We start from the raw sequence: 115,343 nt of genomic DNA, 5'->3' as shown, positions 1-115,343 counted from the left end.
TAGTTATTGGAGAGGCAATGAAAAGTGTCTTGAAGAGATTGAATGAAGGAGGTAAATGAATGTTTCCTGAACTTAGTAATTTTGATATCAACAATAGACTTGAAGTTTTACGAACACAACAACGAAAAATCAACAATGAAATTGCAATGCTTGAAGAAATGAAGAGTCGTAAGCTGTCTGAAGAATATGGTAAATACACTATAGCTAAAGTCAGAAAAAAAGATATTTATGATCCTTACCCAACTGTTCGATTCTAGAAGGGAGAAATATATAGATGGAAGTATTAATTGAAAAGATTATTGAAGATATTGAAGTATCACTTAATTACTACAAGGATACAGATCCAATTGCTCATGATGGTGAGATTCTAGGATTACAGGAAGCACTAGATATTATTCAAGATCAGTACGAAATTAGCAAACATACATAGAGGAGAATTGAATATGTTGATTATTGATTTGGAGAATGAAGAGAAAACCTTCACAAAGGTAGATGAAGCTGTGGAATTTTGTGAGAAGGAGTTTGGTTACAGGGGCACTATGTGGGATGCGGTTAAGCGTAGATGTAATTTGAATCAACTTTGTGAGCTACTTCGAGAAGATGAGATTTGTGCTTGGATTCATCCATAAAATAATAGGAGTGATTTAATTACATGATGATTTTTCTGTCAATTTTATTCTTTGCGGTTAACTTGAACACAATTTTCAAGGGTTCGTTTTTTTCAGAAACAAATCGAAAATTAAAGTTACTTGAGATTGAGCAAATACAGAGTAATGAATCAATTGAAAAAAGAAACATGGACTATCTTAAAGCAGGATGTTTGCCTCTGATCGGTGCCTTAGTATATATCATTGTGGAGATTACCTTTCTTATAAACGCATTTAATTACGATAATGCTAAGTATCCAACTTTATTTATCGTAATGCTCCTGCTGCTGTCTTTAGTGGTTGGATTTTCTAAGAAAAACATTAATAAGATGAACGAAGAAGAATTAGTAGCTACAAAGTTTAAGATTTTGAGTTCAAAGAAAGTAAGTTTGAAAAGTATCATTAGAGGTTTAGTTTGGACTACATATTATGGATATATGATTTACGTAATTGTAATTTAAGTGAAAGATATATTTGATAAAGAAAACGGAGTGAATATATGAAAAAAGCACTTATAAGCATTGGAATCATTATTGGGGTCTTAATTCTAGTCATAGCAATTAGTGTAGGAACAATTTGGAGTCATCGTAATACAGCAGTAAAACTTGAAGAAAGAATTGAAGCACAGTATGTTAGCAATCAATCTAATTACGATAACATGTGGAAGAAATTTAAAGAGATGACTCAGGTAACAGATCTACAAGCAGAACAAATTAAGGATGTATACACTGGACTTATTGCTGGGAGATATGATGATCAAGGGCTCCTCTTTAAGATGGTACAAGAACAAAACCCGCAATTAGATACATCAGTTTACAGTCAACTTCAAAGGGAAATCTCAGCAGGAAGACAGCAATTCGATAATAACCAGAAGCAAATTACAGACATTATCAGAGAATATAATACATATATCAAAGTTCACTTTATTATGGCTTCAATCACACAAAGAACGATTTATGACATGAACAAATATGTTATTACATCGGAGCAAACACAGGATGCCTTTAAGACTAAAAAAGCAGATGTAATTGATCTGAAATAGGAGCATCTAAATGGCAATGTTTATATGTGTAGGAGTGTTAGCACTAGTTCTTCTAGTTAGATTTGCAACAAAAGCGAGATGGGGACTGGCTTTAGGAGCTGTCTTAGCATCATTTATTTTCACTCCACTATTTGTATTTATTGATTACTCAAGTCAGACTACAGCAACTGAAGTTTGGTCTGGTCGTGTAATCGGATGGGAACACAATGAAGAGTGGGATGAATGGCATCAACCCGTAACTAGCTGCTCAAATAATAATGTGTGTTCTACAACTCCCGGCTATTGGGAACATCACGATGCTACAAATTATATTAAAACTACTGATAACGGGAGAGTTCAGGTACATGTCTCTCCCGATGGTAGAAAATTAAACGACAAATGGCCTAATACAACCGAAGAACTAAAAGTGTTGTGGCCTTATAATACTCCAACAGCTTCAACACATACATATGAGAATAAAGTTCAAGCATCTTATTCGATTTTCAAGCATGACGACATAGATTTAGATAAGTTTCCCAATCTACCCGATTACCCTGAAGCAATGCGTGATTACATTTATGTTGATAGGATTTTGGGCGACGTTAGAGACAAAGATAAAGCACTGACAGTACTAGCTGAAGTAAATTCGGAACTTAACAGACCAGTACCTAATCCTGAAAAGCCCGGTAAAACAATGTCGTGGAAACAGGTAAATATTATTTTCGTCAATGTAGGGACCAATACAGATCCAAGTTACGGTTTTGCTCTACAGGATAAGTGGGAAGGTGGAAACAAGAATGACTTTGTGATTGCCTTCTCTACCAATGAAGACAACAAGGCTATCTGGAGTTATCCATTTTCGTGGAGTGAGGTAGAGTTACTTAAGTTAGATGTCAGAGACTATATGTTAAATCAAAACAATCTTAATGACTTCACAGCAGTTGTACATGACGTAGGAGATCTTGTTGCTGATAAATTTGTACGTAAGCAGTTCGCTGATTTTAATTATCTTCAGATTGATACCAGCAAAGGTGCATGGATTTTTATCTGGATAGTAAATAGTCTGATATTTATTATTACAGCAGGTCGGATGTTGAAGGAACATGGAGAAACCAAATGGTTTAAGTATTAGGAGGTGACAAGATTATTGATAAAATGTGGATAGTTGGAATAGAGAAATATCCAAAGTATCAAGTCGTTATACAGATTGTAGATTTAGAAAAGGGAAAGTATCTGACTCCAAAAACAATCAGAGCAAGCAACCTCGAACAATTTGCTGACGAATTGGTTCTAAGTATCTTACATAGCCAACCCAATAAGATCATATTTGATGAGTTTTATGATGGCAAGCTCTTCAAAGAAGTAGTACTAAACAAATTAGAATTAATTAGATTTAAGATTGATACTGATGGAAGTGTACTTGGCTACTTTGATCAAAATCATAGCGAAACGCCAAAGTTTAAGTTTTATTGAAAGTCAAATTTTATCAAGAAGGAGATGCTTATAAATAGTGAGAGAAGCAGAATCCATTGAAATGTTTAATACGGAATCTAAATGGCACAGTAATATGCTGGAGATATTTCTTAATGTGAATTTTACATTTATTCCTTGGGAGAAATTTTTAGCTGAGGTGGGGATAGCTGCTGAAGAAATTGAATCAGTGGGAATCTCTCCGCCGCATACCGAAGATTTTTTCGATTGGAAAACACACCAATTTACTACAGAAAACTTTGTTGTTGAAATAAAAGGTAAGATCCTTTCAGATTGTTTTAATGCTGGCCTTTACCGTCAAAAGCAAGGATTAGAGAGGCTATATCTTGTATTTGATGTACTGGATCACAATAGAAACATTGTTAAGATAGATCATACGAGTAAAGCAGGTATAAATTACTCTATTGATATAAGAGGAGTACTTTTATCTGAAAAAGGCGATTATGTCATTTGATGAAAGTACCTCTGAATAAGAAATAATATAAAACCAACTAAAGGAGATACATATATGAATCCGCAAATTGAAAATAATTTTTCCTATCATGCACCAAAAGAGGGTCAACCTCAAAAGTATGAAGAGATTCGCGAAGCAGCAAAAGAGTTGGCTTACCTGTTGGAAGAATCAGTACCCAATAGTCGTGAGAAATCACTGGCAATGACAAATCTTGAACAGGCTGTATTCTGGGCTAACGCTGGAATCGCTCGTAACGAATAAGGGGGATTAATAAATTGACAACAAAGTAAAAGAGCTTGTACGAGAACTTGATAACCTACATGGTGATTATGAATGGGAGTATGATAAAGCTTTGAGCCTGAAAAACAAATATCATGAGCAGCAGGGAAGATATGAAAAGATTGGTGAAAAGATAACTGAGAAATTGAGAGAGCTCCAGAAGGTAGATCCAAACTATGAGTACGAAACCGATTGTATTTAAGAGAGGTAGACTATATGAAACAATACGATGAAGAGACCGAAGAGTACTATGTATTTAAGATGACGAATGCTGACGATGTTGCTTTAAATGGTGATCAGGCAACAGTTATTAAGACGCATCACGAGAGTTTGCCTCCTACAGATATCATTGCCAAAGAAGTGAAACGTTCAGGATTTGATACTTTTGAAGTCACTCATGTTAAAGAAACAGTTAAAAGATATCAAGTATAGGAGAATAATAACTTGAAAAATCCATTCAATAAAAATAGTGAAGGAAAATATGTTGTAGACATACATACCTTTCAGGCTTTAAATAATTATCTCTATTGCCCCTTTCCAGAAGACAGAGATCGAGAAAAGTTGATTAATGCACACAGATATTATATGCAAATGCAAAATGATTATCCTGAGCATGAAACAGTTCCACTTATCCTAAGAAACTTCGGAGGAGAGGTAATTATTGAACTTCATATGAATGGATATGTGCTAGATGTATGGGGAAACCGATAAGACTATGAAATGCACATTTGATAGAGAGGGGTGAGTTTTTGCAGACTCTAATAGACGCAAACACTATGCTGAAAATTGAAGATATCTTCATTGAGAATTTAACTACAGCAGCCAGAACAAAAGAGTTAATTGATACAAACAAGAGACAGCGATTATTGGGTAAGACAGCCTCATTAATACGTTATGCCAAAAAACATGACAATATTGCTGTAGTTCTTAATGAAGATAAAAGTTCAGTAGCGAGTAAAAGGGTTTGGTATGACTATAAAAATATTTTCTCAGTTTCAGAGCTTGATTTTGCTTATTTCGATGATTGTGTTTATGCAGTAATTGATGAGTTTGTAGATATAAACACCGTTGAGGGCTATGGCTTAACAGTATTAACCGGATACAAGCGATTGGATGATGTTAATTATCATATGCATAAGGTTAAACAGATTATCGAAAGCAATAAGACTAACACATTCCTTGTCACTAATTTTGTTGATTTCAACAAAACATTTAAGATAAAGAGTACAGGCGAGAGCATTGGCGAGTTTTATAAAAGCTTAGTAAGCGAAATAGGGGAGATATCTGACTGTTTTGTTGATGTGAAGATTAACGGGATAAAAACTCTAAGATTTTGTTCGGATAATTATTATTATTTGCTTCCACATAGTGTATGACTGATCAAGTTTAAATAAAGTGTACCTTTCATAAAGAAGTAGAACATTAAACAAACAACAAGGGAGATGGATAGAATAGCAGCATACGGACAACAGGTTTGGGGATCAGCAGACATCAATCACCAAGTGACAATTACATCAAGCAACAACACATTTACGTTTAGCATTGACGATACCCCATACACTATTACACTGCCAAATGGCACGTACATGACAATTAGGGAGAAGCATGAATCCGAGTTGATTCAAGCAATAACTTTGGCAACGTCTTCGTTGAGTATTCCTGTACAATTTAAACTCGGTGGAATGCACTATGATCAGAAGTACAATGTGCTTATCATTGAACATACAGACAAAGATAATAATCATGTATTGGATAATTTTACTGGTAGTGCAAACGATACGTTGTTTGGTACTATTAAATTCAACCTTAATCCAAGATGATAATAAAGAATAAAAATACATATTGACGTTTTATATATTATGAATTAAACTAACAATATAAACAAAACAACTAAGAAGAGGTGTTGAAGATGGACAGAAATAATCGGATTCAAAAGTCACTTGATAAATTAAACAAAAGCTTAGAGGATCTGAATATGGCTCTTGATCGACAACATCTCAATAACAACAAGATGAAGCAAAGTGCAAAAGAGTATTTCCAAGTTAGAACCCATCTTGAGATGAAAAGAGAGCGAGAGGGCAGTAAGGAGTGGAAAAGCGATTCGACTAAATGAAGCAACATTAGATTTATCTAGAGTGCTAATCGACTGTTTTAAAGCTGACATTGGCACAGAGAATGAGAGTATGCTACACGAAGACAACTACATTAGTAAAACAATGAAAAAGAAGTTAGGTAAAAAGCAGTTCGATGAATTTGATAAGTATGGACAAGAGGTGTGGAGAAATGCTTGGGGAGAGTTTGATCGAGTTACTTTCCACACCAGAGATAGTTAAGTGATTATTTCAAGGAGGTGATGATAGTGCAGTTTAATGTGTTATTGCAACACGATTTCGGAGAGCAGACAGAGGATCTGGATTTCTTGGTGAACGTAGACGAGGAAGATTGTTATGAAATGGCAGGAGAAAACCCAGTTACCACTGATATTATGAAGCAGGTTGCAGTTGAATACGCAATAGTAAGATTCTTTAAGCAAAATCACGTATTCAACATCGGTGATATGATTACTGTTTTAGAAGTTGAAGAGATGTACACATAAATAATACATATGATTTAATGAAATAATTCTTTTACACAGATATAGACATTTGAAAGTGAGGATTTTAATGCCCCGATTAGTAAACAAACCGAATAACAGACAGCTAGCTTTTGATGAGAATAGAATTAATACATATGCAGATAGAGTAATGAGTGGATTTGATTTAGACAAGGCAAAGTTAGTCAAAGGTGTTAACAGTAAACTAAGACGCGATGAGGTAACAGCGGAAGAGATCAGTGAAGCTTTCTCAATGACAGCTCTAGATTTGGTCACAAAAGAAGAACTAAATTGGAAGTTTGTTGCTGCAAGAGGACTATTGACAAAGCTCTATAAAAAGGCCGCCAACAATCGAAAATATAAATCATATATTGATGAGCCATACGGTTCATTTTATCCTCTGATTCAAACTTTAGTTGAGAAAGGAATCTTCAGAGAAGAACTTCTCACCTGTTATACAAAGAAACAGATTGAAGAATTGGGAGAGTATATTAACCCAGAGCATGATCTGCTGTTCGACTATATTGGATTGCTTACTCTAACAGAGCGTTATCTTACTCATGACTTTGATGGAAAGTTAATGGAACTACCACAACAAAGATATATGGTTATTGCGATGTATCTAATGCATCAAGAGCCCGAAGATAAACGTATGGATCTTGTCAAAGAATCCTACTGGGCAATGAGTAACCTGTATATGACTGCTGCTACACCAACAATGTCCAACGCAGGGAAAAAAGTTGCTGGTCAATTATCTAGTTGTTTTATTGACACTGTAGATGACTCGTTGGAAGGCATCTTTGATTCCAATACAGATGTGGCACGACTTAGTAAAACAGGTGGAGGAATTGGGGTCTACCTAGGAAAAGTTAGAGCAAGAGGCTCTGACATTCGAGGGCACAAGAATACGAGTTCAGGTGTAGTGCCTTGGATTCGCCAACTAAACAATACAGCAGTCAGCGTAGACCAGCTTGGTACACGCAAAGGTGCAATTGCGGTTTATTTGGATGTATTCCATCGTGATATTCTAGCTTTTCTTGATCTGAAGCTCAATAATGGCGATGAACGAATGAGAGCACACGATATCTTCCATGGTATCTGCCTTCCCGACTTATTCATGGAAAGAGTTGAGAGTCGAGGAGAATGGAGCTTGTTCTGTCCACACGAAGTAAAGTCTATTATGAGATGGAAAGATAGTGATGGGCGACCACTTGGATTGGAAGACTTCTATGACGAGGAAATGGGCAAAGGAACCTTCAGAGAAAAATATGAAGAAGCAGTAAACCATCCTCTGCTACAGAGGATCACTGTTCAGGCAATTGATATTATGAAGCGTGTGATGAAATCTCAATTAGAGACTGGAACACCGTATATGTTCTATCGTGATACAGTGAATCGTGCTAACACTAACGGTGCACACGGAATGGTATTTTCCTCAAATCTTTGTACAGAGATTATGCAAAACCAATCTCCTACTGTAGTTGAAAAAGAAGAATTGGTAACTAAAGACGGTCAAACTCGTATCATTATCTCTAAAATTCCCGGTGACTTTGTAGTATGCAATCTCAATTCCACTAACTTGTCTAAAGCAGTACCAGATAATGTTCTTGAGCGACTTGTCCCAATTCAAGCTCGTATGCTAGATAATGTTATCGACATCAACAATATTGATGTATTGCAAGCTCAATACACGAATGCACAGTATAGAGCCGTTGGATTAGGAACGTTTGGACTTCACCACCTGCTTGCTCTCGAAGGCATTCATTGGGAGTCTGACGAAGCTGTAACGTATAACGATAATCTGTATGAAAAGATTAACTATCTACTTGTTAAAGCAAGTATGGATCTGTCTAAAGAAAAAGGACATTATCCTAAATTTAAAGGCTCTGACTGGGACACAGGAGAGTATTTTGTTAAGAGAGATTATGTTTCAGGTGAACGAGAAGGAAAATACATAACCACCGAACAGTGGAAAGAGTTGCAAGCTGAAGTACAGAAAAACGGTATCCGTAATGCTTGGCTGTTCGCCATTGCCCCAAATGGATCTACATCAATTATTGCTGGCTCAACTGCATCGATTGATCCACTATATGAATTAATTTCATATGAAGAAAAGACCACATATAAAATCGCTAATCCAGCTCCAGATCTGTCCGAAAGAACAAGCCCTTATTACCAAACGGCGTTCATGGTGGATCAACATGCATCCGTTAATATGGCGGCTGCCCGTCAACGTCACGTCGATCAGGGGCAAAGTTTTAACTTTTATGTTCGACCAGAAATCAAAGCAACTGACTTCTTAGCACTTCATCTTCATGCATGGAGAGCAGGTATGAAAACTACCTACTATGTTAGAAGTAGGGCTTTAACAGTTTAAGGTTGCGAGTCATGCGTTAGTTAAATATAAGGAGAATACGTAATTGAAAATTCAGAAAATCTTCAACACGGAAGCACCAAACAAATCTACGCGAATTATTGAGGGGGAAAATTCGGGTATCCTTAACTGGAACGATATTCGAATGCCTCACATGTATAAACTTTACAAGGTTTTGCTGCTTAATCATTGGATTGCAGATGAAATTCCCATGTCTAAAGACGCTTCACAGTTCACTCAACTTAGTAAAGTGGAACAGGATACATTTAAAATTAACATTTCGCTGCTTGCAGTATTGGACTCAATGCAAACAATGTTTGTTGGCGATGTTAAAAGGTATTTTACAGACTCATCGTTGGAAGCAATCTCTGCAATCATTGGGCAGCAAGAAGTTGTACATAATCAGTCTTATTCCTATGTACTTTCCTCAATTGTATCCGATCAAGAGCAGAAAGAAATTTTTGAGTACTGGAAACATGATCCTGTGTTGCTAGAGCGGAACCAATTCATCTCAGATATTTATCAGGAATTCCGTGACGACCCTAATCCACAAACGTTCTTTAAATCAATGGTGGCAGATTTGATCCTAGAGGGCATCTTCTTCTATAGTACATTTGCATTTTTCTATAACTTGGCTCGTGATCAAAAAATGATGGCGACTAGTCAGATGGTTAGCTATATACAAAGAGACGAGAACCAACACTGTTACTTCTTTGCTGAGGTATTTAAACAGCTACTTGTTGATTTCCCTGAGTTGAACACAGCAGAGAACATAGATTATGTATATAGAACTATTGATCAAGCAGTTAAACTTGAAACAAATTGGGGTTACTATACACTCAAAGATATTCAGAGTATTGATCTGGATGAGTTGAGCGACTATATCAAGTACACGGCAAATAAACGTCTGAAGCTGATGGGCATGGAGAAACTATATGATGGTGTAGATGTGAACTGTATGCCTTGGATTAAGCCGTTTTCGGATGAAGCTTTGAACTCAACAAAAACCGATTTCTTCGAGGCTAAGTCTCGTAACTATGGTAAAGTTGGCGATGATAACGGATTTGATGATTTGTAAAAGGGAGATAGATGCATAGATATGACAAACTCAATTAATAATAAAACTGATTTTATGAAGGTACGAGAGTTTCAAAAAGCATTTAACTGTCCAGCACCAGAAACACCTACAGCATTAGATGATAAGTTAGTTACGAATAGAGCCAATTTTATTATGGAAGAAGTAGTTGAGCTACTATATGCATCATCTGATGGTGACAAAACAAGGTTTAATGAATTTGTACACAACCTTATTAATTCAATTTACGATACATACAATAAGCAACTAACCAAACCATTTCCTGAAGATCGTCTGATTGGACAGGTTGATGCGCTAATTGACATTAAATATTTTGCTGAAGGTGGACTTGTTGAAGCATCGGTTATCCCTGATGTGATTTTCGATATTGTCCATAGTGCAAACTTATCCAAAATCTTTCCAGATGGAAAGCCGCATTATAACGAAGTCGGTAAAGTAATTAAGCCTGATGGATGGGAAGCGCCAGAACCAAAGATTGAGAAGGAAATCAAGCGCCAGATTGATTTGGGAACATTACGATTTAACTAATACATATGGGCGGTGGTTAATCCACTGCCCTTTCATTTGAACATTAAGAGAAAAGCAAAAACGACATAAGAAACTAAAAGGAGAATGCACAAAATGATGAGATATACGTATTTATATGAGGTTGTATCAACAGGCGAAAAATCCGAGTTCAGCCAAATGGCAACAAGCAAGGAAGAGGCCGCTGCACTGATCATTGCTCGTATAGCCGATCTGGAGTTTACAGATGAGTCTGATATCAAGCTAGGCAAAGTCATTAACATCAGCAAAAAGGTGGGAGATAACTACATTGCTTGCGAAGGGTGTGCGTCTTAAGTGAAAAACTATCTCGATTTATTGAAGGATATTCTGAACAACGGCGTGCATAAAGGAGACCGTACAGGAACAGGAACACAATCTGTATTTGGCAGACAGCTCCGTTATGATCTGTCCGAAGGATTTCCGCTGGTAACAACCAAACGAATTCATCTCAAATCGGTTATTCATGAACTGTTGTGGTTTTTGAGTGGCGATACCAATATATCTTATTTGAAGGAAAACGGTGTGAAGATATGGGATGATTGGGTTGATGAGAACGGTGATCTAGGGCCAGTATATGGCTCGCAGTGGCGCACATGGGAAGCACCAAACGGAGAAAAAATCGATCAGATCTCCGCAGTCATTGATTCGATCAAAAATAATCCGGATTCACGACGTCATCTTGTCAGCGCATGGAATGTGGCAGAGATCAATAATATGAAGCTTCCACCTTGTCACTTTGCGTTTCAATTTTACGTTGCAGAGGGTAAATTATCATGTATGCTTACGATGCGTTCTGTGGATACGTTCCTCGGGTTACCGTTCAACATCGCGAGTTATGCGCTCTTGACTCATATGATCGCGCAGCAATGTGATCTTGAGGTGGGTGATTTCATCTGGTCTGGAGGGGATGTTCACATCTATTCTAACCATGTTGATCAGGTTAAAACTCAGATGGAGCGTGAACCTTATGCTTTACCTAAGCTGGTAATCAAACGTAAGCCGGATTCTATTTTTGATTATAAGTTTGAAGACTTCGAGTTCGAGAACTATCAGCATCATCCGGGCATTAAAGCTCCAATTGCCGTATGAGTAAACTTTCGATTATTGTTGCAACCGATAAGAATGGTCTGATTGGGAATGATGGTAGGTTACCTTGGCACATACCTTGGGATTTGAAGTACTTCAAAGAGATGACAGTCGGAAAAAATTTGATAATGGGAAGAAAAACATACGAATCCATAGGTAAGATTCTGCCTAACCGAACCAATATTATTTTAACCACCAAAGAAAATTATCAAGCCGAAGGTTGTATTGTTGTAAATAATATGGATGAAGTAATTAAGATAGCAAATGAATCGATTGTAGACTCATTCGTTATAGGCGGCTCCTCAATCTATGAACAGTTTATTGCTCGTGTTGAAGATATGTACATAAATGAGATTCAATCTGTATTTGAGGGAGATGCATATTTCCCAACTTATGATGAGAATGAATGGGATGTTACTGAAGAGCAACTAATTGAAACTAATGAAGGCGAAAAATGTTACAAAATAATAGTTAAATATATTCGAATAAATAAGAATAAATATATGTACAAACAATATAATATGTGATAAGATGAGTACAGGTTAAAGAACCTGTACTTTTTCTTATTTAAGGAGATGAGACATGAGAGGAGAAATGATCAGTTTAAATGAAAGTATTGCTGCTGCTACCAACAATATTATTAGTTGTAATTATCAGAAATCACAAACATTGGATCACGCATGAGAAGATTAAAGATATCGTCACTTTGAATTTTTGGAGACACGTTTTCTATGCTACAGCATTATCATTTATGGGGTTCAACATTATAACGTCTTTGACAAGTTCAAATGATACCACTACTCAAACAATCATTAGTTTGCCAATTGTTTACGTCTACAGTATATTGTTTAGTCCTTTAATTGAGGAACTGATATGCAGAAAATTTGTGTTTGGATGGTTAGATAAAAGATTTGGATTCATTATTGCAGCTCTAATGAGCTCATTGGTTTTTGCAATTCCGCACTTTAGTTTTTCATTAGCTTTAGGGTACATTTGGTTGGGACTTGTATGGTCGTGGCATTACAAGAAAAGTGAAAATATCTTAGTAACAATAGTGAGTCATTCAATTTATAACTACATAACAATCTTATTGATGTCGATGGGAGGATAGTAAATACATATGGTCAACAAATTGATTCAATATCTGTTTTGGAGTAAAGCGTTTGAGGGAATCAGAGAAGCACACAAGAAAATGTGTTATGAGTTAGGTAGATATGATGAAGAACAAGAATACTGTTATACATACATAGATGAAAAGTATCAAAAATAATAAAAAAATAAGAGGTAAAATACATATGAAAATTAAAAATAATGTTGTTGAGAAGTATGCAGAACTCTGTCCTTTGAGTTACATGAAATGTGATTCATTCAGTGAAGTGGAGTACAAAATCGAAAGAAGTATTGCGCTGGGACAAGCGATCAAGAGAACTGACAAAGAGAGGCACGTTCAATATTACCATAACTGTTTCATTATTCAGAACAATACTGTAGTGGATATGTACAAGGACTTGAGCAAATGTGTTGATGTGCGGAAATCGGTTAAAAATGCTTACGACTGGAAGGCAGGAAAAGCAATCGTTTGAATGAAAGCCGTCTTTTATTAAAACTCATAATACATATAACAACGTACAAACAACATATTAAGGAGATGAATAACATGGAATATCCAAGAAATATTGAATTGTCTACTCACGCATTCGAAAGAGTACAGGAGCGATTCCCTGACTATGGAAAAAACAAAAAGATGGCTACAGATTATATACGCTCAATTTTAAAGAATTCTGAATATATTGGAGTTGTCCCTGATCAAGATGGAAAAGACTCGCATATGTATGTCTTCAATTATAGTACTGCTGTACACATTAGTTATGACTTAGAAGCAATCACAACTGTATATCGTATTGAAGTAGACACAGTTAAGCGAAACAAACAAATTGGATTTAGAAGTAAGGTAGAAGAGTTGTACAAGAAAGAATTTCGCAAAATACATAGAACAGAATCTTCAAAACGCAAACAGATGAAATATTCTAAGGCAAAAAATGAAGCAGAAATTGCCGCACTAAAATATAAGCAGTTGGTAACACGTTCTGAAAATGTAAGAGGGGCATGTGCAAAAAGAATCGTTGAGTTACAGAACGAGATTCTGATTAAAGAGAATGAAATCAAAGACATGCAAGTATTGAAGCGAAGTGTTGCCTACGCCATTGCAACAGCGAGCTATTAAGGAGGTTGGCTTAATGAACATTCTTGAAGCAGCCCAGTATAGTGCGAATGGATTTACAGTTATTTCGAATCAAGGTAAGAGATATTCTCCAGATTCGCTCAGTATCAAATGGATTGGGGGTCACTATGCATCTATGGATGGTTGTGGAATGACAGAATCCGAACGTAAGGGAGAATGGGAAGCGGTAATTAGCCTCAAAAGTTAATCAAAATCTAATTTTATCAAAATATCTAGGAGGTATAACACATGGCAATTGAAGCACATCGTTGTAACGTAACAGATTGCAAGGGATTCATCGTATTTGAAAATGCAGACTTTGATAAACCAGAAGTGGTCGATGGAATGTACCAGTACACAGCCCCAAGGTGCACAGAATGTGAAAAAGAGTATAAGGTTGTTCCTCACTATATCGTAATTAGCTTGGATGAATACGGAGATATGGAACACGTTGAATCGGCATGTATCACCGAATATGAAAGACGAGCGAAGGAGCGTAAGATTGAAGAGGAAACAGATCCGTGGGAACGTGTTCGCAAATTCATTGAATTCAGCGGCTACACGTACTCAGTGAACGATGTCATTTACGCATACGCTGACTATCGGCAAGAGCCACGGTATTTAAGCCATAGCATGAAAGATTGCATCGACAACCTGAAAGAATCGCTTGATAAACTTGTGCCATTTGGCATGTAGGGAGGATACATAAATGACAAAAACATTGACCCGGGAGCAAGTATTGGCGATGGAGCCAGTGGAAATCGACCGCTATATTCATTCAAATTTGTTTAATGGCGAAGATTTAACAGGATTTAAGTATAGGCATGTAACTTATACAATACCCGACAGACGCGTTTTTGTTAAAGAAATTGATACAGGCGTGATATGGAGAGAATGCCTAGCTTATTCCCTAGAGATATCATCTGCATGGGAAGTAGAAAAGAAGATCAAGGAACTTAGGTTACAGGCTAAATATTGCACAGCATTAAAACAGGTTGTGGTTGGCACAGGAGAATATGTAGGAATGTTTGATTATATCCATGCAACACCTGAACAACGCTGTAAGGCAGCACTATTGGCTGTACTGGACATTTAGGAGGACTCAAGAATGAATCAATACCTTGTATGCTTTAAGACAAAAACGGAGTGGGAAGTTGGACTAATGTTTAAAATTGATGTCTCTGTGAATAGACCAAACAATCCATCTGATGATGAGGTTATCAACGATTATTTGAAGTTGTACTATGGAGAATCTATAGATTATGAAACACTCCAAAGATATGTATTAAGCGATGTTATACATATTGATGAAGATTATTGTGTAGAAACTTGACTAGAGATCAATAAGGAGATGAAGTGAAATTGAAAGTAATTGATGCAGATAAGCTTACTCAATGGGTCAATAAAGAGAGATTGGAATTGGAGTCAGAAGGACAGTCAGTACTAAGTATGATATTGAAAGAAATTGTGAATGGAACCTTTGATATAACTGATCGTTATATTGGAATTGACGATAGTAATGGTAAAAAGATGTATGAAGGCAGCATTATGAAAATCACCTTTGACTCTAATTACTCAGAAGAAGAGTACTACGTTGGAGTCATTAAATATGGAGCAGAACGTGGATATCCAGCCTTTGATTTGGAACCATGGATTGATTGTGACATGAATGCAATTAGTTGGCTCAAAAGTGAGAGTGATCCATCTGTAATCAAGTATGAGGTAATTGGAAGCATACGCGATAATCCAGAACTATTGGAGGCTAAGCAATGAAAGAGAAAACAATTAAGTTCACAGGTAAACCAAGCGGCGACTACGAGTCATTTGTATGGGATGTTATCAAGGAAGACTTCATCAGGATATTAGGTAGAGAGCCAGATGAGGACGATCAAGCCGAAGTTACTGAGGGAAGGTATATGATTTACCCAAATAATCTATTAAAGGGCTTTGATGAACAAGATAAAGATTTTGAATTTGAAATTACTATCAAATGTCTGTGAAAGTCTAGTTTGATCAAGAATTAATAGAGGAGTGTAATGAAATGTTTTATGTAATGGTTAAGAGTGGAACGAACGGATATTCAGATTATGATGATTGTGATTTACTTCTCACTGAGATTCCAAGCAGCAACATTCCTCGTATTGGAGAGATACTTGAATTTGGTGATAAAGAAAACTTTACACGAAAGAAATATTTAGTGAGAGAAATTAAGAGAAGTTACAATTTTAAGTCAGACAAACATGAGTACGGTGAATGGACTTATGTATATGTAATTAATGCTTAATCAGGAGGAATGTCAATGCTAAGAATTAAAGAAGATTACTTTCAAAACATTATAAGTAATATTAAAGATAGGATGTTGAATTTTGATACTGAGGGCGGATGTGCATGTGGGCGACTAGAGATTAAATTAAGCGATCATTTGTATTTGAGCGTATATCGAAGTTGCCGTAAAGCAAATGCAACTCCAAACGAAAAACTTTGGCACATTGAAGACGTTGAGTTTTACAAGCAGTCGTTCGAGTATGCGGAAGATGAGCATCCAGAAGAAGTTAAAATGAAACTCGACAAAGAACAAGAATACATATTGATAGATCTTTGAGAGCAGTAACAGAAGAAGATTGGGGAGAAGAGTATAGATGATTTACGTAATTGAATACGAACATCTAGCAGACGAGCTAGTGAGGAATGAAAGGACAGAATGGCACTTCAAACAAGTTAAAAAGTACGCCAATAAATTTAAATTAGAATTAACAGATGAGGAATTCAGAGGGCTATTCACTCTACAAAAGAAGGATAAGGATATAGGCTGGATTATGCACCAAATGAGTTATGGTAGCACATTCACCGATGCACTAATCTCGTACATAGGTTGGTTAAGATGAAATATCATATTACCCCAAAACAAGCAAAAGAAGTTACAGAGGAACAGTTTTACTCTTTCTTTAGTGATATTGTACCTCGTAAAGATTGGGCCAATTATCATCATAGGAAGATGGACATTGGTAAGATGATTGACTATTTAGATGAAGTAATAATTAGCAAAAGTGTTATAGATGGAATGTGGAATGTGGCTGCTTTTGATAAACACTACGAAGGAAAAGAGTTTGTTGATGCTTTATGGCAAGCAATGAAGGATGATATCGAAGCGTATATATAGGAGGATTAGAGTATGGAAGAATATTACGAACACCTTCAGGTTATCAATGATACTTTAGTTAACAAAGGTGACTACTTTTTTAAGGAAAACAGCGCTGCTCGAAGATTTGCAAGCGAAGTATTATCAGAGGCAGAAAATCAATACTCAGATGAGGGGTTTTATCACACTTATGAGGATTTTAAGGATTTCCTTTATACTCATCATGTAGATAGTATTGCCTACTTTATCTATGAAGAGAAATATAAATAAGATGATGAAATACCTGTTTTACAGAGAAATAAAAGGAGGAGATTTAGTTGAAATGGCTGATATGGACAATTAGATCTTGGTCATGTGATCATGAGTGGTTGTATGAAGAAGGTGTTTTTAAAACACTTTATGTAGATTATAACCAAACGACATCCAAGACCAGAATTTCAGCTACATGTTCCAAGTGTGGTTGGCATCGTAAATATGACAAATTCTAATAGTAAAGGGAGATGATTAATTGAGCAAATATGAATTGAGCCTATCAAAAGACTATGTTCCCAGTTGGACTGTAGTAGATGCAGTACGAGAACTTTTTCAAAATGCACTTGATCAACAAACGGTTAAATCAAACAATGAAATGTTCTTCGATTACGACAATCAGAAACAGGTGCTTTGCATTGGCAATAAATCATCAATTTTGGACGTTAGAACGTTACTCCTTGGTTCATCTACAAAAAGGAACGATCCAAATACAATTGGTCAGTTCGGCGAAGGTTATAAGATTGCAACATTAGTGCTAACCAGATTAGAAAAGAAAGTTACCTTTTATAACTACGGAGTCAGGGAAGTGTGGAATCCTAGATTTGTAAAAGCTAGAAGATATGGCGGGGAAGAGATTCTCACATTTTTTATCGATAAAAAGTTTATCTGGAATAAGGTTCCTGATAATGATTTAACAATTACAATAGAGGGTATCACTCAAGATGAATACAAAGAAATTGTAGATTCCAATCTCCATTTGCAGGACGTTGGTAAAATTATTGAGAGTAGATTAGGAAGAGTTCTCGAAGAAGAGAGATATAGAGGCAAGGTTTTTGTAAATGGATTATTTGTGTGTGATTACAATGAGTACACACAAGGATACGACTTTAAACCTGAATACATAAATATAGACAGAGATCGCAAGTTAGCCGATTCATTCCAATTAAGATGGTTGTCATCTAAAATGCTAAAAGGCGTTGATTCAGATAGAACTTTAGACTTAATTAAGAACAATGCAGCAGATGTTCAATACATAGCAAGTGTGGATGGATCTGATAAGTTATTTGATAAAGTATACGAAGACTTTTTGGATGAAAACGGAGAAAGTGCAATACCAGTAACCAATCAAGATGACTATAATAGAATATCGAAATCGGCTACTCACAAACCAGTGTATGTATCAGAAAGCTATGCTTCTTCAATAAAGAAGAGTCATAAATATACTGTGCCTCTCATCAAGGTGGATCTAAAAGAAACGATAAATTCACGCTTAGTAAAATGGTTGGATTTACACAAACAGAGTTTATCCAACAAAGCTATTAGGCAACTTGAAGAGATTATAGATGACATTGCAGAGTAGTTATATAAGATAATGAAACAGTTGTTTTACAACAAAAAAAGAGCAGCCACACCAATTAAGGTAATGACTGCTCTCGGTTAAACCTTCGTCTATTGCACCCCTGCAATAAAATAATTTTAATAGTACGTACACAATAAATCAATAGAAATGAGGCCATAACATCAGAAAACTCGTAGTTAGCGACATCCACGGTTGTCACGATGAATTCAATTGTATTCTTAATAAGTGTAAATACAACCCAGCAACAGACCAACTTATGCTTCTTGGTGATTATGTTGATAGAGGTTTGAGAAGTAAACAAGTCGTGGATCAAGTTATGACTCTCAAAGGTGAACAAAATGCTATTGTCTTAAAAGGCAACCATGATGACATGATGGTATCTGCACTTAAGCATGATGATGAGGCGTATGATGCTCAATGGCTCAATAACGGTGGATTCACAACACTAATTAGTTACATTGGTGGAGATTATTTTGAGGAAGGATTCGATTGGGATAAATACATAGAAGTAAAAGAGTACATACGAAAGAATTATCATCATCATATAGATTTCCTTGATTCTCTTTCACTGTATTACGAAGACGATAATCATATATATGTTCATGCTGGTATCAATCCATTGCTTAATAATTGGAAGAGCACATCGAATGATGATTTTATTTGGATCAGAGAACAGTTTTTCAAAAACAACACATGGTTAGATAAGAAAGTGATTTTTGGACATACTCCAGCAATTCATTTACATGGATCTGCTGATATCTGGTTTGATTCCAAAGGAGACAAAATAGGTATTGATGGAGCATGTGCATACGGTAAACAACTAAATCTATTAGAAATTACAGAAGAAGGATTGTACATTCAACATAATGTACAAAAAGGTGAATCATATGAAAATTAGCATTAAGTTAGAGAAGCGTATTCCTAATTTCAATAATGAGGAAATGATCAAACTTGCCAAAGAAACAGGAGACAAAGACTTAAAGGATAAGATCATCAAAAACAACATGCACTTTGTAGTAAAGTTGGCTAACAAAACATTATCAAACGGGTCTCCTGAAGAGCTTGATGAACTAGTTAGTATGGGAATGATTGGACTTTTAAAAGCTTATGATACTTATGATCACACTAAAAATATTAAATTCACAACCTACATGGCTAAAGTAGTAAACAGGGAGTTTTCTGCTAACGCTAGAGCTAAAGGAATGAAATGTCGCAGCAAATACACTAGCATTAGTATGGACAACAATCTCTACAAGGACAATAGTGGAGATAGCGAAAAATTATTGTCAGAAGTATTGTCAGATGAAAGTCACCTTGATTTAGTCGCTGTAGAAGATTCTATTTTTGATGGTGTATTGAATGGATACATTGAACGAAAGTTGACTTCCAATGAGAAAATTTTCGCTCGTAAGTACTTCTTTGAAGGAATGAGTGTATCCGATATTGGCAGGGATATGAATGTCACAAGACAAAGAGCTCATCAGCATTTTAAAAATAGTGTGCGGAAATTGGCTCCAGCATTTGCATAATACATAGTTTAAATGAAACTTATATTTTACATAGAAAAGAGGAGTATCTTGAGCAGAAATAAAATAATTAAGTATTATGTTTATGACAATATTACATATAAAATCACATATAAAAATAATTCTGAGTGGGTTGAGAGAGTAGGAGTGATTCATAGTCACAATGTAAAAATCAAGAAGAAGCTATGCCCTTTGGTGTACCAGACTGTATTCAACGTTAATTACTCATTGAATATTGGAAAAAGTTATATCGAAGAAGCGATTAATAATTACTTTGGGGAGGAAAATGGGAATGGATAATCGACAACTTAAAGATCTTTTCTATTCAGAAGAGATGGAGTCAATCAGGAAAGCCTACTACAATGAAGCTTATAAACAAGGCAAGTTTGATGAAGCAGCAAGCAAAGGCCACACTAAAGAAGTATTCAGTTGGGATGGCGATGATTACAGTGTTTGGAAAGACAGAGTTTGGTATTCAGATAAAGATCAGTTTCATATTGAAGTAGAAGGATACATGGGATTTGCAAAATTAAGTCATGCAATTAACAGTTACGAAAAGTTTAATGTAGAGTTCAAAAAATACATAGAGCAGCACGGAGAATTAAAAGAAAGACATACTGGTGGATGGAAACAAGTATATAGAACAAATGCAATCGATATATCCTTTGAAGGAGATTCTTACTGGATATTTCTTGATGGACACAAGTCTGAGGAAATAAGTGACTTGTATTGGTACATGTATGATGTAATTAATCAACTAAAAGAATTGAATGATTCTTTGTAAAAGATGCACTTCAGCGCTAATGAGGAGAGATAAATATTTTAAATGTAGTAATTAATGCTTGGCTATTGTTCTTTTCAATCCTTAGTCTAGTTGTATTTATAGGTGTGTTTAGAGGTAAATTGAAATTTACATGGGGCCATTTACTGTGGTTCATCATCGGCATGATTTTCGTCGCTATCCCATATCAGGCAATGATATATGAGTTAATGGAGACAAAATGAAAAATGTAAATAGACACATAGGCATATACGGCTATAAACCATCAGCAAGGTTATATAGCAATGCAGACTCTCTCTATTGCAATAACTGTGAAGCTAAGCCGAGATTTACTTCAACTAAAGAATACTTCGTGCCCTCATAATGGTATCAGTATTCAAGTGCCTAGACACATGCACATGGATTATTTGTTCAGATTGTTATACACCTTTAAAAGTATAATAGAGAACAGGAGTGATGCGTTATTCAGATTCAAAGTTACACAAAGATTTTAAATAGTAGATTTGATAAGGGATTGATTGAGAAAGAGAAGTATGAAGAATACATAGTAAAATTGACCGAATGGCAGCTAAACTACGGCATAGAATATTACCAGACCGAGAATGATCCATATTAATAGGAAGGTAAATACATATGATTGAATTAAACGATAAGGAATTATTCTTGATTTTTGAGAAACGATTAAGAATGTACTACCCTTCATTTAAAGATAAAAGTATAAGATTTGAATACAACTTTGATATGAACTATGCAAGCTACGATTATGTTAACAGGAAGCTCCACTTTAACAACTACATCCTTCATTTTCAGTTTGAAGGTGACCGTTACAGAAAGTTTAGCTATTATGAAGCGGTCAGAATGATTGAGCGTGAGCATCCAGAAACAAAAGTGAGATTGAACCTATACATAGACAATGAATTAAACGACATTGATGATGAAGACAATTACAAACAGAATGTAAAGTTTTATTGCATTTTAGATTCAGACGATGTTGAGTTGACTGGTGACCAATTATCTTCAATGATTGACCTTGCATTAGATACTCGAACTGAAAATTGTGATAATCATGAATGGCTTAGTGAATTATCCTTCAGATATCAACGTTTTTTGAAGTCTAAATCCTGATGAAACATCAATTTTATTAAAACTTCATAATAAGAATAAAAATATGTACAATAAATATAAATGGTGGTATAATCATACTCATAGAGGCTACAAACGTACACAAATATACCAGTATGGCTTAATTGCGAATACTTGTGTACATGACTTTAGAGGAGGTTATATCACTTTGAGTAATATACTGAACTTAGATCTGGGTTTTAAGTGGACCAAAGCAGAAAGAGATGGTAAATTTTATCGTCAGCCCACAATAGTAGGAGAAGCAAAAGACATGTTTGATCAGAATATTAAATCAGATCATTTCGTCTACAATGATGAACTATTTGTGGGAAATGTTGCTCTAGAATTCAGCGACATAAAGTATTTCTCACTAAACAACAAAAAAGCTGAAGCTGAAACTAGTGATGTTGTTATGAAGACCACGTTGGGATACTTGGCAAAAAAAGATAGGGTGAATTTGGTTAGTGGACTTCCCATTAACTTTTACTTCACACAAAAAGCTCCATTCGAAGAAAAACTACTTGGTCTTGCCGATCAAGGAGAATATAAAATTCGAAAGGGAAAAGGGAAGAGTTACCCCGTGCAACCCATCGTTGAAAGGTGCAAGACGGTTCCACAGGGTTTGGGCATTACAATGGACTATTTACTAGACGACGATGGAAAGATCATCAGATTAAAAGAGGCAAAGAAAAAAATACTTACAGCAGATTTAGGGTTTTACACTCTAAACCTATTGGGATTTGATAAGTCCACAATAATGAAAGAGTCAAAAAGTGTATTGGTTGGTGTCGAGAAAGCCTACACACTTCTACAAACTTACATACAAAAATTAACTGGACATACACCTGCAATTTACGAATTAGACCCATACGTTATTTCAGGTAAATACCAAGGTCACAACATAGTTCCTTTGATTAGAAGAGCATTTAAATCATTAGCTTTACAGATTAAGAATGAAATTGAAAGTCTGAATACGGAATTTGACATATATTTAATTGCTGGTGGAGCTGCTCGATATATCTTTGATTACCTAGATTTACCCAATAAAGTCTTGATGGATCAGTTAGCTCAAGTGAGAGGGTACGGGAAGATAGGTAAAAAATCATGGAAATAGCGGCAAGAGCAAGATTAAGACCAATTAAAGATGAGGATCTACGCGAAGTTTGGAAAAACCTGCCTCCACACGAAGATAAGAGTGATGTCGTAAGGAGAGCACTTAGGTTATTGTTCTTCGGCAGTACTCCTTTCTTACTCAACACTAATTCGAACCATTCAACTAATGACGAGACTGCTGAATTCATTATTCAGAGCGAACAGGAACAATCAGAGAATATTGAGCAGTATGAGGAGAAGTTGGATGAATTATTTGATTCATTTTAAAGTAGGCTTCGGCCTACTTATACATACATTTTATTCACGAATACAGTTGAGCATTTTAACAATACATCGCCCATATACTGTCTTAACGAGGTGATGACTGTGGACGAAAGCGTTAGACGAATAACCGTAAACGAATCAAGGATTAACATTGTATTTAATGCAGACGAAGGATATAAGTTGACTCCTGAGTTGGCTGAACAGGTTGCACCGACAAGCAATCAGAATGAATCCACAGCAGACATTTTTAGAGAGATGGGTGAGATGATTGGGCTTGAAAAAGTAAAGGATCTTATATATGAAATTCATGCACTCATAGAAGTCAATAAACTTCGGAATGAGGAAGGTCTCAAGAACAGTAAGCAGGTGTACCATATGATTTTCAAAGGTAATCCCGGTACTGGCAAAACCACCGTAGCAAGGATTATATCTAAGATGCTAAATAAAATGGGTGTACTGAGTAAGGGTCATCTGATTGAGGTTGAACGTGCTGACTTAGTTGGAGAATACATTGGACATACAGCATTGAAGACTCGTGATCTCGTAAAGAAGGCTATGGGAGGAATACTTTTTATCGATGAAGCTTATAGCTTAGCCAGAGGAGGAGAGAAAGACTTTGGTAAAGAGGCTATCGACACACTTGTAAAAGTAATGGAGGACAAAAGTGACGACCTAATCATCATACTTGCTGGGTATCCCATAGAGATGGACGACTTTCTTCAGATCAACACAGGATTGCCCTCTAGGTTCCCTATACAGATTAACTTTGATGATTACTCTACGGATGAGTTAATGTTGATTGCTCTAAAAATGGTCTCAGAGAAAGATTACAGCTTTACTGGTGATGCAGCAGATAAACTTAAGCACATAATACAAGAGGAAAAGGATCTGAGAATTCACTTTAGCAATGCCAGATATGTGCGTAATGTTATTGAGAAAGCAATCCGTCATCAAGCTGTCAGACTAATGAGGAAACGTGAGAGGATATCTCGTCAAAGCCTAATGGAGATCACAGCGCGAGACATAACATCAAATTTAACCGAAACAAAGAAAGTTGAAGGTGTCTATACAGTGTAGAGACGACTCCTGTAAAGAGTGGAACATCTTAAAAAGAATGATTGATCTTTACAGGAGGACTTAAAGGAGGTGGTTAAGACGTAGATTAATTGTAATAAAATAATATATAGAATCAATATTTTATGAAATGTGCAAGCAAGGAGATGATCATACGGATAATTATGTAATTTATCATTTGCATTCAGACACTAGCAATCCATCAACTTCAATGGCTATAGATTCTGTGACTAAGTATCAACAGTATATTGATGAAGCAGAAAAGGCTAATATGCAAACAATCTGTTTTTCTGAGCATGGAAATGTATTTAATTGGGTCAAGAAGAAGCAATCGATCGAAGAAAAAGGCATGAAGTACATTCATGCGAATGAGGTATACCTTACCGAACATAATGACAAAGAAAGCGGCTTGATTCGCGACAACTACCACTATATGCTAATCGCAAAGAATCTTGAGGGAGCACAGGAATTAAATAAACTAACATCGCTCTCGAACAATAAAGATGACGGACACTATTATTATAATCCAAGGATTACTTTTGAAGAGCTATTCAATACCTCAGATAATATTATCATGACATCTGCTTGCCTTGCATCTCCGCTATGGAGGGCAATTAAAAATGACAACAAGCAAATGATGAACAGATTTATGGATTTCTTTGTTAAAAATAAGCATAGAATGTTTTTTGAGATTCAATATCACACTCACCCTGAGCAAAAGCTATTTAATCAACATCTACACAGTCTGTCACTTGAAACAGGCATACCGCTTATTGCAGGGACAGATACTCACGCCTTAAACAGATCTCATGCTGATGCGCGTAAGATTTTAATGAAGGCTAAGGGTGCGACATATGGAGATGAAGATGCATTCGATCTAACATTTAAAACATATCCCGAAGTTGTCAAAATGTTTGAGGAGCAATCGGCCTTACCTAGAAATGTCTACCTTGAAGCTATACATAATACGAACGTTATGGCAGATAATATCGAAGAGTTTACAATTGACTCGTCACCCAAGTATCCTAAGCTGCACGAAGACTCAGAAAAAGTGTTCAAAGAAAAGATAAATGTTGGAGTAATCGAACGAGGAATTAACAAGTTTGACAAGGAAAAAAAGGATGCATACTTTAAACGAATTAGAGAAGAGTTTAATACATATAAAAAGGTTGGAGCAATTGATTACATGCTCCTCCAAAAAGACGTAGTTGATTGGGCGCATAGTAATGATATTTATCAAGGATATGGTCGCGGATCAGTTAACGGAAGCTTAATTGCGTATTTATTGAAAATTACTGAGATGGATAGTATAAAACACAAGCTAAATTTTTTCCGGTTCTTGAATCCAGAGCGTATCTCTCTTGCTGATATTGACTTAGATTGGCCTCCATCTAAAAGGCAAGATGTTATTGATTACGTAGCAACAATTCCCGGCATTAACTTCTCAGAGATTATCACCTTTAACACTGTGGCACTAAAAGGAGCAGTTAGAGAAGTTGGAAGGGCTTTAGGTATGGATCTTGCAACAGTAGACGCTATTGCTAAGTCAGTATTCAAAGACGATAAGAAGGTAGATAGAGTAGATCCAAAGTATCTCGAAATGTATCCTGAACTATTCAAATATGTTGAGTTGGTGCAAGGAGTTATAGTGAGTATAGGGTCTCATCCTTCTGGTTATATTGTTTCTCCAGTAAGTCTCGAAGACAACATTGGTCTTTGTTATACAAAAGAAAGCAAGTATCCAGTGAGTCAGATCAATATGAAAGAACTCGATGGACTCAATTATGTAAAGTTGGATATTTTAGGTTTGGATAATAACGAGATAATCAATGAGACTTGTAAATTGGCTGGAATTGAACGACTTACACCGGACAATATGGATGTTGACGATAAAGATGTCTGGAATTCGATACGAGAGTCAGGTTTAGGCATATTCCAATGGGAAAGTAATTCTGCCCAAGCATATCTTAAAGATCTACTGAGTGAAGAAACAATACATAAGATAGAAGAACAGAATGATATGTTTAGTTATATTGAGCTATTTTCAATTGGCAATGGAGCAATTAGACCATCGGGAGACTCATACAGACAAGCTTTGGCAAATGGCATATTCAAAGATCATGGTCATGAAGCATTGAATAATTTTCTGAAGAGCACTATTGGATATTTAGTATATCAGGAACAAATCATGAACTTTCTTGTAGAATTCTGTGAGTTTTCAATGGCAGAGAGCGATAGTGTTCGAAGAGGATTGAGTAAAAAAGAAGGAACAGAGAAGTTTCTACCAGAGATAAGAAAGCGTTTTGTGCATAAAATGAATTTGGATTACGGAGAGACGGAAGAAGATGCGCTTGCTGTCTTAGAGCCTTTCTTACAGGTCATAGATGATGCACAGCGTTATGGATTCTCCGATAACCACTCAAATCCATACTCTCACATCGGCTATGGAAATGGATATCTAAGACACTATTACCCTCTAGCCTTTCTTACTGTGATGTTAAATATAAATAATGACAACATAGAAAAGACAGGTCAAATAATTAACTATGCTAAAACAAGAGGTGTTGAGGTGTCACCGATTAAATTTGGAAAATCTAACGCTGATTACTCATTTAGTAAGGGTGATAATACTATCTACAAAGGTTTAAAATCTATTAAATACCTTAATGAAAAGATTGCAGAAGAACTATTATCCTTAAGTAAAAATACATATGCATCATTTGTTGAATTGCTAGTGGATTTAAACGAAAAAACATCGGTCAACAGTCGTCAAACTGATATATTGATTCGTCTTGGGTTCTTTAGAGAATTTGGTAACATTAGTTTATTGGTGACGTTGTACAAAGAGTTCTCAAGTGGAAAATCTCAATATAAAAAAACATACGTTGAGAAGACTAAACTTAAGAGGGTGGCGGATCTAGTTGATGAAGAAAATAGGATTCGCACTGAGAATGACTACTCCAAAGTTATGCCAAACGAAGAAGTGATGTTCCAAAAAGAAATGCTAGGGTACTCCGAAGCTGTATTTCCCGATATAGAATCGGCTTGGTGTGTAGTTACCGATTTAGATGTTAAATATAGTCCCAAGCTTACCTTATACAATCTTCGTAATGGTGATGAACGTGTCTTTAAAATGGACAAGAAAACATTTAACGTCAAAGATAAAGCGTTGAAAATTGAGAAAGGAGATTTAATTGAAATAACAAGCCATAAGAAAAAACCAAGACAAGTCCCAGACGGTAATGGTGGCTTCAGAGCCACAGATCAGACAGATGTTTGGATCACTGGCTACAACAAGTATAAGGAGAATGAATAAATGGAGAACAAGCTTAGCAAATCAAAGATTGAGCAAATTATTGGACGCAAGTTGACCGAGAATGAATATAAAGAGGTTGTTGGAACGGTTCTTAATCAATTGTTGAATGAAAAAGTTGAGAAAACAAATGGATAGATTCGATAATGATTACCACTATATCCACTTTCATGATCCGCAAGAAAAGGAGGTGAAGTATTCAACCTGTTATGGGTGTGGGGAAACTATCAATGTTGGCGAAGAGATATTAGATGTGTATGGAGTTTGTGTTCATGATACATATGATTGTTTGTTTAAATCGGTAGAGGCTAAACGATTAATTGCTGGAGAGGAATGATTTATTGGCTACAAATCTAGGTAAAGTTTTTGAAGAGGATTTTCAGAAGTCAGCAGCTCAAAGTGTAGAGAAGATATTCTTTGTACGTTTAAAAGACACTCACATCCCCGTTGATCTTCGTTCGCGAGTTAGAGTAACGAAAAATGACTATGACTGTATGGTGTTTGCAAAGAATCATTTATTCACATTAGAACTTAAATCAACAAAGGATAAATCGATTAGTTTTCAGGAAAGTGTAATCAAGCAACATCAGATCGATAAGCTGTCAGAAGCAAATACATACGAAGGTGTAATATCAGGATTCATTATGAATTTTCGTGAGCCAGAAAACAAGGCGTACTTTATACATATAGAAGAATTTTTAAAGTATCAAAACATAGCCCAGAATCAAATCAAGGAGCATACATATAGAAGCAAAGTAAATAAAAGTAGTATTTCACTAGCCATTTGCGAAGAAATAGGAATTGAGATTAGAGGTTTTAAACCTAGAACAAGATGGCACTACCATTTAAAAGACTTCATCAAAGAAGCAATCAATACATATGGAAAAAAGGATGCGAATAAGGAATGAATGAGAATTTAAAATTGAAACGAATGTCGGAATACACAATTACAAACAAATATTCAGATGAACACAGTTTTGATAAAAAAGAACTCGAAGACAAATTTTCTGATTGGATTGAACATATCGTCAATAAATATTCAGACGTTAACCTTGATGAGAGTTAATTATGCTATAATAGGTTTTATGAATGAAAATACAGAAAGGGGATTAAAATGATTGTTCTAAAAGATATGCAAAAGCTAAATGCAACTCAAATTACAGCCTTGATCGGTAAGATCAGGGCTATTGTTTATACTCGTGTATCATCTGACATTCAAATTGATAACTATTCGCTTGAATCTCAGATCGATATATGCGTGAAAGATGCAAAAGATAAGTTTGATATTAGCGAAGATGAGATTATTGTTCTACGGGAAGAGGCAGAATCTGGTGACAATCCTAATCGTCCAATGCTGAATTACATACTTTTCTTATTACAGAAAGGACTGGGAACAAAAGTCATCTTTCTACACCCAGATAGATTGAGTAGACATCTCCACCTACAACAACAAATTACCCATCAAATTTGGGAACTTGGCTGTGATTTGCACTTTGTGGAATTCGATTTGCAAAAGGGAAATGCCGAGTCAATGTTAAATTACAATATCCAAGGCTCCATTGCTCAGTACAACAAGGCAAAGATTCTTGCAAATACGAAACGTGGCAGAAGGACGATGGTTTTTAACAACAAGATACCCGGAATGAATCGTATCTATGGTTATACTTATGATAAAGATCTGAATACTCTTGTTGAAAATGAGTATGAAAAAGAGAGATATTTGACAATGGTTAATATGATACTAGAAGGTTCAACTGGCTCAGAGGTTGCCGCATACTTAGCTAAAAAGAAGTATCCTGCACCAAAGGGAGACAAGTGGTATCAAGCAACCATCAGTCGAATACTTAGAAATGAGTCTTATATGGGTACATACTATTATGGAAAAACTGAGGTAGTGCGAATCAATGGTAAGAAAAAACAAGTACCTAAACCAAGGGACCAATGGCAGAAAATCACGATTCCAGCCTACGTTGACGAGGTTACATTTGGTCGCTTGCAGAAGTGTTTAGATGGAAATATAAAAAATGGTGGTCGCCCCTCGGAAGATTACCTACTAAAGGGGATTGCCAGATGTGGAAGATGTGGAGCTGCTGCTTCGTCTGGTATTACCACTAGGACGCAAAATGGATTGCTTAAATACTATAGTTGCACAAGAAAGACAAAAAAATCGTATAGTGTTGAAACCGGAGAATCCAATAAACTTTGTTTAGGAGAAAATTGGCGAGTTGATATGGTAGACTCTCTCATTTGGAGCGAAGTAGTGAAGCTGATTGATAATCCTAAAACTCTGATCGATAAGATGCTTGAGAGAATTTCAGATGTATCAAAAGTCAGAGACATGGAAAGAAATAGAGATGAGATTATAAAATTGATCAAAGAAAAAGAGTCTTCTAAGGCTAGATATATTGATCTTTATGCTGATGGAATAATTAAATCTAAAGATGAACTCTCTATTAAATTGGAACCAGTAGAGAATGAGATTGATGAACTAAATAAAGAACTTGGTGCAATAAATGATAACCTTAAAATAAGTCAGAGCGATGACGATAATATACAGGTAGCAGTTTCAATGCTAAATAAATACAGGAAAATAGTTAAGGATAGTCTGTCTATAGAAGATAAAAGAAGGATAATGAAGCTATTCATCGAAAAGGTGATATTAAATGATAATAAAAGGCTGGAGATAGTATATAAATTCAGCACTTTTAAGGAGATTGAATCTATTAATTCATCTAGTAACTCTATCAATCACCAAGTCCATGGAAGATAACAAAAATCAGTTTATACTGATTCTTGCCGGTTACTCGGAAGAGATTGATTTTTTTCTTCAGACGAATCCCGGATTACCTTCCCGCTTTCCTATTCAAGTGGAGTTTCCAGACTACAGCATTGATCAGTTGATTCAAATCTCTGAGATTATGGCCAAAGAACGTGATTATATTCTAATGCCTCAGACCATACTCAAACTAAAGCAGCATTTGCTTCAGGAAAAAAATGATTCGCTGCATGCGTTCAGTAACGCCAGATACGTTCGTAATGCCATTGAGCGTTCGATCAGGCATCAGGCGGTTCGTTTGTTGGAACAATACACGGAAGGCAGTCCAGGGAAACTGGAGCTGATGACAATCCGTACAGAGGATTTGAACTTTGAGCGAAAGTAAGCGATAATATAGTTTTTACACTAGCCGGCCGGGCCAACCGGTTCGGCTTAAGGCATGCCATGGCATATTTGTGGTAATGAATATTAACGGATTAGTACTTAGAGGGAGTGAACATATACATGACAAATGGCACGCATGATACAGATATGGTCAAAAAAGATCGCGCCGTCTTGGTGAGTCTTGTTACGGATGATGTAAAACGTACAGGTATCAATCCTGAGTATTCTTTAGAGGAATTGGTGAAGCTTGCCGAGACAGCTGGAGTGGAAGTGCTGAGTGTGCTTTCTCAGAACAGGGAAAAACGGGATACCAAATGGTTCATTGGTAAAGGTAAGGTAGAAGAACTTCGTGCAATTGCAGAGGAACTGGGAGCAACTACAGCTATTTTTGATCAGGAATTGTCAGGCGCACAGGTTCGTAATCTGGAAGAAACTCTGGATCTTAAAATTATTGATCGTACCCAATTAATTTTGGACATTTTTGCACAGCGTGCCAACACTAGAGAAGGTATCATTCAAGTGGAATTGGCTCAACATAGCTACTTGTTGCCACGGTTGTCGGGTCATGGCAAGAATCTGTCCAGACTCGGTGGCGGAATCGGAACAAGAGGCCCGGGTGAAAGTAAGCTGGAGACAGACCGTCGTCACATCCGTGGGCGCATTGATGATCTGAAGCGTCATCTGGAAGAATTGACTCGTCATCGTAAGTTGCATCGTGAACGCCGGAAGAAGACAGGTATTGTTCAGGTGGCCCTTGTTGGTTACACCAACGCTGGCAAATCAACCTTGCTCAAGCAGTTGACTGCGGCAGATGTGTATATTCAAGATCAGCTATTTGCTACCTTGGACCCAACTTCACGCACGATGGAACTTCCAAGTGGTAAAGAAATCGTACTTACTGACACGGTTGGATTTATTCAAAATCTCCCGCATGATCTGATTGCAGCTTTCCGGGCAACGCTGGAGGAAGTAAATGAAGCCGATCTCATCCTGCATGTTGTGGACGCCTCATCAGCTATGCGTGAAGATCAGATGCGGACGGTTAACACGATTCTGCAAGAACTTGGTGCAGGGGATAAACCGCAGTTAGTCCTGTATAACAAAAAAGATGCGTGCACACCAGAGCAGCTTGAGATGCTTCCACTGGATAAAGATCATATTAAAGTAAGCGCATTAGACTCAGAAGATCTGCTTAAAATCCGTGAATTAATTCAGACCGAGCTTACTGGTGACACGAAACGCTTCCGTATTCCGGCAGAACGTGGTGATCTTACGTCGGTACTCTACAAAATTGGTGATGTAGTGGATACCAGCTTTGAAGAGAATGATGTTATTTATGAAGTGGAATTGCAAAAAGGTGAATATGAGAAATTTGGTTATATGCTCGAAAATTTTATTGAATCGTAATACTCATGACATATTGATGTGATAAGTTACACGATAATGGCTATTCAACGTCAGATTCGTGCTATGAAGGGGAATGAAGTAAGATGGTAAGCTTTGATTCAGAAATATCTGAACTTCAACATCAAGTTGAGCGTCAGATTGAAGGACAACTTCAACAGATTGATCGGATCACAGATCACAATCAATGGAAGGTGATTAATGCTTTCCAACAGCGAAAAGTAAGTGATTTTCACTTTGCAGGATCAACAGGTTATGCATATAACGATCGTGGGCGTGAAGTGCTTGATGAAGTATATGCTGATGTGTTCGGCGCAGAAGCCGCGTTGGTACGTCCTCATTTCGCTTCGGGTACTCATACGATTAGTACAGCTCTCTTTGGCGTGTTGCGCCCAGGTGACGAACTATTGTACATCACGGGTAAGCCTTATGACACATTGCATAAAGTGATTGGCAAACCCGGTGATGGTACAGGTTCGTTACGCGATTTTGGTATCGGCTACCGTGAGACGGCTTTAACTGCTGAAGGCAGCGTGGACTGGGCAGCAGTTGAGAAAAGCATTACACCGGCTACAAAAGTCATTGGGATTCAACGTTCACGTGGTTATGACTGGCGCTCATCCTTTTGTGTTGCTGAAATTGCTGAGATGGTTACGCGTGTTAAAGGGCTTAAGGAGGATGTCATCGTATTCGTGGATAATTGTTACGGTGAATTCACAGAAGAACGTGAACCGACAGAAGTCGGAGTTGATCTGATGGCCGGATCACTTATTAAGAATCCTGGTGGAGGTATTGCGGAAACCGGTGGATACATATGTGGGAAGGAACAGTACGTACAGTTGGCAGCTTATCGCCTGACAGCCCCTGGAATTGGGGGAGAGGTTGGAGCAATGCTGGGGACAACACGCGGCATCTACCAAGGACTTTACATGGCGCCGACAATTGTAGGACAAGCTATCAAAGGTAGTACGTTTGCTGCTGCGATGTTTGCTGAATCCGGATTTGTAACCAAACCCGCTTGGAATGAAGCTCGTACTGATCTGATCCAGGCTGTTCAGTTCAGCTCTGCTGAGCACTTAATTGCCTTCGTGCAGGGGATCCAGCGCGCAGCAGCGGTGGATAGTCATGTGGTTCCTGAACCGTGGGATATGCCTGGTTATGAACATCCTGTCATTATGGCGGCAGGTACGTTCATTCAGGGCGGAAGTCTGGAATTATCAGCCGACGCGCCTATTCGTGAGCCGTATATCGGGTATATGCAGGGCGGATTAACGTACTCTCATGTCAAATATGGCGTTTTGATGGCATTACAGACCATGAAAGATCGTAAATTATTGTGAGTTTATCTAACACGTCATTGACACTTGGTAATAACTAAATGTACAATAGGGTGAAGAATAGATGACTGGAAGGTTGATGAACATGGGTGATGAAATTCGCAGAAATATGGCCTTATTCCCGATTGGTATTGTAATGAAACTTACGGATCTCTCTGCACGTCAGATTCGTTATTATGAGCAGCACAGCTTGATCGTTCCTGCGAGAACGTCAGGTAATCAGCGGTTATTCTCTTTTAATGACGTAGAGAGATTGCTAGAGATTAAGGCTTTGATTGAAAAAGGAGTTAACATCGCCGGGATCAAACAAGTGATGAATCCTGTTTCGAAAGAATCCGAGGAAGCTACAGTTATCACGCCAGATACTGAAGTTAAACGCAGAGAGCTGTCCGATACGCAGTTGCACCGCTTGTTGAAACAGCAGCTTGTATCAGGTAAGAGACCTGGACAAGTATCTCTCATTCAGGGAGAGCTTTCCCGATTCTTTAATAAAAAGTAAATTCGCATAACTTGGCGAGTGGGGGGAAAACATGCACTTTTGGTGTGAGACTCCTTGACCCGTGGAACTTTCTAATGTACAAATATAACAGGCAAGCCAAATACGCAGATAAGAAAGGGAGAGGTTATAGTGAGTTATACAAAAGAAGACATTCTCCGCATTTCGAAAGAAGAAAACGTACGATTCATTCGATTGCAATTTACCGATTTGCTTGGAGCTATCAAAAACGTTGAGATTCCTGTGAGCCAGTTGACTAAGGCTCTGGATAACAAAATGATGTTCGATGGATCTTCCATTGAAGGTTATGTACGTATTGAAGAGTCCGACATGTACCTCTATCCAGATCTAGATTCTTGGCTTATTTTCCCATGGGTAGCAGAGAACCGTGTTGCACGCCTGATCTGTGACGTATATCTTCCGGATGGTAACCCGTTCCCAGGAGATCCACGTGGCATCTTGAAACGAAACCTGAAGGAAGCCCAAGATATGGGATTCACTTCCTTCAACGTTGGTCCTGAACCTGAGTTCTTCTTGTTCAAAACAGACGAAAAAGGAAACCCGACTAACGAACTGAATGACCAAGGTGGATATTTCGATTTGGCGCCTACGGATCTTGGTGAAAACTGTCGCCGTGACATCGTTATCACACTTGAAGAAATGGGCTTTGAGATCGAAGCTTCCCACCATGAGGTAGCTCCAGGTCAGCATGAGATCGACTTTAAATATGCTGATGCGCTGAAAGCAGCTGACCAGATTCAAACGTTCAAACTCGTTGTCAAAACGATTGCACGTCAGCATGGTTTACATGCTACATTCATGCCGAAACCACTGTTTGGTATGAATGGATCCGGTATGCACTGTAACCAATCCTTGTTCAAAGGCAGTGAGAACGCATTCGTTGACGAGTCGGACGAGCTGGGACTGAGCAAAACTGCACGTCACTTCATGGCTGGAACTCTGAAGCATGCACGTGCTTTTGCAGCAATTACTAACCCAACTGTGAACTCATACAAACGTCTTGTACCAGGTTATGAAGCGCCTTGCTATGTAGCATGGTCTGCAAGTAACCGTAGCCCAATGATCCGTATCCCAGCTTCCCGTGGTCTGAGTACACGTGTTGAAGTTCGTAACCCGGATCCGGCTGCTAACCCTTACTTGGCTTTGGCTGTTTTGTTGAAAGCAGGTCTGGACGGAATCAAACGTGAGCTTTCCTTACCAGCTCCAATTGACCGTAACATTTACATCATGTCAGAAGAAGAGCGTGTGGAAGAAGGCATTCCAAGCTTGCCAGCTGACCTGAAAGAAGCACTGAACGAATTGATCCGCAGCGAAGTCATTTGTGACGCTCTCGGCGACCACGCCTTGGCTCACTTCTATGAGCTGAAAGAAATTGAGTGGGATATGTACCGTACACAAGTCCACCAATGGGAACGCGATCAATATATTACTTTGTACTAATCCCCGAATCCCTTTCGCCACATGGCGTGAGGGGTTTTTCTTTTTGTGGGCAAGTACCTATTTAAAGAAAAATCAAAGTGCCCACAAAATGCCCACAAAATATTTTTCTATTCGAAAATTTCTTCAGTGAATTTCATTTCTTCCCCGCACTCAAGTGAAAAAAACACGCAGGTATGAGATAGTGAACGGAAAGGGAGGGAGATCACAATGTTGTAAGATTCTGATAACTTTAGATTCAATAACGAACCTAAAAATTTTCTTTTGAATTTTGTTTCGTGACCATGAGTAAAAAATCTTCGTTCAAACTTTGAAAAGATAAATATGATGCATAGCTATTTCAAGAATTTGATGGAATTTCTATGTCAATTAGTGAGAATAAATTGATTTGATCACTAAATTATTACTTCATTTAAATAGTAGATAATAAAGCTTTTCTCAATCTGAATAAGCAATATTGACTCAATGAAACATTCTCTTGAGATACAATTCAACAAATTAAAGGGCATTCTCTCTGGAAAACGAAAAATGAATTTATCGCAGTACTCATCCTTGTCGACAGAGTATAAAAAAATGGCCCACCCATTTATATAGCGGGGAGCCATTGAATATCTACTAAAATATTATTTAGCTGGTTTTTGTGAATTGAATTGTATAGGGCTCATTATAGTTGTTGATACCGTTGTCCATAATTCTGAAGTAAACCTTCTCACCAGGTTTAGCATTCCAACTAATTGCCTCAGGGTATCCCCGTCCATTCCAGTTATCCATTTGAATGGACAGGATCGCACCGCTTGCATTCATTTTAATAACACCCATAACAATGTCGAAGTTAGCTGGTGGAGTGGCTATAACAGAATATGTGATTTCGGATGAACCGTTTGTGTTGTCGACTACATAAAAATCGTTGTCGCTCATGCTATCTAAATACTGTGTTGCGCTAAATCCAGAAGACTGGTTTACACTTGAGTACATCACTTCTGCTGTCTCAAATGAATCGGCCCACCCTGTTTTAGCGAATGCAGAGCTGGAACCGAATGCTAATAGACAAGCAGTTGCCATAACAGAAATAGAGAATTTTCTTAATCTTTTCATATTCAAACCTCCCAAATATACTAGAACCAATAGAGTAAGATTCTGTTTTAATTTTTTATTTGAAATTAAAGATATCGAGTAGATCTCACATAATTAGGTTGGCCAACCATGGTTAAATATACCATATAAGATTGTTATTTGTAAATAATACAGTTGTAAAATGTTGGATTTATGAATATTCTTTTGGAATACTAAGGTTGACTAATTAATAGAAATGATCTATTTTTGCAACAAACATGCCTTTTATCGAACAAATAGATTTGGTTGATAATAAGATAAATATACATATAAGACATTATTATTAAAGATGATTTCCTCCCGGTAGCCTTATGTTGGTTCGGATATCTATCTGGCATTTACTAAAACATTGATTATGGAGGAGTAGGAGAAGCGTAGCGCACAGTATCCATTAAGAACATGGGAAAGAGAAACTTTCGTGATACATTCGAGTATAGGGGCAAAAATAGGAGCCATCTTCAACGGCTCCTTTGTTTACTATGCAAACAAACTCAAGGATAAAACCACAAATCATTGAATTAGAGAAACCACTTCTCCTCGCCCGCAGAGTTATCCGCAATTAGGACATATGTTGGCAGATGATGACATTGAATGCGTAAGATCTACAAGCTATATCCATCCCTTCAGATCTCAGTACGTATAATCTTCTGTAAAAAAATAAAGATGAATTCTAATAATACCCAATAATTCGCTATAATCAATGGATACTTGCATTAAAAAGAATAGTAGCTTTCTCATATATTAAAACGCCTACCCAATTTCAGATACTTTCAAATCAATATTATGTTGAAAGTTTCATATAGAAGAGGTATACTTTAATTAAATTTTGAACAATTTAATTTTTAATAATTAATTGGAGATGTTAATATGGATCAGGCAAAACAACTAGTGACAGAACAACGTACATTTTTTTATACAGGACAAACTAAAAATATCGAGTATCGGATTAATGCGCTTCAACAGCTTAGAAAAGGGATTGAGAAGTATCAGCAACGGATCCAAGATGCACTTCGGGCGGATTTGAACAAATCTGAGGCGGAAGCTTATGGTTCCGAGATTCGCATTGTTCTTGGTGAACTGGATTTTGCATTAGAACATCTGCAGGAATGGGCTGAACCCAAACAAGTCCCAACCAATTCGGCTATGCCGGATGGGGTGAGCACCATTTATCCTGAACCATACGGAGTAGCGCTTATTATTGCACCTTGGAACTATCCTTTCCAACTTGCATTCGGTCCACTGATTGGAGCAATTGCAGCCGGTAACTGTGCAGTTATCAAGCCTTCTGAATTAACACCAGCCGTATCTCGTCTGACGTATGATCTGATTCAGGAGATCTTCCCTCAGGAGTATATTGCCGTTATGGAGGGGGAAGTTGAAGCCAGCACAGCATTGTTGAAAGAGAAGTTTGATTATATTTTCTTCACAGGCAGCACGGGTGTTGGTCGCATTGTTATGAAGGCAGCTGCGGAGTACCTGACTCCTGTAACTCTTGAGTTGGGCGGTAAGAGTCCTGCTATTGTCCATAGTGATGCAGATCTGAAGCTGGTAGCTCAGCGTATTGTTCGTGGTAAGTTCCTGAATGCAGGACAAACATGTGTTGCGCCGGATTACTTGCTTGTGCATGAACAAGTTCATGATGAATTGATTAATCTGATTGGCACAGAGATCAAAGATAAATTTGGGGATGATGTGTTACAAAACACTGATTTCCCGCATATTGTCAACGCGCGTAACTTTGATCGGTTGTCGAAATTCCTCACAGATGGCAAAACGCTGATAGGTGGACGTTCTGTGCGTGAGCAGTTGCTGATTGAGCCGACTGTACTTGGAGATGTGAACTGGGAATCACCTGTCATGCAAGAAGAGATCTTCGGTCCGATTCTTCCTGTATTTACGTACAGTGACTTGAACCCCATGCTGGATGAGATTGTTCGCCGACCAAAACCATTGGCGCTATATCTCTTCACACAGGATGAGGAACTACAGGATCAGGTGCTGAATCAAGTATCCTTCGGTGGGGGATGTATTAATGACACACTTTCTCATATGACTTCACATTATCTTCCGTTTGGTGGTGTAGGAGAGAGCGGTATGGGCTCATATCACGGACAACAGAGCTTTGATGTGTTCTCGCATCACAAGAGTGTTCTGAAACGCAGTGAATTATAAGCCGATAAAACAATATAAAAATAAAAAGAGGTTGTCCTGTTCATCAGGGCAACCTCTTTTTGTATTTCAGTGCATTGCATCTAGTTTTGTTACTCAGGTTAGATATTAATGAATATCTCGGAAAAGGCCAATGACTTTACCCAGAATACTAACGTGTTTCAAACGTAAAGGTTCGAAGGTCGCATTCTCCGGTTGAAGGCGAATATGATCTTTCTCTTTATAGAACGTTTTCACTGTAGCTTCATCGTCTTCAGTCATTGCAACAACGATATCACCGTTATCAGCAGTTTGCTGTTGACGGACAATAACGTAATCTCCGTTAACGATTCCAGCTTCCACCATACTATCTCCGACTACCGAAAGCATAAACACTTTCTGTTCGCCTACATAATGTGTAGGAAGAGGGAAGTAGTCTTCAATGTTCTCGGTTGCAGTGATTGGAACCCCGGCTGTAACCTTACCAACGACAGGAATACGTGCAACGCTATGAGCAAATTGATGAGAATGCTCAGATTCTTCCTGGCTCAAAAGCTCAATGGCTCTTGGCTTGGTAGGGTCGCGTCGGATCAAACCTTTTTTCTCCAAACGATCCAAATGTCCATGTACTGTTGAGCTGGAAGCCAGTCCAACCGCTTCACCAATTTCCCGTACGGAAGGAGGATACCCCTTCAACCGGACTTCATTTCGTATAAACTCCAGAATAGCCTGCTGCCTGCTGGATATCTTCGACATACCGTATCAACCCCATTTTAGTAACGTTTGGGAAAATTATAACATAGAACCTCCGTTCGTACAAACATAAGTTCTAAATATAATGGCATTAAATCAGTGTTTTTTAACTTATAGAACAGAATTTGTCCAATAGCCAGAGCATAATACTGCAAATGCTTTGCAAGAGGGCTTGAATTAAGATAGTTCTCCTTCGAAAAATAAGCGAACAATTGTTCTAAAAATCTATTGAACAAAACAAGTGTTCGTGTTATATTGATTTCAACAGATAGGAACAAACGTTTGGAGGCGGGTATTTAATGAAATATTCAACTTATCAAAGTATTTATGAACCGATGAATTCGGAACTGGTGAAGTCTAACATAGGGAACTACAAGAAGGTTTTAGCGCGTTTCAAGATTTCTTCATGGATGTTAAAGATAGCCATTACCTCATTGATTATATTTATTGGATGCAGCACTGTTTTAACTGTATTTGCTGGCAATGAGAACGATGTTCTGCCTGGAGGAAAGATAGCCGTTTCACAAGGAGAAACATTATGGAGTATTTCTTTGGAACATAAACCGACAAATATGGATACACGTATATATATAGAAGCAATTAAGAAAGTGAATCAACTTCAAGCGACTTCCATCCAAGTGGGGCAAGTACTAACTCTACCGCAATTCGCAGAATAAAAGCACATCAATGAGTGTTAACGCGTGTCAGCTTGACAAGCTGCCTTTATCATGGCAAAGTTAATATGACTTTGTATTTTTGGAGGGGACAAGCTTGGATATAGATAGTCTGGTAGCACGCATTAACGAATTGGCTCGTAAGCAAAAGTCCACTGGATTGTCGGAGGAAGAACTTGCTGAACGTGCTGAGTTAAGAGAGATTTATTTGAGTAATATTCGCAGTAATTTCAGACAACAACTGGATACCATTGAGATTGTTGATGATGAGAATGACAAAGGCCGCCAAGGCAAACTCAAACACTAACGAAACCTAATGATATCATTATGATATTTAGGTTTCTTCCTGTTATTTTGAGTGTGCAATTTATAGGGGGAAATGTTGGTTTACAGTTATGTAGCCGATACAAAGACACATAAGGGGGATTCTCATGTCGCGTTCGTTCGAGAGAACGGTTAAGAAAAATTCCAAGCAGTTAAATCAGCAACGCAAAAAAAGTGGTCAACCAATCACAGGTACACCAGGTGAAGAAGTCTTTAAGGGACGCAGCCTTTTGTTCCCTATATTTTTGATTGGTCTCGCCTTTTTGTATCTGTTTATGAGCACGTTCCTTGTGCAAGCTCCGATGACAACCTGGGACTGGGTGACGATGTTGCTTTACGTATTTTTGGCAGTCATCTTCATGCTTCGTCGTCCATATATCAAGATTAGCAGTAATCGGATTATAACGACGAAGGGTAATCGTGAACGTTCAATCGGGGTTGAAGATATTGTCAAATTCAGAATTGAACCAGGCACAGTTGTTATCGAACATAAAAGTCGCGGGAAAAGATGGGTGTTCACCAAGTTATTGAACCGTTACGATACAGATGCGATTGCAGAACGTTTGCTGAAGTTTGCAAAAGCACACCAGATCACCGTGGAAACCGTCGAAAAGTAATTATTGCATAAAGGGGTAGATGATCGGAATGGCGTTAAAAGCGATTTTGTTCGACCTGGATGATACTTTATTGTGGGATGAGCGCAGTGTTCGAGAAGCATTTCATGAGACTTGTCTAATTGCAGCACAAGAGACTGGGGTCAAACCCGAAGAACTTGAAGAAGCTGTTCGTAACGAGGCACGTGCACTGTATGAATCTTATGAGACCTTTCCTTTTACCAAAATGATTGGAATAAATCCGTTTGAAGGCCTTTGGGCCAACTTTAGTGGAGGGGATCAAGCTGAGTTCCGTCAGTTGGAACAACTTGCTCCAGTTTACCGTAAAGAATCCTGGCGTCGTGGCTTGTTGAAATTGGGTATAGATCAGGAAGACCTTGCTGAACAACTGGCCGCGCAGTTTGGAGTAGAGCGGAGATCCAGACCTCATGTGTACGAAGAAACGATGGATACCTTGCGTCAGTTACAAGGGAAATACAAACTGTTGCTGTTGACGAACGGTTGTCCTGCTTTGCAACAAGAGAAGTTGGATGGTGTACCTGAATTGACTCCTTTCTTTGATGAGATTATTATCTCGGGTAACTTTGGAAAAGGAAAACCAGATCCCTCCATATTTGAGCATGCTTTGAGTAAACTGGGTGTTAAACCCGAAGAGAGCATGATGGTTGGGGACAAGTTGACGACTGATATTCGTGGTGCTCTATCATCAGGCATCCAAGCCGTATGGATTAACCGTGAGCATAAGACCAACAATGAAACGTATGCGCCTGACCATGAAATAACGCATTTATCGGAATTAAATCAGCTTATTGCTAAGTTCTGAGCAGATCAGCTATAACATCTTTCCTCAGCACCCTGAAACATTGGAAGCTTCAATGAACGATGATGACGTTCTTGAAGTTACCAATGTTTTTTTATTTGAGCATATTGACTAAATAACCTTGTTAAATGAGATTTCCATTTATTTTGCTAAAAGTTATTGAAATTAGGGGGAAGCTGGATTAGAATATAACTAACATACTAGTATGACTAGTATTTAGATTGTCTTAAGCAATTTCTTTTGACTTAATTCATTTGAATGGAAGCAGGAGTTGTTGCTAATTATTTTCGGTTTATTGTAAGCGCTTTATACACTTCGGAGACCTTCTTTCGATTTGGAGATCACATCAATTATTAAGTGCTAATTCATGAGGTGAAGCACCTTGGATTGTGTGGTTTTACATAACACATTAAAATGATATCGCTTACATTCAGCTGTTATCTATTTCGTAGTGGGGGTGAAGTTGAAGGATTGGTTGTCTTCTACAAAAAGAAGCGATGGGAATTGCCCATGAAACAGTCTATATCTATCAAGTTCTGGATTGGAGTGAAAACACATGGAGTCGGAAACCGCTAAAACAACGTTAACCATGACATCTTTACGTAAAGAAAGCAGATTACGAACGGCAGCAACCTTGTTCCGCAAAGACTGGCAGTTGTATTCACTATTAATCCTTCCCATCATCTATCTCCTTATTTTTAAATATGGGCCGATGATCGGTAATGTGATTGCGTTCAGACGCTTTGTTCCCGGGGGAAGTATATTTGGAGAAACGTGGGTTGGATTAAGATACTTCAAAATGTTCATTGAGGACCCTACCTTCTGGAGAGTATTCGGTAACACGCTGATGCTGGGCGGACTCGCGTTGCTCTTTACATTCCCGGTTCCAATCATTTTTGCCTTGATGCTTAACGAAGTGAAGAGTAAACGATTCAAAAAGTTTGTACAAACTGCGTCTTATCTGCCTCATTTTCTATCCATCGTTATCGTAGCGGGTATGATCCTGCAGCTGACAGCAGTGAATGGTTCCATTAATGGACTGGTGGCTTTCTTCACTGGAGACAATATTCCTTTTATGCAGCGAGCTGAGTGGTTCAGAACAATCTATATCACTTCTGAGGTATGGCAGGGTATGGGTTGGGGAGCGATTCTGTATCTGGCTGCACTGACAACCATAGATGATTCTTTGTATGAAGCTGCGCGTATCGATGGTGCCAATCGGTGGAAGCAAACAATTCATGTAACGATACCAGGGATCTTGCCTACGATTGTGACATTATTGATTTTGAACATGGGTAATTTCCTTGCTGTTGGATTTGAAAAAATCTTACTCTTGTACAATCCGCTGATCTACGAGACATCTGACGTGATCTCCACTTACCTGTATCGGGTCGGACTGGAATCCAGTAACTTCAGTTATGCTACCGCAATTGGCTTGTTCGAATCGCTGATCGGTCTGATTCTGGTGTTCTCCGTAAATGCGATCTCACGCAGACTGACACAAAGAAGCTTATGGTAAAGGAGGAGCATCATGCAGGAATCCAGATCTTACAAGGTATTTAAAGTATTCAATGTTATCTTTCTGCTGTTCGTGGTATTTATAACACTCTATCCATTCTTAAATGTCGTGGCACAATCCTTCAGTAGTGAGTCCTATATCAATTCGGGCAAGGTTAGTCTGTTCCCAAGAGGATTCAATGTGGAGACGTATAAGACCATCTCGCGTGACAGCATGTTCTGGACGAATTATAAAAATACGATTATCTACACTGTGGTAGGTACGTTAATCTCCATGTTCATGACGACTATTTTCGCATATGCCCTGTCCAAAAAGAGATTAATGGGTCGCAAGTTTCTGACCATGTTCGCCGTATTCACTATGTTCTTCAGTGGTGGATTGATTCCAAACTATGTGTTGATTAATTCCCTTGGGTTCAACAACACCATGTGGGCACTCGTTGTTCCTGGCGCAATTAGCATATACAACATGCTGATCATGAAGTCATTTTTTGAAAATATGCCTGAAGAACTGGAGGAAGCTGCCTCCATTGACGGTTTGAACACTTACGGGATTTTGTTACGCATTATTTTGCCACTAAGTAAAGCAGTTATGGCAACCATGGTGCTGTTCTACGCAGTAGGTCATTGGAATTCCTGGTTCCCAGCCTTTCTGTATTTGGACAAAAAAGAACTGTTCCCGGTCACCATTTATTTACGCAATATGATTGCAGGAGCGACAAGTGGGGCGTCTGCCGGTGCAACCTCAGCGGATAACCTGACACAGATTGCTGCCAATATCAAATCAGTAACGATGGTATTAACCATCTTGCCGATACTCACCATCTATCCATTTGTCCAAAGATACTTTGTAACCGGTATCATGTTAGGGTCTGTTAAACAGTAATACGCAGCAACATATAAATTGAATTAAAGATGGATTTACACGGTACACTCCGATGACAGAATAACCTTTCAATCGCTGTTATCCCCAGATTTTTTCGATTCCCTTTTTAAAAGGAAAAATCCGGTGATAAAGGCGAGCGCTTCGCTTTTTCAGGTTTTTTCTGTCCTCTCCGTTTTGTGTAAATGAATAGTTCAATTTATATAGAGTGATTCACATGATTAACATTTAGATGTTGTTTAAAGTTTAAGGCAAGGTCAACCTAAACCAAATTCAGGGGGATAACCTAAATGAATCAAAAGCCACGTAAGTTTGTTGGTAAAATGGTGATGGCAACAATGATGAGCGTTGTTTTGGCTGCATGTAGCAGCGGTAATGGAGACGGAGGTGACGTCACAGAAGTTCAAACCAAGGCAGCGATGGAGACGTACAATGTAGGTGACACATTCAAGGCAACTGAGCCGTTTAATCTATCCATACTATACAGTGATCATCCTATTTATCCTTTTAAAAAAGACTGGTTACTTTTCGATAAAATTACCGAACTGACGGGTGTTACGCTTGAGCCAACGATTGTTCCCATGAGTGACTACTCTCAGAAGAGATCCCTTCTAATCAGTTCAGGCGATGCACCGCTGATTATTCCCAAAACCTATCCTGGTGAAGAATCTGCATTTGTATCTTCCGGTGCGGTCTTGCCCATTAGTGATTACATTGATTTGATGCCAAACTTCAAGGATAAAGTGGAAAAATGGGGTTTGGAAGATGAACTCGAAGGACTTCGGCAAGAAGATGGAAAGTACTATGTGCTCCCGGGTCTGCATGAAGAAGTATGGCCGGATTATACATTACTGGTAAGAACGGATGTTTTTGAAGAAAATAACATCGCCATCCCGACGACATGGGACGAATTGTATGATGCAGCCAAAAAGCTGAAAGAAATCTACCCGGATTCCATTCCATTTTCAGATGGATTTAAATTCAATAGTACATTGAACATCGCTGCTACCGGTTTTGGTACCAAGGCTGGATGGGGTTTTGGTAATGGATTGACGTATAAAGAAGATCTGGATGAATTCGTATACACGGCTACAACACCAGAATACAAAGAGCTGTTGACCTACTTTAACAAGTTGGTATCTGAAGGATTGCTGGACAAAGAAAGTTTTACACAGGATGACGATCAGGCAATACAGAAATTTGTATCCGGCAAATCTTTTATGATTAACGGCAATTCCCAAACGCTGGTGCTGCACCGAAATGATATGAACAAAACGCTGGGAGAGGGCAAATTCTCAGTTGAGAAGATTACAGTTCCTGGTGGACCAAAAGGCCAATTAATGTCAGGCTCCAGACTTGAAAACGGTGTCATGATATCCGGAAAAATTCAAAAAAGCGAAAACTTCAAAGCCATTATGCAATTTATTGATTGGTTATACTACAGTGATGAGGGTCAAGAATTTGCCAAATGGGGCGTTGAAGGCGAAACATTTACCAAAGAGGGCGGAACACGTAAATTGGCAGAAGACGTGAACTACAATGGTTTGAATCCAAAAGGAACGAAAGATCTGCGTGTTGACTTCGGTTTCTCTGGCGGTGTATTTGCCTACGGTGGTACAACAGATCTGCTGCAATCGATGTTTAGTGAAGAAGAGTTGAAGTTCCAGCAAGACATGAAAGATACCAAGGAAGTGATCCCGGCTGAACCACCGATTCCATACTCTTCTGAGGACCGTGAACGGGTGACACTTCTGAGTACTCCACTGAAAGATTATTCAGACCAAAATACACTTAAATTTATTTTGGGCGAGCGGGACTTGTCGGAATTCGATACGTTTGCCAAAGAGCTGGAAAGTCAAGGTCTATCCAATTATCTGAAGCTGGCAAATGACACGTACAAAGCCTACAAAGAAAACAAGCAATAACATAGTTAAGGTTGGCCAGATTACCGTTTCACTCCGATATATAAGTGGAACGGTAATTTGTGCTAAGATGAATGAATACGGCTGATAGAAAGAGGTCTAGGCATGTCAATTAATCAAAAAATTAGAGGCTCGACCCGGGCATATTCATATAACCTGTTAAAAGAGCGAATTCTTCATCTGGAACTTAAGCCGGGTACCAAGATTTCAGAGAAAGAGATTGCAGATGAACTGCAGGTGAGCAGAACTCCCGTGAGAGAAGCATTCATGAAGCTTGCTGAAGAAGAACTGCTGGACATTATTCCACAGAGTGGAACGATCGTCTCTCATATTAATCTGGAGCATGTGGAAGAAGGCAGGTTTATGCGGGAGAAGATGGAGAAGGAAATCGTGACTTTGGCTTGTGTTTCTTTTCCTGAAGAGTTCAGATTTCGACTTGAAACCAACATTGCAATGCAGGAAGTCTGTATAGGAAAAAACAATTTCTATCGTCTTTTTGAACTGGATGAAGAGTTTCATCAGATTTTGTTTCAGGGCACGGGTAAACTGAGAACTTGGAAAATGTTGCAACAACTGAATATTCCGTTTAATCGGTTGCGTTTGTTACGTCTAGCGGAGGACTCCAATCTGGAGGTCATTATCTCCCAACACAAAGATATATATCGGCTTATCACAGAGCGTAAAACGGAACAGGCTGTTCAGGTGATGGAAGCTCATCTTAGACTGGTTGTGATTGAACAGGAATCGATAAAAGCGAAATACCCGCATTATTTTATATAATGCACCGATGTTGTATAATACTCTCCATATGCATATGCGAAAACCCCTGTTCAATTGAACAGGGGTTTTGGTTAAGCGAGTCGTAACACGAGAGTGTTAGGCTTGTTTGATAAATGTAGGATCAGGGTATGGATCTGCAATCCAGCCATCTTTTTCGATGAACAGACGTACAGCAATAATTTGTTTGTTCTCCATTAAAGTGAAAAAGTGCGGTGTATTCTCAGGTACAGAAATAACGTCTCCAGGAGACAGTTCTACATTAAAGTAGCCCACATCATCTGTAGCTTTGATAACAAAGATTCCTTTACCAGCGACAATCGCACGGATCTCATCTTCAGCGTGGGTGTGGATCTCTTCGAACTTGGCCAGCTTTTCTTCGATATCTGGTGTTTGTTCGGACAGCGTAATGACATCCCAGATCTGGTATCCGCGACGTGCAGCCAAATCTCTGATTTCATAATCGTAAGTTTCCAAAACCTCGGTTTTCTGTTCATCCGTTAATCCAAAGTTATTTTGCAGATCAGTGTTCAGTTTGGATGCGTCCCACTTCTCATATAATACTTCATATTTGTTCAAAAAATTTCGAACATTTTCGTCACCAGTGATGCGTTCGTTCGTATTTCGGATAACAATTTCAGCCATGTTCTTTCCCTCTTTTCCACTTGGTTTAATTGAATTATATCGGATTGCTCTGTTTTTGTCGATTCTCAAATTCCGTTCATATTCGTGCAAACCCGCCATCTTTCGGGAGAAAACCCGATCTTTCACATTAAGTTAGTTTCTGTTAAACTAAGATTTAACGTTTTGCGGGGGTGAAGATATTGGATAAGATTAGTCTACACGATGCATTAAAACAACGAATATTAATCCTCGACGGTGCAATGGGGACTATGATTCAACAAGTTGATCTGACTGGCGAAGATTTTGGCGGCGAAGATTTGGATGGATGTAATGAAATGTTAGTGCTTACTCGTCCAGAACTGATCCAGCGCATTCATGAAGAATATCTGGAGGCTGGCGCCGATTTAATTGAAACCAATACATTTGGTGCGACATCGGTCGTGCTTGCTGAATACGATATTCAGGATCGGGCACGCGAGATCAACCTGGAAGCAGCCAGAATTGCAAAAGCTGCAGTTGATCGTTTCTCTACACCAGAATCTCCACGTTATGTGGTAGGTGCGATGGGACCAACAACCAAAACACTGTCTGTCACTGGGGGCGTAACGTTCCAGGAACTTATCGACAGTTATTTGGAGCAAGCGCTTGCTTTAATAGAGGGAGGCGTTGATGCGCTACTGCTTGAAACCTCACAGGATACCCTCAATGTAAAAGCAGGCAGCATTGGAATTCAGCAGGCCTTCGAACAGAGTGGCGTTACACTGCCTCTGATGATATCAGGAACGATCGAACCGATGGGAACGACCCTTGCGGGTCAGAACATCGAATCCTTTTATATATCCTTAGAACACCTTAACCCAATTTCGGTAGGGCTAAACTGCGCTACGGGTCCGGAGTTCATGCGTGACCACATTCGTTCGCTTTCCGGAATGGCATCGGTTGCCGTTAGTTGTTACCCGAACGCGGGTCTTCCGGATGAGAACGGTAATTACCATGAGTCACCAGACTCGCTTGCTCAGAAGATTGGTGCTTTTGCCGAACAGGGCTGGTTGAATATTGCTGGTGGATGTTGCGGGACAACCCCTGCACATATTCGGGCTATGCGCGATACACTTGCCCAGTACCCCCCAAGAGAAATGAACGGAACACATCCACCTGCATTGTCTGGTATAGAACCAATCTATATAGAACAGGACAATCGTCCCTACATGGTCGGTGAGCGTACGAATGTGCTGGGATCACGGAAATTCAAACGACTCATTGTAGAAGGCAAATATGAAGAAGCTTCGGAAATTGCTCGTGCTCAAGTGAAAAATGGGGCGCATATTGTCGATGTGTGTGTACAAGACCCAGACCGTGAAGAGTCTGAAGACATGGTGAAGTTCCTTGAATTGGTTGTGAAAAAAGTAAAGGTTCCTCTCATGATCGATACGACAGATGCTTCAGTAATTGATCTGGCCCTTCAGTACTCACAAGGTAAAGCGATAATTAACTCCATTAACCTTGAGGATGGCGAAGAGAAATTTGAGCTGATCACGCCGTTGCTCCATAAATATGGTGGTGCGGTTGTTGTCGGAACGATTGACGAACGAGGTCAGGCGATTAGTCGGGAAGACAAGCTTGACGTAGCTAAGCGCTCTTATGATCTTCTGGTGAACAAATATGGACTCAAACCCGAAGACCTCATTTTTGATACGTTGGTGTTCCCGGTTGGTACCGGAGATGAACAGTACATCGGTTCAGCCAAAGAAACCATTGAAGGTATAAGAGTGATCAAGGAAGCGATGCCTGAATGTCATACGATACTCGGGATCAGTAACATTTCATTCGGACTGCCTGAAGCAGGCCGTGAAGTGCTGAACTCAGTGTTCTTGTATGAATGTACCAAAGCAGGTCTCGACTATGCCATCGTGAACACAGAGAAATTGGAGCGTTATGCGTCCATTCCTGAAGAAGAACGCAGGCTCTCGGAAGAGCTTTTATATAACACAAATGATGACACACTGGCTGCATTCGTAGCGGCGTTCCGTAACAAGAAGGTTGAGAAGAAGGAAAAAATCTCGAACCTTTCACTAGAAGAACGTCTCGCTTCATATGTTGTCGAAGGAAGCAAAGAAGGATTACTGCCAGATCTCGAACAGGCACTGGCCAAATACACTGCACTTCAAGTGATTAACGGTCCACTTATGCGGGGGATGGAGGAAGTAGGTCGTCTCTTTAACAACAATGAGTTGATTGTAGCTGAGGTGTTGCAGAGTGCGGAGGTTATGAAGGCTTCTGTAGCATATCTGGAGCAATTCATGGAGAAGAATGAGACTTCGGTTAAAGGCAAGATCATTCTGGCTACAGTTAAGGGCGATGTGCATGACATCGGGAAGAACCTGGTAGAGATCATCCTGTCCAATAACGGTTACCGGATCATTAATTTGGGTATAAAAGTACCACCAGAACGTATCATTGAGGCTTACCGAGAAGAGAAAGTCGATGCAATCGGCCTCTCGGGGTTATTGGTAAAATCAGCCCAGCAGATGATTCTTACCGCTCAGGATTTACGAACAGCAGGTATTGATGTACCTATTATGGTTGGCGGAGCGGCGCTAACACGTAAATTCACCAAAAACCGTATCCGTCCTGAGTATAATGGAATGGTTGTATATGCCAAAGACGCGATGGATGGTCTGGACCTGGCGAACAAATTGATGAATCCCGTTACACGTGAAGCGATGCAACTGGAGATGGAAGCCGAGAAAGAAGCGGATGCTTCAGGTGCTGTAGCTGTTCAGGCACTTCCAGAGCTTACACGAGTGGAGCGTTCGGATATTGCTGTAGATAATCCGGTTCTTGTACCGCCGGATCTGGAGCGGCATACGATGCGCAACTATCCGTTATCACATATTCTGCCATACGTGAACATGCAGATGCTGCTTGGACATCATCTAGGGTTGCGCGGTTCAGTTGAGCAACTGCTTGCTTCAGGTGATAAAAAGGCTACCGACCTGAAAGCAGTGGTGGATGATATCATGCAAGAGGCTGTTCGTGACGGGATTATTCAGGCGCATGCCATGTATCGTTTCTTCCCGGCTCAGTCCAGTGGTAACAGCATCATTATTTATGATCCAAAGGACACGAGCAATATTTTGCATACATTTACGTTCCCACGTCAAAAAGTCGAGCCGTTCCTGTGCCTGTCCGACTTCCTGAAACCTGTTGAATCCGGTCAAATGGATTACGTTGGCTTTATGGTTGTTACTGCCGGACACGGTGTGCGTGAACTATCCACGGCGTGGAAAGATCAAGGGGATTATCTTCGCTCGCATGCTCTTCAATCCGTAGCGCTCGAAGTAGCAGAGGGATTAGCTGAGCGTGTGCATCATATGATGAGAGATATCTGGGGGTTCCCAGATTCTGCCCAGATGACCATGAAGCAGCGTCACGGTGCACGCTATCAAGGGATCAGGGTATCTTTTGGATATCCGGCTTGTCCGGATCTAGAAGACCAAGGACCGCTGTTCAAGTTGTTACAGCCTGAGGATATCGGTGTGGAATTGACGGAAGGTTTCATGATGGAACCTGAAGCATCCGTATCAGCGATGGTATTCAGCCATCCGCAAGCGAAGTATTTTAACGTAGAAAAAGCATAAATCAGTTGAGTGTCAGGCAAAGCCCTCCGCATTGTCGGAGGTTTTTTGCTGGCAACAGAAAGAGGTGCGATCCAGAATGGAACTATATTTCCTGGGAACTAATGCTGGTGTACCTACGCTTCAACGGAATGTAACTTCCATTGGGCTACGCATGTTGGATGAGCGCAGAGCTTTGTGGTTGTTTGACTGCGGGGAAGGAACGCAGCATCAGATTTTAAGTTCTCCGCTTAAACTAAGCAAATTGGAGAAAATATTCATTACTCACCTGCATGGTGATCATGTATTTGGACTTCCGGGACTGCTTTCGAGCAGAGCCTACCAAGGTGGCACAACACCATTAACGGTATATGGTCCTCCAGGTACAGAACGAATGATCAGTACAACCATGGAGCTTAGCCAATCACGGGTCAACTATGAGTTGAATATCGTGGAACATACGGGTGGCGTCCTGTTTAAGGATGACAGTTTTATTGTGGAAGCTGCTTTGCTTGAGCATCGGATCGACAGCTACGGATATCGGATAACGGAAAAAGATCGTCCAGGCAGCCTGGACCCGGCCAAACTGGCGGAATACGGTTTGAAACCAGGCCCATTGTTCGGCCGACTGAAACGTGGAGAAACCATTACGCTGGATAACGGTGACTCGCTTCGTCCAGAAGATGTATTGGGAGCGCCAAAACGGGGCATGGTGATCACCATATTGGGTGATACACGTCCATGTGACAATGTACAGCCTCTTTCCATCAATGCAGATGTACTTGTGCATGAAGCTACATTCATGCATGATCTGGCCGATACAGCGCATGAGTACTATCATAGTACTTCAAAACAAGCGGCAGAAGCGGCTAGAGCAGCCAATGTTGGGCAACTAATCATGACTCACTTTAGCTCACGTTACAAGGATGAGGATCAACTGCAGCCACTTTTGGAAGAGGCACAGTCCGTATTCCCGAATACTAGGCTTGCAAACGAACACCAGCTTATTCCTGTCGTGCATCGCAAGCAAGAATCTTAACCAGGAATGCGATTCAGTGCACGGCTAAACACGTCATATAAAGAACCGGGTAATTGCACGGGACTGAGGGAGAGGAACTCCCGCGGTCCCTTTTGCAATCTGGTCAGAAAGCGTGTAGGATGGGCAATATGAAGAGGGAAATGATTCAAATTATTTTCCGGGAAAGCGCAGGAAATGACAAGCTTGTACAGAAGACGCGCGAGTTAAACCGTCGGTGTTCGATTCGGTTCGACTTGTTACATGCACATGTCAGCAAGCCATTATTTTTTGCCTGAATACATAGGTTCGCGGTCAAGTTCAAGGTAAATGATTAAGGACATGAAACGTTAATGGAATAAAGAAAGGAAGTGCTGTGTGTGATTAAGGCCTATCTGATTGACTTGGATGGTACGCTCTATCATGGCAGACATCGTATCGAAGGAGCCGATCAGCTTATTCGAACACTGCAAGAGCTAGGAAAGCCGTATTTATTCGTAACCAATAATTCTTCTCGCACACCACAAGGTGTGGCAGATCATCTGAACGGGATGGGCATACCTGCCGATGCGTCTCAAGTGTGTACTTCTGCTGTGGCTGCTGCTGAATACGTTGCCGAAGAGTCCCCGGGTGCAAAAGTGGCATGTATTGGTGAAGCAGGACTGCTGCAAGCCATAGAAGAAGCAGGACTAAATTTGACAGAAGATGCACCTGATTACGTAATACAGGGGATTGATCGTGAATTTTCCTATTCTAAACTGACCAAGGCGCTAAGGTGGATTAATGCGGGATCAAAATTCATCATGACCAACCCGGATCTGCAGCTTCCCTCCGATGATGGACTGACGCCTGGGGCGGGAACGATTGGAGCAGCAATTGAAGCCGCAACCGGAGTTCGTCCTACAGTTATAGGCAAGCCATCCAGTGTTATAATGAAGTCAGCTATTAGCCGGCTGAACCTGGCGTCTCATGAAGTGGCAGTGATCGGAGACAATATGCGAACCGATATTGCAGCTGGAGTTGCAGCAGGATGTGAGACGTTGCTGGTACTTACCGGTGTGACAACACGGGATAATATGGATGGACACATTCAAGCAGCCAAGGCTCGACCTGATCATGTGTTTGAAGATTTGCATAAATTGATGGAGTGGCTGTCGCAAGAGACAGACCAAACTTCCAAAAAGGGGTAATGTACGATGCCGGAACTGCCGGAAATGGAAAATTACCGGACCTTGTTGTCCGAGAAAATACTTGATCTACCGATTACAGGTGTTGTAATTAACCGCGATAAAACGATAAATACGGAGCCTGATCTGTTCATCAATGAACTTACAGGCAATCGCATCATATTTGTTGAGCGCCGAGCGAAGCATTTGATTTTCCACCTGGCTAATGGCAAACGTCTGGTGCTGCACCTCATGTTGGGCGGTATGATTTTCTGGGGCACGGAAGAGGAACGCCCTGATCGTTCCACACAGGTGGAAATTCAGTTTGGAGATCACATTTTATTCTTTATTGGCCTGCGCTTGGGGTATTTACATCTACTTACTTCAAAAGAAACCGAAGCGGCAATGTCCGATCTAGGACCGGAACCTTTGGATCGACGGATGAACGTTGAACGTTTTGCTTCTCTGTTGAAAGGTCGTCGGGGTACACTCAAGACAACGTTGGTTAATCAGCATATCATAGCAGGGATTGGCAACTGTTATTCTGATGAGATTGCGTTTGCTGCGGGTCTGAGACCAAGCTCCAAAACGCAGAACATCGCAACTTCACCTGAACTGACGGAGCGCTTGTTCCATTCGATGCAGTCCGTGTTGCGCGAAGCAGCTTTTGAAGGTGGTTATATGGAAATGCCACTGATGCAAGGGGATACGAAGACCGGAAGCTTCGACGAGCAATGTCGAGTGTACGATCGGGAAGGCGAGACTTGTCCGCGCTGCGGGGGAACGATTGAACGAGTGGAAATTACGGGCAAGAAGGCATTCTTCTGTCCGAAATGTCAGCATGATGCCTAACACCGGAATCGGGGCACATGTCAGCACGAGAGGTGGATTTCTTCAGGCAGCCAAGAGAGCACATGCGATGGGGGCAACGGCGTTTCAGTATTTTCCGAAGAACCCGCGTAGTCTTGGTCTGAAGAGTCTGGATCTCAAGGATGCTGAACAGTGCAGGGATTGGTGTGAACAGCATGGACTGGCTTCGATTGCTCATTCACCCTATCCTACGAATCCGGCATTGGGCATGACCCGTGGAGAGGCGGGGTTTCATGCTACAATAGCTTCTATTCGCAATGATCTTGAAATTTCGAATGCTTGCGGTTCTGTTGGGACGGTGGTCCATTTTGGACATATCAAAACAAACGATCCGCTGGAGGGTTATCAAAACCTCATTCATTGTCTGGATACCGCTTTGGAGAATTGGACCGGTCATTCTAAGGTGCTGCTTGAGAATCAGGCAGGTGATCATGGTCCCATGGGCACGACAATGGAAGAAATGATACAGATTCGCAAATTGAGCCGATATCCGGAGCATATTGCATTTTGTTTTGACACATGCCATGCTTTTGCTTCAGGTATGTGGTCGTCAGGCAACGAATTGGAGATGCTCGATCAAGGCAGGGTGCTCGGATACTGGGATGATGTTGCTGCTGTACATTTTAATGATTCCAAATATGCGTCTGGTTCGTGTAAGGATAGACATGCGAGGATCGGACAGGGATATATCGGAAATGAATCACTGAAAACATTGATAAATGCGCCTGAGTTCCAAAAGGCGGTTGTTGTGCTCGAGACAGAAACGGGCGAAGATGGAACGCACCGTGATGATATAGCGCTCATGCGTTCCTGGTTATAATGGGGAGAGGAGCGATTGTATGCATGTTTTTTTGGATGACTATCGGGCATGTCCGAAAGGATTTGTTCTGGCAACGAATGCAGAAGAGTGCCTGATGCTGCTAAGAGAAGGTGACGTGGACATTTTGTCTCTGGATTATGAGCTTGGTCCGGACTCGCCGAATGGCGGTGAGGTTGCGGCATCCATTGTTCGAGAAGGTTTATTTCCGCGTGAAATCTATTTGCATACGTCCAGTATGTTTGGGAAACGCCAGATGTACGAGATGTTATATAGCAATAAACCCGATTCGGTAACCATTCATAATGGTCCAATGACGGGCGAGGTTATGCTGCGTGTTGCTGCGGGAGAAGAAAGTTAATGAAGCCAATTACATCCAAAATGTTAATGCGCGGCGTATGGGAAGGCATGCCACAAGCTGTGTTTATATACACCCCTTTATGTGGGACATGTTCGGCTGCACGGCGTATGTTAGAGGTTGTTGAGCACATGCTGCCAGAAGGTATTTTATCCGAAATGAACATCCATGACATTCCTGAACTTGTACAACAATTTCAAATTTCAAGCGTACCAGCCGTGATGTTGTTTGACGGCCAGCAAGATGTTCCAAAGATGGTTTATCGGATGAGCTCTGTGGAGCATTTACTCTCGGAAATCCGGAAGGCGGTGCTGAAATGAGTATAATCTCAATGGAACATGTCTCACTTAGACGAGAAGAGAATCAGATTCTGGATAACGTGCATCTGCGCATTGAACAAAACGAACATTGGGTTATTCTGGGTCGGAATGGTTCTGGCAAAACAACGTTGCTGGAAATGATGAACGGATATATGTTTCCAAGCCAGGGACGCATTGAAGTACTCGGTAATCTGTATGGGCAATGTGACGTCAGAGAAGTACGCAAGGAAATCGGTTATATCAGCCAAACGTTGATTGAGAAACTCACTCCCAGAGACCCGGTATGGGAAGTCGTGGCTACAGGTGCTTATGCTTTTTTGCGTTTTTATCAGACCATCCCTGATGAAGTAAAAGCAAAGGCAATGAGTTTGCTAGATGACATGGGCTTTGCCAACTTGGCCAACAACCCGCTTGGAACGCTATCCCAAGGGGAGCGTAAAAAAGTCATGCTTGCTCGATCATTAATGGCTGAGCCAAAACTGCTGATTATGGACGAGCCTTGTGCCGGGTTGGACTTATATGAACGTGAGAAAATGCTGGCTGAGATTGATCGTCTGCGCCAGCGTAACATTACAGTGGTGTATGTAACACACCATGTTGAAGAGATCGTACCTTTATTTACGCATGTGGCCTTGATCCGCGATGGACGCATTGCGGCGGCTGGCCCCAAGCATGAAGTTTTGACACAAGACACAATTAAGCATACGTACGATGTCCCGGTCGATATCCAGTGGGATGACGGTCGTCCGTGGATACGCGTACGTTCTGGAGGGTAACACAATTTGAGTACACAATCGTCTTGGGAAGAAGGCAACTTCTCCCGTTTTATCTGCACAGCCAATCATGGCTTTGCCCCTTATGCACAGGAAGAATTACGCCGTACGTTTGGTGCGGTTAAGAGCACAGTACTCGTACCGGGAGAAATTTTGCTTGCGGGTCTGCCTGTAGCGGAGGAAGAAGTTGCAGGTAAACTGCTGGAAGATTATCCAACGTTTTTACGTCATATCCAGCCTGTTCAGTTTCAGGAGAATACAGAAGATTCGGAGCAGTCTATTGAGAAATTGATTGCATTTGTGTTGAATCATAAGGAACTGACCGGTGCTTCTGTCGTACTACAGGTGCGGAAGACAGAAGGGGCCTTTTGGCAAGAAAATGCAGCCTCATTGAAGCAATTGCTGACCGAAAAGCTGGATGAACTCGGATGTGAATGGGTTGTACGTGATGCTGAATATGTCATTTCCGTATTTGCTGCGAATGATATGTTGTATGCTGGCATATCCAGACCTGAACAGAACCTGTCAGACTGGAGCGGGGGAGCCGTACGTTTCCAAAAAGAAGATGGACAGATCTCGCGTGCTAAGTTCAAATTGCTTGAAGCCGAGCAAACGTTTGGCATTGACTTTACTTCATTTCATAAAGCACTTGATATCGGTGCAGCACCAGGTGGATGGACCTCGTTCCTGCTTGAACGCGGGCTTGAAGTCACGGCAGTAGATCCGGCGAAGATGGATGCAACGCTGCTGGCATCACCAAAACTGACTTTCTTGAAGAAAAATGCAGGCGATGTACGCTTTCGCGAAGGAGAATTCGATCTGCTCGTATGTGATATGAGTTGGAGTCCTAAGCTGATGAGCCGACTTGTATCAGACCTTCTATATAGTCTTCAACCTGGGGGAACAGCGATTGTTACCGTGAAGTTATTGCATAAAAAACCGCTCGCACTCATTAAGGATGTGATCGATACGTTTGAGCGTTCACGGATGCAGATTCAACGTTCCAAGCAGTTGTTCCATAACCGGGAAGAGATTACACTCTATATGGTCAAATATTAAGAGATCTAGCCTTGATTAAAGCAGCTAAATGTATTATGAAATTGATTCGATTAAGCACATTAAATTTTGTGCTTTACAATCTATTCCTGGCTGTACTATAATGATACCAATATTAACCATAACAAACCCAAGGGAAAGCATCCCGAAGCGAACGAACCCGGATATCCGGTCTGTTCGTCTTCGGTGAAGTTTTCCCTTTTTTGTTGTGTATTGAAGGAGGAATTGGTATGAGACATCCGGCCAGGCTGGAACGCGGAAGCCTGCTGGGAGGTAGATATCGTATCGTATCCATTCTGGGAACAGGCGGAATGAGCCATGTATACGAGGCGGAGGATTTGAAGCTGCCGGGCAAGATATGGGCAATTAAAGAAAGCGTAACGGCTATGCCATATGAAGGCAGCATGGAGACAGAGGCCGCCCTCCTGACATCACTCCGCCATCCAAGATTACCGCAAATTGTTGATTTTTTTGTCCCGGATGAAGATGGGTACACGTACTTGGTGATGGAATACATCGAAGGGTTAACGCTCAGTGAGTATTTCAAGCAGTGCCGCGGGAAAATTCCGATGGAGCAGTTAACGGAGCTGGTGCTTCAATTGCTGGATGTGTTGAGTTATCTGCATAATCTGAATCCACCTGTCATCTATAGGGATCTGAAACCATCAAATATCATGATCACCCCGGAACATGAAGTGAGATTAATCGATTTTGGCATCGCCAGAAGTTACAAACCGCAAAGTGCCGAAGATACCGTCAAGTTGGGAACAGCTGGTTTCGCCGCTCCAGAACAGTATGGCTCGGGTCAGACCGATGCCCGTTCGGATCTATATGGACTCGGAGCATTGCTGCTATATCTTATGACTAGTGGGGCGTATACGGAATGGATTCAAGGTGTAGAAAGCTCTATTCGGAGTGATGTTCCACGGACGTACATCCCTGTGGCGAGAAGACTGTTAAGGTATAATGCCGAGGAGCGATTCCAATCTGCGGATGAGGTGAGGAAGGAACTGCTTCGCATACCTGGTGGAATAACGCCTGGTGGAGATGCGACCATGACCCTGAATGGCGGAACAAGAGTTATTGCCATAACTGGTGCTTCATCTGGTGTAGGGGTTACCCACACCGCTATAGCTATCAGTCATTATCTCGAAAGGCAAAACTTTAAAGTAGCTGTGATCGAAATGTCACCTCGCTCTCAATCCTTTGCAAGAATTCAACAAATCGCTCAAGCAGGTAAACCTGTGCCAGCAGGCAGACAGTTTGCAGTGGATGGTGTGCATTATTGGAAACAATCCGGGCGAGCGGACATATTGTCTTTACTTGGGGGGAGTTATCAATTTATCGTGATGGATCTCGGTAGTGGTCAGGACCAGAACCGACTGGAAGAATTCCTGCGTGCAGATCTGCCGATTGTTATAGGCTCAGGTGCCGAATGGAGGCAGGCGGAGATAAGCGCTTTTGTTCGATCACATCATCGGTATCCTCAAGAGAAATGGATATATTGTCTGCCCCTCGCAGCGATTGAAGCTGTCCAGCGCATTCGTAAAACGCTGGATACATCGAGTGTATATGGTCTGCCGTTACATATTGACCCTTTTGACAAGGACACACAGATGGATAAGGTGTTTTCTCATATTTTAACGCATATGATGGCACAACAACCCAAGAAACGTTCGTTCTTTTCACGAAGGAAAGTACATGATTAGACGAGATTACGAAAGGAGAGCCTCTTTTGTCTAAATTAAGAAAACAAAGCCGTCAACTGATCTATGCCGGGCTTATCGGAGCAGGAACTGTAGGGTTGGTGTTCGGAGGATATGTTATTTATAATGTCAAAACGATGGGGGATGTCAGGTCAGCCGTAGAAGCCCGTTATTTATCAGCATATGAGGAAAAGGAAGCTGAATTAAAGCAACAATGGGATTCCGGAGCACAAGGATGGGTAACGATTCGAGATATTGAAGCAGGTGAACCGATATTACCAGAGGATCTGAAGCTCATTGCTGTTCCGGATGCACAAGCACCGCGAAATCTCTGGTCCAGTACCAAGCAGATGGAAGGCCAAGTGGCCAAAATAGAGTTGAAAAAAGGAACAGCGATTACCACTGAGATGGTGTATGAGGATACACCGGCTCCGCCTGATTTAAGAAATCGAGAGCTGCAAGTTGTATTGCTGCCGTCCTCACTTGTTAAGGGAGATATCATTGATGTTCGTATACAATTCCCTACTGGACAGGACTATGTTCTCTTATCGAAGAAGAAAGTGGAACGACTCAATGCAGCTACCTTATGGATTACGATGACGGAGGAAGAGATTCTGTCACTCTCCAGTGCAATTGTAGATGCCTATTTACATAAAGCTTCAATCTATGCCTTAACCTATGTAGAACCACAGTTTCAGACACCTGCAATCGCGACGTATCCAGCCAATTCAGAAGTGTTAAAACTGCTGGAAAGTGATCCGAATATTGTTCGACGAGCGGAACAGGAGTTATCCAGACAGGTACGAAGTTCGCTTGAAAGTTCACTGGCCGCCTCCGTGACAGCTCCATCAAAAGGGGTTGAACAGGATGTAGCACAATCCTCAGTTACCTATAACAGTCGTCCATCAGCAAATAATCCGGCTACATCGGATGCGGTGAAGTGGAATGATGGTTCAGGAAACGGAGCAGGAACTAATTCTGGAAGTGCTAATGATCCTGCTGAAGTTTTACAAACAGAACAGCAGAACTTGCTAACGGGCGGAGAATAGAGACCAATACTAGTGTTCAGTTTAAGATAATTCAGATAACAAGGATATTGAGAGAGAGAAGGGAGTTATAACATCTATGCATACATGGATCTTTGCGGGTTTATGTGAGAAGAATGATCTGATGCTATATCTTTGCAAGATATTGGCTTCGACAGGCAACAAGGTTTTGCTCGTAGATGGTACCTTACAACAGAAGTATGGGTACGGTGTAGGTGACAGTGAGCAGTCTTTGCGAATTACGGAATTTGAAGGATTTGATATCGCTTGTCATTTTGTCACTTCAGCAGCTGTAGAGAATCATCTTGAAGTAAATGGAGAGCGATTGGACAGTTATGACTATGTGTTATATGACATGGAGACCTCACATTTCGCTTCACGTAATCTGTGGCTAAACGCAGATGTAAGAGTCTGGGTGAGTGATTATGAGCGTTACAATCTGGAACGTGGCAAGGGCTGGTTGAAGCGGTTGCTTGAAGAACAGACGTTGCCTGGTGAGCTGTCATTTCAGAGGCTCTTAATTAACGGGGTTGACTGCAAGCTTGAAGCTCGTTATCTGTGGGCATATCTGGAGGGCAGTCCGTTTGTGTGGACAGGAGAATCCTTAGTGCTTCCGTGGGATGAGTTAACAGCGGCAGTTAAGCTTGAAAATGAGCATCATCGCCGAGTTCATCTTGGACCTTTGTCACGAAATTACAAAAAGTCGTTGTGTCGTGTGGTCGAGCAGTTAACAGGTTGGGAAAGTGTTCGTAGTCGTCGTGCAATGAAAGAAGCAGAGAGGATGAGAGCATGAGCACTATTACCTTTTGGAGCCCTTTTGCAGGAACAGGTTGCACTTCAAGCACATTAATTAGTGCCTATGCGATGGCACTTCACTACAGAACAAGGGTGTTACTTGTTAATGCAGGCCTTGCCGGAACTGGCACAGAAGCTGCTCTACCATCCAAAGATACGGATTCAGCAGATTTTATGTTCTCCTTCGAAGAGGGTGGCTGGGATGCGATTGAACGGCTACATTCGAGCGGAAGTCTGAATAAACACAATCTCAGGGATTATACCAAGCCGCTTTTAAAGGAAAGACTTGATTTCCTGACTGGAAGAATTGATGAGATGGAACGTTGTTCCCCGCAGGAACATGGTGAGACTGTGAAAAGGCTGCTGAACGTAGCTAACGAGTATTATGATCTGGTTCTTCTGGATGCGGATCATGCTGATGTCGATTTGCAGCTCAAGCTGCAACAAGCGGACTATGTTGTCATTAATCTCGATCAAAATATGCGAAATCTGGAGTTGTTCTTTGAAGAGATCCTGCCAGCACGAATGAACAATAAGAATATGCATGTTGTTATTAACAAATACGATTCGCATTCCCGTGCAACGCTTTCCAATATTCGGCGCCAGTTCAGATACAAAGGTACGATATCTGCGATCCCGTACACAACTGGTTACTTGGATGCAATGAATCGGCGAGATGTCGCTAGGTACTTGCAGTTGGAAAGCTTGACTGAGGATAAGGATATTCGTAAAGGGAGCTTTGCTGCAAGCATGAGCGAACTCGCTCGCCTGATTATGGACGGTGCAGGTATACGCACAGTTCTGAAGAGGCTGGAAAGGGGAGCCTGAACCTCCAATGCTCTGGAATACCATATGGATAAGTTTAATTTTGATTCTGTGCCTGACTTATGTCTGGTTCAAGTATAGTGCGTTTCTTCGTGAAAAGAATGCTCGTGTTCCTGAACAGGAATCCTTCACGATTGACATGTTGATTGAGAAGGTGAAGAACTCACTTCATGAGCTTAGTCATAGTCAACTCGCGGATGCAGGTCTGCACGAAGAAGAATATCGTCGAAGAATCAATCAACGTGCCGAGATGAGAAAAGCGCTGAAGGGCTGTGTCTCAGGCAGTATCAGCGACAAAACATATGTCAAAAATCTGATAGGGGATCTGCTGACCCGAAGGATAGGATTGAACAAATCAAATGTAGATGAAGTCATTTTGTTTGCAGAACCGGATTTATTGACGATCCAGGACCGATTCGAAATTGTGTTTTATCTGTACCGACAGCAATTCGGTGTGGATGCACTCTCCCGAATGATTGATACCTACGATCTGGGAAGGCTGAGAATGGAGGAAGGTACGGAGGACGGAGGGAGTTATTATATTTCCGAGGAAGACATTCACTATGTTTTCGAGTGCGAATATCGAGAACTTGGATTCAGAGAAAAGACGGATATCATCGTGCAGCGTATCTATCAGCATTACAAAGGATTTTCGGTTGTTGATGAGATAAGAGACCAACGTATTGACGGCGTTAGTGGTGGTGTCAGCGGTATGCTGGACACTGTTCATAATATGGGATTTCAGAAACCGGCATCTTGGAATGATTTCTTGGAGCATGGACTTGAGGATGAAGCACATGAAGAACCGCTAAGTGGGATGGAAAGCGTATGGGTCTTCTATAAAGGTAAGTCCATTCATCTGTCCTTTCTGTCATTCGGCAGCATCCGTGAACTGAAAAGGGTGTGCCAGAACATATACAAATACAATTATCCTGGACAGTTGTCTGAAGCAAGTGGATACAAGGTGAACGAGATGAAAGACGGCTCCCGTGTCGTGGTGGTTCGTCCTCCGTTTGCAGAATCATGGGCGTTCTTCGTTAGGAAGTTCGATATCCCGAATGCTTCACTTGAACAATTGATTACGGGTAACAACGCAGATCTGCCAATTACATTACTTCAATATTTGATGAAAGGAAGTCGGATCACAGCGGTAACCGGAGCACAGGGTTCTGGTAAAACGACATTGCTTATGGCTATGGTCAAACACATCTATGCATCGTACACCCTTCGGGTGCAGGAGATGGCGTTCGAACTTCAATTAAGACGGATCTATAGCCGGCGTAATATTTTGAGTTTCCGAGAGACTGAACACATTTCAGGTCAACAAGGGCTTGATTTGCAGAAAAAAACGGATGGTACCGTCAATATTCTCGGTGAGGTTGCGAGTGATGAAGTGGCAGCATGGATGATTCAGATGTCTCAGGTTGCCAGTCTGTTCACCCTGTTTACACACCATGCCAAAACGTTTCGTGATCTGGTCTTCTCTCTCCGTAATTCCTTGCTCAAGACAGGTATGTTCCAGCATGAGCATATTGCTGAGGAGCAAGTTGTGAGTGTCATCAATTTCGATGTTCATATGAAGAAAGATGCTGAGGGACGAAGATATATCGAACGTATTACGGAATGTCTTCCTCGTGCGAATCAAGGTGACAGCGTGGAAGAGAGGGCTGGTTTTACATTTCGTAATGTTGTGGAGTGCAGAAATGGAGAGTATGTTGCAACAGCTCCAATCTCTTCAGGATGCATGATGGATATGCAAGAACAGATGACATTACAGGATGCCGAGAAGTTTGAACAGTTTATGAAGCAACACTGGGGTGATCAGCATGACAATTAAATGGATTCTGCTCCTCGTATTAAGTATTTGTGCAGGAGTGTTGCTGATCACACTTCTGGTTTTAAGTATGTTACGTCACAGAGGAGGTGGTCCAACAAGTCAATCCGGCGGTATTCTAACTTCCGGGAGGAAGGGATTCAAGGGACTGGGATCAATCTTGTTGCAGTCCTACCGCTTTGGAATGAAAGTCCCACTGTTATCAGCCTATATTCTACAAGTGCAGAAGCGTATTTCATTTCGACATGTGGGGGATGAGCCCTCACTTCGAAGACTGACGATGACAGTGGTTCTCATTATCCTGGGAGGTTATGGAGGCATAAGTATCGTTCTGTTTTTTCTGCAGCCGGGTATCGCTTTTGTAATATTGTCCGTGCTCTGTGCTGTGGTGCTAAACAGTCTGGTATTGGATATGTGTCTCAGTCGTATAGAGAAAAGGTTGCTGGTTCAGATGTTGGATCTCTTTGCAGATGTAAGGCATCGGTATCATCAGCATGGCATGGTTGAAGAAGCGCTATATGAAGCCGCTGAAGCAGGTACAGGAGAAGCAGCAGAACAAGTAAGACTGATCTACGAAGCTCTAACTTCTCCAGATCCGAATGAAGCACTTGAACGTTATTATGAAGTGGCTCCCAACCGTTTTCTCAAAGGATTTGCCGGCGTTTCCTATATGGTCATGGAGTTTGGGGATAAGGACAGAGCACAAGGCTCTATTTATCTTAAAGGACTGGGTAACCTGACTCAGGAGATTCATCTGGAGATTTTGCGGCGTGATAAATTAGATTACCTGCTCAAAGGACTTAATATCATCGCGCTAGCTCCGGTATTGTTCACCGCTCCAATCGAACGCTGGGCCAGAGTCAGTTTCCCAACGATGGATGAATTTTATCGCAGCAAAATCGGTTTTGTTACCAAAATATCAATTTATGTCATCATCATCCTTGCTTATTTGCTTCTGCAAAGGCTCCAACAATACGATGAAACTCGATACCGGTCAGGACATAAGCATTCATGGTTGGATCAGTTTCTGTACAGGCAGACCTTCATACGAAAATTGGCGATGCTGTTTGCAGCGAAACCTGGCAGTGCGCAGTACAGTCAAACGATACGGCTGATGAGGGAGAGTAGCTCAGAGTTGAAATACGAATGGCTTGCTATTCGTCGAGTGACGTTATTCGCAGGTTGTTTGGTCCTTACAATGGGTTGCATCTTGCTGTTGCACCAGGTTGAACGGAACCACATCTTGTATGATCCGATCCGGGATGATCGAATGTTTGGTGCAATGGCTGAAGCGGATCTCAGGAAAGCTGAGGAAAAAACAGCATTGGATCAATCCGTGCTGGAAAGTGTAGAAATGAACCGAGGAGCTACATACGAAGAAGTCTCCAACGCGTTACAGCAGTTATCTCCCGTTCAGTTGGACCATGACAGCCAGGCAGAGACGATCGCGCGCATTATGCAGAAACTAGAGGTATATAACAAACAATATGTACGCTGGTGGGAAATGATTATAGCGATTGTCATGGGTGTAGCAGGGTATTACATGCCCGTATGGCTCATGTTATTTCAGCGGAAAATGCGAAGGTTGGATATGCGACATGAAATCTATCAATTCCAGACAGTGATATCCATTCTGCGTGAGATGGACCGGATGTCAGTCGAGGAGATATTGGAATGGCTCAATCGATTTGCCGTCATTTTCAAGCGTCCGCTGCAAAAATGTTTGTTGCATTTTGAACACGGGCCAGAGCTTGCACTTGAACAATTAAAGGAAGAGGCGGGCTTGCCCGAGTTCCAGCGATTGGTTGATAAATTGCTTCTTGCTCTTGGCAAAATCTCAATACGTGAAGCCTTCGATGATCTTGAGAGCATGATGGCATTCTATTTTGAACAACGCAAGCAAGAGTACAGCAAGATGATTGATGTCAAAGCATCATGGGGGCGAACCATCGGATTTACACCCATGTATGCCCTAATCTTTTTGTACCTGGTCATACCATTGGTCGGTATGAGCTTCTTGCAGATGAACATTTATTATGAACAAATTCAGAAACTGTAGCACAATTCATCTGTGTGACAGTCTGAAATAGTTTAATAACTTATAACTTGGGAGGATTTATCATGAACAATGCATCAAGCGCTTTAAAGGTGGCAGCAGGGATATTCTTGACGATCGCTCTGATCACAATTGTAGTTCTGTTATTTATTTCGGCTCAGGAAGCAACCAAGACGGCCCAGAACAATTTTGCTGATATCCAGACCGAGTTGTCTCAGGCTGCATTTACCGTGTATGACGGAACAACCATCAGTGGATCACAGGTAACTAATGCGCTGCGTAAATATGCGGATAAGGATCAGTTCGGTATTCAAGTCATTACAGGTAAAAATAAAGCGGGTCAATGGTACGGCAATCAATTGAACATTTCACAGGATCTAAATAATGCGGACTACGGCTCGGTTATTGCTCCTGACGATAAAGTGGGGATTATTAACCAGACCATGAGTGAAAAGGACAATCAATATGTCAATCCAAGTGGTAAATTCAAAGCCATTATTGTTAAAGACCGTTCCAATGTGGTAAGAGGGCTGATCTTCCAGCAATCCTGACAGGAGTTGGTTTAACATGTCCCAGAATACCCAGCATCTTATGTTGTTTTGTACGGCGGTTGTCCTGTTTGTGACAGCCTGCCTGTACGGGCAACAGAATGTAAAGATTTTATCCGCTTCATTGAATGACAGAGTACGGACAATAGCAGGTATTGAAGGTCGGTTGACAACAACATTGCATACCACCAAACCATCTCAGTATAGTGGTGCGGAAGTGTTACATACCGTGAGACAGATGACAGGCACAGGCATTCCTGTGGAGGTAGATGGGACCCCGTATGTGATCGATCCACTTGTCAGCAAAACAGCGACTATTCCAGTCCAGCTCGATGCTACCTACAGACCAGAGTTTATACGAAATGAAACTGGAGAACTGCTCAAGATTGTTTTTTGGAAGGAGGCCAGTGTGAATTGATTAATGCCGCATCCAAGCTGCTTGCCGTATTGCTCGCAGTCCTTCTGCTCTATGTGTATCCAGCTGCTGAAACAGCCAATCGGCAGGATGATATAGCACGTATGACGGCTGTTCAGAATGTAACACGTTTTGTCGATGCTGTTCGCACGAAAGGATATATCTCACCTCGAATGTTGACTGAGTTTGAGGAGCATCTGGCACAGACGGGCAATGTGTATGAGGTGTCTATGGAACATTTACATAAGAAATATGTACCTCACTATACAGACCCGACGAACAATCAAAGTTTTACCGGGACTTATGAGGTAGTACAGGATGGATATTACTCAGCTCAGATTCGAGAAAGATTATTTCCGTCCGAAGGAGTGCTGCCTGCTGATGATCCTGGCCGAAGATATACGTTGACAACAGGGGATTTTTTCACCGTGACGCTCCAAAATACAAATCGTACACCTTCCATGCTCATTCGTGAATGGTTGAGTGGTTCGGCTCAAGCTTCAGCAGTATTTGTCACATACGGAGGTATGGTCCTCAATGAAGATTACTGAGCTATCCATAATATTCGTGCTAATCTTCTTCCCACTCTTCTGGATAATCTCACTTCATACCCAAGATGCTGAAGAGGCTAATTATCTTGCACATCGATACAGATCTGCACTTCAAACAGCAGTCATGGATGCAGGTGCAGTCATGCATCAGAATGAGAAACAAAATGATGAAGCAGGTTATGATTCAACCAAGTTTGTTAAAGCAGACAAGGAGCTTGCCCTGTTAACATTCACTCAGACAATGGCTTTGAATATGGGAATTCAGGATGATCCCGCAGCTATTCGAAACATGTTTAATTACATTCCTGCTGTGGTTATTTTGGATTACGATGGCTATTATATGTTGTCCACAGAAACAGAGTTGACAGGTATTCGTGAAGATTCATTCAGACAAGTATGGAGCCCTAAGAAACCCTATACATATTCAGATTCATACGGTAACAGTATTAACTTTACACTGGACGACTACGTGTATGCCTATGACGCAAACGCAGGGAAATGGATTGAGGGATTTCAAAAAGAGCTGGCTTCAAGCACACAGATTCCTTTACTTCAGAATACCAGCGTATTTGAACAAGTTAGACAAAGCCGGATTGTGACTACTGTGCAGGATAATCTGGCTGATGTGATTAACCGCCATAATGAGTTTGCCAGAAAGAACGGTATTTCCTATACGTTTACGATGCCCCTGATTGCGCAGGAAGATTGGTACAACTCCATTAACGATACAGGGATTATGGCTTTTATCCAGGGTATAGGTGTGGGTGACCAGAAGATCAACAATTACGCAATTGGTGGAGGCAGACTTGTGAAGAAAACGGCCATCGTAGGTGGGGTAGATCCATTAACGGGTATCAAGTACTATTACCCCTCCACATGTGGTAATGGTTACCGTGCTGAAGAGGTGTTCACAGACGCAAGACAAGCAGCTGCACAAGGTTATTTCGAATATAAATGCTCTAATCGTTAGGGAAGCCTGTATGAAAAATCATGGAAGAGGTTCCTGAACTGTTTACATTACTTTCAGAAAAGATGAGACCTGTGCTAGAATAGGGTTTCGGAACAATAATAAAAGTAATGTCTAATAGATAGGAGCAACCTCATCTTATGAGTTTATTGTCAGTAGAGAACGTGAGTCACAATTTTGGAGATCGCACGTTATTTAAAAATGTATCGTTTCGTTTACTCGCCGGAGAGCGCGTAGGACTTGTTGGTGCCAATGGTGTGGGTAAATCCACATTAATGAACATCCTTACCGGTAAATTGCTTAAAGATAGTGGAAAAGTGGAATGGACACCTAAGGTCCGTTATGGATATCTGGATCAGCACACAAAGCTTACGCCAGGCAAAACCATTCGTGACGTGCTTAAGGATGCATTCCTTCCGTTACTTGAATTGGAAAAAGAAATGATGAATATTACGGACCAGATGGCAGATGCAGATCCAGATAAGCTGGAGCAGTTGCTGGAAGAGATGGGCGATATTCAGGAACAACTGGAACAGGGCGACTTTTATCTGATTGACGTAAAAGTGGAAGAGATGGCCAATGGTCTTGGTTTGTCCGCAATTGGTCTTGATCGGGATGTCGCAGCTCTAAGTGGTGGACAACGTACCAAGGTGCTACTTGCCAAGCTTCTGCTCGAGAAACCTACAGCTCTTTTGCTGGATGAGCCGACCAACTATCTGGATGTAGAGCACATTGAATGGCTGTCACGTTACCTAAAGGATTACCCGCACGCATTTCTCCTAATCTCCCATGACACGGAATTCATGAATGAAGTCGTAAATGTCATTTATCATTTGGAATTTGCCAAATTAACGAGATATGCAGCGAACTATAACAAGTTCCTTGAGATGGCTGATATGAATAAAGCCCAGCATATTGATGCATACGAGAAGCAGCAAGAGTACATCAAGAAGCAGGAAGATTTCATTCAGCGTAACAAGGCACGTGCTTCAACTTCAGGTCGAGCGAAGAGCCGGGAGAAACAGCTGGACAGAATTGAACGTATTGATCGCCCAGATGAAGCGGCCAAACCAACGTTCAAATTCAAGGATGCCCGCGCGAGCAGCAAAACGGTCTTTGAGGGCATTGATTTTGAAATTGGATACACGTATCCTTTGCTGCCCAAAATGACGATGACGATTGAACGTGGTGAGAAAATTGCCATCGTAGGCTGTAATGGTGTGGGTAAATCTACACTGCTAAAAACCATCCTGGGAAAAATATCTCCACTGAGTGGAAAGACTTTCTTGGGAGATTATCTCGAAACGGCCTATTTCGAGCAGGAGGTTCGTGCTGGAAATATTACGCCGATCGAGGATGTCTGGAATGAGTTTTCACATTTGACTCAGAATGAGGTTCGGGGTCATCTTGCTCGCTGCGGGTTGAAAAATGAGCACATTACTCGCCCGCTTAACATGCTGAGTGGTGGAGAACAGGCCAAGGTTCGTTTATGCAAACTCTTAATGCGTGAAAGCAACTGGATTTTATTCGATGAGCCAACGAACCATCTGGATGTCACAGCCAAAGCGGAGTTGCAACGGGCCTTGAAAGAATTTAAGGGAACGGTGTTACTGGTATCTCATGAACCTGATTTCTACGAGGGTTGGGTCACCAAAACATGGAATGTCGAGGAATGGTCTGAGAAAAACTAGACGATTGAAGACAATGTTTAACAGAAATGACGGTGACAAAAAAATCCGTCTATGGTAACATAGGCTACAACTTCATATGAACACTAGGGGGGCCGCACGATGCGGCTGAGATGGAAGAATGCGATTCCGGACCCTTTGCACCTGATCTGGATCATACCAGCGTAGGGAAGTGGCGAGCGCGTTTCAGTGAATGACGTGAGCAAACGGCAACTCGAAAAGATTTCAACCGTCTGCTTAGCGAATTGAAACATGCAGTTGCGTGTATATCGTTAAGGCTATAGGTCTTTAGCTGTATTGCACGAAATGAACTGTATGCATCAGTCAGTCATCTGGATATATAATTAATACGCAGCCACTCCCCTACGGGAGTGGCTTTTTTGTGTTTTCATAGCATTCACGCCTGGAAGGAAAGGGAGGGTACGGCAATTTTTCATGAACATGTTCACGAATCATTTGAATTGCATGTTGTATCTACGGGGGCAGGAGATCGATCATCTTTTGTAAAAGCAGCCAAGGACGTTTGGCCATGGGTGGACTATATTCACATACGAGAGAAACAACTTACATGGCAAGACAAGATCGGTTGGGCTGAAAGTCTGCGTAGCGTTGGCGTTCCATCTTGTCGCATCGTTATCAATGGTTCAGAATTGCCTTCACAGAATGCCATCTATGGCGGTGTACATTGGGGGCAAGAGGCTTTGCGCAAGTACAACTCCTACAATGCTGTCATAAGCAAAATGCAGCGACTTCGTCTGGGTGTATCTGTTCATTCCATCGATGAGGCAAAAATCGCTGAAGAACAGGGAGCCGATTACCTTTTCTTCGGGCATATCTACTCAACCAACAGTAAGCCAGATCTTGAACCAAGAGGATTATATGCTCTTGATGAAATATGCAGAGGTGTCTCCATTCCTGTCATGGCGATCGGGGGTATAAAGCCGGGAAATATTCACGCGATTCGCTCTGCGGGCGCACAGGGAGTCGCTGTGATCTCGAATGTATGGGCGAGCGATTCACCGGATCGGGCCGCTGCATCATTAAGGCAGGCTATCCTTGCTACAAGAAGTCTGAGCCGCTGAAAGGAGATGAGAGGATGAAAGAGATCGTAACGGGTCAGAACAGGAATCATTTCAGTCATCAACTGAAATCTGAAACGGAATCAAGAAGCAAAAGTGTAACAAATAATCCGGATAAGATTCATGCAGAAACGATTATTGTAGGCGGAGGCGTTGTTGGTTGTGCCATTGCATATGAGATTGCTTCCCGTGGACAGGATGTTTTGTTGCTGGAGCGTTCGGCGATTGCGAGAGGCACTTCTTGCGCAGCGGCTGGAATGCTGGCGGCGGATAGTGAGGATTTTGCTCATCCTTTAATGGCTAAGCTTGCCAGGCAGAGTAGAGAGTTACTTATTGAGCAACAAGTGCTAATGGATACCCTCAGCGGGGTTAAGATTGGCCTGCAACGCCATGGATTCCTAACCCCGTTTCGATCATACAGCGAATTAAGCCGCTATAAGAACAATCGAAATTCTGCTCTGTCTGCTGATGAGGTATGGTGGGATCGTTCGGTTGTGCAACAAGAGGCAACATGGCTTAACAGAGATACGTATGGAGCCTACTACAGACCTTACGAGAGTGAGATTCTTCCATTCCATCTAACGAAGGCATACGCTGAATCCGCTCAAGCATTGGGAGCGCGTGTTATGGAGGACATACAGGGTATACGTGTGCTAGCAAACGAACAAGGCGTGCAGGGGATCACCACATCGATCGGCGAGATGAAATGCAAACATGTCATTATAGCCGCTGGATTACAGAGTGAAAAGTTGATGAGACATGTGAATCTGAGCTTACCTGTGTGGTCGGTAAAAGGAGAAATAGCCGCCGTTCAGTTCTCAGATGAACATGCAGGGTACAGACCTGACAGAACGGTGTATGCAGAGGATATCTATATTGTTCCCAAAGCCAATGGCGAAGTTTGGCTCGGGGCAACCAGTCTGCCAGGCAGAACGGACCTGAACGTTTCTGTACAGAGTGTTCAGAAGTTGCTAACAGCGGCTACCTACTGGGTACCTGGGATGAAAGAAGCGCGATTCATGCGAGCGTGGGCAGGCGTAAGACCGGCAACTCCAGATGGGCTGCCTTATATTGGTGAATGCAAGAGTATACCCGGGCTGTTCGCCGCCTGTGGGCATTACCGTAACGGTATCTTGCTTAGTGCGATAACAGGCAGACTTATCGCGGAGTTGCTCGCTGGCAAAAGCTCAGAAGAACTCGGAATTGAGGCGCTGAGTCCTGAGCGATTGAACAGAAAGGGAGTGGTGCAATGAATATCATTGTTAATGGTCAACGGATGGAGATTGATGACGGATTGAATCGTGTAGATAAACTGCTCCATTCATTTGACCTGCAAGTCAAGACTGTAGTTGTTGAGCTGAACAGGCATATCTTAACGCGTGAGTACCATGAGTCAACGACATTAAGAGAAGGCGATCGAATCGAGATTGTACATTTTGTAGGAGGCGGTTGATGATGTTGAACATCGGTAAATATACGTTTGAGTCCAGATTGTTGCTCGGAACAGGCAAGTTTTCGGATCTTGAAGTGCAAAGTCAGGCTGTGGATGCATCTGGAACGGAAGTTTTAACCTTTGCTGTTCGCCGTCTGAATCTGGAGGAACGTAACCAGAAGCACTTCCTGGATACATTGGATCTGGACCAATACACTCTTCTTCCGAATACGGCTGGGGCTTCCACAGCGGAAGAGGCAGTGCGGATCGCCGAGCTTGCGCGGGCTTCGGGACTTTGTGATATGATAAAAGTCGAAGTCATCGGAGATGGAATGACATTGCTCCCAGATCCGATTGAAACGTACAAGGCTTGCGAAATTTTGCTTGAAAAGGGCTTCACGGTATTGCCTTATATTTCAGATGATGTCATTCTGGCCAAAAGGCTGCAATTGCTTGGGGTACATGCCGTAATGCCTGGTGCTTCTCCCATCGGAGCAGGTAGAGGCATCATTAATCCCTATAACCTTGAGATCATCATTGAGCAGGCCGTTGTGCCTGTGATTGTGGATGCAGGGTTGCGCTCTCCAAAAGATGCTGCTTATGCCATGGAACTTGGGGCAGATGGTGTATTGTTGAATACAGCGGTATCCGGATCAGGAAATCCGGTGAATATGGCTAAAGCGATGCGAATGGGTGTAGAGGCAGGGAGACTGGCATATGAGGCAGGCATGATTCCTATGAAGCGTTATGCAGCAGCCAGCAGTCCGGTGGAAGGAATGGTTCATACATGATAGATCAACAACAATCAATTTCCTCCGAGCAGGCCGACCGGTATTCCAGACAGGAAAGGTATGCGCCACTTGGCAAGGAAGGCCAGGACAGATTAAAGGGCAGCAAAGTCTTAATTGTAGGCGCTGGTGCACTCGGAACAGGAATTGCCGAAACGTTAGTTCGTTCAGGCGTCGGGCACATAACGATCGTGGATCGTGATTATGTGGAATGGAGTAACTTGCAGAGGCAGCAATTATATGTAGAGCAGGACGCAATAGAGCGGATGCCAAAAGCGATGGCGGCGGAAAAACGTTTATCTGCCATTAATTCCTCGGTTCATGTGGAAGGAAAAGTATTGGATGTCAGAGTAGACGAATTGGAAGAACTCGTTCAGCACACAGACTTGATCATGGATGCAACGGATAATTTTGATACCCGACTACTCATGAATGATATGGCACAGAAGCACCGTATTCCCTGGATTTATGGTGGATGTGTGGGTAGTTACGGCATCACCTATACGTTCATGCCTGGAGAGACGCCATGTTTAAATTGTTTGCTGGGTGAAATCCCCCTGGGTGGAGATACCTGTGATACGTCTGGCATCATACCACAAGCGGTACAGATGGTAACGGCGAATCAGACAGCAGAAGCAATGAAGCTGCTTAGTGGCAATGCGAATGCATTGAGACGCAAGTTGTTGTCATTTGACGTGTGGAGGAACGAATACATATCCATCAATGTGGATGGTGCGAAAAAGCAAGACTGTCCTTCGTGCGGCCCTTCGGCAACGTATCCATATCTTTCTGCGTCCAATCTGGAAAAAACCGATGTGTTGTGTGGAAGGGATACCGTTCAGATCCGCCCTGCACGGCGCATGAATCTGAATCTTCAACAAACCGCGGATCGCTTGAATAGACTTCAAGAAGGAAAAGTGGAATCCAATCCGTTTCTGGTTTCTTTTACAACAGGGGCCCATAGAATGGTCGTATTCCAGGATGGACGTGTCCTCGTACACGGAACAAAAGATACATCTGAAGCGCGTACGCTCGTTCATCGTTACTTTGGTTAAAGCAAGAAAGAAACAAAGTCTGTTCCCTTGAGGGAATGGACTTTTTCATTTTACGGCATGCTAACTGTACCAACCACTGCTACGAGCAGCGGGGATAGAGACAGGCCGGGTGAAAAACAGTGAAAACAGCTATTTTGCTGATTGGAGCAGGAGAGCAGGTCAGCCTTATTCACGACGTTTTATGTGCTGAAGGGTATGAGGTGCAACGAATGGAGTGGTCTGAACTAAACCAATCCGTCGAGCCTTCGTCGCTGCATATTAACCTGATCATTCTGGTAGACCGGGAAGAGGGGAATGCACATCGTGACCAGGATCAGAAATTAGAGTTGAAACGATGGATAGATACAGGTCAGGTTATACCTCTACTGGTTATCACTTCAAATGCATCTCCTCAGTTCATCGTGGAATGGCTGGATTACGGAGCTAATGACGTGATGGAGGAGCCCATCCACTTGACCGTGATGCTAGCCAGAATACGCAACTTATTGCGTGTTTTTGCGAATGCAACGCAAGAGGGTGAAGAAGTAATTGTAGTTCATGATCTCAAAGTGAATTTACGTTCAAGGCGGGTAAATCGTGCGGGTGAGTACCTGACATTAACGCCAAAAGAGTACGAATTGCTCGAATTTCTGGCGTTGCATGTGAATGAAGCATGTACCCGGAGTGATATTTTACGGGAAGTATGGGGGTATGAGTATGCCATGGATACCAACGTTGTGGACGTGTACATCAAACATCTGAGGGTTAAGGTGGATAAGGGGAGAAGTGTGAAACTAATTCATACTGTGCGTGGAATCGGTTATATGCTTCATGATAAAAATTAGATATCTCACCACATTCCATGAATCTCCAGTTTAAAGTGTGGTGAAAAAAGGGTAAAGAAAAAGACCGGAACATATCCTCCGGCCCTTACTCATTAACTATAAACGGTTCTAAAGTACACGACGAGCTTTAACGTAAGTTCTCTTCCAAGTACCGGAGTTCAGATCCGAGATCGTTACGCCTGGAGATCCATACGTATGCAGAATCTTTCCGTCACCTGCGTATACACCTACATGAGTAACGTTGGAGCCTGTAGAACGGCTACCGCTGGAGAAGAATACAAGATCGCCAACACGCAGATTAGCTTTGGACACAGCTGTACCTTCTTTGGATTGTTTCACGGAAGTACGCGGCAAATCTACACCATACTTTTTGAAAATATATTTCATAAAGGAAGAGCAGTCAAAAACCCTGGTTGTTGATGTTGAAGCACCAAATTCATATGGAGTTCCAGTGAATTTTTTACCATAGTTAACAATTTGTTGACCTGTGGACACAGATGCAGTTGCTGCCTGTGCAACAGGGGCATTAGTCATTAATACAGCTCCAAAACCTAGTGTAGCGCACAACCCGACGGTTACGGCCTTTTGGACAAAGATGTTTGTTTTCATGTTAGTTAGTACCTCCAAAATTCGTTTTCGTTAAGTTGCTAGAGCGAGTATAACAGCTTTGTAACAGCCTAGAAATTGGATAAGGATGTGTAATCCCTTGCGCCACAGTCGTTTGGGCATGTTTATTAAAATATAATTAAAAATGTCAAAAAATTAATCATTGACGAATGATAAACAAAGATGAAATAGAAAAGACCCTTGAATCTCAAGGGTCTTTGTTGTGTATGAACCTATTTTCTTATTGAAATCACTGGTTACAAAAACGTAATAATTCAGATGACAATACGGATACATTTAGTCTTTGCTTTGAATAATCAGTAATAAACCGCTATCGATAGTGACTGTACCGGAAGCGCCTAAGAGTCGGTTGCTTACACCAAGAGATTGACCCATGCGAATGGTGGCTTGATCCAGAGGATACATGAAACCTTCCAGCGTTATTCCTGTAACTTCATGAGTTAAGGGGAGTAAAGAAACATATTTATAGTTACGGTGTTCAACCACAGCTTTGGATGTTGTCAGTGTCATATAGTTGTGCTTGTCCTGGATTACACAAGAGATATGATGCTGCATCGCGCGAACCATTATATGTACATTAGCGAGTGTATGATCCATCCGAGTACCTATGGCACCTAACATAAGAATGTGAGAAGGTTCGTGATCTAACGCTGTTTCAAAAGCCATTTCCGTATCGGTAAGATCCTTATAAACTGGGTCGCATGTAATGAACTTGGTGCTATTGTTACTAACAATTATACGTTCCTCTTCGGAGATAGAGTCGAAATCTCCAACTGCAATATGAGGCTGAACGCCGTGTTCAATTAAAAATAATGCGCCGCGATCGGCCGCGATGATCATGTCATCTTCACGTATCTCCTGAAGTAATTCCGGAGATAGATTTCCGCCTGTAAAAATAACAATCCGTTTCACCGTCATTTTATTTCATCCTTCCTAATTCAGAGAAAAATAGTTCGTTGTTCAAATATGTTGTTAGAACTTGTACAAATATATTCACCAAACCAGTATAATCCACAAAATGTGGTTGCACAATTTCAGTGCTCGCGGATACAATGGGTAGAGCGACATGGAGATGACTTGAAAAGTGAGGTTTGAACAGGTTGGACTTACACATTTTTGAAGTATTCAGCATTATAGGCACCATCGCATTTGCAATGTCCGGCGCCTTCGTGGCAATGGAAGAGGAGTATGACATTTTGGGTGTACTTGTGCTTGGACTTGTCACTGCATTCGGAGGCGGGATTATCCGGAATGTACTTATAGGTATACCTGTAACGACACTATGGAGTCAGGGATCACTTATTATGCTAGCCTTAGTATCTGTAGCGATTGCGTTTATACTACCTCTTAAGTGGATTAGTCACTGGAAGCGAACAGAGGCATTGTTTGATGCAATCGGCCTTGCAGCATTTGCAATTCAAGGGGCGCTGTACGCGGCGAACATGGGACATCCTATTAGCGCAGTTATCGTAGCAGCAGTAATGACCGGTATTGGTGGAGGCGTTATTCGTGATGTGCTTGCTGGACGTAAACCGCTTGTATTGCGTGATGAAATCTATGCTGTATGGGCAATGACAGCCGGTTTTGTCATAGGTATGGGCTGGTTAACAACGAATGCCGGATTATTGCTATGTTTCGCGGCCGTTGTGTTTTTCCGAATGTGTTCAGTACATTATAAATGGAAACTGCCACGTCGTTCGTTGGTGCCATCTGAGACGGAGAAGGTCAGTCCTCAGCCGGAAAGCATTGTAACACAGCCAGCATCGTCGGTACTTCAAGGTACGTTAAGCAAGGGGGATTAATATGATTCATGTTTTATTTGTATGTCTGGGTAATATATGTAGATCACCAATGGCTGAAGCAGTCCTTCGTCACAAAGTCCTGGAGAAGGGGCTTGAACACCAGATTCGTGTGGACTCAGCGGGTACAGGGAACTGGCACGTTGGTAAACCTCCGCATGAAGGGACTCGAAAATTGCTGGATTCGTACCAGATTTCTTATGCCAACATGGCAGCGAGACAATTCGCCAGCGAAGACTTTAATCAATTTGATTATATTGTGTGTATGGATAATTCGAATGCAGATAATGTACGCAACGTTCCAGGTGGAGCTGATGCGGAGATCATCAAGTTTATGGACATGCTTCCGGAGGAAAAACTCAGGGAGGTACCTGACCCGTATTACACAGGCAACTTTGAAGAGGTATACGAGTTGGTTAACGCAGGCTGCGACGTTCTGTTGAGAAAGATTGAAGAGGAACATTCCATAGCCTAGTAACTAAACCTGATCTGCTATTTAACTTGTAATCGGACAAAGAAGCAGGAGTGAGCAATTTACCCGGCAGGATTTCCTGCTTCTTTTTTAGATTATAATTGTAAGCGGTATCATTACTGTGTTAAACAAAAGCGGCATTTCGGCCGCCTGTTGGTGAGATCCAATTATCTTTCCTGAAGAAAATATAACAATGCATCTGGCAATTCATTCTGCCAAAAACCCCATTGGTGGTTCCCGTCTTTCTCCTGATAGGAGACGAGAGCGCCACGTTTTTCCAGCAAATCACGCGTATCCCGGTTTAATTGAACAAAATTATACGTACCGGTGTCTGCCTTGAAGGCAGTTTCCTGTAAACCAACGATCATCCAGATCGAGAGCCAGGACAGATCTTCAGCTGCAGCGTAGATTTCTTGAGAAGCAGAGTAGAAGGCACCGGACATACTGATGACACGTGTGAACAGATCTGGATATAACAGAGCAAGATGAAGCGAAACACTTCCACCAAGCGAGTCTCCGGCAAGAATGCGTTCCTGCGGAGAACGGCGCACAGGATATTTCTCTTCTATATAGGGAATAATCTCTTCAGCGAAGCAAGCGGTATATGCCTTGAACCGATCTCCGAATGGAGCATATTCCTGCGTTCTCACAGACACATCGACCTGAACACCTACAATAATGAAAGGTTCAGCTCCTTCGTCCAAAATAATTCGGTTAGCTGTTGTAGCAATTCGACCGAAATTGAAAAACTCTTCGCCATCCTGACAATATACGACAGGGTAGCTAAGTAATTCGTTATAGCCCGGAGGAAGGTAAATACGGAGCGTTCGCTTCTCTCCGAGATAGCGACTTTCAATCTCTTCCTTCACAATCGTGCGTTTCAAATAGCGGGAATCCGTCATAAAACGTCACCTTTCTCAGTTAATTTTTTGCATTCGACCGCGCAATACGGTAAGATTACCCTTGTGCGGGGTTAGGTCAAACACGCAATCATGTATTATGCTGTTATACCAATATTAAGCCCCTGTTATACATACAATCCGGCAGGAAACATAAAAAAATTACGGATTTCTTTGACGTATGGAGTGAAACAGGTGTATAATAATATTATAACAGCGGAACTTGATATTCAAATTTTTTGTTGAGGTGAAGAAAAAAATGAGCAAGGTTCCTTATGAAGTGTATACAGAGGATGTAGAAGCTCTGTCCGTGCTGTCTCCTGACGGCGAAATTGTTAACAAAGACATGATGCCTACACTTTCCGATGATCAATTAAAAGAAATTATGTACCGCATGGTATTTACCCGTACTTGGGATGACCGTGCAGTAAACCTGGGCCGTCAAGGTCGTCTTGGTTTCTATGCTCCAGTATCTGGTCAAGAAGCTACAATGGTTGGTAGTGAATTTGCAATTGAAAAAGAAGACTTTGTATGTCCTGGCTATCGTGACATTCCGCAACTCGTATGGCATGGACTTCCTCTTTATCAAGCATTCTTGTACTCCCGTGGACACCAACATGGTGGACAAATTCCAGATGGCGTTAATGTATTGATGCCACAAATCATCATTGGTGCACAAATTCTGCATGCAATGGGTATCGCTATGGGTTACAAATTGAAGAAACAAAAACAAGTTGTTATCACGTACACAGGTGATGGCGGTTCTTCTGAAGGTGACTTCTATGAAGGTCTGAACTACGCTGGTGTATACAAACTGCCTGTTATCTTCTTCGTACAAAACAATGGTTATGCCATCACAACTCCTTTTGCTAAACAAACAGCAGCTCTGTCCATCGCTCACAAAGCGGTAGCAGCAGGTATCAAAGGTGTTAAAGTTGACGGTATGGACATCTTCGCTGTTATCAAAGCTGTTCAGGAAGCTGCTGAGCGCGGACGTAACGGAGAGGGCGCTACATTGATCGAAGCAGTAACATACCGTTTCCGTCCTCACTCCCTTTCGGATGATGCTTCCAAGTATCGTACAAAAGAAGAAGAGGCAGAATGGTCTGCTAAAGATCCTATCGCACGTTTTGCTAAATATCTGGAGAAAAAAGGTCTTTGGACTGAAGAAGATACAGCACGTGTGAAAGAAGAAGCAAAAGCTAAAGTAAATGAAGAAATCAAAAAAGCGGAAAAAACCGAGAAAATGACGATTTCAGGCTTGATCGACAGCATGTTCGAACAAACGCCTAAGCACTTGGAAGAGCAAAAAGCTGATTTCCAATAAGTTTTTTCCGATAAAGCATAAACATCCGCGACTTTAATGTCCCGGTATACATGTACGAATTCAAATGTGAACTGTCAATGTTTAAGGAGGAAATGAAGCAAATGGCACAAATGAACATGAAAGAAGCAATCCGTGATGCGCTTCGCGTGGAGTTGAAACGTGATCCTAACGTTCTGCTTTTCGGTGAAGACGTAGGTAATGTAGGCGGCGTTTTCCGTGTAACGGAAGGTCTGCAAAAAGAGTTTGGCGAAGAGCGTGTATTTGATACTCCACTGGCTGAGTCCGCTATTGGCGGTTTGGCTGTAGGTCTGGGTGTTCAAGGCTTCCGTCCGGTTGCTGAGATCCAATTCGTTGGTTTTATCTTCGAAGCCCTTGACCAAATGGTAGTGCAAGCTGCTCGTATGCGTTTCCGCTCCGGTGGAAAATACAATTCTCCAATCGTATTCCGTACACCATTCGGTGGCGGTGTAAAAGCGGCAGAATTGCATACAGATTCCCTGGAAGGTCTGCTCACGCAAACACCAGGTATCAAAGTAGTTGTTCCTTCTAACCCATACGATGCAAAAGGTCTGATGATCGCTTCTATTCGCGATAACGACCCTGTATTCTTCATGGAGCACTTGAACCTGTACCATGCTTTCCGTGCAGAAGTGCCTGAAGAAGATTACGTTGTTGAATTGGGTAAAGCGAACGTTGTTCGTGAAGGTTCCGATGTAACAATCATTACTTACGGTATGATGGTTCATACTTCTGTGAAAGCAGCAGAGGAACTCGAAAAACAAGGAATCAACGTTGAAGTTATCGACCTTCGTACGGTTAGCCCGATCGACATCGATACTATCGTTGCTTCTATTAAGAAAACAAACCGTGCAATTGTTGTACAGGAAGCTCAAAAGAGCGCAGGTGTTGCAGCTGAAGTCATTGCCCAAATCAATGAAAAAGCAATCCTGCACTTGGAAGCACCGGTTCTGCGTGTAGCTGGTCCGGATACTGTATATCCTTTTGCACAAATCGAAGATTCTTGGCTGCCTAACCCAGCACGTATCGTTGCTGCGGTTAATAAAGTCGTAAATTTCTAATTTAATCATCTGACATGCCGCAAGGCGCAGTATGGTGATTCACACCGCAGCGCAAGCTGCACTGTAAACAGCCATTAGCCCCTTGAGTAACAGTTATTTGCATTAGCAGTAACAGTTGTTTCTTGGAGTTAAGGGTTGTTTTCAGGATTGAGCACATAATCAAGGAGGTTTTTCAGTTGGCTAAATTTGAATATAAATTCCCTGAATTGGGCGAAGGCCTACACGAAGGCGAAATCATCAAGATGCACATCAAAGTCGGTGACAAAGTAACTGACGATGACATCATCATGGAAGTACAAAATGACAAAGCGGTTGTAGAAGTACCTTGTCCGGTTAACGGAACAGTTACAGAAGTATTTGCTAAAGATGGTCAAGTCTGCCACGTTGGTGAAGTTGTAGCGATCATCGATGCAGAAGGCGAACTTCCTGAGCAAGAGGACGCTCCTGCTGGCGATCAAGGCGAGCAAGAGAAAGAAGCAGCTCAAGGCGGAGCTGACACAAGTGGTTCTTCTGCAGCAGCTTCCAGCTCGGATGCAGCTAAAGAAGGCGGCAACAACAGCGTTCCGGCAGTACCTGCCAAAGATGTTCTGGCAACTCCAAGCGTGCGCAAATTTGCTCGCGAACAAGGTGTAGACATCGCTCAGGTTAACGGCACTGGCAACAACGGTAAAGTAACCAAAGAAGATGTTGAATCCTTCAAAAACGGTGGCGGTTCTTCCGCAGCGGCATCTTCAGCAGCTCCGGCTCAAGAAGAGAAAAAATCCGCAGCACCTGCAGCGGCTTCAGCTGATCAATACCTTGAAGAAGAGCGCGTACCATTCAAAGGTATCCGTAAAGCGATCTCTAACGCAATGGTTAAATCGGCTTACACAGCTCCTCACGTTACAATCATGGACGAAGTGGATGTAACTGAATTGGTTGCTTTCCGTACTCGCATGAAACCAATTGCAGAGAAAAAAGGAACAAAAGTTACTTATCTGCCATTCATCGTTAAAGCACTGGTTGCGGCTTCCCGCCAATTCCCGGCTCTGAACGCTATGATTGATGAAGAAGCTAACGAAATTGTTTACAAAAAATACTACAACATCGGTATCGCAACAGATACAGACAACGGTTTGATCGTTCCTGTTATCAAAGATGCTGATCGTAAATCCATCTGGATGATCGCTGATTCTATCCGTGATCTGGCAGCTCGTGGTCGTGACGGCAAATTGAGCGCGAATGAAATGAGAGGAAGCACAATCTCCATCAGTAACATCGGTTCTGCTGGCGGTATGTTCTTCACTCCAATCATCAACTTCCCTGAAGTTGCTATTCTCGGAACAGGACGCATCAGCGAAAAAGCAGTGATCAAAAACGGCGAAGTAGTTGCAGCACCTGTAATGGCTCTTTCCCTGAGCTTTGACCACCGTATCATCGATGGCGCAACAGCACAAAACTTTATGAATTACATTAAACAGCTGCTCGCTAACCCTGAGCTGCTTGTTATGGAGGTGTAAGATATGGTAGTAGGCGACGCTTCTCTCAATATCGACACATTAGTAATTGGTGCGGGTCCTGGTGGCTATGTAGCTGCCATCCGCGCTGCTCAACTGGGCCAAAGCGTATTGATCGTAGACAAATCCGAACTGGGCGGTGTTTGTTTGAACCGTGGATGTATTCCATCCAAAGCCCTGATCTCTGCTGCACACCAATATGAGTCTGCACTTCACGGTGAAGCTTTTGGTATCTCTGCTGAAAACGTAAAAGTGGACTTCAGCAAAACTCAAGAGTTCAAAAACGGCGTTGTTAAGAAAATGACTGGCGGCGTAGCTGGTTTGCTCAAAGGCAACAAAGTTGAAGTTTTCAACGGTGAGTGCATGTTCATCAACGAAAACGAAGCTCGTGTATTCAATGACCACGAGTCACCACGTTACAAATTTAAAAATGCAATTATTGCAACAGGTTCCCGTCCAATCGAACTGAAACCTTTCCCGTTTGGCGGACGCATTCTGTCTTCGACAGAAGCTCTGAACTTGCCTGAAGTACCAAAAAGCATGATCGTTATCGGTGGCGGATATATCGGTGCTGAGCTTGGTCAAATGTACTCCAAATTCGGTGCAAAAGTAACAATCATCGAAGGTTTGGATACAGTACTGCCAGGTTTCGATAAAGACATGACTAGCCTCGTGGCTAAAAACATGAAGAAAACAGGCATCGAAATCGTAACGGGTGCAAAAGCTGAAAGTGCTGAGCAAACGGATAAAGATGTAACTGTTAAGTATTCTGTAAATGGTGAGTCCAAAGAAGTAACTGCAGATTACCTGCTGGTGACTGTTGGACGTCGTCCAAATACGGATGGAGAACTTGGTCTCGACATGATTGGTGTTGACGTTGACGAGCGTGGATTTGTCAAAGTTGACCACCAAGGTCGTACTAGCATTCCTCATATCTTCGCTATCGGTGACATCGTATCTGGCCTGGCTCTGGCACACAAAGCTTCTTATGAAGGTAAAGTGGCTGCTGAAGCAATCGCAGGACAACCATCTGTAGTTGACTACAAATGTATGCCGGCTGTTGTGTTCACAGATCCAGAGTGTTCCAGCGTAGGTTACACGGAGAAAGAAGCTAAAGAAAAAGGTTACAAAGTAAAAGCAGGTAAATTCCCTTATGCGGGTAACGGTCGTGCTGTATCTTTGAACCACGCTGAAGGCTTCGTGAAAATCGTAGCTGACGAAGAAAGCGGCCTTGTATTGGGTTGCCAAATCGTAGGTCTGGAAGCTTCCAACTTGATTGCTGAGCTTGGATTGGCAATCGAAATGGGCGCTACTTTGGAAGATCTGGCTCTCACAATTCACGCTCACCCAACTTTGGGCGAAATCGTGATGGAAGCTGCGGAATTGGTTATGGGTCACCCGATCCACATCATCTCCCGTTAAGATCATCTAAGCTTCGGATCCGTCCGGCATTATACGTATATCAGAAGAGACGAATGACGCTAATGCGTTATTCGTCTTTTTTTTTTTGAGCAAAAGCCTAGAAATTTAAGGTACAGTGTATATGATTATGGTGGAAAGTTATACATTCAAAAGTTTCAGTGAATTGATTTCATCCACTATCTCAATTGTGGTACACTGTAGTAATGATCAGTCATGATGTGGCTCCAAGCTAATCATGGTCTATGTAATTAGTATTGAAGTTAAACTAATCTTTTACACGAGAACGTAGTGGACAGAAAGAACCTGAAGAAGCGGAGCTAAAAGCTTTCTGAAGGAAAGCTGCATCGGAAGCATACGGTTAGCCTTTATTCGCGGATTTTACCTTTGGAAAAGGTAATCAAAAAATCTGGGGATAACAGCGATCGAAAGGTTGTTCTGTCATCGTAGTGGTAAGTGTAAATAATCTTTAGTTAGTACGAATAAAAGTGCGAGGAGATTGCAACATGAAAAACTATCTCGATTTATTACAGGATATTCTGAACAACGGCGTGCATAAAGGAGACCGTACCGGAACAGGAACACAATCTGTATTCGGCAGACAACTCCGTTATGATCTCTCGGAAGGATTTCCGCTGGTAACAACCAAACGAATTCATCTCAAATCGGTTATTCATGAACTGTTATGGTTCTTGAGTGGTGATACCAATATATCTTATTTGAAAGAAAACGGTGTGAAGATCTGGGACGACTGGGCGGACGAAAATGGAGATCTGGGACCGGTATATGGCTCGCAGTGGCGCACATGGGAAGCACCAAACGGAGAAAAAATCGATCAGATCTCCGCAGTCATTGATTCGATCAAAAATAATCCGGATTCACGACGTCATCTTGTCAGCGCATGGAATGTGGCAGAGATCAATAATATGAAGCTTCCCCCTTGTCACTTTGCGTTTCAATTTTACGTTGCAGAGGGTAAATTATCATGTATGCTTACGATGCGTTCTGTGGATACGTTCCTCGGGTTACCGTTCAACATCGCAAGTTATGCGCTTTTGACTCATATGATCGCGCAGCAATGTGATCTTGAGGTGGGTGATTTCATCTGGTCTGGAGGGGATGTTCACATCTATTCCAACCATGTTGATCAGGTTAAAACTCAGCTGGAGCGTGAACCTTATGCTTTACCAAAGCTGGTAATCAAGCGTAAGCCAGATTCTATTTTTGATTATAAGTTTGAGGATTTCGAGTTTGAGAACTATCAGCATCATCCGGGCATTAAAGCTCCAATTGCTGTTTAATTAAGTGTTCAATCTCGATAAGAGACCTGGATCGAAGGAGTGTATTACCCTTGAGTATTGAATTGGTATGGGCAATGGGGGAGAACGGTGTGATTGGATTGAATAATTCAATTCCATGGCGTTTACCCAAGGATATGGCCTTTTTCAAACAACGTACGTTAAACAAAACGATTATCATGGGGCGTAACACGTGGGAATCTTTTGGCGGTAAGCCGCTACCTCAGCGCCGTAATATCGTAGTGACAAGAGATCTGAATTACAAGGTCGAACAGGCTGAAATCGTACATACGATTGAAGAAGGGCTGAGCGTAACCAAAGGTGAGGAACTATGCGTAATTGGAGGTTCCCAAGTGTATCGCGAGTTCCTGCCCCTTGCAGATCGTCTTGTGGTGACCAAAATTCATGAGAATTTTGAGGGAGATACGTTTTTCCCCGAAGTGGATTGGTCCGAATGGGAACTGGTTGAACAGATTGAAGGCGAACAGGATGAAAAAAATGTCCACGCATATACGTTTGAATTTTATGAACGTAAACATTAAATATGGCATATAAAGATCCTGACTTCGGTCGTATTTGTATGATGAGAGGCGCTGATTGCGAAATATTCGTGAACAGCGTCTTTTCTTTCTAAAAAAATGAGCCATTTTTTTAGAACGGAATTCATATTACATTAATATAACATGAGTGATTGATATTTATGTATATTATACATACGATTCAGCATTAAACAGTAAAAAAGTGTAAAACATTTGGGGATTTAACGTTGTGAAGCCCTAAAACAGGTCTGAAATACGGAAATAAGAACGATTTTTAGCTGAATATGTTGAATTCAATGACAAATTATCTGACATTTATATAACGTTTCGACTTTTTATCTCTTTATCACACACCAGATTTCGGAGTTCAAAAGCACATTTAACACCAAAATAAGGGTATTGACCATAGGTAGACTTGAAAGATATGATGTATAAAATACAAATAATTATGCGGATAATCCATTTAATATTCAACACAGTAAATGCTACTATAATTGAAATATCTTCGAGAAGATTTTGTGATACAATAGACAAAAACTCAAGTAATGAGTAATCCATTTCATATAGAACCATGCACATGAAGGGATTAAGACAAGAACGGATGGGGGAAAACGTAAGATGTCTACACCTACTGGATTTATGGAATACAAACGTCAACTGCCAGCGGATCGTGAGCCAGCGGAGCGGATCAAGGATTGGGAAGAGTTTCATAAACATATGGCAGAAGAAGAACTCAGAACACAAGGTGCACGATGCATGGATTGTGGTACCCCGTATTGCCATACAGGTATAGATATGGTTGGCGGCACGTCAGGTTGCCCCGTGCATAACCTGATTCCAGAATGGAATAATCTTGTATATCGCGGACTGTGGAGAGAAGCACTTGAGCGCCTTCACAAAACGAATAATTTCCCGGAATTTACAGGTCGCGTCTGTCCAGCTCCTTGCGAAGGATCATGTACAGTTGGCTTAATCGGTCAGCCTGTAACCATCAAAACGATTGAAGAAGCAATTATTGAAAAAGGTTTCGAAGAAGGATGGGTCGTTCCGGAGCCTCCTGAAAAACGTACGGGTAAACGTGTAGCTGTCGTAGGCTCAGGTCCAGCTGGATTGGCTACTGCGGCTCAGTTGAATAAAGCAGGACATTTGGTAACGGTATATGAGCGTTCGGATCGTGTTGGCGGATTGCTGATGTACGGTATCCCGACGATGAAATTGGATAAAAAGGTCGTTCAACGTCGTGTTGATCTGCTTGAAGCAGAAGGTATCCAATTCATTACGAACACCGAGATTGGTAAAGATATTGCAGCACAACAACTGGTGGATGAATATGACGCTGTTGTATTGTGTGGTGGTGCAACGAAGCCGCGTGAATTCAATATTGAAGGCAGCGACTTGAAAGGCGTTCATTACGCCATGGATTTCCTGAATGGCAGCATTAAGAGCTATCTGGATTCCAATCTGGAAGATGGTCAATATCTGTCGGCTAAGGATAAAGATATTATCGTCATTGGTGGCGGTGATACAGGATCTGACTGTGTAGCTACATCGCTGCGTCATGGTTGTCGTACGATCACTCAATTCGGTACGCATACACAAGCGCCTATGGAGCGTGATCGCATTAACAACCCTTGGCCGCAATTCCCGAACGTTTACACACTTGATTATGCACAAGAGGAAGCCAAAGCACTGTTTGGTCAAGATCCGCGTGAATTCTCCATCATGACAACGAAATTTGTCGGAGACGATGAGGGGAACCTCAAAGAATTGCATACAGTACAGATCGAGCGTATTGTGGATGAAACGGGTCGCAAGATTTATCAGCCGATTCCAGGTACAGAGCGTGTATTCCCGGCTCAGATGGCGATGATTGCCATTGGTTTTGATGGACCGGAACAAACGTTGGTAGAGCAACTGGGTCTTGCAACAGATCGTCGCACAAACGTTAAGGCACGTTACGGCAAATACAATACCAATGTGGATAAAGTATTTGCAGCAGGTGATATGCGTCGTGGTCAAAGCTTGGTTGTATGGGCGATTAATGAAGGCCGTGAGGCTGCTCGTGAAGTGGACAAATACTTGATGGGTGCTTCGGTTCTGGTGTAAAAAGTATAGAACGAGATATCAATGACAACCTTCGCGATCAGCGAGGGTTGTTTGCTGTTATTTTAACCAATTTGACTACATATTTCATGCAAGTGTGAGCAATAGCATTGCTTTTTAAGTGATAAAGATTTATTATTATATTATAATGATTATAAATAAGGATTAACTGAAACCATGAATCCGTACGATAAAAGTAAATTTCAATGAATATAAACCGGAGGTGCGACCTGCTATGGCAAGTAACCGGGACAAGTCCATTTCAGAACAGATCTTTCACATTAAAAATCAATTGGTTGAAAAAGGATATAAGTTAACACAACAAAGGGAAGTTACTGTACGTGTATTACTTGAACATGAAAAGGATCATTTTAGTGCAGAGGAAGTTTTCCTCCTGGTTAAAGAGCAGTTCCCTGAGATTGGATTGGCTACCGTATACCGAACTCTCGAACTTCTGAGTGATCTTCAGGTCGTTGAAAAGATTAACTTTGGCGATGGTGCTGCACGTTTCGACCTGCGAAGCACGGATGGCTCCCATCATCACCATCATTTGATCTGTACAGAATGTGGAAAAGTAGAAGAGATTATGGAAGATGGTCTGCTTCGTTTGGAACAACAGATAGAACGGCAGTATGGCTTTGCAGTTACGGATCATCGTCTGGATTTCCAAGGTGTATGCAAAGAGTGCAGACAAAAACATGTACTGAAAGAACAGGCAGCAGGTTAATTCATTTCGGGAGGGTGCTCCCGAATCCAAAATCTGATATAATAAGTATCAGAAGCAAGGGGCTTCCGTCGGCGGAAGGCCCCTTTTTGCCGTCATGCGGACGGTGAAGGAGGAGAGATGGACGGATGAAGACACTGGTTATAGCGGAAAAACCCGACATGGGTCGAACCATTGCCGCCGTCATAGAACCAAAGGCCAAGAATAATCGCACGTATCTGGAGGGTGAGCATTACATCATCACATGGGCGATAGGGCATTTGCTTGGACTGGCTGAACCGGATGCCTATGATACGAAGTACAAGCGCTGGAATATAGCGGATCTGCCGATCATACCCGATCAGTTCAAGATTGTCCCCAATCCGAGAACGAAAGATCAGCTCAAAATGATTGGAGAACTGGCGAAACGGGCTTCAGCGATCGTTAATGCTTGCGATGCCGGGAGAGAAGGGCAGTACATCTTTGCTCTTATACAACAGCAATTGAAGCTGCGTCAGCCTGTAAAGCGTTTATGGATATCAGATTTGACGGCAGAGAGCATTAGACGTGGTTTTGATGGTCTCAAGGATGCCTCTGAATTTGAAAATCTGACCCATGCTGCTCGCGCCAGAAGTGAAGCCGATTGGCTGATTGGCATGAACGCCTCACGGGCGTTTACAACCCGCCATAATGCATTGTTGTCTGTAGGCCGTGTGCAGACGCCGGTACTCGCGCTAATCTACGATCGGGAAATAGAGATTGAAGCGTTCCAGTCACAGACCTTTTATGAAGTAGCCGCCTGGTTTCGGCAGGAAGGTGTCGAGTACCGGGGACTGCGTCAGGGAGATAAGTTGACCGATGCGGAGGCAGCAGAGGCCATTACAGCCAGTGTGAAGGGCAAGACAGGGCAGATTATCAAATACGAAGCGAAGCAAACGAAGGAGTATCCGTATCGTTTGTATGACCTGACCCTTTTACAGCGTGAAGCCAATGCCAAGTTCGGATATGGTGCCAAAAAAACATTGGATATTGCACAGGCCTTGTATGAAAAACACAAGGTAATTTCGTATCCGCGGACAAACTCCAACTATGTTACTGAACAGAATATTGAAGGTATGCACAAAACGCTAAACCTGCTTAAAAATGGTACCTATAGTGAGCTTGCGCAAGGGGCCAAGCCGGAGCTTGTTCATAAGAATAATAAAGGGGTATGTAATCCGAGCAGGGTTGAGGATCACCATGCGATCTTACCTACATTAAAGCGACCAGGTACCTTATCCAAGGATGAGCAAAACATCTATGATTTGATTGTCAGACGTTTCTTGTCTCACTTTTATCCTCCGGCGGAGTATAAGCAACATACCGTGCTCACCGAAGTGGAGAAACATCAGTTTAAGACATCTGTCAAAGAACTGCTGTCCCTCGGATGGAAAGTGGTTCTCGGTTCTGGAGATCAGGAACAGGGCGGTGCAGGCAAGAAGAAGAGCAAGAAAAACGGCAATGAGGAAGAGGAAGCTGAAGAGTGGACGGACAAGGCTTTTAGTGTACAACCTGAATTGCCTGTTCAATGTACGAAAAGTGAGTTCAAAGAGAAGGCGACTCAGCCTCCCAAAAGTTATACCGAGGGAACATTGCTCAAAGCGATGGAAAGTGCAGGCAAGCAGATCGAGAATGAAGAGCTGCGAGATGCGATGAAAGACAGTGGTTTGGGTACTCCGGCTACACGTGCTGCTACGATTGAGCGCCTCAAAAACGTAGGTTACATTACGATGCAGGGGAAAAAAATGCAGTTAACGCTCAAAGGAAGAACGGCTATCGAATTGATTCGCCGAGCAGGCGTAGATCTGTTAACTTCACCTGAGATGACAGGCCAATGGGAAAGAAGATTATATCAGATTTCCAAAGGTGAGGCGGGGCAGGACAAGTTTATGGAGAACGTTAAGAAATTTACGTTGTCCATCATCGAGAAAGTGCGTGTGCAAGCGCCGGCGCCGGCAGATGCTTTTGGAGAAGATTCGCGTGCAGGTAGGGGGAAAGGCAAGGGAGCCAGAACCCAGGCCGGCAATACAAGGACATCTGCCAAGACAGCTAGTGGCGGTTCGGCTGTAAAAACGTCCCGTCAGACTTCGGCATCTTCATCAAGAGCCGGCAATGGGAAAAGCACGACCACCAAGGCGCCGTCCTCAAGTGGCAGCCCTTCGGGAGTGAGAGAGTTACTGGCACCTTGTCCTTCTCCCGGCTGCACGGGTCAGATTATAGAGGGCAAGAAGGGCTACGGATGCTCACGTTTCAAGGAAGGCTGTTCCTTTGTGGTATGGAAAGAGTATGCAGGCAAGAAAATCACCAGTACGATGTTAAAATCGCTGATTGAGAAAGGGAGTACCCAAGTACTGTCTTTCAAACGAAAAGACGGGAGTACGGTGAAGGCACGTATTATTCTCCAGGATGTGGTAACAGGCAAGTTATCTGGGGAGAAGCAGGATGCTTGATCCTAGTCATCATTAAGTAAAAAGGACCCTTATCCAAGGGTCCTTTTTTGTTGCTGCTGTTGTATATTTTCGTGTATGACTTTGGGTACCTCTTCCAGAGCAGTGATGGTATACATCGACGTTTCCGGATTAGGCTGAAGTTCTACGATGTTGTATTGCCATTCGTTTGGCTGTTTAATGTATATGCTGTGAATTCCGGCTTTTACCGCGGGCATAATATCTGTCCGCAGTGAGTTGCCAATCATCCATGTTGCACGACGATCAAACGGACCGTTAGATAGAATGCCTTCCAGTGCTTCAATGTTTTTGTGCTGTCGGATATAGATCCGATCATCAAAATAAGCTGAGAGCTTCATCTGATCAATCTTACGCTGCTGGATCACAGTTTCGCCGCCAGTATATAAGTAGAGGGAATGTCCAGCACCTTTGAGGTTCTCAAGCGTTTCAACCATATGAGGATAGGGTTCAACCTCCTGATCGTACACACTCATACCCAACTTGCTCAGATAAGATTCTTCTCTGGGAGAAGTTGATCGGGCAAACTTTTTAGAAAAGTAACGGTAGGTATCAATCAGGGATTGCGGGAAATGATGACTCGCAAAGCCAAGCTTGTTCACTCCGGTTACATCGATCTCGAGCTGTTTTTCGCGAATCTCTTGCGTTGTCAAAGAATGTCCATCAAACCACTCCTGCATATTCTCAAAGAATTCTCCCAAAATCAGGTTGAAATATTTGTTGCAGTATACGAGTGTATCATCAAGGTCAAACAAAATATGTTGTTTCAGTAATTTCATGATCTAACTCACTCCTTGTAGCCAGCAACTCCACAATGGTTCATATGAATTATATGCGAATGTAAGATTCCAGAAACATATTCAATTCAGATACGCCATCTGGCCGAATACTGTATTTCTCTTTACGGTTACTTCCGAGCAAATGAGTTCGCAGCAGACCTGCGATGCGCAGCGCCATCACCTGATCTTTGACCGTATCTTCATCTTTACCCAATTCTTCACACATCTCAGCGAGAGACTTTGGTTCATCCGATACGTAACGAAGCAGGCGAAGTCTTTCGGGATCAGCCAGTGCATGGGTGAATCGTAAAAGGCATGTTGGCGGCTGGTCTTCATTTTCTTCAGGTGCATCTACGGGATACTGCATAATCATCATTCCCTCATAGAAGCAGTACATATTAATAGGGCGATTGTGCACCGTTGGAAACAGGATGACTTCGTTCAGTCCAGGCATCGGTTCAACAAGAACTCCTGCCGTAGCATATTCAATAAGCAGTTCAGGGCCCATTTTATCAAGCAAAATGCGTTTTTCTTCGGCATCTTCTTCCAGCCATACACGCTGATCTTCGCTCATATTCTGACAGTAGTGTTCATCCCATAGTCGCAATAATGGGACATAACTGTTCCGAATGCGCGTAGATTCTTCTATTGTAAGAGCGGGCAGTAGAGGAGACACACGTGCATATAGGTCTTCCGCTGTCATTCCGGCAAGCATGTCCAGAAACTCACGATTTTCCTCCGTATCATTTTGATACGCTGCCCATGCAAACAGCACATCAAAATCATCAAAAGGCCAAGTGGCAGCAGGTGCGAGCGCAGCTCGTACATTGGAGCTTAGTTTGCCTTCCACTTCCAGAATCCATTCAGGACCAATATCCAGATGCTGAATCCATTTTTTCGTGACATAAACCAAAAAGCTGTTAAGCATTTCATATATCGGTGAAACATCAATTTTCACATGATAGGCCATAATGTTGCAGAATCCTCCCGTCACATCTAAATGTACGCAGCGACTTAAGTACGATTAGTGCGTGTTCAAAAAGTCTGGTTTTCAGTACCAAGAAGATGGAATGAAGCTAGAAATGGAGTAGCGGAGCGTAGGAAAACTACGTGAGCAACGGACATTTCGGCTGAATTTCATCTTCGAAGCTGATGATGCCACTAGGCATGATTCGTAATCAAAAGTGGACTTTTTGAACAACCTCTATTATGGCTTGTTTTGCAGGGCGTTGTCCACTATAATGTTCAAGTCCGGGGCAAAGCCCTGTTCCATGAATAGCAGATAAAAACCATATGTATAACATACGAAAGTCGTCAGCGATGGCGATTTTTCTTTGTGTGCTCGCAGGAGGAATGAATTCGTGTCATCGATTACTCGTCCCAAACTATCACACTCGACAGCCAATTATCTGATTCTGATTACGGTTATTGTGGTGGCGGGCATAAGCCAGGGGCTGTTGCTTCCTGTGCTTTCAATTTTTTTGGAGCAAAAAGGGGTTTCACCAGGATTAAACGGATTAAACGCCGCCGCGTTGTACATTGGTTCATTTGCCATGACGCTAGTGGCGGAGCGACTACTAGGTGCATTGGGGTTCAAAAAGCTGATTGTAGGCGGCCTGTTATTGGTCATGGTTCCTTTGATCTTATTTCCTTATTTACCAGATATTAAAATATGGTTCATTTTACGTCTGGTCGTTGGAATAGGAGATAGCGCACTACATTATGCGGCCCAACTCTGGGTGCTGCTTGTTACTGCACCTGAAAAGCGTGGACGTTACATATCATTATATGGCATGTCCTACGGTCTCGGATTCAGTATTGGTCCTCTGGGAATAAAGCTGCTTGGCTTCGGTGATGCTGTCCCTTTCTGGGTCTTGTTCATCTGCATTGCAGCAGTACTTATACTGGTATTAATGAAGCTTCCGGATACGAAACCGGAAAAAGCAGAGCATGGCCAACTGCCGGAACGTCGCTTCCGTCGCAGTCTGGCATGGGCTTGGTATGCACTGTTACCAGCACTCTTATACGGATATATGGAGGCCGGTATGAATAGCAACTTCCCGGTGTATGGCCTTCGTATTGGATTCGATACCAATCAGATTTCATCGTTGCTTCCATTTATCGGTATTGGAGGTTTGTTCCTTCAATTGCCTCTCGGAATGTTGAGTGACCGATATGGGCGTAAGAAGATATTGATGTTTGCGGGCATCAGCGGGGGAATTGTCTTCATGCTGGTTCCAGTCGCAGGTACGCATTTCTGGTGGACACTTGTATTGTTAACAATTGCAGGTGGCCTGGTCGGTTCCTTTTTCTCACTGGGTCTGGCTTATGCCGCAGACATCTTGCCTAAAGTGTTGCTGCCCGCAGCCAACGTAGTGGCATCCTTTCATTTCACGATTGGAAGCATTATCGGACCGAATCTGGGTGGTCAAATGATCAACTGGATTTCACCCGGAAGCATGTTCACCCTACTTGGAATCATGTACCTTCTTTTTGGTGTGGCAGGTATATTATTTCGTCGTAAACCTGAGTTCGAATCTGTGTTAAAATAGAAGCTGGTGTTCGCATGGAAATTGATGTCCATTTCCGAGTACACTAGTGGTAGGGAAAAACATGGACAAGAGGAGACATCGCGATGATCAGAGTAGAGAACTTGAGTAAATCCGTTGGCGTGGACCGCGTTCCCGTTCTACGGGATATTCGATTTGATATGCAACAAGGTGAGATGATAGCTGTCGTTGGTTCAAGCGGTAGCGGTAAAAGCATGTTGCTTAAATGTTTGGCCATGATGGAAAAATGGGATTCTGGCCGATTTACGGTGGATGGTGCCGAGATCTTGAAAGAAGGCTGGTCTGGAAAACGGAAAATAAAACGGGAATGGGCATACTTGGAGCAGAATCCTGAGTTATTCCCCAGACGTACAGCTCTTAAAAATGTATTAATCGGACGATCGGGTCAGACTCCCGTATGGAGAATGGTAACCGGTATGGTACGTTCCGATGATTATATGGGTGCTATGGATTATCTCGAAGGATTGGGATTACTCGATAAAGCACATCAAATAGCAGAAAAGCTTAGCGGTGGCGAGAAGCAGCGTGTTGCTATTGCAAGAGCACTTGCTCATGGTGCCAAAGTGGTTTTGGCCGACGAACCTGTGATTGGCCTTGACCCTCATACAGCAGATTCGGTGCTGGAAACACTACGCAAACTATGTGAAGAAGAACGTGCAACAGTCATTGCAGTACTGCCTATTGAACTTGCTGAGAAACATGCCACACGGATCTGGGGATTGGCAGATGGCAAGATTGCTTTTGATATTCGTGGACGAAGACTGACACAGCAAGAAAAAAACCAGATTTAAACTATTGAAAAGAGTGATGAGATTGTTTAATTCACGGTGGGGACGCTTCATTGCAGCAGGAACTATGGCAATTATGCTTGGTTCTGTTCTGAGCGGATGCACAGTCATAAGTGACCCCAAGGGTTTGATGAGAAAACCAATGATGTCCACAGATAAGGAAAAATTATACAACGTGGTTCAGCTTAAATTACCACCAGAGAGTACCTTGATCCGTCCCAAGGATATGAATAACACCAGTATGATTCGGGTGGAAGACTTGAATGGGGATGGAACTCGAGAAGCGATTGTCTTTTATGAGACACCAAACGAGAATGTGCGAATTCATGGCATGATTTTGGAAGAACAGGGAGGCGCATGGGTTAAAAAGCTTACATTTGATGTGCCGGGAAATGAGCTGCAATCCTTTAAAGTATTGGATATTACGAATGATGGAAATCCGGATATTATTCTTGGTGTTAGTTTACAGGAGCAGAAAGCTTTGACTGCCTATTCGTATAAAGGCGGGGCACTGGAGCAAGTTCTGGGCGGAGTCCCATATAACCAGTATATTATTGATGATGCGCAGGGAAATACGCTGGATTTGAGTGGGGATGGCAAGAGTGATTTTGTTATCGTATCGCTGAACAACAGCGGCTTTGCAACCATTGCGTTATATCAGTACGAAGATGGCAGCTTCAAGGAAGTTGATCGGGTGCAGACCGATTATACGGTTAAAGAAGTTTATAGTGCTCTTGGTGGAGAAATCTCCAAAGGACAAATGGGGATTGTACTGGATACTGAGCTGGATGATCGGAGTTCCTTCTCGCAAATTATGTATGTTAAGGATAACAAGTTAGTCAATGCTTTTAAATCACCGGATCAAACGTATAGAGATGACAAAATTTTAAGCGGTGATGTCGATAATGATGGTATTATTGAGTTTGGACTTAAAGAGACTCCAAAAGGCTGGGAGCATTACGTTTTTGACTCCAGGTTGTGGTTCTATACCTATTACCAATGGGATGGCAAAGAAGGCAAGAAATTTGTCTCGTTCCAATTCCGGGATGATGCTGATTTATTTCATCTAAATCTCAAGCCAGAGTGGTACGGTAAGATCACTATTGACACCAAATCGGAAAAGGAAAAATATATTCGATTTAAAATGATTGATACGGACGAAACCGTGGCAGAGATCAAATATTTCACCCTTTCCAAGTGGGAACAGGAGAAGGGTAAAAGCTGGAAGGAAATTACGCGTACCAAAGATCGGGTTATTGCTTCACGGGTAGCACAATCAGAGGCGGGTAAAGATGCACTGAGCAATATTTCTCAGCTGAATAGAAAGGGAGAACTTAATGAGTAAAGTACTTATTCTTGAGGATGAAGAATCCATCCGCAGTTTTATAGTGATTAATTTAAAGAGAAACGGATTCGAAGTGCTTGAAGCGGGTGACGGTCATGAAGCGCTTCGCATACTGCAAACAGTACCGGATATTGATCTGGCTCTGCTGGATGTCATGGTACCAGGTATTGATGGATTCGAGGTGTGTCGACGGATCCGTGAAACCAATGAACGTCTGGGCATCATCTTTTTGACTGCGAAAGTTCAGGAACAGGATAAAGTGTACGCACTCTCCGTTGGTGCAGATGATCACGTAAGCAAGCCTTTCAGCCCAACAGAGTTGATTGCACGTATTCAGTCGTTATTACGCCGTGTGAACGTGCATCGGGAAACTGCGGCGAAGGTTACGTTCCAGTCCGGACCATTTTCACTGGACCTCATCTCGAAGCAATTTAAGAAACAGAATGAAGCCATTGAGTTGACTCCAACGGAGTTTTCCCTGATTCAGTTTTTCCTGGAAAAAGAAAATACACCGCTCAGCCGCGATGTATTGTTAGATCATGTATGGGGAAAAGAGTACATGGGTGATCCCAAAATTGTGGATGTTAACATTCGTCGTCTGCGTCAAAAAATTGAGAACAATCCTTCCGAGCCCGAATACCTGCAGACTGTATGGGGTCACGGGTACAAATGGAAGGGCCGGGAGCAATGATTAAAAAAGGCATTACACGGCAGATCGTACTACATTATTTCTTTGTAGTTTTTCTTGCTCTGCTGTTGGTCGAATTCGTATTTATGTTGGCAGTGCAAAGGTATTATTATGAAAGTATCTACAATACGATTAGTACCCACATTTCCAATTCAAAGGACTTTTTCGAGCCGATCGCTCGTGAGAATAACACGGAAGATGGCAATAATCTGTCCAGATTGATTGTGAATTTGGCACTGTCCAATACTGAATTGGAAATTTTGGATCTGAACGGGCGCGTATTGGCGAGTTCAACTGCTTTTGAATCCGACCGTGCTGTGCTGCAAACCAGTGATATTATGCAGGCTTTGAACGGGGATATGGGACGCTGGATTGGAAGACAACCAGGTACTGGAGAATCCGTCATGGCCGTTTCACACAAGTTTGATCTGGGTGGCGAAAATACTTATGTGATTAGATACCTTACATCGCTTGAAAATGTGAATTCCAAACTACTGAATATGGGATTGCTTGCAATTGCGGTCGGTATTGGCGTGCTTGCTATAGTTTTGATCATTAGTATTGGGATGGCGAATTCCATTGTACGTCCAATCAACAACATCACCGCAGTTTCTGCCCAAATGGCCAGAGGACGGCTGGATGTCAGGGTTAAGGGGAATTACAAGCACGAACTGGGCGAATTGGCATCAACACTTAATTTCATGGCACATGAGATTGTGCGCAGCAATCAGATCAAGGATGATTTTATCTCGTCGATCTCCCATGAATTAAGAACACCGCTGACCAGTATTAAGGGCTGGAGCGAGACACTGGACTCAGGCGGCTATGATCCGGAAGAAACCCGTATCGGCATGGGTATCATTTCCAAAGAAACCGAACGATTGATTGGACTTGTCGAAGAGATGCTGGATTTCTCCAAATTGCAGCAGAATCAGATGAAGCTGGTTAAAGGAACGGTCAACATACGTGAAATTGTGCAGGAAACGATGTTGAATGTCTGGGCCAAAGCGGAACAAAAACAGGTTCATCTGAAGTTGGAAACAGACGAGACTCGAGCTTATAATGTCCATGGAGACGGCAATCGACTGAAACAAGTCTTCTTAAACATTGTGGATAATGCGATCAAATTTTCACATGAGAATTCCTGGATTTTCTTGTCCGTTAAAGAAGAGAGTGGTCAGATTATTGCGGCTGTTCAAGACACCGGTATCGGAATTAGTGAAGAACACCTGATCAAAGTACGGGATCGTTTCTTCCAGGTCAATCATCAAAATGGGGGAACGGGACTGGGACTTGCGATTACGCAAGAACTGGTTGAACTGCATGAGGGAACAATCACGATGCAGAGTGAACTTGGATCGGGTACAATCGTTACGGTGACGTTACCGGCTGTGGCTGATGAGACGGGTACAGAGGATTCTGTAACGCAGTCTGGTGATAATGCATTCCCTGAAGAACAAGCAGAAAGTGATGTAAAATTGGAACAGGAAAAATCTTAAGCTTGAATGAATTTACGGTGATTGAATAGTTCTGCTTCAATAAATATTCATTTTAACACCAAAAAAGGCGAGCCATCCAAGGCTCGCCTTTTTGGTATAATGTCTATTTCATTATGAAGAAAGTTCACCAGCGCGCAAGCGCCCACTTTTCTCATATACTTCTTTCAACATACGCACGGGTTGCGTACGGACAGCCGGTTTGGCAGAGACGATCTCATTAGGTCCAACGACAACAATTTCATCGGCTGTACCCTTCACAATTGCACCGTCTTTGATAATCGCACCCTCACCGATGATGGCGCGTTCGATGTGAACCCCACGGCCTATACGTGCGTTAGGCATAACGACACTGTCTTTAACCTCAGAACCTTTACCTACTTCAGCACCGCAGAAAATAACGGAACGTTCTGCACGACCTTCAATGGCACAAGAGTCGTGAATCATGGAAGTTACCTGTTCGACCTTCGCATTTCTGGCTTTGTAAGCACTTGGCTTGGAGCGCCAGCCGCGAGTAAACATCGGCCAGTTTTCTTTTTGCAGACTCCAGTCTTCCTCGTTATAGAGCAGATCCATATGTGCATCCCACAGACTTTTAACTGTACCTACATCTTTCCAATACCCATTAAAGTTATAGACAAAGAGGGGATTGTTTTCGTTCAACATCTGAGGAATAACATCTTTACCGAAGTCATGGCTGGACTCAGGGTTAGCAGCATCTTCCAAGAGATGGCGCTTCAAGTACTCCCATTTGAACATGTAAATGCCCATTGAAGCCAGATTACTTTTCGGTTCAGCCGGTTTCTCGGCGAACTCTGTTACACGCAGATCAGCATCGGCAGCCATAATCCCAAAGCGATGTGCTTCGTCCCATGGAACTTCCATAACTGAAATCGTTGCTGCGGCATTATTGGCTTGATGAGCCTCCAACATATCACGATAATTCATATGATAAATATGGTCACCCGACAAAATTAGAACATTTTCGGGGTTTTGTTGATCAATATAGTCAATATTTTTATAAATAGCATCCGCCGTTCCCAAGTATTCGTCATTTCCTGTATGATAAGATGGAAGTAAGGAAATTCCTGCCTCATTTGAGTTGCCATGTCCCCATGGTTCTCCTCCACCGATATGATCGTGTAACGATTCCGCTTGGTACTGCGTCAATACTCCTACAGTATCGATCCCTGAGTTTACGCAGTTACTGAGAGGAAAATCGATGATCCGGTAGTGCCCGCCAAACGGTACAGCGGGTTTTGCGATACTCGAGGTTAAAGGGGCTAATCGCTTCCCTTCTCCTCCCGCCAACAGCATAGCGATGCAATCTTTATTAAACATAATCGTTTCCCTCCCAAAATATTGTGCATTTGTGCATTGTAGTACATCATTAACTCAAAGTAGAGCAATTGAAACTATTGTTGCTGTAAAAATTCAGAAAAAATACAACATTTTCTAAAGCGCCGCATTTTTCTTTTCAACTTGGCTAGAATGGGGTAATGGTAACTGTTATATCTATTTTCTTGAGAAGAAGGTGATCTCTTGGCCATTCAACCGTTAGCACACCCGGACATATTGCCGGAGCATATTTATTTATTTCATGAAGGAAACCTTCATCACAGTTATCGAATGTTGGGCGCGCAGCCTGAGACTTGCGATGGCCTTCAGGGGTATCGCTTTACCGTATGGGCACCAAATGCCGCAGAAGTAGGACTGGCTCTGGACCGCAATGAATGGAAAGGCGAAAAGGAACCTTTATATAAGATACCCGAATCAGGATTTTGGAGTCGTTTTTTTCCGGAAATCAGCGAAGGAACTTTATACAAGTTCCGTATACTAACGGAAGATGGTACAGAATTGCTCAAAGCGGACCCTTATGCGTTTCAAGCGGAGGTTCGACCTCAGACAGCTTCTGTCACTAGTTCAATCGAAGGGTATAAATGGAATGATGGAGCCTGGAGACGCAAACAACGTGCCATGTATAACAAACCTCTACATATTTACGAAATGCACATGGGAACCTGGAGGCGTAAAGAAGACGGGAGCCTCTATAGTTATCGTGAGATGGCTGATTTGCTCGTTCCTTACTTATTAGAAATGAAATATACACATGTTGAGATGATGCCCCTCAGCGAACATCCATATGACCTTTCGTGGGGATACCAAAACACAGGCTTTTATGCGCCGACCAGTCGTTATGGGCATCCGAAAGATCTGATGTACCTGGTGGATACACTACATCAGGCTGGGATTGGCGTATTGCTGGATTGGGTTCCTGCACATTTTGCCAAAGACGCTCATGGGTTGCGTATGTTTGATGGTACGCCTTTGTATGAGTATGCAGATCCGATGTTAGCAGAGAAGCCGGGATGGGGCACACTCAGCTTTGACTACTCGAAACCTGAAATTCGTTCATTTCTGATCTCCAATGCATTATATTGGATGGAGATGTATCATTTTGACGGACTCCGTGTTGATGCTGTTACGAGTATGCTTCGGCTTGATTTTGAGAAGCAGCCAGGACAATATCGTACCAATGATGAGGGTGGTCTGGAAAACAAGGAAGCTGTAGCTTTTTTGCAGCAGCTGAATGAGACGGTGTTCAAATATTTCCCTTATGCATTGATGATGGCTGAAGAATCAAGTGCATGGCCAATGGTGACTTTACCAGTACATGAAGGTGGTCTGGGCTTTAACTACAAATGGAACATGGGCTGGATGAATGATACGCTTGATTACATGGAATCTGATTTTCATGAGCGTCCTTCCAAACATCATTTGCTGACTTTCCCGGTCGTATACTCCTTTGCTGAAAATTATGTGCTACCTCTGTCTCATGACGAGGTTGTTCATGGCAAAAAGTCGCTCCTCGACAAGATGCCAGGAACTTATGAGCAGAAATTTGCTGGCATGCGTGCTTTTCTGGGCTATTTTATGACTTTCCCAGGGAAAAAGCTGTTGTTTATGGGTGGAGAATTTGGCCAGTTCATCGAATGGAAAGATGAGGATCAACTGGACTGGTTCTTGCTGGATTATGACAGTCACCGCAATTTACATAAGTTTGAGCGTGAGCTGTCTAACCTGTACTTGAGCGAAAAAGCTTTGTGGGAGCTTGATCATTCCTTGGACGGTTATGAATGGATCACTCCGGATGATCAGGACCAGAGTGTCATTTCATATGTACGCAAAGGAAAAAAACCTGCGGATACACTCCTTGTGCTCATTAACTTTCAGCCGGTCAAGCGGGAGCGTTACCGGATTGGTGTCATGCGTCCCGGTATGTATACCGAAGTTCTGAACAGTGACCATTCCGTTTACGGCGGTTCAGGCATTACTAATGATATGCAGCTGCCTACCGAAAAGATTCCTTTTCATGGGCATCCGCATAGTCTTGAATTAGTTTTGCCTCCGCTGAGCATCGTGATTCTAAAAAAGAACACGCGTCGGAAAACGGATGAATCACCTGCGAGTATTACTTCCGTCAGTTCAAAAACGAAAAATAAGAAAGAAAACAACACGCTGAAACCGAAGAGGAGGACAAAGGCATGAATATTCTATTTGCTGCTGCTGAAGTACATCCATTTATCAAAACAGGAGGCCTTGCTGACGTAATCGGTGCTCTCCCGTTTGCATTGAAGAAGAGCGGGGCAGACGTGCGGGTGATTATGCCTAAATACAAAGGGATTCCTGATGAGTACAAAGACGCGTTGAAACCAGTCATTACAACAGATGTGCCTCTTGGTTGGCGCAGACCCTATTGTGGGATAGAAATGCTGGTTCATGATGGAATTCCAGTATATTTTGTGGATAATGAGTATTATTTTGGACGTGATGGAGTGTACGGGTATATGGATGACGGCGAGCGTTTCGCCTTCTTCAACCGTGCAGTTCTCGAAGTGTTACCACAGATTGAGTTCAAACCTGACGTGCTGCACAGTCATGACTGGCATGCAGGAATGATCCCCTTGGTGCTTGAAGCCCATTACCGACATGATTCATTCTACAGTGATATTCGTACGGTATTCACCATACATAACTTGTTGTACCAAGGGGTATTCCCGCATGAGTTATTCAGTGAAATCCTTGAACTGGACGATCGATATTTCACCGTGGATGGAGCCGAATATTACGGTAATGTCAATTTCTTGAAAGCAGGAATTGTGTATGCTGACCATGTGACAACCGTAAGCCCAACATATGCACAGGAGGTGCAAACCTCTTATTATGGATACGGATTGGACGGACTGCTAAGCTCACTAGGGGATCGTTTCAGCGGGATTGTGAACGGGATTGATACCAAGAGCTACAACCCGGCAACGGACACCAAAATTCCAGTGAAATACAGAACAAGTCTGTCCAAGAAAACGGAGAACAAAATTGAGCTACAAAAGGAACTTGGACTTCCTGTTCGTCCCGATGTACCTCTCATGGTGATGGTGACAAGGCTGGTGGACTCTAAGGGGCTTGATCTGGTCTGCCGTATCCTGGATGAATTGTTGTACTATGATGACATTCAATTCGCTGTACTGGGAACAGGAGAGCCGATGTATGAACACTGGTTCCGTGAAGCCGCTAATCGTTATCCGCTCAAAATGTCTGCCCAGATTACGTTTAACGATGGGTTATCCCGCCGCTTCTATGCAGGTAGTGATATCTTCCTAATGCCATCGAGGTTCGAACCATGTGGTATTAGTCAGCTACTGGCTCTGCGGTACGGTAGTGTGCCCCTCGTAAGGGAAACAGGCGGTCTGAACGATACTGTGCAGGCATACAATGAGTATACTGGAGAAGGGAATGGTTTCTCATTCACAAGCTTTAATGCACATGATATGATGAATACCATTCGACGTGCCGAGGAGATCTACAAACAGCCAGAACATTGGAAGAAGATTGTGAAAAACGCAATGAGCGGGGAATACAGCTGGAACGTCTCAGCTGAAGAATATATGGACATATATCGCCGGATCACGCATGAGCCTGTAAACTGATGTAATCCTGAATGAGTCGCAGCATATCATGCTGTGGCTTTTTTAATCAAATAAACAAAAACACTTCCAAAGTTCAGAATGAAAGTCAACATCTGAGACGGTGGAAGTGTTTCTTTTTTCTTTTAAATAACAGTCTGAATTTACACTTTAGTATGTTGGATGGTCGCCGGATCAAGCTGTCTATACAAAATGCGGTACCCATATGGGTCAAGTTTAATATTCATCATTCCCTCGGTTGGAAACACAGGCTCTTCAGTCAATGCATCCTTCCAGTCTTTCGTTTCCATGGGATGAGAAAGCGTTCGATCTTGAGGTGTATTATTCATCCATACGGTAAAGTGAAGGTTGTCATCCACACGTTCGTAGACAATACAGGGATCATGGTGATCAGCCTTAAGGAATCGGAAGCGTCCTTTGCGCAGGGCTTCATTGCTTTTGCGTAAATCGATCATCAGACGATAGAAATCATACAGTTCTCTGTCTTGCTTGGCGGGGTCCCATTCCATACATTTTCGACAATCCGGGTCAGCATCACCACTAATTCCCACCTCATCGCCGTAGAAAATACAGGGTGTACCGATATAAGTGAAAAGAAATACAACCGACAACTTTAATCGTCGTTTGTCTTCTCCTAAGCGGGTCAGCAGTCGTGGGGTATCATGGCTGCACAGCATATTGAAGATTACTTCGTTAGTTTGTTGCGGATAGCGCATAATCAGTGAACCCATCTCGTTGGCAAAGTTATAACCATCCATTGAACCACAGAAGAACTGAAGCACTTTGTCGGCAAATGGGTAATTCATAACTGAATCAAATTGATCACCCATAAGCCAGGTTAAGGAATCGCTCCATACTTCACCAACAATATAGGCTTCCGGATTCGCTGCCTTAACAACCTTGCGAAAATCACGCCAGAAATGGTTGTCCACCTCATTTGCTACATCCAGACGCCAGCCATCCAGCTTGATTTCCTTAATCCAGTACTCTGCTACATCAAGTAGATATGCCTTAACCTCAGGGTTGGCTGTATTGAACTTGGGCATGTTGCCATAGAAACCAAATGTATCGTAGGTAGGTATACCGTCTTTGATCTGAACCGGATATTCATTGATGTGGAACCAATCGGCATACTTTGAGTTTTTTCCATTCTGGAGAACGTCTTGAAAAGGAGGGAAGTCTTCACTGCAATGGTTAAACACAGCGTCAAGCATGACCCGGATACCCAGGCGATGGCATTCTTCTGTCAATTGTTTGAGCAGGGCATTGTCACCGAAATGGGGGTCGACTTTTTTATAGTCTATCGTGTCGTATTTGTGGTAGGAATTGGCTTGGAATAGCGGGGTAAAGTAAATGGCGTTCACGCCAAGTTCGGTCAGGTCATGCAAATGATCCAGTACACCTTGCAGATCTCCACCAAAATAATTGTCCAGTTCAGGTTTGCCACCCCAGTCATGGGTTTCTTGTGGATTCAGCTTGGGATCTCCATTAGCAAACCGCTCAGTCATGATTTGATAAAAGACGGCTTCTTTAGCCCATTCGGGTACCTTAAACACATCGATTTCATGTATATACGAGAACTCATAATATCCTCCGGTTGGATAGGGGGGCTCATAATGAATTCCGTTATCGGCAAGAAAAACATCTTCCGAACCGGCGGTTATTCGAAATATATAGGTGAGACGTTTAAATTGTGGCTTGACAGCAGCCTCCCAATAATCAAACATGTTATCCGCAGCAGCCTTCTCCAGTTGTATTTCCTTATACGTTCCGTTCCAATTGTACTTATCTCCAGTCAGTGCAGTCACGTATTGCACATCATTTCGTTTGGTTCGTACGCGCAGATGTATGGTAGACGAATTATAGGCATAAGCCCACTTGTCACGAGGAACATGATACATGGCTTCGAGCAGCATGACAGCACCTCCTGAATATAGAATAAGTTACGAAAACCAGTCTTTTTGAACACGCACTTATAGTTATAAATAACCAAGTTAGCCAGCAAATGAATCACATTTACTGTAATAAAATGAATTATTTTCATCGTTTTCAAAGGTTTCTTTCACAGCATCTCCAGCTTATCGCTGAATATACGTACAGATATTTAAGAAAAAGGCACCCTGAACAGCTTAAAATTCAAGTCTGTTTAGGGTGCCTATATTACATGTTGATTAGATCTTAGCGAATAGCTTGCTCGAACTCCGTGCGGATGGTTTGAAGTAGCTCTGGCTGACTCAGTACGTCATAAGCTGTTGTAGCAAGTGCCTTGGCTCCCAGAATCATGCCATCCAGCGCGCGCTCCTGAAGTGCAAGGTCACGGAAGGCAATGGAGTGCAGGGTATGAACCTCATCCACAACACGAATGTAGGGGTGGATTGCAGGACATTTCAAGGAAACGTTACCGATGTCCATTGAGCCATGATCGTTACCACTGACAATCTCTTCTTGCGGGATGCCGAGTTCCATCAGATTTTGACTAAACGCAGCTGAGAATGCCTCATTGGTGACCATCTCGTCGTAGGACGTTTCATAGTTGGATGTCACCAGCTTGCAACCTGTCTGGAGAGCAGATCCTTCAGCGATCTGAATCACACGTTCTGTGAGGACATTCAGTTCTTTGCGGGTTGCTGCACGTACATAAAATTGGGCAGAAGCGTAGTCAGGAATGATGTTCGCTGCCTGACCTCCATTGTTGATTACACCATGAATCCGAACGGTGCTTTTCACTTGTTGTCGGAATGCATTGATTCCGTTGAACGTTTGAATGACAGCATCAAGTGCGTTGATGCCTTCATGCGGACTTGCAGCAGCATGTGAAGATCGGCCATGGAATTCAAATTGCACAGCATCAATAGCCAGCGAGCTGCCAGACTTTTCGTAGGCATAATACGGATGTGCCATAAGGGCAACATCACAGTCATCGAACACACCTGCTTCCGCCATTGGAACTTTGGCACCACGTGTCTCTTCAGCGGGTGTGCCAAACACTTTGATCGTTCCACCTATCTCATCGAGAATGGATTTCAGCCCAACAGCAGCTCCAAGACTCATCATGCAGATCAGATGGTGACCACAAGCGTGACCGATCTCCGGCAAGGCATCATATTCGCACAATAATGCAACGGTAGGGCCGGGTTTGACAGCGGAATACGTTCCGATAAAGGCTGTCTCCAGTCCAAGGATCGGAGCCTCTACAGTGAAACCGTGGTAGTCCAGTTCTTCTTTCAAACGGGCAGAAGCGAGATACTCTTCATTTCCCAGTTCGGGGTTGGCGCCGATATATGATGAAATGGCTTTAAAACGGGAAGCATATTGATCAATAACCGTCAGAATTTGTGATTTGTTAGCTGTCATTAGTAAACTCCTTATGCAAAAATGAAAATAATTCATTGATTATATCATGTTTGCTTCAATTTTTCAGAAACAAGTCAAGATTTGTAATGTTAAAATGCATTGCATAATCATGCATTGTACTTTATAATGACTCAGTCATCAACATGAGAAGCATACAAAGTATTGTAAGGGGAGAGAAAAAGGTTGAAATTAATAAGTCGTTACACCATGATGCTGTTAACCTTTGTCGTTCTGCTGACAACTGCCGTTCCTGCGGCACTTGCAAGTGGAACTACAGATAATTCAAGCAGTAAAAAGCTGGTGCTCGGTACAAGTGCCGATTTTGCACCCTATGAATTCCATAAAGTGATTAATGGCAAAGATGAAATCGTCGGTTTCGATATTGAGATCGCCAAAGAGATTGCCAAAGATCTTGGCGCTGAGCTTGTGATTGAGGATATGGGCTTCGACGGTCTTCTGCCTTCATTGCAGAGCGGGCGTGTTGATCTGGTAATTTCAGGTATGACGCCGACGGATGAGCGGAAGAAAAGTATCGATTTTTCCGATACCTATTATAAATCAAAACAAGTGATTATGGTTCGCAATGTGGATAAAGACAAATATCCAACCATGGCAGAACTTGAAAATGCGAAAATTGGCGTTCAGAAAGGCTCCATTCAGGAAACGATCGGACAGAGTATTCCAGGAGCGAAGCTTACTGCGCTTGATAAAATCTCCGATATCGTGCTTCAACTGCAAACCAAACGCATTGACGCGGCAATCGTTGAAGACACTGTTGCTGCAGGTTATCTGGACGATATCATTGGACTTGCTGCTGCTGTTCCGGACGAAGAGCAAGCAGAAGCTGCAATCGGGATTCGTAAAGGAAATACTGAGCTGCTAGCTGCAGTAAATGGAACACTTGAGCGATTGAAAAGTGAAGATAAAATCAACCAGATGGTGACCGACGCCAGCCTCTTGATGGCGGATAAAGCGAACAAATCACAAAATATTTTCCAAGTATTCTGGCAGTACAAAAGTTTTTATGCTACAGGTGTAGGATACACACTTCTGTTGTCTGCACTTGGGGTTATCTTCGGGGTAATTATTGGATTGATCATCTGTTTGTTCCGTTTGCATGACGCTGCAATCTTGCGCTGGATCGGTACAGCTTACGTTGAAGTGATCCGTGGCACACCGATGCTGGTACAATTGATGATTATTTACTATGGTTTTTCCCTAAGCTTTGGCATTAACTTCACGGCACTTCAGGCAGGTATCATTACACTTTCAATCAATAGTGGTGCCTATCTGGCGGAGATTTTCCGTGCAGGTATCCAAGGTGTGGATCGTGGTCAGTTGGAGGCAGCGCGTTCGTTAGGTATGGGAAGAGGCGCCGCGATGCGTTATATCATATTGCCACAGGCCTTCAAAGCTGTATTACCTGCGATCGGTAATGAATTCATTACCATCATCAAGGAATCCTCTATTATCTCCGTTATCGGTATGGTGGACATTATGTATCAGGCAAGTGTGGTCAAAAACATTACGTATCAAGGCTTGAGTCCATTTTTGATTGCAGCAGCCATCTACTTTGTAATGACGTTCATTTTGTCCAAGCTGCTGGGACGACTGGAAAGGAAGTTGAGTGCAAGTGATAGACGTTAGACAATTACACAAATCTTATGGAAATAACGATGTGCTTAAGGGCATTAACGTGACGATTGGCAAAGGTGAGGTTGTCGTGGTCATCGGACCTTCCGGTTCAGGTAAAAGTACATTCTTACGTTGTTTGAACCTGCTGGAGCAGCCTACCTCGGGAGAGATTGATTTTGAAGGCGTGTCAATCACGGATCCCAAGCACAACATTAACGCAACTCGGGAGAAAATGGGTATGGTGTTTCAGCATTTCAACCTGTTCCCACACAAAACGGTAGAGCAAAACATCACGATCGCTCCGATTAAAGTGAAGAGACAATCCACTTTGGAAGCGGAGAAAATTGCTGCTGATCTGCTTAACACCGTGGGTTTGTATGATAAAAAAGATACATTCCCGAATCAGCTGTCCGGTGGACAGAAGCAGCGGATCGCCATTGCTAGAGCATTGGCCATGCAGCCTCATGTCATGCTGTTTGACGAGCCTACGTCGGCATTGGACCCCGAGATGGTCGGTGAGGTACTGGATGTCATGAAACGTCTTGCAGAAGGCGGTATGACTATGGTCATCGTAACACATGAGATGGGTTTTGCACGTGAAGTTGGAGATCGAATCCTGTTCATGGATGGCGGGGTTATTGTGGAAGAGGGAACACCTGATGAGGTGTTTGGAGCACCGAAAAATTCACGTACACGTGATTTTCTTGCGAAAGTACTCTAAATGAAGTGATTAAATAGCGTTACTGACTTCAAGTCGGTGACGCTATTTTTTATTGAAAATAATTATATATGGAATTCAAAAAAGTAACTATTCTGTTACCAAATATATAGGGGATATCTCTTCCGACACTTTTAGATTATTCAGTATTCTTACACGTGCTTACACATGTTAAAACCATTTGGTAAGAATTACTACAAGTTCAGGTTACAAAATTGTGATATATTGAACTCTGCCGAAACTTCCGGACAGGGAGTGCGGGGGATGTAACGATGCAGATTGTGCAGGGGGAAGATCTACAGCACACTGCTTGGGGTGAATTAGGGGTACATATCGTTTCAAATGTAATGATGAACCTATAGGGTGGGCTCCTCATCCGAATCCGACAACTAACTTCGCAGGCATAATGAGGGAGGAAGACCATGATTAACAAGAAACGTATAGCCAAAACAGCAGTAGCATTAATGACAACAGCAATGCTCATTCAAGCCGTTCCGGCTCACGCCGATTCAGTTCATGTGGCCAAAGAGGGGGATACCTTCTACACCTTATCGAAACAATACGGAGTAGCAGTTAACACGTTAGTTAAAGCAAACAACGACATTTCGCCTTACAACATTTATGGTGGTTTGAAAATTACGATTCCCGCTAAGGCAAACAATGTAGCTGCCGCGGCGACGGAAAGCAAGACCCAAGCCAAAACGGTTACCACAGCAAGCTTGGACGTTAACACAGATAACAAAGTGGTTCAAGCGTGGGGTAAAACATTCGATTACAGTAAAGCTGTGAACGTGAAAGCAACGGCATACTCTGCAGATCCGTCTGAAAATGGAGGATGGGGTGCGGTCGATTATTTCGGGAATGACCTTGAACTGGGTACGATTGCAGTTGATCCAAGTGTGATTCCACTTGGAACCAAAGTACTGGTAACGGGTCACAGCCATCCAGGATTGCCAAAACAGGCTTTTGTAGCCACAGCACGTGACGTGGGCGGTGCAATCAAGGGTCACAGGATTGATATCTTCATCCCTGGTAGCAAGCAGTCGGTAAGCACATTTGGTTTTCAGGATATCGAGTTGTACATTCTGAAGTAGAGCGTAAATTACATCTAAAATGAATTCAAACAGGGTGTCTGCCAGTCGCTAACTTGCGATTGAACAGCACCCTTTTAATATGTTCATAATTTCCTGAGACGGTTATTCTATTCTTTGGCCTTCGGTAATCCGAGCATTTCGTCCAAGGTAACCAGTTCATACCCCCGGTTACGCAGTTCCTCAATAATTTCAGGCAAGGCCTCGATCGTGCCATTCAGATTGGATCCTACACCGCCTCCTGCATGTTGCAGAATGATGGATCCAGGTTTTACGGCAGATAAAATGTTATCTTTCACCTTTTCCTTGGGAAGACCTTTCCAGTCCAGGGAGTCAACGTTCCAGTTCACAATACTATAATGTTGTCTGGCAGCCCATTTCAGCTGTTCTTCATTAATGTCTCCGTACGGAGGTCGAATCATCTTGGGCGTGTATCCCGCCAAATGGCGAATGATATCCCCGGTATGTAAAATTTGTTTGCGGAAGGCATTCATCGACAGTTTACTGAACTCTGGATGATTGTAGCTGTGATTGCCAACAATGTGCCCTTCCTTAACAATCCTTTTTACCAAATCGGGGTGCTTCTCAGCACGACTACCAACGATGAAAAAAGTAGCTCTGACTTTATACTTTTTCAGCAGATCCAACACTTGCGGAGTGAACCGTGGATCGGGCACATCATCAAATGTCAGCGCAACCTGTTTCGTTGAAGGACCATTGGTTTTGAACGTATCGGCATATTTTTGACGTAACTGTCCCAGTGTCAGTTGTTCTTCTTCTACGGAATCAGAACTGGATACCGATTCACTTGGCGGGTCTGAAGCATCCCGTGATGAAACTGGTGGAGCTTGATATCCTCCGAGAAAAATAACGATAACCATCAGCATAATGAGGCGTACGCGCACAATAACAGCCTCCTTTTCCAAAATGACGTTCTCTTTGGTATGCCCGGGGGTTTGAAAAAATATGCGCAGTGTGAGAAGTTTCATTGCTGATTTAATTCATGACAGCCATAATTCCTCCATATATAACATATAGAAAAGGATTGGTGGAATAACTATGAGTACATATGATTTGAAATCCATACGTTTACAGGTGATTGAAGCAGGAGAGGATAAGGTTTTTCTCGTTACCGGAGGAAAGGCTCATATTGGCGCTGTAGCCACGTTCTATGTGGAAGATGAGCGGGTCAGCGGCACGACGGTCCATATTCCGGGACATAAGGAACAAGAACTGTGTGAGCGGCTTGCCCGAAAGGCTGCCCAACAATTAAAAATGACCGTTACGGTAATCATGGGAATCCATTTTGATTCCATTACACGGATGCAGATCGACGAAATCGTGCAGACTGCAGAGAGGCTAATGGAGGATCATCTCAACAAGGAAATGTGATCTTCCTAAACAATTGCTTGTTTTGATTTTATTTTATTTGCTAAAATTGAAACGAGTTGTAGATTGTTACGTATGTATGTTTATATACGATGTAATATCGACTAGGAGGAATAACATAATGTCCATTTTCAAACGTTTGCGTGATTTAACCATGTCTAACATCAACGCCATTATTGACAAGGCGGAAGACCCAATCAAGATGACGGACCAATATATCCGTGACATGCAAGAAGACCTGGAAGATGCGGAGAAAGCAGTAGCTCAACAGATCGCCATTGAGAAGAAATTCAAGCAGCTATTCGAGGAGCAGGAAGCTCTGGTGAAAAAACGTGAAGAGCAGGCGCATACGGCGGCACGTGCTCAAAACTTGGATCTGGCCCGCAAGGCTTTGGAAGAGAAAAAAGCGGCTGAAGAGAAGATGGTTGAGTACAAAACCAGCTATGATCAAAACAAGGCTTCTGCAGATAACCTGCGTGGCAAGCTGGACGAGATGCGTAAGCAACTGACTCAAATGAAGAACAAACGCGAAACACTGGTAGCCCGCTACAATGCAGCAAAAGCGCAAACGGAAATCAACAAAGCGTTGAATGGGTTTGGCTCCGATACTGCAAGTGCTGGTATGAAGCGCATGGAAGAGAAAATGATGCAGATGGAAGCACAGGCAGAAGCAAGCAACGAGATGTCTTCCAAAGGCAAATCGCTTGATGAGGAGTTCGAGAAGTTGGGTAAAGATCAGGCTGTTGAAGACGAACTCGCAGCATTGATGAAACAGTACGATAATAAAAACTAATACCTTGGTTGTCAGCAGGGTTAACCGGCGGAGGAGAAGAGCGTTTCTCCTTCGCTTTTAAATGCGGTTCATGTTGAGATGTGGGGGCTGTGTAAATGGATTTGAACATTTTGGCGATGCTGGTCTGGACAGTATCTGGTTCGGTTTTGCTGTTTGTCTTGATGTATGTCGATTCACTGTTCACGAAATATAAGGATTTTGCTGAAGTTAAGGCTGGCAACATGGCAGTTACCACTCGTATGGTGATGAAATTATTTGCACAAGGCTATGTACTTGCTACGTCCATTTCTACGGCTGGTCATCTTGGAGAAGCGCTGTTGGTGTCCGTGGTATCCTTTATCATTTTGTTGATTCTGGAGAGTGTCGTTCACTTTATGATTCGCAGATGGGCCAATCTCGATCTGGATACTGGAATTCAGCAAGGGAAGACAGGTTACGGGTTGTTCTCCGGCGCTTTACATATCGTGGGCGCACTGATTATTGCAGCTTGTTTATAAGATAAGGAACAGGAGTAATTCTCATGAGTGTATGGAAACGAATTAAAGGAATACTAACGAAACCTGAACCACCGCAGGCAGAGAAAACGATGCTACAGCTTGCACCTGGTGATATCTGTGAGGTTTCTCTCGTCACTTATGAAGTCGTTGGTCGGGTACAAAATCGCGCTCGAAATGCAGTTGTGCTCACGCTTCAGGATGGTACCGCATTTCGATATTTGCATATCGAAGAACGGGAACTCACACGTTACGCCCTATATACACCCATTGATGGCAGGCTTGATGCACCTGATGAAGTGCCTACATTGCTGGATCTGGATGGACGCGCATATCATCTGGAGGAAGAGTATGGAGGAATGGTATCTACGGCAGGCAGAACACCATATGGCCAGGCTGGAGAACAATTAGTATGGCAGTATCAGTCCGATGATAATATGCTTCTTCGCGTGGAGTGGCAAGACAGAAGATTTACACTGTATGAGGGTGAGTCCATTCTTCCTGCGGATATCAAAGTGATTCGTTCGAGCTAGGAGAGGTTCCCAATGAAAAAACGCTTGGCACATGGATTAAAATTAATGCTGGTCCTCAGCCTTGTGATGTCTCTGTTGTCCGCGTGCGGAGCACCTTCTGTTCAGGACACATATCCGCTTGAATCGGTTAACGGTAGTGGTAACTCAACGTCTTATGTGTACCGGGCTTCGGACCGTACCGTTCCGGAAGTGGCTCAGGAATTGTCTGACCAAAGGCAACCGGATCAGATCTCGGCAGAGAACACAGAGCGTATGTTCCTCGTGTATCAGGACGAGTATTATCACCTGCAACAAGACCCGAACAAGCCCGAGGATACCTTGGTTGAGGTGGACTCCAAAGAATATGTTCGGCAGAACTACGATTCATCTTTTCTACAAGGCTACCTGACCGCTACATTAATTGGTAATCTTTTTGATTCTTTTGGCGGGCGAGGTTATGGCAACTATCGGGGATATACCAACAAAGATACGTATAAACCGAGTGCAGGATCTTACCGTGCGCCAACAAGTAATGACAAGAAGCTTGCTCCACCTATTACTGTCGATCGGAAAGGTACGATTACAAGGCGTGGAAGCGATAAAGATTCAAGCGTGGGATCTGGCGGAGGATTATTCAACCGCAACAAGGATCAAAGCAAGGGAACCATTGATCGCAACAAAAGCAGTGGTGGTCTGGGCGGGTTGTTTGATTCACCAAAAAAATCCTACAAAAAACCGAAAACCAGAGTGGGCGGCGGCCGCATTATGAGGCGTAGATAATAATCTAATCCTAAGCGTGGTTGCCAACCATCAAATAGTCCAATTCATAAGAACAGTGAAAAGGTAAGGCGGATTCATCTCTGCCAGCACATCTACCTTGGAGCTGTTCTTTTTGGTTTATGATTTGCGAACATGATTGGATTTACGTACACGGGGAATGGTTGAAGCAGGTTGTTTGCGAATCCAGCGGATAAATGGAACCATTCGTTCATCCTGTCTTAAGGACTGCAGGTCCGTAAGACCAAGCGTTACAATATCGCGATTGGTATATAGCGAATGGATC

At 42.1% G+C, this 115,343-nt stretch carries 126 protein-coding genes, 1 pseudogene and 2 riboswitches (1 of these 129 only partly in view); of the genes and pseudogenes, 114 read left to right on the top strand and 13 right to left on the bottom strand.

Annotation, left to right across the window (positions count from 1 at the left end; genetic code table 11):
- The first annotated feature begins 59 nt into the window (after window positions 1-59).
- The 53 genes and pseudogenes from NKT06_RS18070 (at window position 60) to glnA (ending at window position 35,610) form a co-directional block, all read left to right on the top strand.
- Window positions 60-257, top strand: a complete 198-nt coding sequence (locus NKT06_RS18070; protein ID WP_253437405.1) for a hypothetical protein — start codon at window positions 60-62, stop codon at window positions 255-257.
- Between the two features lie 17 nt (window positions 258-274).
- Window positions 275-430, top strand: coding sequence for a hypothetical protein (locus NKT06_RS18065; protein WP_253437402.1), 156 nt, complete (start codon window positions 275-277; stop codon window positions 428-430).
- A 13-nt stretch (window positions 431-443) separates the two neighbouring features.
- A complete protein-coding gene (locus NKT06_RS18060) occupies window positions 444-629 on the top strand; it encodes a hypothetical protein (RefSeq protein ID WP_253437399.1) in 186 nt (61 codons plus the stop codon).
- A gap of 23 nt (window positions 630-652) precedes the next feature.
- Window positions 653-1,108 (top strand): hypothetical protein, encoded by a 456-nt coding sequence (locus NKT06_RS18055; protein ID WP_253437397.1) that lies wholly within the window; start codon window positions 653-655, stop codon window positions 1,106-1,108.
- 38 nt (window positions 1,109-1,146) lie between these two features.
- Window positions 1,147-1,689 carry a hypothetical protein gene (locus tag NKT06_RS18050; RefSeq protein WP_253437394.1) on the top strand — a complete coding sequence of 181 codons (543 nt, stop codon included), beginning with the start codon at window positions 1,147-1,149 and terminating at the stop codon, window positions 1,687-1,689.
- Between the two features lie 10 nt (window positions 1,690-1,699).
- Window positions 1,700-2,800: a hypothetical protein gene (locus NKT06_RS18045; RefSeq protein WP_253437391.1), complete on the top strand. Its 1,101-nt coding sequence runs from the start codon at window positions 1,700-1,702 to the stop codon at window positions 2,798-2,800.
- A 23-nt stretch (window positions 2,801-2,823) separates the two neighbouring features.
- Window positions 2,824-3,141: a hypothetical protein gene (locus NKT06_RS18040; protein ID WP_253437388.1), complete on the top strand. Its 318-nt coding sequence runs from the start codon at window positions 2,824-2,826 to the stop codon at window positions 3,139-3,141.
- Window positions 3,142-3,178: 37 nt separating this feature from the next.
- Entirely contained in the window at window positions 3,179-3,613 is a 435-nt protein-coding gene (locus NKT06_RS18035) for a hypothetical protein (protein WP_253437385.1), read from the top strand.
- 54 nt (window positions 3,614-3,667) lie between these two features.
- Complete coding sequence (locus NKT06_RS18030; RefSeq protein ID WP_253437382.1) at window positions 3,668-3,874, top strand: Acb2/Tad1 domain-containing protein; 207 nt, start codon at window positions 3,668-3,670, stop codon at window positions 3,872-3,874.
- Window positions 3,875-4,108: 234 nt separating this feature from the next.
- A complete protein-coding gene (locus NKT06_RS18025) occupies window positions 4,109-4,324 on the top strand; it encodes a hypothetical protein (protein ID WP_253437377.1) in 216 nt (71 codons plus the stop codon).
- Between the two features lie 12 nt (window positions 4,325-4,336).
- Window positions 4,337-4,603, top strand: coding sequence for a hypothetical protein (locus NKT06_RS18020; protein ID WP_253437374.1), 267 nt, complete (start codon window positions 4,337-4,339; stop codon window positions 4,601-4,603).
- Between the two features lie 65 nt (window positions 4,604-4,668).
- The gene (locus tag NKT06_RS18015; protein WP_253437371.1) at window positions 4,669-5,268 is read left to right on the top strand and encodes a hypothetical protein; all 600 of its coding nucleotides are present in this window, start codon (window positions 4,669-4,671) and stop codon (window positions 5,266-5,268) included.
- Between the two features lie 66 nt (window positions 5,269-5,334).
- Window positions 5,335-5,712 carry a hypothetical protein gene (locus NKT06_RS18010; protein ID WP_253437368.1) on the top strand — a complete coding sequence of 126 codons (378 nt, stop codon included), beginning with the start codon at window positions 5,335-5,337 and terminating at the stop codon, window positions 5,710-5,712.
- A gap of 89 nt (window positions 5,713-5,801) precedes the next feature.
- A complete protein-coding gene (locus NKT06_RS18005) occupies window positions 5,802-6,005 on the top strand; it encodes a hypothetical protein (RefSeq protein ID WP_253437365.1) in 204 nt (67 codons plus the stop codon).
- Between the two features lie 246 nt (window positions 6,006-6,251).
- The gene (locus NKT06_RS18000) at window positions 6,252-6,488 is read left to right on the top strand and encodes a hypothetical protein (RefSeq protein ID WP_253437362.1); all 237 of its coding nucleotides are present in this window, start codon (window positions 6,252-6,254) and stop codon (window positions 6,486-6,488) included.
- 67 nt (window positions 6,489-6,555) lie between these two features.
- Window positions 6,556-8,862 (top strand): ribonucleoside-diphosphate reductase subunit alpha, encoded by a 2,307-nt coding sequence (locus NKT06_RS17995; protein ID WP_253437359.1) that lies wholly within the window; start codon window positions 6,556-6,558, stop codon window positions 8,860-8,862.
- A gap of 43 nt (window positions 8,863-8,905) precedes the next feature.
- Window positions 8,906-9,937: a ribonucleotide-diphosphate reductase subunit beta gene (locus tag NKT06_RS17990; RefSeq protein WP_253437356.1), complete on the top strand. Its 1,032-nt coding sequence runs from the start codon at window positions 8,906-8,908 to the stop codon at window positions 9,935-9,937.
- A gap of 21 nt (window positions 9,938-9,958) precedes the next feature.
- A complete protein-coding gene (locus NKT06_RS17985) occupies window positions 9,959-10,483 on the top strand; it encodes a pyrophosphohydrolase domain-containing protein (protein WP_253437354.1) in 525 nt (174 codons plus the stop codon).
- A gap of 93 nt (window positions 10,484-10,576) precedes the next feature.
- Window positions 10,577-10,795, top strand: coding sequence for a hypothetical protein (locus NKT06_RS17980; RefSeq protein ID WP_253437351.1), 219 nt, complete (start codon window positions 10,577-10,579; stop codon window positions 10,793-10,795).
- Entirely contained in the window at window positions 10,796-11,590 is a 795-nt protein-coding gene (gene thyA, locus NKT06_RS17975) for a thymidylate synthase (RefSeq protein ID WP_253437348.1), read from the top strand.
- Complete coding sequence (locus tag NKT06_RS17970) at window positions 11,587-12,114, top strand: dihydrofolate reductase (protein WP_253437345.1); 528 nt, start codon at window positions 11,587-11,589, stop codon at window positions 12,112-12,114. The genes thyA (NKT06_RS17975) and NKT06_RS17970 overlap by 4 nt, the downstream gene beginning before the upstream one ends.
- 80 nt (window positions 12,115-12,194) lie before the next feature.
- Window positions 12,195-12,698, top strand: coding sequence for a CPBP family intramembrane glutamic endopeptidase (locus NKT06_RS31935; RefSeq protein ID WP_367399866.1), 504 nt, complete (start codon window positions 12,195-12,197; stop codon window positions 12,696-12,698).
- A 184-nt stretch (window positions 12,699-12,882) separates the two neighbouring features.
- Window positions 12,883-13,170: a hypothetical protein gene (locus tag NKT06_RS17965; protein WP_253437342.1), complete on the top strand. Its 288-nt coding sequence runs from the start codon at window positions 12,883-12,885 to the stop codon at window positions 13,168-13,170.
- Between the two features lie 74 nt (window positions 13,171-13,244).
- Complete coding sequence (locus NKT06_RS17960; RefSeq protein ID WP_253437339.1) at window positions 13,245-13,811, top strand: hypothetical protein; 567 nt, start codon at window positions 13,245-13,247, stop codon at window positions 13,809-13,811.
- Between the two features lie 13 nt (window positions 13,812-13,824).
- Window positions 13,825-14,016: a hypothetical protein gene (locus tag NKT06_RS17955; RefSeq protein WP_253437336.1), complete on the top strand. Its 192-nt coding sequence runs from the start codon at window positions 13,825-13,827 to the stop codon at window positions 14,014-14,016.
- Between the two features lie 41 nt (window positions 14,017-14,057).
- Window positions 14,058-14,504, top strand: coding sequence for a hypothetical protein (locus NKT06_RS17950; RefSeq protein WP_253437333.1), 447 nt, complete (start codon window positions 14,058-14,060; stop codon window positions 14,502-14,504).
- Between the two features lie 13 nt (window positions 14,505-14,517).
- The gene (locus NKT06_RS17945) at window positions 14,518-14,904 is read left to right on the top strand and encodes a BC1872 family protein (RefSeq protein WP_253437330.1); all 387 of its coding nucleotides are present in this window, start codon (window positions 14,518-14,520) and stop codon (window positions 14,902-14,904) included.
- Between the two features lie 12 nt (window positions 14,905-14,916).
- Window positions 14,917-15,141: a hypothetical protein gene (locus NKT06_RS17940; RefSeq protein WP_253437327.1), complete on the top strand. Its 225-nt coding sequence runs from the start codon at window positions 14,917-14,919 to the stop codon at window positions 15,139-15,141.
- A gap of 29 nt (window positions 15,142-15,170) precedes the next feature.
- Entirely contained in the window at window positions 15,171-15,581 is a 411-nt protein-coding gene (locus tag NKT06_RS17935; RefSeq protein ID WP_253437323.1) for a YopX family protein, read from the top strand.
- The gene (locus tag NKT06_RS17930; protein WP_253437320.1) at window positions 15,578-15,808 is read left to right on the top strand and encodes a hypothetical protein; all 231 of its coding nucleotides are present in this window, start codon (window positions 15,578-15,580) and stop codon (window positions 15,806-15,808) included. The genes NKT06_RS17935 and NKT06_RS17930 overlap by 4 nt, the downstream gene beginning before the upstream one ends.
- A 41-nt stretch (window positions 15,809-15,849) precedes the next feature.
- A complete protein-coding gene (locus tag NKT06_RS17925) occupies window positions 15,850-16,092 on the top strand; it encodes a hypothetical protein (protein ID WP_253437317.1) in 243 nt (80 codons plus the stop codon).
- Between the two features lie 15 nt (window positions 16,093-16,107).
- Complete coding sequence (locus tag NKT06_RS17920; RefSeq protein WP_253437314.1) at window positions 16,108-16,410, top strand: hypothetical protein; 303 nt, start codon at window positions 16,108-16,110, stop codon at window positions 16,408-16,410.
- 37 nt (window positions 16,411-16,447) lie between these two features.
- Window positions 16,448-16,693: a hypothetical protein gene (locus NKT06_RS17915; RefSeq protein ID WP_253437311.1), complete on the top strand. Its 246-nt coding sequence runs from the start codon at window positions 16,448-16,450 to the stop codon at window positions 16,691-16,693.
- Window positions 16,690-16,968: a hypothetical protein gene (locus NKT06_RS17910; protein WP_253437308.1), complete on the top strand. Its 279-nt coding sequence runs from the start codon at window positions 16,690-16,692 to the stop codon at window positions 16,966-16,968. Before NKT06_RS17915 ends, NKT06_RS17910 begins: the two co-directional genes overlap by 4 nt.
- Before the next feature lie 12 nt (window positions 16,969-16,980).
- On the top strand, window positions 16,981-17,217 hold the full coding sequence (locus NKT06_RS17905) for a hypothetical protein (RefSeq protein WP_253437305.1): 237 nt from the start codon (window positions 16,981-16,983) through the stop codon (window positions 17,215-17,217).
- A 238-nt stretch (window positions 17,218-17,455) separates the two neighbouring features.
- Window positions 17,456-18,559, top strand: coding sequence for a hypothetical protein (locus NKT06_RS17900; RefSeq protein ID WP_253437302.1), 1,104 nt, complete (start codon window positions 17,456-17,458; stop codon window positions 18,557-18,559).
- Window positions 18,560-18,719: 160 nt separating this feature from the next.
- Entirely contained in the window at window positions 18,720-19,457 is a 738-nt protein-coding gene (locus NKT06_RS17895; protein ID WP_253442645.1) for a metallophosphoesterase family protein, read from the top strand.
- Window positions 19,447-20,088, top strand: a complete 642-nt coding sequence (locus tag NKT06_RS17890) for a sigma-70 family RNA polymerase sigma factor (RefSeq protein WP_253437299.1) — start codon at window positions 19,447-19,449, stop codon at window positions 20,086-20,088. The genes NKT06_RS17895 and NKT06_RS17890 overlap by 11 nt, the downstream gene beginning before the upstream one ends.
- Window positions 20,089-20,377: 289 nt before the next feature.
- On the top strand, window positions 20,378-20,869 hold the full coding sequence (locus tag NKT06_RS17885) for a hypothetical protein (RefSeq protein ID WP_253437296.1): 492 nt from the start codon (window positions 20,378-20,380) through the stop codon (window positions 20,867-20,869).
- A 630-nt stretch (window positions 20,870-21,499) separates the two neighbouring features.
- The gene (locus NKT06_RS17880) at window positions 21,500-21,991 is read left to right on the top strand and encodes a hypothetical protein (RefSeq protein ID WP_253437293.1); all 492 of its coding nucleotides are present in this window, start codon (window positions 21,500-21,502) and stop codon (window positions 21,989-21,991) included.
- Window positions 21,992-22,157: 166 nt separating this feature from the next.
- The gene (locus NKT06_RS17875) at window positions 22,158-23,102 is read left to right on the top strand and encodes a ParM/StbA family protein (protein WP_253437290.1); all 945 of its coding nucleotides are present in this window, start codon (window positions 22,158-22,160) and stop codon (window positions 23,100-23,102) included.
- The gene (locus NKT06_RS17870; RefSeq protein ID WP_253437287.1) at window positions 23,093-23,368 is read left to right on the top strand and encodes a hypothetical protein; all 276 of its coding nucleotides are present in this window, start codon (window positions 23,093-23,095) and stop codon (window positions 23,366-23,368) included. Before NKT06_RS17875 ends, NKT06_RS17870 begins: the two co-directional genes overlap by 10 nt.
- Before the next feature lie 93 nt (window positions 23,369-23,461).
- Entirely contained in the window at window positions 23,462-24,442 is a 981-nt protein-coding gene (locus NKT06_RS17865) for an AAA family ATPase (RefSeq protein ID WP_483311579.1), read from the top strand.
- A gap of 127 nt (window positions 24,443-24,569) precedes the next feature.
- The gene (gene dnaE, locus NKT06_RS17860) at window positions 24,570-27,755 is read left to right on the top strand and encodes a DNA polymerase III subunit alpha (protein ID WP_301289986.1); all 3,186 of its coding nucleotides are present in this window, start codon (window positions 24,570-24,572) and stop codon (window positions 27,753-27,755) included.
- On the top strand, window positions 27,756-27,890 hold the full coding sequence (locus tag NKT06_RS31695) for a hypothetical protein (RefSeq protein ID WP_301289985.1): 135 nt from the start codon (window positions 27,756-27,758) through the stop codon (window positions 27,888-27,890).
- Between the two features lie 203 nt (window positions 27,891-28,093).
- Window positions 28,094-28,660, top strand: a complete 567-nt coding sequence (locus NKT06_RS17855) for a Holliday junction resolvase RecU (protein WP_253437279.1) — start codon at window positions 28,094-28,096, stop codon at window positions 28,658-28,660.
- On the top strand, window positions 28,657-28,818 hold the full coding sequence (locus tag NKT06_RS17850) for a hypothetical protein (protein ID WP_253437276.1): 162 nt from the start codon (window positions 28,657-28,659) through the stop codon (window positions 28,816-28,818). Before NKT06_RS17855 ends, NKT06_RS17850 begins: the two co-directional genes overlap by 4 nt.
- 48 nt (window positions 28,819-28,866) lie before the next feature.
- Complete coding sequence (locus NKT06_RS17845) at window positions 28,867-30,522, top strand: recombinase family protein (RefSeq protein ID WP_367399865.1); 1,656 nt, start codon at window positions 28,867-28,869, stop codon at window positions 30,520-30,522.
- Window positions 30,497-30,913, top strand: a pseudogene (locus NKT06_RS17840) (AAA family ATPase); the annotation flags it as partial. The gene NKT06_RS17845 and the pseudogene NKT06_RS17840, both read left to right, overlap by 26 nt.
- A 119-nt stretch (window positions 30,914-31,032) precedes the next feature.
- Window positions 31,033-32,319, top strand: a complete 1,287-nt coding sequence (gene hflX, locus NKT06_RS17835; protein ID WP_253437272.1) for a GTPase HflX — start codon at window positions 31,033-31,035, stop codon at window positions 32,317-32,319.
- 83 nt (window positions 32,320-32,402) lie between these two features.
- Window positions 32,403-33,656: a methionine gamma-lyase family protein gene (locus NKT06_RS17830; protein ID WP_253437269.1), complete on the top strand. Its 1,254-nt coding sequence runs from the start codon at window positions 32,403-32,405 to the stop codon at window positions 33,654-33,656.
- An 82-nt stretch (window positions 33,657-33,738) separates the two neighbouring features.
- Window positions 33,739-34,152, top strand: coding sequence for a MerR family transcriptional regulator (locus NKT06_RS17825; RefSeq protein ID WP_056689944.1), 414 nt, complete (start codon window positions 33,739-33,741; stop codon window positions 34,150-34,152).
- 129 nt (window positions 34,153-34,281) lie between these two features.
- Window positions 34,282-35,610 (top strand): type I glutamate--ammonia ligase, encoded by a 1,329-nt coding sequence (gene glnA, locus NKT06_RS17820; RefSeq protein WP_253437266.1) that lies wholly within the window; start codon window positions 34,282-34,284, stop codon window positions 35,608-35,610.
- Window positions 35,611-36,234: 624 nt separating this feature from the next.
- Here the strand turns inward: glnA and NKT06_RS17815 are convergent.
- Entirely contained in the window at window positions 36,235-36,702 is a 468-nt protein-coding gene (locus NKT06_RS17815; RefSeq protein WP_105599244.1) for a hypothetical protein, read from the bottom strand.
- 885 nt (window positions 36,703-37,587) lie between these two features.
- Between NKT06_RS17815 and NKT06_RS17810 the strand changes: the two genes are divergently transcribed.
- The gene (locus tag NKT06_RS17810) at window positions 37,588-38,892 is read left to right on the top strand and encodes an aldehyde dehydrogenase (RefSeq protein WP_253437263.1); all 1,305 of its coding nucleotides are present in this window, start codon (window positions 37,588-37,590) and stop codon (window positions 38,890-38,892) included.
- A gap of 105 nt (window positions 38,893-38,997) precedes the next feature.
- On the opposite strand, the gene lexA is transcribed toward NKT06_RS17810, so the two are convergent.
- Entirely contained in the window at window positions 38,998-39,624 is a 627-nt protein-coding gene (gene lexA / locus NKT06_RS17805; protein WP_017688034.1) for a transcriptional repressor LexA, read from the bottom strand.
- Between the two features lie 296 nt (window positions 39,625-39,920).
- Between lexA and NKT06_RS17800 the strand changes: the two genes are divergently transcribed.
- The 8 genes from NKT06_RS17800 to NKT06_RS17765 all read left to right on the top strand — a co-directional run bounded on the left by NKT06_RS17800 (window position 39,921) and on the right by NKT06_RS17765 (window position 47,156).
- Entirely contained in the window at window positions 39,921-40,298 is a 378-nt protein-coding gene (locus tag NKT06_RS17800) for a LysM peptidoglycan-binding domain-containing protein (RefSeq protein WP_253437260.1), read from the top strand.
- Window positions 40,299-40,392: 94 nt separating this feature from the next.
- A complete protein-coding gene (locus NKT06_RS17795; RefSeq protein ID WP_253437257.1) occupies window positions 40,393-40,602 on the top strand; it encodes a DUF896 domain-containing protein in 210 nt (69 codons plus the stop codon).
- A gap of 124 nt (window positions 40,603-40,726) precedes the next feature.
- Complete coding sequence (locus tag NKT06_RS17790; RefSeq protein ID WP_253437254.1) at window positions 40,727-41,236, top strand: hypothetical protein; 510 nt, start codon at window positions 40,727-40,729, stop codon at window positions 41,234-41,236.
- 28 nt (window positions 41,237-41,264) lie between these two features.
- On the top strand, window positions 41,265-42,056 hold the full coding sequence (locus NKT06_RS17785) for an HAD family hydrolase (RefSeq protein WP_253437251.1): 792 nt from the start codon (window positions 41,265-41,267) through the stop codon (window positions 42,054-42,056).
- 586 nt (window positions 42,057-42,642) lie between these two features.
- On the top strand, window positions 42,643-43,572 hold the full coding sequence (locus NKT06_RS17780) for an ABC transporter permease (protein WP_371129062.1): 930 nt from the start codon (window positions 42,643-42,645) through the stop codon (window positions 43,570-43,572).
- 12 nt (window positions 43,573-43,584) lie between these two features.
- On the top strand, window positions 43,585-44,457 hold the full coding sequence (locus NKT06_RS17775; protein ID WP_036613592.1) for a carbohydrate ABC transporter permease: 873 nt from the start codon (window positions 43,585-43,587) through the stop codon (window positions 44,455-44,457).
- Window positions 44,458-44,744: 287 nt separating this feature from the next.
- Window positions 44,745-46,379 carry an ABC transporter substrate-binding protein gene (locus NKT06_RS17770; RefSeq protein ID WP_253437247.1) on the top strand — a complete coding sequence of 545 codons (1,635 nt, stop codon included), beginning with the start codon at window positions 44,745-44,747 and terminating at the stop codon, window positions 46,377-46,379.
- A 102-nt stretch (window positions 46,380-46,481) separates the two neighbouring features.
- Complete coding sequence (locus NKT06_RS17765) at window positions 46,482-47,156, top strand: GntR family transcriptional regulator (RefSeq protein ID WP_253437244.1); 675 nt, start codon at window positions 46,482-46,484, stop codon at window positions 47,154-47,156.
- A gap of 96 nt (window positions 47,157-47,252) precedes the next feature.
- On the opposite strand, the gene NKT06_RS17760 is transcribed toward NKT06_RS17765, so the two are convergent.
- Window positions 47,253-47,798 carry a cupin domain-containing protein gene (locus tag NKT06_RS17760; protein ID WP_047843398.1) on the bottom strand — a complete coding sequence of 182 codons (546 nt, stop codon included), beginning with the start codon at window positions 47,796-47,798 and terminating at the stop codon, window positions 47,253-47,255.
- Window positions 47,799-47,977: 179 nt separating this feature from the next.
- Here NKT06_RS17760 and metH point away from each other — a divergent pair, with 179 nt between their 5' ends.
- From metH to NKT06_RS31930, 26 genes are all read left to right on the top strand, one after another.
- Entirely contained in the window at window positions 47,978-51,418 is a 3,441-nt protein-coding gene (metH, locus tag NKT06_RS17755) for a methionine synthase (protein ID WP_253437241.1), read from the top strand.
- Window positions 51,419-51,494: 76 nt separating this feature from the next.
- Window positions 51,495-52,433 (top strand): ribonuclease Z, encoded by a 939-nt coding sequence (gene rnz / locus NKT06_RS17750; protein ID WP_253437239.1) that lies wholly within the window; start codon window positions 51,495-51,497, stop codon window positions 52,431-52,433.
- A gap of 356 nt (window positions 52,434-52,789) precedes the next feature.
- Window positions 52,790-53,599, top strand: coding sequence for a TIGR01457 family HAD-type hydrolase (locus NKT06_RS17745; RefSeq protein ID WP_253437236.1), 810 nt, complete (start codon window positions 52,790-52,792; stop codon window positions 53,597-53,599).
- A 6-nt stretch (window positions 53,600-53,605) separates the two neighbouring features.
- Entirely contained in the window at window positions 53,606-54,427 is an 822-nt protein-coding gene (locus NKT06_RS17740) for an Fpg/Nei family DNA glycosylase (RefSeq protein WP_253437233.1), read from the top strand.
- On the top strand, window positions 54,417-55,265 hold the full coding sequence (locus NKT06_RS17735; RefSeq protein WP_483311624.1) for a deoxyribonuclease IV: 849 nt from the start codon (window positions 54,417-54,419) through the stop codon (window positions 55,263-55,265). The genes NKT06_RS17740 and NKT06_RS17735 overlap by 11 nt, the downstream gene beginning before the upstream one ends.
- Before the next feature lie 19 nt (window positions 55,266-55,284).
- Window positions 55,285-55,623, top strand: a complete 339-nt coding sequence (locus tag NKT06_RS17730) for a cyclic-phosphate processing receiver domain-containing protein (RefSeq protein WP_017688046.1) — start codon at window positions 55,285-55,287, stop codon at window positions 55,621-55,623.
- Window positions 55,623-55,940, top strand: a complete 318-nt coding sequence (locus tag NKT06_RS17725) for a thioredoxin family protein (protein ID WP_253437230.1) — start codon at window positions 55,623-55,625, stop codon at window positions 55,938-55,940. The genes NKT06_RS17730 and NKT06_RS17725 overlap by 1 nt, the downstream gene beginning before the upstream one ends.
- Window positions 55,941-55,942: 2 nt before the next feature.
- Window positions 55,943-56,716 carry an ABC transporter ATP-binding protein gene (locus NKT06_RS17720; RefSeq protein WP_253442638.1) on the top strand — a complete coding sequence of 258 codons (774 nt, stop codon included), beginning with the start codon at window positions 55,943-55,945 and terminating at the stop codon, window positions 56,714-56,716.
- Window positions 56,717-56,722: 6 nt separating this feature from the next.
- Window positions 56,723-57,772, top strand: coding sequence for a 23S rRNA (cytidine(2498)-2'-O)-methyltransferase RlmM (locus tag NKT06_RS17715; protein ID WP_253437227.1), 1,050 nt, complete (start codon window positions 56,723-56,725; stop codon window positions 57,770-57,772).
- Window positions 57,773-57,999: 227 nt separating this feature from the next.
- Window positions 58,000-59,478 carry a serine/threonine protein kinase gene (locus tag NKT06_RS17710; protein WP_253437222.1) on the top strand — a complete coding sequence of 493 codons (1,479 nt, stop codon included), beginning with the start codon at window positions 58,000-58,002 and terminating at the stop codon, window positions 59,476-59,478.
- A 26-nt stretch (window positions 59,479-59,504) separates the two neighbouring features.
- On the top strand, window positions 59,505-60,524 hold the full coding sequence (locus NKT06_RS17705; protein WP_253437219.1) for an SAF domain-containing protein: 1,020 nt from the start codon (window positions 59,505-59,507) through the stop codon (window positions 60,522-60,524).
- Window positions 60,525-60,600: 76 nt separating this feature from the next.
- Window positions 60,601-61,314, top strand: coding sequence for a hypothetical protein (locus tag NKT06_RS17700; protein WP_253437215.1), 714 nt, complete (start codon window positions 60,601-60,603; stop codon window positions 61,312-61,314).
- Window positions 61,311-62,144, top strand: coding sequence for a CpaE/TadZ family protein (locus NKT06_RS17695; RefSeq protein ID WP_253437212.1), 834 nt, complete (start codon window positions 61,311-61,313; stop codon window positions 62,142-62,144). Before NKT06_RS17700 ends, NKT06_RS17695 begins: the two co-directional genes overlap by 4 nt.
- A gap of 7 nt (window positions 62,145-62,151) precedes the next feature.
- Window positions 62,152-63,978 (top strand): P-loop NTPase family protein, encoded by a 1,827-nt coding sequence (locus NKT06_RS17690; RefSeq protein WP_253437209.1) that lies wholly within the window; start codon window positions 62,152-62,154, stop codon window positions 63,976-63,978.
- A complete protein-coding gene (locus NKT06_RS17685) occupies window positions 63,968-66,034 on the top strand; it encodes a hypothetical protein (RefSeq protein ID WP_253437206.1) in 2,067 nt (688 codons plus the stop codon). The genes NKT06_RS17690 and NKT06_RS17685 overlap by 11 nt, the downstream gene beginning before the upstream one ends.
- Window positions 66,035-66,096: 62 nt before the next feature.
- The gene (locus tag NKT06_RS17680; protein WP_062834890.1) at window positions 66,097-66,582 is read left to right on the top strand and encodes a hypothetical protein; all 486 of its coding nucleotides are present in this window, start codon (window positions 66,097-66,099) and stop codon (window positions 66,580-66,582) included.
- 16 nt (window positions 66,583-66,598) lie between these two features.
- Window positions 66,599-66,997, top strand: a complete 399-nt coding sequence (locus NKT06_RS17675; RefSeq protein WP_253437203.1) for a hypothetical protein — start codon at window positions 66,599-66,601, stop codon at window positions 66,995-66,997.
- The gene (locus NKT06_RS17670; protein ID WP_253437198.1) at window positions 66,994-67,545 is read left to right on the top strand and encodes a hypothetical protein; all 552 of its coding nucleotides are present in this window, start codon (window positions 66,994-66,996) and stop codon (window positions 67,543-67,545) included. The genes NKT06_RS17675 and NKT06_RS17670 overlap by 4 nt, the downstream gene beginning before the upstream one ends.
- Entirely contained in the window at window positions 67,532-68,515 is a 984-nt protein-coding gene (locus NKT06_RS17665; RefSeq protein WP_253437195.1) for a hypothetical protein, read from the top strand. Before NKT06_RS17670 ends, NKT06_RS17665 begins: the two co-directional genes overlap by 14 nt.
- 137 nt (window positions 68,516-68,652) lie before the next feature.
- Complete coding sequence (locus NKT06_RS17660) at window positions 68,653-70,203, top strand: ABC-F family ATP-binding cassette domain-containing protein (protein ID WP_133385194.1); 1,551 nt, start codon at window positions 68,653-68,655, stop codon at window positions 70,201-70,203.
- Window positions 70,204-70,278: 75 nt separating this feature from the next.
- Window positions 70,279-70,388: riboswitch (TPP riboswitch) on the top strand.
- 192 nt (window positions 70,389-70,580) lie between these two features.
- Window positions 70,581-71,282, top strand: coding sequence for a thiamine phosphate synthase (locus NKT06_RS17655; protein WP_253437191.1), 702 nt, complete (start codon window positions 70,581-70,583; stop codon window positions 71,280-71,282).
- A 14-nt stretch (window positions 71,283-71,296) separates the two neighbouring features.
- On the top strand, window positions 71,297-72,532 hold the full coding sequence (gene thiO / locus NKT06_RS17650) for a glycine oxidase ThiO (protein ID WP_253437188.1): 1,236 nt from the start codon (window positions 71,297-71,299) through the stop codon (window positions 72,530-72,532).
- Entirely contained in the window at window positions 72,529-72,732 is a 204-nt protein-coding gene (gene thiS, locus NKT06_RS17645; protein WP_253437185.1) for a sulfur carrier protein ThiS, read from the top strand. The genes thiO and thiS overlap by 4 nt, the downstream gene beginning before the upstream one ends.
- Window positions 72,733-72,734: 2 nt before the next feature.
- Entirely contained in the window at window positions 72,735-73,502 is a 768-nt protein-coding gene (locus NKT06_RS17640) for a thiazole synthase (RefSeq protein WP_253442636.1), read from the top strand.
- Entirely contained in the window at window positions 73,499-74,554 is a 1,056-nt protein-coding gene (locus tag NKT06_RS17635; RefSeq protein ID WP_253437182.1) for a ThiF family adenylyltransferase, read from the top strand. Before NKT06_RS17640 ends, NKT06_RS17635 begins: the two co-directional genes overlap by 4 nt.
- A 119-nt stretch (window positions 74,555-74,673) precedes the next feature.
- Entirely contained in the window at window positions 74,674-75,378 is a 705-nt protein-coding gene (locus tag NKT06_RS31930; RefSeq protein ID WP_253437179.1) for a winged helix-turn-helix domain-containing protein, read from the top strand.
- Window positions 75,379-75,486: 108 nt separating this feature from the next.
- Here NKT06_RS31930 and NKT06_RS17625 read toward each other — a convergent pair whose 3' ends face one another.
- Both NKT06_RS17625 and NKT06_RS17620 read right to left on the bottom strand, forming a co-directional pair.
- A complete protein-coding gene (locus tag NKT06_RS17625; protein WP_253437176.1) occupies window positions 75,487-75,987 on the bottom strand; it encodes a C40 family peptidase in 501 nt (166 codons plus the stop codon).
- A gap of 294 nt (window positions 75,988-76,281) precedes the next feature.
- Window positions 76,282-76,923, bottom strand: coding sequence for a thiamine diphosphokinase (locus NKT06_RS17620; RefSeq protein WP_253437173.1), 642 nt, complete (start codon window positions 76,921-76,923; stop codon window positions 76,282-76,284).
- A 182-nt stretch (window positions 76,924-77,105) separates the two neighbouring features.
- On the opposite strand from NKT06_RS17620, the gene NKT06_RS17615 reads away from it, so the two are divergent.
- Both NKT06_RS17615 and NKT06_RS17610 read left to right on the top strand, forming a co-directional pair.
- Window positions 77,106-77,807 (top strand): trimeric intracellular cation channel family protein, encoded by a 702-nt coding sequence (locus tag NKT06_RS17615; protein WP_253437170.1) that lies wholly within the window; start codon window positions 77,106-77,108, stop codon window positions 77,805-77,807.
- 1 nt (window position 77,808) lies between these two features.
- Complete coding sequence (locus NKT06_RS17610; protein WP_253437167.1) at window positions 77,809-78,279, top strand: low molecular weight protein-tyrosine-phosphatase; 471 nt, start codon at window positions 77,809-77,811, stop codon at window positions 78,277-78,279.
- 164 nt (window positions 78,280-78,443) lie between these two features.
- On the opposite strand, the gene NKT06_RS17605 is transcribed toward NKT06_RS17610, so the two are convergent.
- Entirely contained in the window at window positions 78,444-79,178 is a 735-nt protein-coding gene (locus NKT06_RS17605; protein WP_253437164.1) for an alpha/beta hydrolase, read from the bottom strand.
- 256 nt (window positions 79,179-79,434) lie between these two features.
- Between NKT06_RS17605 and pdhA the strand changes: the two genes are divergently transcribed.
- The 9 genes from pdhA to NKT06_RS17560 all read left to right on the top strand — a co-directional run bounded on the left by pdhA (window position 79,435) and on the right by NKT06_RS17560 (window position 91,628).
- Window positions 79,435-80,502 carry a pyruvate dehydrogenase (acetyl-transferring) E1 component subunit alpha gene (gene pdhA, locus NKT06_RS17600; protein ID WP_017688072.1) on the top strand — a complete coding sequence of 356 codons (1,068 nt, stop codon included), beginning with the start codon at window positions 79,435-79,437 and terminating at the stop codon, window positions 80,500-80,502.
- Between the two features lie 101 nt (window positions 80,503-80,603).
- Entirely contained in the window at window positions 80,604-81,581 is a 978-nt protein-coding gene (locus NKT06_RS17595) for an alpha-ketoacid dehydrogenase subunit beta (protein WP_124115259.1), read from the top strand.
- A 176-nt stretch (window positions 81,582-81,757) separates the two neighbouring features.
- Window positions 81,758-83,080, top strand: a complete 1,323-nt coding sequence (locus NKT06_RS17590; protein ID WP_124115258.1) for a dihydrolipoamide acetyltransferase family protein — start codon at window positions 81,758-81,760, stop codon at window positions 83,078-83,080.
- Between the two features lie 3 nt (window positions 83,081-83,083).
- On the top strand, window positions 83,084-84,499 hold the full coding sequence (gene lpdA, locus NKT06_RS17585; protein ID WP_036613658.1) for a dihydrolipoyl dehydrogenase: 1,416 nt from the start codon (window positions 83,084-83,086) through the stop codon (window positions 84,497-84,499).
- 503 nt (window positions 84,500-85,002) lie between these two features.
- Window positions 85,003-85,797 (top strand): thymidylate synthase, encoded by a 795-nt coding sequence (thyA, locus tag NKT06_RS17580; RefSeq protein WP_076328531.1) that lies wholly within the window; start codon window positions 85,003-85,005, stop codon window positions 85,795-85,797.
- Between the two features lie 50 nt (window positions 85,798-85,847).
- Window positions 85,848-86,336 (top strand): dihydrofolate reductase, encoded by a 489-nt coding sequence (locus NKT06_RS17575; protein WP_253437161.1) that lies wholly within the window; start codon window positions 85,848-85,850, stop codon window positions 86,334-86,336.
- A gap of 615 nt (window positions 86,337-86,951) precedes the next feature.
- Entirely contained in the window at window positions 86,952-88,439 is a 1,488-nt protein-coding gene (locus NKT06_RS17570; protein ID WP_253437158.1) for a glutamate synthase subunit beta, read from the top strand.
- 232 nt (window positions 88,440-88,671) lie between these two features.
- Window positions 88,672-89,163 carry a ferric iron uptake transcriptional regulator gene (gene fur, locus NKT06_RS17565; RefSeq protein WP_036613667.1) on the top strand — a complete coding sequence of 164 codons (492 nt, stop codon included), beginning with the start codon at window positions 88,672-88,674 and terminating at the stop codon, window positions 89,161-89,163.
- Window positions 89,164-89,288: 125 nt separating this feature from the next.
- Window positions 89,289-91,628, top strand: a complete 2,340-nt coding sequence (locus tag NKT06_RS17560) for a type IA DNA topoisomerase (protein WP_253437154.1) — start codon at window positions 89,289-89,291, stop codon at window positions 91,626-91,628.
- Between the two features lie 29 nt (window positions 91,629-91,657).
- Here NKT06_RS17560 and NKT06_RS17555 read toward each other — a convergent pair whose 3' ends face one another.
- On the bottom strand, window positions 91,658-92,422 hold the full coding sequence (locus NKT06_RS17555; protein ID WP_253437151.1) for an HAD family hydrolase: 765 nt from the start codon (window positions 92,420-92,422) through the stop codon (window positions 91,658-91,660).
- Between the two features lie 49 nt (window positions 92,423-92,471).
- Window positions 92,472-93,392 carry an ArsR/SmtB family transcription factor gene (locus NKT06_RS17550; protein WP_253437148.1) on the bottom strand — a complete coding sequence of 307 codons (921 nt, stop codon included), beginning with the start codon at window positions 93,390-93,392 and terminating at the stop codon, window positions 92,472-92,474.
- Between the two features lie 391 nt (window positions 93,393-93,783).
- Between NKT06_RS17550 and NKT06_RS17545 the strand changes: the two genes are divergently transcribed.
- From NKT06_RS17545 to NKT06_RS17525, 5 genes are all read left to right on the top strand, one after another.
- Window positions 93,784-94,974 (top strand): MFS transporter, encoded by a 1,191-nt coding sequence (locus NKT06_RS17545; protein ID WP_253437145.1) that lies wholly within the window; start codon window positions 93,784-93,786, stop codon window positions 94,972-94,974.
- Window positions 94,975-95,057: 83 nt separating this feature from the next.
- A complete protein-coding gene (locus NKT06_RS17540) occupies window positions 95,058-95,783 on the top strand; it encodes a phosphonate ABC transporter ATP-binding protein (RefSeq protein WP_091020744.1) in 726 nt (241 codons plus the stop codon).
- A 22-nt stretch (window positions 95,784-95,805) separates the two neighbouring features.
- A complete protein-coding gene (locus tag NKT06_RS17535; protein WP_253437142.1) occupies window positions 95,806-97,125 on the top strand; it encodes a hypothetical protein in 1,320 nt (439 codons plus the stop codon).
- Window positions 97,118-97,816 (top strand): response regulator transcription factor, encoded by a 699-nt coding sequence (locus tag NKT06_RS17530; protein ID WP_017688086.1) that lies wholly within the window; start codon window positions 97,118-97,120, stop codon window positions 97,814-97,816. The genes NKT06_RS17535 and NKT06_RS17530 overlap by 8 nt, the downstream gene beginning before the upstream one ends.
- On the top strand, window positions 97,813-99,312 hold the full coding sequence (locus NKT06_RS17525) for a sensor histidine kinase (protein WP_253437139.1): 1,500 nt from the start codon (window positions 97,813-97,815) through the stop codon (window positions 99,310-99,312). The genes NKT06_RS17530 and NKT06_RS17525 overlap by 4 nt, the downstream gene beginning before the upstream one ends.
- Before the next feature lie 111 nt (window positions 99,313-99,423).
- On the opposite strand, the gene NKT06_RS17520 is transcribed toward NKT06_RS17525, so the two are convergent.
- A complete protein-coding gene (locus NKT06_RS17520) occupies window positions 99,424-100,650 on the bottom strand; it encodes a glucose-1-phosphate adenylyltransferase (RefSeq protein WP_301289981.1) in 1,227 nt (408 codons plus the stop codon).
- 201 nt (window positions 100,651-100,851) lie between these two features.
- Here NKT06_RS17520 and glgB point away from each other — a divergent pair, with 201 nt between their 5' ends.
- Complete coding sequence (glgB, locus tag NKT06_RS17515; protein WP_301289980.1) at window positions 100,852-102,858, top strand: 1,4-alpha-glucan branching protein GlgB; 2,007 nt, start codon at window positions 100,852-100,854, stop codon at window positions 102,856-102,858.
- Window positions 102,855-104,297, top strand: a complete 1,443-nt coding sequence (gene glgA, locus NKT06_RS17510; protein WP_253437136.1) for a glycogen synthase GlgA — start codon at window positions 102,855-102,857, stop codon at window positions 104,295-104,297. Before glgB ends, glgA begins: the two co-directional genes overlap by 4 nt.
- A 140-nt stretch (window positions 104,298-104,437) precedes the next feature.
- Here the strand turns inward: glgA and NKT06_RS17505 are convergent, their stop codons facing one another.
- Both NKT06_RS17505 and NKT06_RS17500 read right to left on the bottom strand, forming a co-directional pair.
- Window positions 104,438-106,210 (bottom strand): alpha-glycosidase, encoded by a 1,773-nt coding sequence (locus NKT06_RS17505; RefSeq protein ID WP_253437133.1) that lies wholly within the window; start codon window positions 106,208-106,210, stop codon window positions 104,438-104,440.
- 262 nt (window positions 106,211-106,472) lie between these two features.
- Complete coding sequence (locus tag NKT06_RS17500) at window positions 106,473-107,648, bottom strand: M20 family metallopeptidase (RefSeq protein ID WP_253437128.1); 1,176 nt, start codon at window positions 107,646-107,648, stop codon at window positions 106,473-106,475.
- A gap of 210 nt (window positions 107,649-107,858) precedes the next feature.
- Here NKT06_RS17500 and NKT06_RS17495 point away from each other — a divergent pair, with 210 nt between their 5' ends.
- From NKT06_RS17495 to NKT06_RS17485, 3 genes are all read left to right on the top strand, one after another.
- The gene (locus NKT06_RS17495; protein ID WP_483311623.1) at window positions 107,859-109,295 is read left to right on the top strand and encodes an ABC transporter substrate-binding protein/permease; all 1,437 of its coding nucleotides are present in this window, start codon (window positions 107,859-107,861) and stop codon (window positions 109,293-109,295) included.
- Window positions 109,282-110,004, top strand: a complete 723-nt coding sequence (locus tag NKT06_RS17490; RefSeq protein ID WP_253437122.1) for an amino acid ABC transporter ATP-binding protein — start codon at window positions 109,282-109,284, stop codon at window positions 110,002-110,004. Before NKT06_RS17495 ends, NKT06_RS17490 begins: the two co-directional genes overlap by 14 nt.
- A 220-nt stretch (window positions 110,005-110,224) precedes the next feature.
- Window positions 110,225-110,421: riboswitch (cyclic di-AMP (ydaO/yuaA leader) on the top strand.
- A 2-nt stretch (window positions 110,422-110,423) separates the two neighbouring features.
- Complete coding sequence (locus tag NKT06_RS17485; RefSeq protein ID WP_253437118.1) at window positions 110,424-111,095, top strand: 3D domain-containing protein; 672 nt, start codon at window positions 110,424-110,426, stop codon at window positions 111,093-111,095.
- Window positions 111,096-111,202: 107 nt separating this feature from the next.
- Here NKT06_RS17485 and NKT06_RS17480 read toward each other — a convergent pair whose 3' ends face one another.
- Window positions 111,203-111,997 (bottom strand): polysaccharide deacetylase family protein, encoded by a 795-nt coding sequence (locus NKT06_RS17480; RefSeq protein WP_253437114.1) that lies wholly within the window; start codon window positions 111,995-111,997, stop codon window positions 111,203-111,205.
- A gap of 154 nt (window positions 111,998-112,151) precedes the next feature.
- On the opposite strand from NKT06_RS17480, the gene lpdD reads away from it, so the two are divergent.
- The 5 genes from lpdD to NKT06_RS17455 all read left to right on the top strand — a co-directional run bounded on the left by lpdD (window position 112,152) and on the right by NKT06_RS17455 (window position 115,060).
- On the top strand, window positions 112,152-112,484 hold the full coding sequence (gene lpdD, locus NKT06_RS17475; RefSeq protein ID WP_253437111.1) for a prenylated flavin chaperone LpdD: 333 nt from the start codon (window positions 112,152-112,154) through the stop codon (window positions 112,482-112,484).
- Between the two features lie 118 nt (window positions 112,485-112,602).
- On the top strand, window positions 112,603-113,274 hold the full coding sequence (locus NKT06_RS17470) for a PspA/IM30 family protein (protein WP_253437108.1): 672 nt from the start codon (window positions 112,603-112,605) through the stop codon (window positions 113,272-113,274).
- 95 nt (window positions 113,275-113,369) lie between these two features.
- Window positions 113,370-113,771, top strand: coding sequence for a DUF350 domain-containing protein (locus NKT06_RS17465; protein WP_017688100.1), 402 nt, complete (start codon window positions 113,370-113,372; stop codon window positions 113,769-113,771).
- Window positions 113,772-113,794: 23 nt separating this feature from the next.
- The gene (locus NKT06_RS17460; protein WP_076317633.1) at window positions 113,795-114,301 is read left to right on the top strand and encodes a DUF4178 domain-containing protein; all 507 of its coding nucleotides are present in this window, start codon (window positions 113,795-113,797) and stop codon (window positions 114,299-114,301) included.
- 12 nt (window positions 114,302-114,313) lie between these two features.
- Window positions 114,314-115,060 (top strand): DUF4247 domain-containing protein, encoded by a 747-nt coding sequence (locus NKT06_RS17455; protein WP_253437105.1) that lies wholly within the window; start codon window positions 114,314-114,316, stop codon window positions 115,058-115,060.
- A 117-nt stretch (window positions 115,061-115,177) separates the two neighbouring features.
- Here NKT06_RS17455 and NKT06_RS17450 read toward each other — a convergent pair whose 3' ends face one another.
- Window positions 115,178-115,343, bottom strand: partial view of an HNH endonuclease gene (locus NKT06_RS17450; protein WP_253437102.1) — the 3' portion only. 125 nt of this gene lie beyond the right edge of the window; the window shows 166 of its 291 coding nt (coding positions 126-291); the start codon falls outside the window, past its right edge — the gene reads right to left on this strand; the stop codon is at window positions 115,178-115,180.

Source organism: Paenibacillus sp. 1781tsa1 (genome assembly GCF_024159265.1).
In the GTDB taxonomy this organism is placed as follows: Bacteria; Bacillota; Bacilli; order Paenibacillales; family Paenibacillaceae; genus Paenibacillus.
This window is presented reverse-complemented; position numbering and strand designations above follow the sequence as displayed.

Excerpts from the sequence above, each read along its gene's own strand:
- NKT06_RS18070 (WP_253437405.1), top strand. The coding sequence starts at position 60 with ATGTTTCCTGAACTTAGTAATTTTGATATCAACAATAGACTTGAAGTT.
- NKT06_RS18065 (WP_253437402.1), top strand. The coding sequence starts at position 275 with ATGGAAGTATTAATTGAAAAGATTATTGAAGATATTGAAGTATCACTT.
- NKT06_RS18060 (WP_253437399.1), top strand. The coding sequence starts at position 444 with ATGTTGATTATTGATTTGGAGAATGAAGAGAAAACCTTCACAAAGGTA.
- NKT06_RS18055 (WP_253437397.1), top strand. The coding sequence starts at position 653 with ATGATGATTTTTCTGTCAATTTTATTCTTTGCGGTTAACTTGAACACA.
- NKT06_RS18050 (WP_253437394.1), top strand. The coding sequence starts at position 1,147 with ATGAAAAAAGCACTTATAAGCATTGGAATCATTATTGGGGTCTTAATT.
- NKT06_RS18045 (WP_253437391.1), top strand. The coding sequence starts at position 1,700 with ATGGCAATGTTTATATGTGTAGGAGTGTTAGCACTAGTTCTTCTAGTT.
- NKT06_RS18040 (WP_253437388.1), top strand. The coding sequence starts at position 2,824 with ATGTGGATAGTTGGAATAGAGAAATATCCAAAGTATCAAGTCGTTATA.
- NKT06_RS18030 (WP_253437382.1), top strand. The coding sequence starts at position 3,668 with ATGAATCCGCAAATTGAAAATAATTTTTCCTATCATGCACCAAAAGAG.
- NKT06_RS18025 (WP_253437377.1), top strand. The coding sequence starts at position 4,109 with ATGAAACAATACGATGAAGAGACCGAAGAGTACTATGTATTTAAGATG.
- NKT06_RS18015 (WP_253437371.1), top strand. The coding sequence starts at position 4,669 with ATGCTGAAAATTGAAGATATCTTCATTGAGAATTTAACTACAGCAGCC.
- NKT06_RS18010 (WP_253437368.1), top strand. The coding sequence starts at position 5,335 with ATGGATAGAATAGCAGCATACGGACAACAGGTTTGGGGATCAGCAGAC.
- NKT06_RS18005 (WP_253437365.1), top strand. The coding sequence starts at position 5,802 with ATGGACAGAAATAATCGGATTCAAAAGTCACTTGATAAATTAAACAAA.
- NKT06_RS17995 (WP_253437359.1), top strand. The coding sequence starts at position 6,556 with ATGCCCCGATTAGTAAACAAACCGAATAACAGACAGCTAGCTTTTGAT.
- NKT06_RS17985 (WP_253437354.1), top strand. The coding sequence starts at position 9,959 with ATGACAAACTCAATTAATAATAAAACTGATTTTATGAAGGTACGAGAG.
- NKT06_RS17980 (WP_253437351.1), top strand. The coding sequence starts at position 10,577 with ATGATGAGATATACGTATTTATATGAGGTTGTATCAACAGGCGAAAAA.
- NKT06_RS17970 (WP_253437345.1), top strand. The coding sequence starts at position 11,587 with ATGAGTAAACTTTCGATTATTGTTGCAACCGATAAGAATGGTCTGATT.
- NKT06_RS31935 (WP_367399866.1), top strand. The coding sequence starts at position 12,195 with ATGAAAGTATTGCTGCTGCTACCAACAATATTATTAGTTGTAATTATC.
- NKT06_RS17965 (WP_253437342.1), top strand. The coding sequence starts at position 12,883 with ATGAAAATTAAAAATAATGTTGTTGAGAAGTATGCAGAACTCTGTCCT.
- NKT06_RS17960 (WP_253437339.1), top strand. The coding sequence starts at position 13,245 with ATGGAATATCCAAGAAATATTGAATTGTCTACTCACGCATTCGAAAGA.
- NKT06_RS17955 (WP_253437336.1), top strand. The coding sequence starts at position 13,825 with ATGAACATTCTTGAAGCAGCCCAGTATAGTGCGAATGGATTTACAGTT.
- NKT06_RS17950 (WP_253437333.1), top strand. The coding sequence starts at position 14,058 with ATGGCAATTGAAGCACATCGTTGTAACGTAACAGATTGCAAGGGATTC.
- NKT06_RS17945 (WP_253437330.1), top strand. The coding sequence starts at position 14,518 with ATGACAAAAACATTGACCCGGGAGCAAGTATTGGCGATGGAGCCAGTG.
- NKT06_RS17940 (WP_253437327.1), top strand. The coding sequence starts at position 14,917 with ATGAATCAATACCTTGTATGCTTTAAGACAAAAACGGAGTGGGAAGTT.
- NKT06_RS17930 (WP_253437320.1), top strand. The coding sequence starts at position 15,578 with ATGAAAGAGAAAACAATTAAGTTCACAGGTAAACCAAGCGGCGACTAC.
- NKT06_RS17925 (WP_253437317.1), top strand. The coding sequence starts at position 15,850 with ATGTTTTATGTAATGGTTAAGAGTGGAACGAACGGATATTCAGATTAT.
- NKT06_RS17920 (WP_253437314.1), top strand. The coding sequence starts at position 16,108 with ATGCTAAGAATTAAAGAAGATTACTTTCAAAACATTATAAGTAATATT.
- NKT06_RS17915 (WP_253437311.1), top strand. The coding sequence starts at position 16,448 with ATGATTTACGTAATTGAATACGAACATCTAGCAGACGAGCTAGTGAGG.
- NKT06_RS17910 (WP_253437308.1), top strand. The coding sequence starts at position 16,690 with ATGAAATATCATATTACCCCAAAACAAGCAAAAGAAGTTACAGAGGAA.
- NKT06_RS17905 (WP_253437305.1), top strand. The coding sequence starts at position 16,981 with ATGGAAGAATATTACGAACACCTTCAGGTTATCAATGATACTTTAGTT.
- NKT06_RS17890 (WP_253437299.1), top strand. The coding sequence starts at position 19,447 with ATGAAAATTAGCATTAAGTTAGAGAAGCGTATTCCTAATTTCAATAAT.
- NKT06_RS17885 (WP_253437296.1), top strand. The coding sequence starts at position 20,378 with ATGGATAATCGACAACTTAAAGATCTTTTCTATTCAGAAGAGATGGAG.
- NKT06_RS17880 (WP_253437293.1), top strand. The coding sequence starts at position 21,500 with ATGATTGAATTAAACGATAAGGAATTATTCTTGATTTTTGAGAAACGA.
- NKT06_RS17870 (WP_253437287.1), top strand. The coding sequence starts at position 23,093 with ATGGAAATAGCGGCAAGAGCAAGATTAAGACCAATTAAAGATGAGGAT.
- NKT06_RS17865 (WP_483311579.1), top strand. The coding sequence starts at position 23,462 with ATGACTGTGGACGAAAGCGTTAGACGAATAACCGTAAACGAATCAAGG.
- dnaE (WP_301289986.1), top strand. The coding sequence starts at position 24,570 with ATGTGCAAGCAAGGAGATGATCATACGGATAATTATGTAATTTATCAT.
- NKT06_RS31695 (WP_301289985.1), top strand. The coding sequence starts at position 27,756 with ATGGAGAACAAGCTTAGCAAATCAAAGATTGAGCAAATTATTGGACGC.
- NKT06_RS17850 (WP_253437276.1), top strand. The coding sequence starts at position 28,657 with ATGAATGAGAATTTAAAATTGAAACGAATGTCGGAATACACAATTACA.
- NKT06_RS17845 (WP_367399865.1), top strand. The coding sequence starts at position 28,867 with ATGATTGTTCTAAAAGATATGCAAAAGCTAAATGCAACTCAAATTACA.
- hflX (WP_253437272.1), top strand. The coding sequence starts at position 31,033 with ATGACAAATGGCACGCATGATACAGATATGGTCAAAAAAGATCGCGCC.
- NKT06_RS17830 (WP_253437269.1), top strand. The coding sequence starts at position 32,403 with ATGGTAAGCTTTGATTCAGAAATATCTGAACTTCAACATCAAGTTGAG.
- NKT06_RS17825 (WP_056689944.1), top strand. The coding sequence starts at position 33,739 with ATGGGTGATGAAATTCGCAGAAATATGGCCTTATTCCCGATTGGTATT.
- NKT06_RS17815 (WP_105599244.1), bottom strand. The coding sequence starts at position 36,702 with ATGAAAAGATTAAGAAAATTCTCTATTTCTGTTATGGCAACTGCTTGT.
- NKT06_RS17810 (WP_253437263.1), top strand. The coding sequence starts at position 37,588 with ATGGATCAGGCAAAACAACTAGTGACAGAACAACGTACATTTTTTTAT.
- lexA (WP_017688034.1), bottom strand. The coding sequence starts at position 39,624 with ATGTCGAAGATATCCAGCAGGCAGCAGGCTATTCTGGAGTTTATACGA.
- NKT06_RS17800 (WP_253437260.1), top strand. The coding sequence starts at position 39,921 with ATGAAATATTCAACTTATCAAAGTATTTATGAACCGATGAATTCGGAA.
- NKT06_RS17790 (WP_253437254.1), top strand. The coding sequence starts at position 40,727 with ATGTCGCGTTCGTTCGAGAGAACGGTTAAGAAAAATTCCAAGCAGTTA.
- NKT06_RS17785 (WP_253437251.1), top strand. The coding sequence starts at position 41,265 with ATGGCGTTAAAAGCGATTTTGTTCGACCTGGATGATACTTTATTGTGG.
- NKT06_RS17780 (WP_371129062.1), top strand. The coding sequence starts at position 42,643 with ATGACATCTTTACGTAAAGAAAGCAGATTACGAACGGCAGCAACCTTG.
- NKT06_RS17775 (WP_036613592.1), top strand. The coding sequence starts at position 43,585 with ATGCAGGAATCCAGATCTTACAAGGTATTTAAAGTATTCAATGTTATC.
- NKT06_RS17770 (WP_253437247.1), top strand. The coding sequence starts at position 44,745 with ATGAATCAAAAGCCACGTAAGTTTGTTGGTAAAATGGTGATGGCAACA.
- NKT06_RS17765 (WP_253437244.1), top strand. The coding sequence starts at position 46,482 with ATGTCAATTAATCAAAAAATTAGAGGCTCGACCCGGGCATATTCATAT.
- NKT06_RS17760 (WP_047843398.1), bottom strand. The coding sequence starts at position 47,798 with ATGGCTGAAATTGTTATCCGAAATACGAACGAACGCATCACTGGTGAC.
- rnz (WP_253437239.1), top strand. The coding sequence starts at position 51,495 with ATGGAACTATATTTCCTGGGAACTAATGCTGGTGTACCTACGCTTCAA.
- NKT06_RS17740 (WP_253437233.1), top strand. The coding sequence starts at position 53,606 with ATGCCGGAACTGCCGGAAATGGAAAATTACCGGACCTTGTTGTCCGAG.
- NKT06_RS17735 (WP_483311624.1), top strand. The coding sequence starts at position 54,417 with ATGATGCCTAACACCGGAATCGGGGCACATGTCAGCACGAGAGGTGGA.
- NKT06_RS17730 (WP_017688046.1), top strand. The coding sequence starts at position 55,285 with ATGCATGTTTTTTTGGATGACTATCGGGCATGTCCGAAAGGATTTGTT.
- NKT06_RS17725 (WP_253437230.1), top strand. The coding sequence starts at position 55,623 with ATGAAGCCAATTACATCCAAAATGTTAATGCGCGGCGTATGGGAAGGC.
- NKT06_RS17710 (WP_253437222.1), top strand. The coding sequence starts at position 58,000 with ATGAGACATCCGGCCAGGCTGGAACGCGGAAGCCTGCTGGGAGGTAGA.
- NKT06_RS17700 (WP_253437215.1), top strand. The coding sequence starts at position 60,601 with ATGCATACATGGATCTTTGCGGGTTTATGTGAGAAGAATGATCTGATG.
- NKT06_RS17695 (WP_253437212.1), top strand. The coding sequence starts at position 61,311 with ATGAGCACTATTACCTTTTGGAGCCCTTTTGCAGGAACAGGTTGCACT.
- NKT06_RS17690 (WP_253437209.1), top strand. The coding sequence starts at position 62,152 with ATGCTCTGGAATACCATATGGATAAGTTTAATTTTGATTCTGTGCCTG.
- NKT06_RS17685 (WP_253437206.1), top strand. The coding sequence starts at position 63,968 with ATGACAATTAAATGGATTCTGCTCCTCGTATTAAGTATTTGTGCAGGA.
- NKT06_RS17680 (WP_062834890.1), top strand. The coding sequence starts at position 66,097 with ATGAACAATGCATCAAGCGCTTTAAAGGTGGCAGCAGGGATATTCTTG.
- NKT06_RS17675 (WP_253437203.1), top strand. The coding sequence starts at position 66,599 with ATGTCCCAGAATACCCAGCATCTTATGTTGTTTTGTACGGCGGTTGTC.
- NKT06_RS17665 (WP_253437195.1), top strand. The coding sequence starts at position 67,532 with ATGAAGATTACTGAGCTATCCATAATATTCGTGCTAATCTTCTTCCCA.
- NKT06_RS17660 (WP_133385194.1), top strand. The coding sequence starts at position 68,653 with ATGAGTTTATTGTCAGTAGAGAACGTGAGTCACAATTTTGGAGATCGC.
- thiO (WP_253437188.1), top strand. The coding sequence starts at position 71,297 with ATGAAAGAGATCGTAACGGGTCAGAACAGGAATCATTTCAGTCATCAA.
- thiS (WP_253437185.1), top strand. The coding sequence starts at position 72,529 with ATGAATATCATTGTTAATGGTCAACGGATGGAGATTGATGACGGATTG.
- NKT06_RS17640 (WP_253442636.1), top strand. The coding sequence starts at position 72,735 with ATGTTGAACATCGGTAAATATACGTTTGAGTCCAGATTGTTGCTCGGA.
- NKT06_RS17635 (WP_253437182.1), top strand. The coding sequence starts at position 73,499 with ATGATAGATCAACAACAATCAATTTCCTCCGAGCAGGCCGACCGGTAT.
- NKT06_RS17625 (WP_253437176.1), bottom strand. The coding sequence starts at position 75,987 with ATGAAAACAAACATCTTTGTCCAAAAGGCCGTAACCGTCGGGTTGTGC.
- NKT06_RS17620 (WP_253437173.1), bottom strand. The coding sequence starts at position 76,923 with ATGACGGTGAAACGGATTGTTATTTTTACAGGCGGAAATCTATCTCCG.
- NKT06_RS17610 (WP_253437167.1), top strand. The coding sequence starts at position 77,809 with ATGATTCATGTTTTATTTGTATGTCTGGGTAATATATGTAGATCACCA.
- NKT06_RS17605 (WP_253437164.1), bottom strand. The coding sequence starts at position 79,178 with ATGACGGATTCCCGCTATTTGAAACGCACGATTGTGAAGGAAGAGATT.
- pdhA (WP_017688072.1), top strand. The coding sequence starts at position 79,435 with ATGAGCAAGGTTCCTTATGAAGTGTATACAGAGGATGTAGAAGCTCTG.
- NKT06_RS17595 (WP_124115259.1), top strand. The coding sequence starts at position 80,604 with ATGGCACAAATGAACATGAAAGAAGCAATCCGTGATGCGCTTCGCGTG.
- lpdA (WP_036613658.1), top strand. The coding sequence starts at position 83,084 with ATGGTAGTAGGCGACGCTTCTCTCAATATCGACACATTAGTAATTGGT.
- thyA (WP_076328531.1), top strand. The coding sequence starts at position 85,003 with ATGAAAAACTATCTCGATTTATTACAGGATATTCTGAACAACGGCGTG.
- NKT06_RS17570 (WP_253437158.1), top strand. The coding sequence starts at position 86,952 with ATGTCTACACCTACTGGATTTATGGAATACAAACGTCAACTGCCAGCG.
- fur (WP_036613667.1), top strand. The coding sequence starts at position 88,672 with ATGGCAAGTAACCGGGACAAGTCCATTTCAGAACAGATCTTTCACATT.
- NKT06_RS17560 (WP_253437154.1), top strand. The coding sequence starts at position 89,289 with ATGAAGACACTGGTTATAGCGGAAAAACCCGACATGGGTCGAACCATT.
- NKT06_RS17555 (WP_253437151.1), bottom strand. The coding sequence starts at position 92,422 with ATGAAATTACTGAAACAACATATTTTGTTTGACCTTGATGATACACTC.
- NKT06_RS17550 (WP_253437148.1), bottom strand. The coding sequence starts at position 93,392 with ATGGCCTATCATGTGAAAATTGATGTTTCACCGATATATGAAATGCTT.
- NKT06_RS17540 (WP_091020744.1), top strand. The coding sequence starts at position 95,058 with ATGATCAGAGTAGAGAACTTGAGTAAATCCGTTGGCGTGGACCGCGTT.
- NKT06_RS17530 (WP_017688086.1), top strand. The coding sequence starts at position 97,118 with ATGAGTAAAGTACTTATTCTTGAGGATGAAGAATCCATCCGCAGTTTT.
- NKT06_RS17525 (WP_253437139.1), top strand. The coding sequence starts at position 97,813 with ATGATTAAAAAAGGCATTACACGGCAGATCGTACTACATTATTTCTTT.
- NKT06_RS17520 (WP_301289981.1), bottom strand. The coding sequence starts at position 100,650 with ATGTTTAATAAAGATTGCATCGCTATGCTGTTGGCGGGAGGAGAAGGG.
- glgA (WP_253437136.1), top strand. The coding sequence starts at position 102,855 with ATGAATATTCTATTTGCTGCTGCTGAAGTACATCCATTTATCAAAACA.
- NKT06_RS17505 (WP_253437133.1), bottom strand. The coding sequence starts at position 106,210 with ATGCTGCTCGAAGCCATGTATCATGTTCCTCGTGACAAGTGGGCTTAT.
- NKT06_RS17500 (WP_253437128.1), bottom strand. The coding sequence starts at position 107,648 with ATGACAGCTAACAAATCACAAATTCTGACGGTTATTGATCAATATGCT.
- NKT06_RS17495 (WP_483311623.1), top strand. The coding sequence starts at position 107,859 with ATGCTGTTAACCTTTGTCGTTCTGCTGACAACTGCCGTTCCTGCGGCA.
- NKT06_RS17485 (WP_253437118.1), top strand. The coding sequence starts at position 110,424 with ATGATTAACAAGAAACGTATAGCCAAAACAGCAGTAGCATTAATGACA.
- lpdD (WP_253437111.1), top strand. The coding sequence starts at position 112,152 with ATGAGTACATATGATTTGAAATCCATACGTTTACAGGTGATTGAAGCA.
- NKT06_RS17470 (WP_253437108.1), top strand. The coding sequence starts at position 112,603 with ATGTCCATTTTCAAACGTTTGCGTGATTTAACCATGTCTAACATCAAC.
- NKT06_RS17465 (WP_017688100.1), top strand. The coding sequence starts at position 113,370 with ATGGATTTGAACATTTTGGCGATGCTGGTCTGGACAGTATCTGGTTCG.
- NKT06_RS17460 (WP_076317633.1), top strand. The coding sequence starts at position 113,795 with ATGAGTGTATGGAAACGAATTAAAGGAATACTAACGAAACCTGAACCA.
- NKT06_RS17455 (WP_253437105.1), top strand. The coding sequence starts at position 114,314 with ATGAAAAAACGCTTGGCACATGGATTAAAATTAATGCTGGTCCTCAGC.